The 114595-nt window shown below is 68.9% G+C and carries 103 protein-coding genes, 1 tRNA gene, 4 pseudogenes and 1 CRISPR repeat array (2 of these 109 cut by a window edge); of the genes and pseudogenes, 66 read left to right on the top strand and 42 right to left on the bottom strand.

All coding sequences use genetic code 11. The features are described from left to right. The 19 genes from ftsL to pyk form a co-directional block, all read left to right on the top strand. Positions 1–487 carry the 3' portion of a cell division protein FtsL gene (gene ftsL, locus D9T14_RS01295; RefSeq protein WP_119161040.1) on the top strand. Its footprint begins 80 nt before the window's first position, so the window shows 487 of its 567 coding nt (coding positions 81–567); its start codon lies off the left edge, out of view; it ends in the stop codon at positions 485–487. A 146-nt stretch (positions 488–633) separates the two neighbouring features. Next, complete coding sequence (locus D9T14_RS01290) at positions 634–2466, top strand: peptidoglycan D,D-transpeptidase FtsI family protein (protein ID WP_119161041.1); 1833 nt, start codon at positions 634–636, stop codon at positions 2464–2466. After that, a complete protein-coding gene (locus tag D9T14_RS01285; RefSeq protein WP_119161042.1) occupies positions 2466–4055 on the top strand; it encodes a UDP-N-acetylmuramoyl-L-alanyl-D-glutamate--2,6-diaminopimelate ligase in 1590 nt (529 codons plus the stop codon). The genes D9T14_RS01290 and D9T14_RS01285 overlap by 1 nt, the downstream gene beginning before the upstream one ends. Position 4056: 1 nt before the next feature. Then, positions 4057–5541, top strand: a complete 1485-nt coding sequence (locus D9T14_RS01280) for a UDP-N-acetylmuramoyl-tripeptide--D-alanyl-D-alanine ligase (RefSeq protein ID WP_232012310.1) — start codon at positions 4057–4059, stop codon at positions 5539–5541. After that, complete coding sequence (mraY, locus tag D9T14_RS01275) at positions 5538–6632, top strand: phospho-N-acetylmuramoyl-pentapeptide-transferase (protein ID WP_119161044.1); 1095 nt, start codon at positions 5538–5540, stop codon at positions 6630–6632. The genes D9T14_RS01280 and mraY overlap by 4 nt, the downstream gene beginning before the upstream one ends. Before the next feature lie 18 nt (positions 6633–6650). After that, positions 6651–8111 carry a UDP-N-acetylmuramoyl-L-alanine--D-glutamate ligase gene (gene murD, locus D9T14_RS01270; protein ID WP_259340964.1) on the top strand — a complete coding sequence of 487 codons (1461 nt, stop codon included), beginning with the start codon at positions 6651–6653 and terminating at the stop codon, positions 8109–8111. A gap of 1 nt (position 8112) precedes the next feature. After that, positions 8113–9375: a peptidoglycan glycosyltransferase FtsW gene (locus D9T14_RS01265; RefSeq protein WP_197720569.1), complete on the top strand. Its 1263-nt coding sequence runs from the start codon at positions 8113–8115 to the stop codon at positions 9373–9375. Continuing rightward, positions 9375–10484, top strand: a complete 1110-nt coding sequence (gene murG / locus D9T14_RS01260) for an undecaprenyldiphospho-muramoylpentapeptide beta-N-acetylglucosaminyltransferase (protein ID WP_119161141.1) — start codon at positions 9375–9377, stop codon at positions 10482–10484. Before D9T14_RS01265 ends, murG begins: the two co-directional genes overlap by 1 nt. Further along, entirely contained in the window at positions 10471–11904 is a 1434-nt protein-coding gene (gene murC, locus D9T14_RS01255) for a UDP-N-acetylmuramate--L-alanine ligase (protein ID WP_119161046.1), read from the top strand. Before murG ends, murC begins: the two co-directional genes overlap by 14 nt. After that, positions 11901–12620, top strand: a complete 720-nt coding sequence (locus D9T14_RS01250; protein ID WP_119161047.1) for a cell division protein FtsQ/DivIB — start codon at positions 11901–11903, stop codon at positions 12618–12620. The genes murC and D9T14_RS01250 overlap by 4 nt, the downstream gene beginning before the upstream one ends. 274 nt (positions 12621–12894) lie before the next feature. Further along, the gene (gene ftsZ / locus D9T14_RS01245) at positions 12895–14088 is read left to right on the top strand and encodes a cell division protein FtsZ (protein ID WP_119161048.1); all 1194 of its coding nucleotides are present in this window, start codon (positions 12895–12897) and stop codon (positions 14086–14088) included. Positions 14089–14095: 7 nt separating this feature from the next. Further along, positions 14096–14896 carry a purine nucleoside phosphorylase YfiH/LACC1 family protein gene (locus D9T14_RS01240; RefSeq protein WP_119161049.1) on the top strand — a complete coding sequence of 267 codons (801 nt, stop codon included), beginning with the start codon at positions 14096–14098 and terminating at the stop codon, positions 14894–14896. Positions 14897–14959: 63 nt separating this feature from the next. Then, on the top strand, positions 14960–15493 hold the full coding sequence (locus D9T14_RS01235) for a cell division protein SepF (protein ID WP_119161050.1): 534 nt from the start codon (positions 14960–14962) through the stop codon (positions 15491–15493). A gap of 6 nt (positions 15494–15499) precedes the next feature. Beyond that, positions 15500–15787 (top strand): YggT family protein, encoded by a 288-nt coding sequence (locus D9T14_RS01230; RefSeq protein WP_119161051.1) that lies wholly within the window; start codon positions 15500–15502, stop codon positions 15785–15787. Positions 15788–15918: 131 nt separating this feature from the next. Then, positions 15919–16914, top strand: coding sequence for a DivIVA domain-containing protein (locus D9T14_RS01225; protein ID WP_119161052.1), 996 nt, complete (start codon positions 15919–15921; stop codon positions 16912–16914). A gap of 106 nt (positions 16915–17020) precedes the next feature. Continuing rightward, the gene (locus D9T14_RS01220) at positions 17021–17458 is read left to right on the top strand and encodes a TraR/DksA family transcriptional regulator (RefSeq protein ID WP_232012307.1); all 438 of its coding nucleotides are present in this window, start codon (positions 17021–17023) and stop codon (positions 17456–17458) included. Between the two features lie 4 nt (positions 17459–17462). Next, positions 17463–18032, top strand: a complete 570-nt coding sequence (gene lspA / locus D9T14_RS01215; protein ID WP_126464247.1) for a signal peptidase II — start codon at positions 17463–17465, stop codon at positions 18030–18032. Beyond that, on the top strand, positions 18029–18946 hold the full coding sequence (locus D9T14_RS01210) for an RluA family pseudouridine synthase (RefSeq protein WP_119161055.1): 918 nt from the start codon (positions 18029–18031) through the stop codon (positions 18944–18946). The genes lspA and D9T14_RS01210 overlap by 4 nt, the downstream gene beginning before the upstream one ends. Before the next feature lie 106 nt (positions 18947–19052). Further along, positions 19053–20513, top strand: coding sequence for a pyruvate kinase (gene pyk, locus D9T14_RS01205; RefSeq protein ID WP_119161056.1), 1461 nt, complete (start codon positions 19053–19055; stop codon positions 20511–20513). Between the two features lie 193 nt (positions 20514–20706). On the opposite strand, the gene D9T14_RS01200 is transcribed toward pyk, so the two are convergent. Further along, positions 20707–20792, bottom strand: a tRNA-Leu gene (locus D9T14_RS01200). Positions 20793–20982: 190 nt separating this feature from the next. Between D9T14_RS01200 and D9T14_RS01195 the strand changes: the two genes are divergently transcribed. The 3 genes from D9T14_RS01195 (at position 20983) to D9T14_RS01185 (ending at position 24731) form a co-directional block, all read left to right on the top strand. Continuing rightward, positions 20983–21597, top strand: coding sequence for an ANTAR domain-containing response regulator (locus D9T14_RS01195; RefSeq protein ID WP_374955773.1), 615 nt, complete (start codon positions 20983–20985; stop codon positions 21595–21597). A gap of 102 nt (positions 21598–21699) precedes the next feature. Further along, positions 21700–24381: a DNA polymerase I gene (gene polA / locus D9T14_RS01190; protein ID WP_119161058.1), complete on the top strand. Its 2682-nt coding sequence runs from the start codon at positions 21700–21702 to the stop codon at positions 24379–24381. 5 nt (positions 24382–24386) lie between these two features. Continuing rightward, on the top strand, positions 24387–24731 hold the full coding sequence (locus D9T14_RS01185; RefSeq protein WP_197720568.1) for an MGMT family protein: 345 nt from the start codon (positions 24387–24389) through the stop codon (positions 24729–24731). 53 nt (positions 24732–24784) lie between these two features. On the opposite strand, the gene D9T14_RS01180 is transcribed toward D9T14_RS01185, so the two are convergent. Beyond that, the gene (locus tag D9T14_RS01180; RefSeq protein ID WP_119161060.1) at positions 24785–25453 is read right to left on the bottom strand and encodes a class F sortase; all 669 of its coding nucleotides are present in this window, start codon (positions 25451–25453) and stop codon (positions 24785–24787) included. Between the two features lie 144 nt (positions 25454–25597). Here D9T14_RS01180 and D9T14_RS01175 point away from each other — a divergent pair, with 144 nt between their 5' ends. The 7 genes from D9T14_RS01175 (at position 25598) to D9T14_RS01145 (ending at position 32166) form a co-directional block, all read left to right on the top strand. After that, positions 25598–27055, top strand: a complete 1458-nt coding sequence (locus D9T14_RS01175) for an NAD-dependent succinate-semialdehyde dehydrogenase (RefSeq protein ID WP_119161061.1) — start codon at positions 25598–25600, stop codon at positions 27053–27055. Between the two features lie 296 nt (positions 27056–27351). Continuing rightward, a complete protein-coding gene (gene rpsA / locus D9T14_RS01170; RefSeq protein WP_119161062.1) occupies positions 27352–28788 on the top strand; it encodes a 30S ribosomal protein S1 in 1437 nt (478 codons plus the stop codon). Positions 28789–28954: 166 nt separating this feature from the next. After that, the gene (locus tag D9T14_RS01165; RefSeq protein ID WP_119161063.1) at positions 28955–29734 is read left to right on the top strand and encodes a nucleoside phosphorylase; all 780 of its coding nucleotides are present in this window, start codon (positions 28955–28957) and stop codon (positions 29732–29734) included. Positions 29735–29781: 47 nt separating this feature from the next. Continuing rightward, positions 29782–30399 carry a dephospho-CoA kinase gene (gene coaE / locus D9T14_RS01160; RefSeq protein WP_232012305.1) on the top strand — a complete coding sequence of 206 codons (618 nt, stop codon included), beginning with the start codon at positions 29782–29784 and terminating at the stop codon, positions 30397–30399. Between the two features lie 122 nt (positions 30400–30521). Further along, a complete protein-coding gene (locus D9T14_RS01155; protein ID WP_119161065.1) occupies positions 30522–31169 on the top strand; it encodes a helix-turn-helix domain-containing protein in 648 nt (215 codons plus the stop codon). Beyond that, the gene (locus tag D9T14_RS01150) at positions 31166–31582 is read left to right on the top strand and encodes a hypothetical protein (RefSeq protein ID WP_197720567.1); all 417 of its coding nucleotides are present in this window, start codon (positions 31166–31168) and stop codon (positions 31580–31582) included. Before D9T14_RS01155 ends, D9T14_RS01150 begins: the two co-directional genes overlap by 4 nt. Next, a complete protein-coding gene (locus tag D9T14_RS01145) occupies positions 31579–32166 on the top strand; it encodes an HD domain-containing protein (protein ID WP_126464246.1) in 588 nt (195 codons plus the stop codon). The genes D9T14_RS01150 and D9T14_RS01145 overlap by 4 nt, the downstream gene beginning before the upstream one ends. A 140-nt stretch (positions 32167–32306) precedes the next feature. On the opposite strand, the pseudogene D9T14_RS14405 reads toward D9T14_RS01145, so the two are convergent. Beyond that, positions 32307–34344, bottom strand: a pseudogene (locus tag D9T14_RS14405) (DUF4132 domain-containing protein). A gap of 834 nt (positions 34345–35178) precedes the next feature. After that, the gene (locus D9T14_RS01130) at positions 35179–35841 is read right to left on the bottom strand and encodes a hypothetical protein (RefSeq protein WP_126464245.1); all 663 of its coding nucleotides are present in this window, start codon (positions 35839–35841) and stop codon (positions 35179–35181) included. Positions 35842–35923: 82 nt separating this feature from the next. Between D9T14_RS01130 and uvrB the strand changes: the two genes are divergently transcribed. From uvrB to D9T14_RS01110, 4 genes are all read left to right on the top strand, one after another. Then, entirely contained in the window at positions 35924–38002 is a 2079-nt protein-coding gene (gene uvrB, locus D9T14_RS01125; protein ID WP_119161070.1) for an excinuclease ABC subunit UvrB, read from the top strand. Between the two features lie 227 nt (positions 38003–38229). After that, entirely contained in the window at positions 38230–39279 is a 1050-nt protein-coding gene (locus D9T14_RS01120) for a TerC/Alx family metal homeostasis membrane protein (RefSeq protein WP_119161071.1), read from the top strand. A gap of 87 nt (positions 39280–39366) precedes the next feature. Further along, entirely contained in the window at positions 39367–39600 is a 234-nt protein-coding gene (locus D9T14_RS01115) for a ribbon-helix-helix domain-containing protein (protein WP_119161072.1), read from the top strand. Position 39601: 1 nt separating this feature from the next. Continuing rightward, positions 39602–39919, top strand: coding sequence for a type II toxin-antitoxin system PemK/MazF family toxin (locus tag D9T14_RS01110; protein WP_119161073.1), 318 nt, complete (start codon positions 39602–39604; stop codon positions 39917–39919). A gap of 14 nt (positions 39920–39933) precedes the next feature. Here the strand turns inward: D9T14_RS01110 and D9T14_RS01105 are convergent, their stop codons facing one another. Further along, on the bottom strand, positions 39934–40536 hold the full coding sequence (locus tag D9T14_RS01105; RefSeq protein WP_232012303.1) for an MBL fold metallo-hydrolase: 603 nt from the start codon (positions 40534–40536) through the stop codon (positions 39934–39936). Beyond that, positions 40533–41282 (bottom strand): maleylpyruvate isomerase family mycothiol-dependent enzyme, encoded by a 750-nt coding sequence (locus D9T14_RS01100; RefSeq protein WP_119161074.1) that lies wholly within the window; start codon positions 41280–41282, stop codon positions 40533–40535. The genes D9T14_RS01105 and D9T14_RS01100 overlap by 4 nt, the downstream gene beginning before the upstream one ends. Before the next feature lie 286 nt (positions 41283–41568). Between D9T14_RS01100 and uvrA the strand changes: the two genes are divergently transcribed. Then, complete coding sequence (gene uvrA / locus D9T14_RS01095) at positions 41569–44613, top strand: excinuclease ABC subunit UvrA (RefSeq protein ID WP_119161075.1); 3045 nt, start codon at positions 41569–41571, stop codon at positions 44611–44613. Between the two features lie 312 nt (positions 44614–44925). Here the strand turns inward: uvrA and D9T14_RS14075 are convergent, their stop codons facing one another. The 12 genes and pseudogenes from D9T14_RS14075 to D9T14_RS01045 all read right to left on the bottom strand — a co-directional run bounded on the left by D9T14_RS14075 (position 44926) and on the right by D9T14_RS01045 (position 53740). Then, the gene (locus D9T14_RS14075) at positions 44926–45066 is read right to left on the bottom strand and encodes a hypothetical protein (RefSeq protein WP_232012302.1); all 141 of its coding nucleotides are present in this window, start codon (positions 45064–45066) and stop codon (positions 44926–44928) included. Positions 45067–45072: 6 nt separating this feature from the next. Further along, positions 45073–45285, bottom strand: a pseudogene (locus tag D9T14_RS14400) (M23 family metallopeptidase); the annotation flags it as partial. A 147-nt stretch (positions 45286–45432) separates the two neighbouring features. Further along, on the bottom strand, positions 45433–45657 hold the full coding sequence (locus D9T14_RS13820) for a hypothetical protein (protein ID WP_197720566.1): 225 nt from the start codon (positions 45655–45657) through the stop codon (positions 45433–45435). Beyond that, positions 45630–45785 (bottom strand): annotated as a pseudogene (locus D9T14_RS14395) (hypothetical protein); the annotation flags it as partial. The gene D9T14_RS13820 and the pseudogene D9T14_RS14395, both read right to left, overlap by 28 nt. A 262-nt stretch (positions 45786–46047) precedes the next feature. Next, the gene (locus D9T14_RS01080; RefSeq protein ID WP_119161077.1) at positions 46048–46584 is read right to left on the bottom strand and encodes a GNAT family N-acetyltransferase; all 537 of its coding nucleotides are present in this window, start codon (positions 46582–46584) and stop codon (positions 46048–46050) included. 186 nt (positions 46585–46770) lie between these two features. After that, entirely contained in the window at positions 46771–48018 is a 1248-nt protein-coding gene (locus D9T14_RS01075) for an ABC transporter ATP-binding protein (RefSeq protein WP_119161078.1), read from the bottom strand. Positions 48019–48035: 17 nt separating this feature from the next. Then, on the bottom strand, positions 48036–48878 hold the full coding sequence (locus D9T14_RS01070; RefSeq protein WP_119161079.1) for a carbohydrate ABC transporter permease: 843 nt from the start codon (positions 48876–48878) through the stop codon (positions 48036–48038). Positions 48879–48884: 6 nt separating this feature from the next. After that, positions 48885–49808 carry a carbohydrate ABC transporter permease gene (locus tag D9T14_RS01065; RefSeq protein WP_119161080.1) on the bottom strand — a complete coding sequence of 308 codons (924 nt, stop codon included), beginning with the start codon at positions 49806–49808 and terminating at the stop codon, positions 48885–48887. Further along, positions 49805–51118: an extracellular solute-binding protein gene (locus D9T14_RS01060; RefSeq protein ID WP_119161144.1), complete on the bottom strand. Its 1314-nt coding sequence runs from the start codon at positions 51116–51118 to the stop codon at positions 49805–49807. The genes D9T14_RS01065 and D9T14_RS01060 overlap by 4 nt, the downstream gene beginning before the upstream one ends. Before the next feature lie 152 nt (positions 51119–51270). Beyond that, positions 51271–52446, bottom strand: coding sequence for an ABC transporter permease (locus D9T14_RS01055; RefSeq protein WP_119161081.1), 1176 nt, complete (start codon positions 52444–52446; stop codon positions 51271–51273). Further along, positions 52443–53324, bottom strand: coding sequence for an ABC transporter ATP-binding protein (locus D9T14_RS01050; RefSeq protein WP_119161082.1), 882 nt, complete (start codon positions 53322–53324; stop codon positions 52443–52445). Before D9T14_RS01050 ends, D9T14_RS01055 begins: the two co-directional genes overlap by 4 nt. A gap of 212 nt (positions 53325–53536) precedes the next feature. Further along, entirely contained in the window at positions 53537–53740 is a 204-nt protein-coding gene (locus D9T14_RS01045) for a hypothetical protein (protein WP_119161083.1), read from the bottom strand. Positions 53741–53974: 234 nt separating this feature from the next. On the opposite strand from D9T14_RS01045, the gene D9T14_RS01040 reads away from it, so the two are divergent. Together D9T14_RS01040 and D9T14_RS01035 are read left to right on the top strand one after the other, a co-directional pair. Beyond that, positions 53975–54844 carry an ABC transporter ATP-binding protein gene (locus D9T14_RS01040; RefSeq protein ID WP_119161085.1) on the top strand — a complete coding sequence of 290 codons (870 nt, stop codon included), beginning with the start codon at positions 53975–53977 and terminating at the stop codon, positions 54842–54844. Continuing rightward, positions 54841–55584, top strand: coding sequence for an ABC transporter permease (locus tag D9T14_RS01035; RefSeq protein ID WP_119161086.1), 744 nt, complete (start codon positions 54841–54843; stop codon positions 55582–55584). Before D9T14_RS01040 ends, D9T14_RS01035 begins: the two co-directional genes overlap by 4 nt. Positions 55585–55638: 54 nt before the next feature. Here the strand turns inward: D9T14_RS01035 and D9T14_RS01030 are convergent, their stop codons facing one another. Both D9T14_RS01030 and D9T14_RS01025 read right to left on the bottom strand, forming a co-directional pair. After that, positions 55639–56340 (bottom strand): response regulator, encoded by a 702-nt coding sequence (locus D9T14_RS01030; protein WP_119161087.1) that lies wholly within the window; start codon positions 56338–56340, stop codon positions 55639–55641. Continuing rightward, positions 56337–57647, bottom strand: coding sequence for a sensor histidine kinase (locus D9T14_RS01025; RefSeq protein WP_170175737.1), 1311 nt, complete (start codon positions 57645–57647; stop codon positions 56337–56339). The genes D9T14_RS01030 and D9T14_RS01025 overlap by 4 nt, the downstream gene beginning before the upstream one ends. A 232-nt stretch (positions 57648–57879) precedes the next feature. On the opposite strand from D9T14_RS01025, the gene uvrC reads away from it, so the two are divergent. The 9 genes from uvrC to D9T14_RS00980 all read left to right on the top strand — a co-directional run bounded on the left by uvrC (position 57880) and on the right by D9T14_RS00980 (position 67109). Beyond that, on the top strand, positions 57880–59817 hold the full coding sequence (gene uvrC / locus D9T14_RS01020) for an excinuclease ABC subunit UvrC (RefSeq protein WP_119161089.1): 1938 nt from the start codon (positions 57880–57882) through the stop codon (positions 59815–59817). A gap of 242 nt (positions 59818–60059) precedes the next feature. Beyond that, a complete protein-coding gene (gene rapZ / locus D9T14_RS01015; protein ID WP_374955774.1) occupies positions 60060–60941 on the top strand; it encodes an RNase adapter RapZ in 882 nt (293 codons plus the stop codon). A gap of 11 nt (positions 60942–60952) precedes the next feature. Further along, positions 60953–61903 carry a gluconeogenesis factor YvcK family protein gene (locus tag D9T14_RS01010; protein WP_119161090.1) on the top strand — a complete coding sequence of 317 codons (951 nt, stop codon included), beginning with the start codon at positions 60953–60955 and terminating at the stop codon, positions 61901–61903. A gap of 74 nt (positions 61904–61977) precedes the next feature. Then, on the top strand, positions 61978–62961 hold the full coding sequence (gene whiA / locus D9T14_RS01005) for a DNA-binding protein WhiA (RefSeq protein WP_119161091.1): 984 nt from the start codon (positions 61978–61980) through the stop codon (positions 62959–62961). A 235-nt stretch (positions 62962–63196) separates the two neighbouring features. Next, positions 63197–64201: a type I glyceraldehyde-3-phosphate dehydrogenase gene (gene gap, locus D9T14_RS01000; RefSeq protein ID WP_119161092.1), complete on the top strand. Its 1005-nt coding sequence runs from the start codon at positions 63197–63199 to the stop codon at positions 64199–64201. A 91-nt stretch (positions 64202–64292) separates the two neighbouring features. Continuing rightward, the gene (locus D9T14_RS00995; protein WP_119161093.1) at positions 64293–65504 is read left to right on the top strand and encodes a phosphoglycerate kinase; all 1212 of its coding nucleotides are present in this window, start codon (positions 64293–64295) and stop codon (positions 65502–65504) included. A 3-nt stretch (positions 65505–65507) separates the two neighbouring features. Further along, a complete protein-coding gene (tpiA, locus tag D9T14_RS00990; RefSeq protein ID WP_119161094.1) occupies positions 65508–66296 on the top strand; it encodes a triose-phosphate isomerase in 789 nt (262 codons plus the stop codon). A gap of 166 nt (positions 66297–66462) precedes the next feature. Next, positions 66463–66708, top strand: a complete 246-nt coding sequence (gene secG, locus D9T14_RS00985; RefSeq protein ID WP_119161095.1) for a preprotein translocase subunit SecG — start codon at positions 66463–66465, stop codon at positions 66706–66708. A gap of 44 nt (positions 66709–66752) precedes the next feature. Beyond that, a complete protein-coding gene (locus D9T14_RS00980) occupies positions 66753–67109 on the top strand; it encodes an RNA polymerase-binding protein RbpA (RefSeq protein ID WP_119161096.1) in 357 nt (118 codons plus the stop codon). Between the two features lie 90 nt (positions 67110–67199). Here the strand turns inward: D9T14_RS00980 and D9T14_RS00975 are convergent, their stop codons facing one another. The 4 genes from D9T14_RS00975 to pdxR form a co-directional block, all read right to left on the bottom strand. Next, a complete protein-coding gene (locus tag D9T14_RS00975; protein ID WP_119161097.1) occupies positions 67200–67943 on the bottom strand; it encodes a 6-phosphogluconolactonase in 744 nt (247 codons plus the stop codon). Then, complete coding sequence (locus D9T14_RS00970; RefSeq protein ID WP_119161098.1) at positions 67940–68848, bottom strand: glucose-6-phosphate dehydrogenase assembly protein OpcA; 909 nt, start codon at positions 68846–68848, stop codon at positions 67940–67942. Before D9T14_RS00970 ends, D9T14_RS00975 begins: the two co-directional genes overlap by 4 nt. Before the next feature lie 13 nt (positions 68849–68861). Further along, positions 68862–70403, bottom strand: coding sequence for a glucose-6-phosphate dehydrogenase (zwf, locus tag D9T14_RS00965; RefSeq protein ID WP_119161099.1), 1542 nt, complete (start codon positions 70401–70403; stop codon positions 68862–68864). Positions 70404–70503: 100 nt separating this feature from the next. After that, positions 70504–71937 (bottom strand): MocR-like pyridoxine biosynthesis transcription factor PdxR, encoded by a 1434-nt coding sequence (pdxR, locus tag D9T14_RS00960; RefSeq protein ID WP_119161100.1) that lies wholly within the window; start codon positions 71935–71937, stop codon positions 70504–70506. Between the two features lie 95 nt (positions 71938–72032). On the opposite strand from pdxR, the gene pdxS reads away from it, so the two are divergent. The 9 genes and pseudogenes from pdxS to D9T14_RS00915 all read left to right on the top strand — a co-directional run bounded on the left by pdxS (position 72033) and on the right by D9T14_RS00915 (position 80074). After that, a complete protein-coding gene (gene pdxS, locus D9T14_RS00955) occupies positions 72033–72944 on the top strand; it encodes a pyridoxal 5'-phosphate synthase lyase subunit PdxS (protein ID WP_170175736.1) in 912 nt (303 codons plus the stop codon). Next, positions 72913–73549 (top strand): annotated as a pseudogene (pdxT, locus tag D9T14_RS00950) (pyridoxal 5'-phosphate synthase glutaminase subunit PdxT); the annotation flags it as partial. The gene pdxS and the pseudogene pdxT, both read left to right, overlap by 32 nt. A 191-nt stretch (positions 73550–73740) precedes the next feature. Beyond that, complete coding sequence (locus D9T14_RS00945) at positions 73741–74445, top strand: helix-turn-helix transcriptional regulator (RefSeq protein WP_119161103.1); 705 nt, start codon at positions 73741–73743, stop codon at positions 74443–74445. Then, positions 74442–75884, top strand: a complete 1443-nt coding sequence (sufB, locus tag D9T14_RS00940) for a Fe-S cluster assembly protein SufB (protein ID WP_119161104.1) — start codon at positions 74442–74444, stop codon at positions 75882–75884. Before D9T14_RS00945 ends, sufB begins: the two co-directional genes overlap by 4 nt. A gap of 26 nt (positions 75885–75910) precedes the next feature. Continuing rightward, on the top strand, positions 75911–77095 hold the full coding sequence (gene sufD, locus D9T14_RS00935; RefSeq protein ID WP_170175735.1) for a Fe-S cluster assembly protein SufD: 1185 nt from the start codon (positions 75911–75913) through the stop codon (positions 77093–77095). Between the two features lie 118 nt (positions 77096–77213). Next, entirely contained in the window at positions 77214–77963 is a 750-nt protein-coding gene (gene sufC / locus D9T14_RS00930; RefSeq protein WP_119161106.1) for a Fe-S cluster assembly ATPase SufC, read from the top strand. Beyond that, a complete protein-coding gene (locus D9T14_RS00925) occupies positions 77953–79206 on the top strand; it encodes a cysteine desulfurase (protein WP_119161107.1) in 1254 nt (417 codons plus the stop codon). Before sufC ends, D9T14_RS00925 begins: the two co-directional genes overlap by 11 nt. Further along, entirely contained in the window at positions 79206–79667 is a 462-nt protein-coding gene (sufU, locus tag D9T14_RS00920) for a Fe-S cluster assembly sulfur transfer protein SufU (RefSeq protein ID WP_119161108.1), read from the top strand. The genes D9T14_RS00925 and sufU overlap by 1 nt, the downstream gene beginning before the upstream one ends. Continuing rightward, a complete protein-coding gene (locus D9T14_RS00915; protein WP_119161109.1) occupies positions 79664–80074 on the top strand; it encodes a metal-sulfur cluster assembly factor in 411 nt (136 codons plus the stop codon). Before sufU ends, D9T14_RS00915 begins: the two co-directional genes overlap by 4 nt. Positions 80075–80161: 87 nt before the next feature. On the opposite strand, the gene D9T14_RS00910 is transcribed toward D9T14_RS00915, so the two are convergent. Next, positions 80162–80356 carry a hypothetical protein gene (locus D9T14_RS00910; RefSeq protein WP_119161110.1) on the bottom strand — a complete coding sequence of 65 codons (195 nt, stop codon included), beginning with the start codon at positions 80354–80356 and terminating at the stop codon, positions 80162–80164. Positions 80357–80671: 315 nt separating this feature from the next. Between D9T14_RS00910 and D9T14_RS00905 the strand changes: the two genes are divergently transcribed. After that, the gene (locus D9T14_RS00905; protein ID WP_119161111.1) at positions 80672–82270 is read left to right on the top strand and encodes an ABC-F family ATP-binding cassette domain-containing protein; all 1599 of its coding nucleotides are present in this window, start codon (positions 80672–80674) and stop codon (positions 82268–82270) included. Between the two features lie 59 nt (positions 82271–82329). On the opposite strand, the gene D9T14_RS00900 is transcribed toward D9T14_RS00905, so the two are convergent. The 3 genes from D9T14_RS00900 to D9T14_RS00890 form a co-directional block, all read right to left on the bottom strand. Further along, the gene (locus D9T14_RS00900; RefSeq protein ID WP_119161112.1) at positions 82330–83010 is read right to left on the bottom strand and encodes a CE1759 family FMN reductase; all 681 of its coding nucleotides are present in this window, start codon (positions 83008–83010) and stop codon (positions 82330–82332) included. A gap of 215 nt (positions 83011–83225) precedes the next feature. Next, positions 83226–84098, bottom strand: coding sequence for a putative RNA methyltransferase (locus tag D9T14_RS00895; protein ID WP_119161113.1), 873 nt, complete (start codon positions 84096–84098; stop codon positions 83226–83228). Further along, positions 84095–84841, bottom strand: coding sequence for an SDR family oxidoreductase (locus D9T14_RS00890; RefSeq protein WP_119161114.1), 747 nt, complete (start codon positions 84839–84841; stop codon positions 84095–84097). Before D9T14_RS00890 ends, D9T14_RS00895 begins: the two co-directional genes overlap by 4 nt. A 64-nt stretch (positions 84842–84905) precedes the next feature. On the opposite strand from D9T14_RS00890, the gene fabG reads away from it, so the two are divergent. Together fabG and fabI are read left to right on the top strand one after the other, a co-directional pair. Next, positions 84906–85625 carry a 3-oxoacyl-ACP reductase FabG gene (fabG, locus tag D9T14_RS00885; protein ID WP_119161115.1) on the top strand — a complete coding sequence of 240 codons (720 nt, stop codon included), beginning with the start codon at positions 84906–84908 and terminating at the stop codon, positions 85623–85625. A gap of 29 nt (positions 85626–85654) precedes the next feature. Continuing rightward, positions 85655–86428, top strand: a complete 774-nt coding sequence (fabI, locus tag D9T14_RS00880) for an enoyl-ACP reductase FabI (protein WP_119161116.1) — start codon at positions 85655–85657, stop codon at positions 86426–86428. Between the two features lie 108 nt (positions 86429–86536). On the opposite strand, the gene D9T14_RS00875 is transcribed toward fabI, so the two are convergent. Beyond that, positions 86537–87289 (bottom strand): Rv1486c family protein, encoded by a 753-nt coding sequence (locus D9T14_RS00875; RefSeq protein WP_119161117.1) that lies wholly within the window; start codon positions 87287–87289, stop codon positions 86537–86539. 117 nt (positions 87290–87406) lie between these two features. On the opposite strand from D9T14_RS00875, the gene D9T14_RS00870 reads away from it, so the two are divergent. Then, entirely contained in the window at positions 87407–88192 is a 786-nt protein-coding gene (locus tag D9T14_RS00870; protein WP_119161118.1) for an ABC transporter ATP-binding protein, read from the top strand. 342 nt (positions 88193–88534) lie between these two features. On the opposite strand, the gene D9T14_RS00865 is transcribed toward D9T14_RS00870, so the two are convergent. Next, positions 88535–89581, bottom strand: coding sequence for a bile acid:sodium symporter family protein (locus D9T14_RS00865; protein WP_119161119.1), 1047 nt, complete (start codon positions 89579–89581; stop codon positions 88535–88537). Between the two features lie 419 nt (positions 89582–90000). Between D9T14_RS00865 and D9T14_RS00860 the strand changes: the two genes are divergently transcribed. Beyond that, positions 90001–90816 (top strand): TrmH family RNA methyltransferase, encoded by an 816-nt coding sequence (locus D9T14_RS00860; protein WP_119161120.1) that lies wholly within the window; start codon positions 90001–90003, stop codon positions 90814–90816. Between the two features lie 441 nt (positions 90817–91257). Here the strand turns inward: D9T14_RS00860 and D9T14_RS00855 are convergent, their stop codons facing one another. Further along, on the bottom strand, positions 91258–92058 hold the full coding sequence (locus D9T14_RS00855) for a potassium channel family protein (RefSeq protein ID WP_119161121.1): 801 nt from the start codon (positions 92056–92058) through the stop codon (positions 91258–91260). Between the two features lie 556 nt (positions 92059–92614). Between D9T14_RS00855 and D9T14_RS00850 the strand changes: the two genes are divergently transcribed. From D9T14_RS00850 to D9T14_RS00835, 4 genes are read left to right on the top strand one after another with little or no spacing between them, the layout of a single operon-like run. Further along, positions 92615–93736, top strand: a complete 1122-nt coding sequence (locus D9T14_RS00850; RefSeq protein ID WP_119161122.1) for an ABC transporter substrate-binding protein — start codon at positions 92615–92617, stop codon at positions 93734–93736. Next, a complete protein-coding gene (locus D9T14_RS00845; protein ID WP_119161123.1) occupies positions 93717–94745 on the top strand; it encodes a FecCD family ABC transporter permease in 1029 nt (342 codons plus the stop codon). Before D9T14_RS00850 ends, D9T14_RS00845 begins: the two co-directional genes overlap by 20 nt. Continuing rightward, positions 94742–95548, top strand: a complete 807-nt coding sequence (locus tag D9T14_RS00840) for an ABC transporter ATP-binding protein (protein ID WP_170175734.1) — start codon at positions 94742–94744, stop codon at positions 95546–95548. Before D9T14_RS00845 ends, D9T14_RS00840 begins: the two co-directional genes overlap by 4 nt. Next, a complete protein-coding gene (locus tag D9T14_RS00835; protein WP_119161125.1) occupies positions 95541–96539 on the top strand; it encodes a sucrase ferredoxin in 999 nt (332 codons plus the stop codon). The genes D9T14_RS00840 and D9T14_RS00835 overlap by 8 nt, the downstream gene beginning before the upstream one ends. 347 nt (positions 96540–96886) lie before the next feature. Here D9T14_RS00835 and D9T14_RS14390 read toward each other — a convergent pair whose 3' ends face one another. The 8 genes from D9T14_RS14390 to def all read right to left on the bottom strand — a co-directional run bounded on the left by D9T14_RS14390 (position 96887) and on the right by def (position 109484). Beyond that, entirely contained in the window at positions 96887–97075 is a 189-nt protein-coding gene (locus D9T14_RS14390; protein ID WP_183086017.1) for a helix-turn-helix domain-containing protein, read from the bottom strand. A gap of 361 nt (positions 97076–97436) precedes the next feature. Next, positions 97437–99926: a CRISPR direct-repeat array (repeat unit 36 nt; unit sequence GCCTCAATGGAGCCCGGTCCTTAGGACCGGGAATAC). Between the two features lie 166 nt (positions 99927–100092). Continuing rightward, positions 100093–100383, bottom strand: coding sequence for a CRISPR-associated endonuclease Cas2 (gene cas2, locus D9T14_RS00825; protein WP_119162354.1), 291 nt, complete (start codon positions 100381–100383; stop codon positions 100093–100095). Further along, the gene (cas4g/cas1g, locus tag D9T14_RS00820; RefSeq protein ID WP_119162360.1) at positions 100380–102005 is read right to left on the bottom strand and encodes a CRISPR-associated endonuclease Cas4g/Cas1g; all 1626 of its coding nucleotides are present in this window, start codon (positions 102003–102005) and stop codon (positions 100380–100382) included. The genes cas2 and cas4g/cas1g overlap by 4 nt, the downstream gene beginning before the upstream one ends. Before the next feature lie 50 nt (positions 102006–102055). Further along, complete coding sequence (locus D9T14_RS13270) at positions 102056–102991, bottom strand: type I-G CRISPR-associated protein, Cas3-extension family (protein WP_126464244.1); 936 nt, start codon at positions 102989–102991, stop codon at positions 102056–102058. Further along, positions 102988–105861 (bottom strand): type I-G CRISPR-associated helicase/endonuclease Cas3g, encoded by a 2874-nt coding sequence (gene cas3g, locus D9T14_RS00815; RefSeq protein WP_119162353.1) that lies wholly within the window; start codon positions 105859–105861, stop codon positions 102988–102990. Before cas3g ends, D9T14_RS13270 begins: the two co-directional genes overlap by 4 nt. Continuing rightward, on the bottom strand, positions 105861–107252 hold the full coding sequence (gene csb2, locus D9T14_RS00810; RefSeq protein ID WP_119162352.1) for a type I-G CRISPR-associated protein Csb2: 1392 nt from the start codon (positions 107250–107252) through the stop codon (positions 105861–105863). The genes cas3g and csb2 overlap by 1 nt, the downstream gene beginning before the upstream one ends. 1 nt (position 107253) lies before the next feature. Further along, positions 107254–108363, bottom strand: coding sequence for a type I-G CRISPR-associated RAMP protein Csb1/Cas7g (gene cas7g, locus D9T14_RS00805; protein ID WP_220668336.1), 1110 nt, complete (start codon positions 108361–108363; stop codon positions 107254–107256). Between the two features lie 500 nt (positions 108364–108863). Next, on the bottom strand, positions 108864–109484 hold the full coding sequence (gene def / locus D9T14_RS00800) for a peptide deformylase (protein ID WP_119162350.1): 621 nt from the start codon (positions 109482–109484) through the stop codon (positions 108864–108866). A gap of 50 nt (positions 109485–109534) precedes the next feature. Here def and D9T14_RS00795 point away from each other — a divergent pair, with 50 nt between their 5' ends. Beyond that, positions 109535–110488, top strand: coding sequence for a tyrosine recombinase XerC (locus D9T14_RS00795; protein WP_119162349.1), 954 nt, complete (start codon positions 109535–109537; stop codon positions 110486–110488). Positions 110489–110639: 151 nt separating this feature from the next. Here D9T14_RS00795 and D9T14_RS00790 read toward each other — a convergent pair whose 3' ends face one another. The 3 genes from D9T14_RS00790 to D9T14_RS13565 are packed head-to-tail and all read right to left on the bottom strand — an operon-like array spanning position 110640 to position 112530. Further along, on the bottom strand, positions 110640–110900 hold the full coding sequence (locus tag D9T14_RS00790) for a hypothetical protein (protein WP_126464243.1): 261 nt from the start codon (positions 110898–110900) through the stop codon (positions 110640–110642). A 4-nt stretch (positions 110901–110904) separates the two neighbouring features. Next, complete coding sequence (locus D9T14_RS00785; protein ID WP_119162347.1) at positions 110905–111441, bottom strand: EndoU domain-containing protein; 537 nt, start codon at positions 111439–111441, stop codon at positions 110905–110907. Between the two features lie 6 nt (positions 111442–111447). Further along, positions 111448–112530, bottom strand: coding sequence for a M23 family metallopeptidase (locus D9T14_RS13565; RefSeq protein WP_170175731.1), 1083 nt, complete (start codon positions 112528–112530; stop codon positions 111448–111450). Positions 112531–112966: 436 nt separating this feature from the next. Here D9T14_RS13565 and rpsB point away from each other — a divergent pair, with 436 nt between their 5' ends. Continuing rightward, complete coding sequence (rpsB, locus tag D9T14_RS00775) at positions 112967–113824, top strand: 30S ribosomal protein S2 (protein ID WP_119162346.1); 858 nt, start codon at positions 112967–112969, stop codon at positions 113822–113824. 29 nt (positions 113825–113853) lie between these two features. Further along, on the top strand, positions 113854–114595 hold the 5' portion of the coding sequence (gene tsf / locus D9T14_RS00770) for a translation elongation factor Ts (RefSeq protein ID WP_119162345.1). Its footprint extends 71 nt past the window's final position; the window shows 742 of its 813 coding nt (coding positions 1–742); its start codon is at positions 113854–113856; its stop codon lies off the right edge, out of view.

The following is a 114595-nucleotide window of genomic DNA, read 5'->3' as shown; positions in this document are numbered from 1 at the left end:
GTCGCTCATCCTGCTGCTCGTCATCGGCCTGGGCACCGTCCTCGTCCTGAGCACCCAGATCCAGCAGCAGCAGACCGAGCTCGAGGAGCTGCAGGACCAGGCCAAGCTGGCCTCGTACCACGAGGCGGCACTGCAGGGCGAGGTCAATGAGCTCAGCACCACGAACTCGCTCGCCAGGATGGCGGCGGCGCTGGGCATGGTGCCGAACACGAACCCCCTCATCATCCAGATGCCGGAGGGCACGAGCCACGGGACGCCCGCCGCGATGGACGGCTCTGAGATGCCGGGGGTCGTACCGGCCGAGAGTGCCCCGGCGACCCCCCAGGCCGGCGCGTCCCCCACCAGTCCGGCCTCATCCGGTCCGTCGGCCGGGACCGCCGAGCCGGCCCCCCGGGACGGGCAGGACCAGGACACGCAGCAGGACGAGAACCCCCAGGAGGCGCAGCAGGAGACCGAGCCCGTCCAGAGCGACCAGGCGGGTGGCTGATGGCCTCCTCCGACCGCACCGGTGCGGGCGGTGGCCGGTCCGGTTCCCGCCGGGCATCCTCCTCGTACCGTTCCTCCCCGGCACGACGGAGTCCGTCGCGCGGCTCGTCCGCGCGTTCGCACGGCGCATCCTCCTCCGGTTTCCGCATGAGGCTGGGCTCGACCACCTTCCGGCTGCGTGCCAGCATGATCGTCCTCGCACTGGTCCTCAGCCTGCTGGCCGGACGGGCCTTTCAGCTGCAGGGCCTCGACTCGGCGGCCAACGCCCAGGCCGCCGCCGAGAAGATGACGCACACGCGCACCATCAAGGCCACCCGCGGATCGGTCCTCGACCGCAACGGCGCGGTACTGGCGACCACCCAGCCGGCAGTGAAGGTGATCGCCGACCCCGCCTCGATCAGCGTCAACGGCTACAACGCCGACAACCTGACCGACGAGCAGCTCGCGGACCTGGCCGAGCGCACCCCGCACCAGGTCGCCGAGGTGCTCGTCAACTTCCTCGGCGGTGCGACCACCGACTACCTGCCCGCCCTCACGAGAACCACCACCGATGACGGCTCGGTCAACCAGTACGAGGTGCTGAAGGAGGAGGTCGTCGCCGACACCTACGAGCAGCTCCGCCAAGCGCTCGACGAGGTCACCGACGTCCTGGGCAACAGGGGCCTGTACGGCATCACCAGCGAGGACGACCCGATCAGGGTGTATCCCTCGGGCACGCTCGCCTCGAACATCGTCGGTTTCGTGAACGCCGAGGGCACCGGGGCGGGTGGTTTCGAGTACTACGCCGATGAGCGGCTCGCCGGCACCGACGGCTACGAGCAGTACGAGTCGGGGCACTACGGGCGCATCCCGCTGGCCGACAACACCCTCAAGGAGGCCGTCGACGGGACCACCTACGCACTGACGATCGACTCGGAGCTGCAGTACTCGGCCCAGCAGCTCATCGCAGCCGAGGCCGCCAAGTACAGTGCGCTGAGCGCCTCGACGGTCATCATGAACGTCAAGACCGGCGAGATCCTGGCCCTGGCCACCACACCGGGCTACGACTCGAACGACCCGGGCGCAGCCAACCCCGACGACCTGGGCAACAGGGCGATCAGCGAGGCCTACGAGCCCGGCTCGGTGGCCAAGGTCTTCACCAACGCGGTCCTCTTCGACCGCGGGCTGGCCAATCCCGACACCAAGGTCGAGGTGCCGGCCTCGATCGCCTCGGGTGACAACGAGATCCGGGACTCCGACCGGCACGCCGACACGAAGCACTACACCGCCCGCGGTGTCTTCTACCACTCCTCGAACATCGGTTCGGCCCTGCTCCTGCGCCAGCTCGACTCCGCCACCTACCAGCAGTACATGACCGATCTCGGTTTCGGCTCGGCCAGCGGCGTCGAACTGCCCGGTGAGGCCGAGGGCTACCTGCCCGGTGAGTCGATGGCCGACTACACGCGTGACAACATGGCGTTCGGTCAGGGCTTCTCGACCAACGTCGTCCAGATGGCCGCCGCACTCGCCGCCGTCACCAACGGAGGCGTCTACCACCAGCCGACGATCATCTCCTCGGCCACCGACGCCAACGGCACTGCGGTGAGCCTGCCGGAGCGGGCCTCCCGGCGGGTCATCTCGGAGCAGGCCAGCGCCGAGGTCCTCGACATCATGGAGGCGGTCACCGCCGGCGGCGCCGGCCAGGAGAGCCGGATGATCTCCGGGTACCGCATGGGCGGCAAGTCCGGTACGGCTCAGATGATCGACGAGGAGACCGGCCAGTACGACGCCCACCGCTACATGTCGTCCTACGTGACCGTCGCCCCGATCGAGGACCCGCAGGTCCTCGTCTACACCGTCGTCGAGGTGCAGGACCAGTACGGTGGCACGGTTGCCATGCCGACGTCCCGCATGCTCATGTCGATGGCTCTTCCGCGCTACGGTGTTCTCCCGAGTGCTGAGGTCCCGATCGACACCGAACCCCTGGAGTACGAGCCGTGATGAGTGCACCTGTGCCCGCCAGCAGCGAACGCGCGCTGCGTCCGTCGACCGTCGACCCGCAGACCCTCTCCGCTGTCGTCGCCGGTCTCGACCTGCGGATGCCCGAGGAGGCCGGGACGGTGACGGTGCGCGACATCACGCTGGACTCGCGCCAGGTCGCCCCGGGCTGCCTGTACGCCGCCCTGCCCGGAACCCGGACCCATGGCGCCCATTTCGCCCCCCAGGCCGTCGAGGCCGGTGCGGCGGTCATCCTCACCGACGCCGAGGGCGCTGCCGCTGCGGCCGGCGCCGGCGTCCCGGTCCTCGTCGCGGCCGCTCCGCGCAGGGCGATGGCGCACATCGCCGCACGCCTGTTCGGCGATCCCTCGCGCGGGATGCTCATGGCCGGGATCACCGGCACCAACGGCAAGACGACGACCGCCTTCCTGCTCGAGGCCGCCCTGCGCGCCGCTGGACGCCGGGTGGGCACCATCGGCACCATCGGCTTCCGCCTGGAGGGCAGGCCGCTGCGCAGTACCCGGGGCACGGTGACCACCCCCGAGTCCTGCGATCTGCAGGCACTGCTGGCCGTCATGGCCGAGCAGGACGCCGACGCCGTGGCCATGGAGGTCAGCTCGCACGCCCTGGCCCTCGACCGGGTCGAGGGGGTTCGTTTCGATGTCGCGGCCTTCACCAATCTGGGGCGCGACCACCTGGACTTCCACCGGACGCAGGAGGACTACTTCGAGGCGAAGGCCCGGCTCTTCACCTCCGCCCTGACGCGTCGCGCCGTCATCAACCTGGATGACGAGTGGGGCCGGGTGCTGGCCGACCGGGTACGCGCCGCGGGAGACGTCGAGCTGACGACCTTCGGCTTCGGGCCCGGGGCCGACTACCGGGTGCTGACCTTCGACGACAACGGGACCGGCGGCGAGCACGTCGAACTCGATGCGGCCGGGCGTCGCCTGAGTTTCGACATCGCCCTGCCGGGACGCTACAACGTCGCCAATGCGGCGTCCTGCGTGGCCATGCTGGACCGCAGCGGTGTCGAACTGGACCCGGCCCTCACCGGCCTCGCGGCGGCCCAGGTGCCGGGCCGCATGCAGCGGATCCAGCTGCCAGGTGATGCTCCGCGCGTCTACGTCGACTTCGCCCACACCCCCCAGGCGGTGGCCTCCGCGCTCGGCGCGGTACGCGGCCGCACGATCGTCGTCGTCGGCGCCGGCGGCGACCGCGACCGGGCGAAGCGGGAACCGATGGGCCGGATCGCGGCGCAGAACGCGGACGTCGTCGTCGTCACGGACGACAACCCCCGTACCGAGGACCCCGCGGACATCCGCGCCGCCGTGCTGGCCGGCGCACGGAGCGCCGGGCGGGCCGAGGCCATCGACGGAGGGGATCGCCGTAGCGCGATCGCCCGGGCCCTGTCGCTGGCCGGTCCCGACGACGCGGTGGCCGTGCTGGGCAAGGGACACGAGACGACACAGGAAATCGATGGAGTGCTGCACTCCTTCGACGACATCGCGGTGATCGAACAGGAATGGACACGGCTGCACGAGAGGGCGGCCGATGGCGATGCGCGCTGTCACGGCGTGCTGGAGGAGAACTGAGGTGCGGGTCAGCAGCGCGCAGCACATCGCGCAACTCGTGGCCGATGCGGCCATCGAGACGTCCATCGTCGGCGACGAACGGGTCCAGGTGGGACCGGACGTCGTCATCGACTCCAGGGTGGCCACGCCGGGCTCCCTGTTCATCGGCCTGCCCGGTGAACGCGTCGACGGCGCCGACCTCGCCGCCACCGCCGCTGAGCGCGGCGCCGCGGCGGCCATCGTCGGTCACGACGTCGAGGCCCCCCTCACGCGCATCGTCGTCCCCGATGCCGCCGAGGCGCTGGCCGGTCTCGCCCGGGCACTCGTCGCCGAGGAGGCCGGGCGCGGCATGACGATCCTCGCCATCACCGGCTCCAGCGGCAAGACCTCGACCAAGGACCTGCTCGCCCAGGTGCTCGAGCGCTTCGGCCCCACCGTCAGCCCGGCCGGCAACCACAACAACGAGATCGGTGTCCCGCTGACGGCCTGCGGCGTCGACGCCAGCACCCGCTTCCTCGTCGCCGAGATGGGGGCCCGCGGGATCGGGCACATCCGGCAGCTGTGCGAGGTGGTCCCGCCCCGTGTCGCCGCCGTGCTCAACGTCGGCACCGCCCACCTGGGCGAGTTCGGCAGCCGTGAGGCCATCGCCCAGGCCAAGGGCGAGATCCTTCAGGCCCTGCCCGCCGACGGGTGGGCGGTCCTCAACGACGATGACGAGCTCATCGCCGCCATGGGCGAGCGCACGGACGCCCGCATCGCCCGCTGGTCGGCCTCCGGGCGGCCCCGGGGTGAGGCCGAGCTGGTCGTCTGGGCCGAGGACATCGTCCTGGACGCCCTCCAGCGCGGCTCGTTCACGCTGCACGCGGTGCGCCAGGGCGTGCACGGGCGGGTGCCGGTGAGGCTCGGTCTCATCGGCACCCACCAGGTCCCCAACGCCGTCGCGGCGGCCACCATGGCGATGGCCGCCGGCGCCCCCCTCCTCGGCGTCGGGGAGGCGCTCGGGGCGGCCCGCACCCGCTCGCCGCTGCGCATGGAGCTGGTCGAGGGACCCGGTGGTGCCGCGATCATCAATGACTGCTACAACGCCAACCCCGACTCGATGGCCGTCGCGCTGCGCACCGTCGCCGCCATGGGCGAGGCCCGCAAGGCCGAGATCCCGGGCGCCCGGCTGGTCGCCGTCATCGGCGACATGGCCGAGCTGGGCGAGGAGGCCGAGAAACTGCACGAGGCCGCTGGCGCGCTCGCCGCCGCGCTCGGTTACGACGAGATCATCGCCGTCGGTGAGCAGGCCCGGGCCATCGTCGCCGGCGCCCGCGGTCCCGGCGGGCACGGGGCTGCGAGCCCGGGGGCCGGGGGCATTGCCCGGGTTGCTGACAAGGAGGACGTCGCCGAGTCACTAGAGTTGGGCCCGGGCGATGTCGTGCTCGTCAAGGCCAGCCGCGTGCTGGCCCTCGAGGATGTCACCTCACGACTCATCGGCCGTGACGAGGAAGGGACAGCGCGATGATCACGATTCTCACGGCGGCCATCATCGCCATGGCCGTCGCGCTCGTGGGCACCCGCTTCTTCATCGTCTTCCTGGCGCACCGAGGGTACGGCCAGTTCATCCGCGACGACGGCCCCACCGGCCACCGCACCAAGCGGGGCACCCCCACCATGGGCGGCGTCATCGTCATCGGCGCCGTCGTCCTGGCGTACCTCCTGGCGCATCTGATCACCCGGTCCTCGATCACGATCTCCGGGCTGCTCGTGCTCGCCGTCTTCGTCGCGACGGGTCTGGTGGGTTTCATCGACGACTGGACGAAGATCTCCAAGCAGAGATCGCTCGGCCTGACGCCACGCGGCAAGATGATCGGGCAGGGCCTCATCGGCGTCCTGTTCGGCGTCGCCTCGCTGCTGTTCCCGGCGGCGGCCGACCCCGAGGTCGCCAAGAACGTGGGGGCCCGCCCGGCCACCGTCGCGATCTCGCTGGTCCATGACATCAGCTGGCTGCGTCTGCCCGTCGTGGTGGCGATCATCTGGATGACCCTGCTCATCACGGCGAGTTCCAATGCCGTCAACCTCACCGATGGTCTCGACGGCCTGGCGACCGGGGCCTCGACGATGGTCTTCGCCGCCTACGCCCTCATCAGCATCTTCCAGACCAACCAGTGGTGCGTCACCGGCGGTAACCACGGCCCGCGCTGCTTCACCGTCCGTGACCCGAACGACCTGGCCGTGGTGTCCATCGCCCTGGCCGGGGCCTGTTTCGGTTTCCTGTGGTGGAACGCCAAACCGGCCAAGATCTTCCTCGGCGACACCGGTTCGCTGGCGCTCGGCGCCGCGATGGCCGCCCTGTCGATCTACACCCGGACCGAGCTGCTGCTCATCGTGCTCGGCATGCTGTTCGTCATCGAGACGGCCTCGGTGATGCTCCAGGTGAGCTACTTCAAGCTCTCGCACGGCAAACGCGTGTTCAAGATGGCCCCGCTCCACCACCACTTCGAGATGCTCGGCTGGGACGAGGTCACGGTGGTGATCCGGTTCTGGATCATCTGCGGGGTGTGCGTCGCGGTGGCCCTCGCCCTGTTCTACGGCGGCTGGATCTGGGGCTGGTGAGACGACATGAAGGACTGGATGCCGACAGCGGACAGGACCTCGCCCTGGGGGCAGGCCCGAGTCGTCGTCGCGGGGCTGGGCGCCTCGGGCTACGCGGCCGCCGACGCGCTGCTGGAGCTGGGTGCGGCCGTCACCGTCCTCGACGACGGCGAGAGTTCCTCCCTGCACGAGCACGGCAGGATCCTGCAGACCCTCGGCGCCGAGGTCCGTCTCGGTCCCGGTTCCAGCGCGCAGCTGCCCGAGGACGCCGACCTGGTCGTCACGTCCCCGAGCTGGCGTCCCGACTGGCCGTTGCTCGCCCAGGCGGCCGCCGCCGGCCTGCCGATCTGGGGTGAGCCCGAGCTCGCCTGGCGGCTCGTGCCGGCCGACCGCCAGATCGCCTGGCTGGGTGTCACCGGCACCAACGGCAAGACGACGACCACGCAGATGCTCGACGCCATGCTGCGGGCGGCCGGCCTCAGATCGGCGGCGGTCGGCAACATCGGCCGCCCGATCATCGAGGCCATCAACGACCCGGTCGGCTACGAGGTCTTCGCCGTCGAGCTGTCGAGCTTCCAGCTGCACTGGTCGCCCTCGCCGGCCCTGCACTCGGCAGCCGTCCTGAACCTGCACGCCGACCACCTCGAGTGGTACGACTACGCCGGCGACACCGCTGCGGCGATGGCCGCCTACGGTGCGGACAAGGCCCGCATCTTCCACCAGGTGCACCACTCGTGCGTCTACAACATCGCCGAACCGGCCACGCGCCAGATGGTCGCCGACGCCGACGTCGTCGAGGGCGCCCGCGCGATCGGCTTCACCCTGGGAATCCCATCGGTCGCGCAGCTGGGGGTCGTCGACGATCAGATCGTCGACCGGGCCTTCATTCCGCAGCGCCAGACCTCGGCCCTGCCGCTCGCCGCGTTGAGCGACGTCGAGCCGTACGCGCCGCACAACGTCGAGAACGCCCTGGCCGCCGCCGCCCTGGCCCGCAGCTTCGGCGTCCCGGCCGGTGCCGTCGCCCAGGGGCTGCGCGACGTGCGGCTGGGAGGACACCACATCGAAACCGTCGCCGAGGCCGGCGGGGTGCGCTGGGTCGACGACTCCAAGGCCACCAACCCGCATGCCGCGAACTCGTCCATGCGGGCCTTCGAACGCATCGTGTGGATCGCCGGTGGTCAGGCCAAGGGCACCTCGTTCGACGATCTGATCACCACCCACCGGGAGCGGCTGCGCGGCGCCATCCTGCTGGGCGTCGATCGCCGGCTCGTGGCCGAGGCGCTCGCCGAGCACGCCCCGCAGGTGCCGGTCGTCGTTCTGGACGGCGACGACACGGCGCTGATGAGTGAGGCGGTGCGCCGTGCGGCCGCGCTGGCCGAACCCGGTGACACCGTGCTGCTGGCGCCGGGCTGCGCCTCGAGGGACATGTGGGCCGGCTACGCGCAGCGCGGCGACGACTTCGCCGCGGCGGTCCGGGCCGTGACCGGTCAGGGCTCCTGACATGGCCGCCTCCAGCGAGCTGGCACGAGGATCGGGCCGGGGCACCGAGCTCCTGCGTGAGGCGCTCAGCCGCCCCGCCGCCGACTACTACCTCGTCCTGTCCTGCACCGGGCTGCTCGTCGGCCTCGGCGTGCTCATGGTCCTCAGCTCGTCATCGGTCTACGCGGCCGAGAACCTGGGCAATGCGTACTACTTCTTCGTCCGTCACATGACCTACCTGGCCTTCGGGGTCCCGCTGGGCTGGTGGATCTCGCGGCGCAGCGAGCAGACGCTGGGCATGATCGGCGTACTCCTCGTCATCGGGATGATCGTGGCCGAACTGCTGGTCGTCTTCACGCCCCTGGGGGACGCCGCCAGCGGCGCCTCGAACAAGGGCAACCGCAACTGGCTCTACCTGGGTTCGTTCAGCCTGCAGCCCTCGGAGTTCGCCAAGCTCGGCCTCATCCTGTGGGCGGCGGGCGTCTTCGCGGCCAAGTACAAGAAACTGACCCGCCCCAGCACGCTCCTCTTCCCGGTGGCTCTCGGCTTCGTCGTCATCATCGGCCTGGTCGTCATCGGCGGACACGACCTGGGAACGGGCGTCATCCTGCTGGCGATCATGCTTGCCGTGTTCTGGTTCATCGGCACCCCCTGGTACCTGCTCGCCGCAGTCGTCACGGCAGCGGCGCTGCTCGTCGCGGGCATGGTCGTCACCAGCCCCGGACGGGTGCAGCGCATCCGGGCGCTGGTCTCCGGCTCGGACACCGTCGGCACCTCCGAGCAGCCGCTGAACGCCGTCTACGCCCTGGCCACCGGCGGCTGGTGGGGCGTCGGCCTGGGACGCAGCCGGGCCAAGTGGGGTGGTCTGTACGACGGCGCCCTCAACGACTACGTCTTCGCGGTGCTCGGCGAGGAACTGGGCCTGTTCGGCACGATCGTCGTGATCGGCCTGTTCCTCGGGCTCGGCCTGATCGGCCTGCGCATCGCCGCCCGCAGCACCCGCGTCTTCTGGCGCGTGGTCGCGGCCTCGGTGACGGCCTGGCTGCTCATCCAGGCCATGCTCAACATCGCCGTCGCCATGAGGATGATCCCGGTCATGGGTGTGCCGCTGCCGTTCATCAGCTACGGCGGCTCCTCACTCATCGCCACCCTCATGGCGGTCGGGGCGCTGCTGGCCGCCGCCCGCCACGAACCGGAGGCGATGGCCGCCTTGAAGCGCCGTTCCGCACCCGCCCGGGAACGGACCGTGCGTGTCACCTCAGTGGTCGACGGAAAGGGACGATGATGGTCAATGTCGTGCTGGCAGGGGGAGGGACGGCCGGTCACACCTCGCCGCTCATCGCCACTGCCGAACAGCTGACAGAACTCGACCCGCAGGGCTCGGTGCTGTGCATCGGCACGCCCAAGGGTCTCGAAACCCGCGTCATCCCCGAGGCCGGGCTCGAGCTGCGGCTCATCCCGCCGGTGCCCATGCCCCGCAGGATCACCGGCGAGCTGTTCAAGGTGCCCTTCCGGCTGCGCGAGGCGGTCCGGCAGGCCGGCAGGATCCTCGACGACGCGCATGCCGACGTGCTCGCCGGCTTCGGCGGTTACGTCTCGATGCCCGCCTACCTGGCGGCCCGCCGCAGGCACGTTCCGGTGGTCATCCATGAGCAGAACGCCCTGCCCGGACTCGCCAACCGGGTCGCCGCCCGCTTCGCGGCAGCGGTACTGACCTCCTTCCCCGGCACCCCGCTGCCAGGTGCCCGGCAGGTGGGTCTGCCGGTGCGCACCGCCATCACCGAGCTGGCCGAGCAGGGCAGGGCCGCCCGCCGCGCCGCCGCGCGCGCCCGCTACGGCCTGCGGGACGATCTTCCGGTCCTGCTCGTCTCGGGCGGGTCCTCCGGGGCCCGCTCGATCAACAACGCCGTCGCCGGCGCACGGGACGAGCTGCTGGCCGCCGGCATCCAGGTACTGCACGTGCTCGGCATGAAGAACTTCCACGACGACCAGACCGTCATCGACGAGTCGACCGGCGCCGGATACCATCCGCTGGCCTACGTCGACGACATGGACAATGCCTACGCCGCGGCCGATTTCATGCTGGCCCGCTCCGGCGCGGGCACCGTCGTCGAGACGGCCACCGTGGGCCTGCCCACGCTCATGGTGCCGCTGCCGATCGGCAACGGGGAGCAGGCGCGCAACGCGAGGCCACTCGTCGACGCCGGGGCGGCCCTCCTCGTGCCCGATGCCGAACTCGACAGTGACCGGCTGGTCGGCGATCTCGTGCCGCTCGTGAAGGACCCTGCACGGCTGGAGCGGATGGGCGCCGCCGCTCAGGCCGTCATGCCGCCCGGCGCCGCCCGCCGGGTCGCCGAGACCATTCTCGAGGAGGCCGGCCGTGGCGCTGCGTGAACCAGTCGAACTCCTCGCCCCCGAGCAGCTGGGCGCTCTCCACTTCATCGCCATGGGCGGTACCGGCATGAGCGGCATCGCCGTCGGCTACCACGAACTGGGCATCCCGGTCAGCGGCTGCGACCAGAGCGACTCGCCGACCCTGAGGCAGCTGGCGGCGATGGGCATCCCCGCCCATGTCGGCCACGATCCGGCCCAGCTCGACGGCGTCAGCACCGTCGTCGTCTCGAGCGCCATCAGGCCCGACAACCCCGAGCTCGTCGCCGCCCGCCGGGCCGGGCTGCGCATCTGGCACCGCAGCACGGCGCTGGCCGCGCTCATGCTCGGCCATCGCACCATCTCGGTGGCCGGTACGCACGGCAAGACGACGACCAGCGCGATGATCGCCACCATGATCTCGGCAGCCGGGACCGATCCCAGCTACGTCATCGGTTCCCCGTTGGCCACGACGGGACGGTCGGCCCACATCGGTCACGGCGACTGCTTCATCGTCGAGGCCGACGAGTCGGACGGCTCCTTCTGGCAGTACCCGACGAACATCGCCGTCATCACCAACATCGAGGCCGACCACCTGGACAACTGGGGCGATCCGGAGAACTACGCGGCCGGCTTCGCCCGTTTCGCCACCGCGGGGCCGGTCGGGCAGATCGTCATCAACGCCGACGATCCGGGTGCGCGGGCCCTGACCGAGCAGCTGCGCCGCGAGCCCTCGACGACCGCCCGCATCCTCACCTACGGCGAGGCCCCCGATGCCGACGTGCGTCTGACGGACATCCGGTTCCGCGGTATGACCAGCCACGCGCGGCTGAGCCTCGACGGCCGGGAACACGCCCTCGACCTGTCGGTGCCGGGCCGGCACAGTCTCTGGAACGCCGCGGCGGCCTTCGCCGTCGGGCGGCTGCTGGGCCTCGCCGATGACGCGCTGCTGGCCGGCGCGGCGTCGTTCGCCGGCACCCACCGCCGGTTCCAGCTGCTCGGCACCGCCGAACGCGATGACGGCACGGTCACCGTCGTCGACGACTACGCCCACCACCCCACCGAGATCGCCGCCACCCTCTCCGCGGGCCGCCGGGTGGCCGGCCAGGGGCGGCTGGTGGCCTGCTTCCAGCCCCACCTGTTCAGCCGGACACGTGACTTCGCGAACGCGTTCGGTCAGGTGCTAGCCCAGGCGGACCTGGTCGTCCTCACCGACGTCTACCCGGCCCGCGAGGAACCCATTCCGGGCGTCACCGGGGAACTCGTCGCCGACGCGGCGAGGGCCGCCGGTGCGCACGTGCGCTACGTCCAGGACAAGACCGCCCTTCCCGGCGAGCTGGCCTCCCTGGTGCGCGGCGGTGATCTCGTCATGACGATCGGGGCCGGCGACATCACCCGGGTCGGCCCCGCCCTGCTCGACCGGCTCGAGGCGCATCCGGCATGAGTTCCGACCTGGACCAGGCACTGCGGGTACGGCAGCAGGCCAGGGCCCGCAGACGCAACCGGAGGATCACCCTCGGTGCGCTCATCGCACTCGTGCTGGCCGGGCTCGTCTGGCTCGTCGGCTTCTCCCCGCTGCTCGTGGTCGACGACGTGGAGGTCACCGGGACGGCGCTGACGTCGCCAGACGACGTGGTGGCCGCAGCGGCAGTTCCCACCGGCACCCCGCTCGCCCGCGTCGACGCAGGCGCGGTCACCGGGCGTGTCGAGCAGCTGACGACCGTCGCCGACGCGAGACTGGTGCGAGCCTGGCCGCGTACCGTGCGGATCGAGATCACCGAACGCACCGCCGTCTACCAGATCGCGCAGGACCCCGGCTACGGGCAGGTGGACGCGGAAGGCGTCGTCTTCGTCACGAGCACCGAGCGTGCCGCCGCGCCCCTCGCCACGCTCGCCGACGCCGACGACCAGGACCTGCGTGCCGACGTCGCCACCGCGACGAACGCCCTGCCTCAGGACATGCGCGACCGGCTCACCGCGATCGAAGCGGGCTCCATGGACTCCATCAGTTTCCGGATCGACGACGACCGCACCACCATCTTCTGGGGCAGCGCCGAGCAGTCCGGCGAGAAGGCCTCGGTCATCGAGGCCCTGCTCGCCCAGGGCGGGGACTACACGACCTATGACGTCTCGGCTCCCTCCAGGCCCGCCGTCTCCTGAACCCCCGGACCGCTGGCCACGGGGCAGTGCTCCGGGCGGGCCGGTTCTCGGCCATTCGTCACCGGGGCACGGCACCCGGCGGGCCCGGCCCGCAATGTCTCGACCACAGGTTGAGATTCTGGGCCGAACACGCCGAGGCTGTTGGACTCAGCCCGTTGCCTTCCATAGCCTGAGCATCAGTCTTGGCGGACCACTGCCAGGACGCATCCGATTCAGCATGTCAGTATTGGTGGGGGCGGTCCCGGCCGGCTCCCGAGGAATGAGGCGGACTCCCGTGGCAACTGCGTCCCAGAACTACCTGGCGGTCATCAAGGTTGTGGGCGTCGGTGGTGGCGGTGTCAACGCCGTCAACCGCATGATCGAGGACGGTCTCAAGGGCGTCGAGTTCATCGCCGTCAACACCGATGCGCAGGCACTGCTCATGAGCGACGCCGACGTCAAGCTCGACATCGGCCGCGAACTCACCCGTGGGCTGGGCGCGGGAGCCAATCCCGAGACCGGTCGGCAGGCCGCCGAGGACCACGCCGACGAGATCGAGGAGACCCTCAAGGGTGCTGACATGGTCTTCGTCACCGCAGGCGAGGGGGGCGGTACGGGCACCGGCGGCGCCCCCGTCGTCGCGAAGATCGCCCGCTCACTGGGGGCCCTGACCATCGGCGTCGTCACCCGCCCGTTCCGCTTCGAGGGCAAACGCCGCGCCCGGCAGGCCGACGAGGGCATCGGGAGCCTGTCCGAGGAAGTCGACACGCTCATCGTCATCCCCAACGAGAAGCTGCTCGAGATGACCGACCGGCAGATGTCGATCCTCGACTCCTTCAAGCAGGCCGACCAGGTGCTCATGCAGGGCGTCTCGGGCATCACCGATCTCATCACCACGCCGGGCCTCATCAACCTCGACTTCGCCGACGTGAAGTCGGTCATGAAGGACGCCGGTTCCGCGCTCATGGGCATCGGCTCGGCCCGCGGCGAGGATCGTGCCCGCACCGCCGCCGAGCAGGCCATCAACAGCCCGCTCCTCGAGGCCACCATCGACGGCGCCAAGGGCGTCCTCCTGTCGATCGCCGGCGGCTCCGACCTCGGCCTGTTCGAGGTCTCCGAGGCCGCCGATCTCATCGAGGAGGCCGCCGCCGAGGACGCCAACATCATCTTCGGCACCGTCATCGACGACGCCCTCGGCGACGAGGTGCGCGTCACCGTCATCGCCGCCGGTTTCGACAGCGACCAGAGCTCGCAGCCGGTCCCGGTCCGGCGGCCCGCCACGGTGGAACGCCCGCAGCCTCGTCCCGTCGAGCAGCGCCCGGCCCAGCCCCGTCCCGAGCCGCCGCGTTCGACCGGACGGACCTCGTTCGTGTCGCAGGGTCCCGCGGAGACCGAGGAGGAACCGACCCGGCGCACCGGGGTCGGATCGGAGCAGACCACCCTGCCCGCCGATGACGACGACCTGGACATCCCCGACTTCATGAAGTGAGACCGCGATGTTCGCCTTCCTCAGCGAGCCGGCCTGCGCTGCGGACGGCGACGTCGACGTGGCCTTCACCGACCGTGAGGGAGGGGCCTCCGTAGGCGCCTTCGCGTCACTGAACCTCGGGCGCACGCGCGAGGACGACCAGGGGGCGCTGCGCGCCAACATGGCGGCCCTGCGCACCAGGCTCGCCCTGCCGCCGATCAGCGTCGTCCACCAGGTGCACGGTGCCACCGTCAGGACCATCACCAGCGGTGACCTGCCCGGCCCCGACGACTGGCTGGGGGAGAGCGTCCCGGGACAGCGCCCGCTGGAGAAGGCCGACGCCCTCGTCACGAACCTGCCCGGTGCGCCGCTGGCCATCCGGGTGGCCGACTGCGTGCCGGTCCTGCTCGCCGACACCGAGGCGGGCGTCATCGGCGCCGCCCACGCCGGCCGGCAGGGCCTGCTGGCCGGCGTCCTGACGGCCACCGTCGCCACGATGCGCGAACTCGGTGCCACGAGGATCCATGCGTGGGTGGGGCCGCACATCTGCGGCGACTGCTACGAGGTGCCGGAGCAGCTGCAGGCCGCCTCCTGCGCGATCATCCCCGAACTCGAGGCCACGACGAGCTGGGGCACCCCCGCTCTCGACCTGGGGGCCGGCGCGCACGCCGTGCTGGAGCGCGACGGTGTCAGCGTCGAGCACCACGACCCGTGCACCCGCACGACGCCGCAGCTGTTCAGCCACCGCCGGGACCACGGCGTCACCGGCCGACAGATCGGCCTCATCTGGCGCGCCGGGCGAGGCGGTCGTTCCGAAGGCAGGGGCTGAGAAGGTACCCTAATTCCAGTCGTGTCATTCATGGACAACCGCGGCTGATCAGAGGGGGACGGCATGCCGGGAGCGATGAGGAAGGCCGCAGTGTGGCTGGGTCTCGTCAGTGATGACCGTTTCGATGAGGACCGCGCCGAGCGTGGCGAGTACACCGACTCGGTCTACACCGACCCTGCGGCCGAGGAGTCCGTCCAGGTCTCCACCGTCACCCGCCTGCCGGAGCGTCGTGCCAAGCAGAGCGCCTCCTCGGGCTCGCACGAGCGCCATGTGCCCCACGACATCGAGGACGAGGCGGAGGAGTCGCAGCCGGCCGACCTGGCGCGCATCATCTCGGTCCGTCCCCGCACCTACAACGAGGCGCGCACCATCGGCGAGAGTTTCCGTGAGGGCACCCCTGTCATCATGAACCTCACCGACATGGACGACGCGGACGCCAAGAGACTGGTCGACTTCGCCGCCGGGCTCATCTTCGGTCTGCGCGGGTCCATCGAACGCGTCACCAGCAAGGTCTTCCTGCTCAGCCCGCGCAACGTCCACGTCACGGCCGAGGACAAGCAGCGCCTGGCCAGCCCCAGTTTCTTCAACCAGAGCTGAGGTCCCGTGCTACTGCTCGCCCGTGTCCTCTCGCTGCTGTGCACCCTGTACATCTGGGTGCTCATCGCGCGGATGATCATCAGCTGGATCCCGCTGCTCGTCCCGGACTTCCGGCCCAAGGGCGCGGCGGCCGCCGCGTTCGAGGCGATTTACACGCTCACCGATCCTCCGATCACGTTCGTGCGGCGCTACATCAAGCCGATCAGGATCGGGACCGTCGGACTGGACGTCGCCTTCATGGTCGTCTTCCTCGCCCTCGTGGTGCTCAGGAGAATGGTCTGGTTGCTCGTCTGAGAGTCTCAACCCGAAGTTGAGTTTTGAGCCGCCGGCTGCACCTGTTTGGGACAAGCAGGGTAGCCTCGGGGCTGTCCCCGCAGTTGCGGGCAGGATTTGGAATCAATGCATCGAGGTTTGGAGCGCACAAAATGACGCTGTCCCTTGACGAGGTTCGCAGTATCCGTTTCCCCATGGCCCGCAAGCCCAATGAGGACGGCTACCGCGCCAGCTCTGTCGACAAGTTCATGGACGAACTCGAGATCAGCTACGCAGATCTGGTCAACGAGAACGAGAAGCTCAAGGCGAGTGCCGGCTCGAGCGAGGAGAACGCCAAGCTCGGTCAGCAGATCGACCAGCTCAACGGCCAGGTGGCCAGCCTGGGCCAGGAGAACGAGCAGCTGCGCGCCCAGCTGAACGACCTGCGCTCGTCGACCGACCAGGGTTCGGCCGCTGCGGCGCAGCTGTCCGGAGAGAACGAGCAGCTGCGCGCCCAGATCGCCGAGCTCCAGTCCCAGCTGCAGGCGGCCCAGTCCCAGTTGCAGGCGGCCCAGAGCGCCGCAGCGACGAATGCCCAGCAGGCCGTCAACGGCGAGCCCCAGCACATCGTCGTCACCACTGCTGAGGAGGCCGGCCCGTGGGCCGCCCGCCTGCTCGAGATGAGCACCCGGGAGGCCGATCAGCTCGTCGAGGAGGCCAATCGGAAGGCCGCCGAGTTGCAAGCTGGCGCCGAGAGCGAGGCGGAGCGGATCCGCTCCGACGCCAGGAACCAGGCCGATCAGCTCGTCGAGGAGGCCACCCAGAAGGCCGCCAGGCTCGACTACGAGGCTCGCAACACCGCCGAGCGCGTCACTGCCGAGGCGCAGGAGAACGCCAGGCGCGTCACCGTCGAGGCCCAGCAACGTGCCGACGCCCTGGACGGCGAGGTCGCCAACAAGCGCACGGAGCTGCTGAGTGCGCTCGAGACCGAGCGGGACAACCTCACCGCCTCGGTGAGCCAGCTGCGCGGCTTCGAGGCCGAGTACCGCAGCAACATCGAGGGGCAGATCCAGCGTCACCTCGAAAGCCTCAGGAGCCTGTCCCTGAGGCCCTCCGCGGGCGGCCAGACCCCCCGCCTCGACGCGCTCCTGGGCAATCAGGAGGGCTGAGCGGCGCGTCTCTGACCGCGCCAGCGGCCGATGATGGTTCGCCATCATCGGCCGCTGGTGTATGGTCCCTCTACGAGTTGGTCACCGTCTGGAGAAAGTTGGAACGATGACGACTAATGGTTTGTCCATGGCAGCGGCGCGGCAGATCGCTGCCGCACTGCCCGTCCTGGACGGCGAGGAGGCGTGGACCGCGGAAGAAGTGATCGACGTGCGCGAGGATCTCATCGCCGAGATCGAACGCATGCGCAAGGCAGTCGAGACCTCGGACGCCGAACTCGAGCAGCTGATGGGTGAGAGCAGCGACACGTCCGGCAAGGACCCGGGCGATGTCAGTTCCACCAATTTCGAACGCGACCAGGAACTCAGCATGAACGCGAACACCCGCACCCTGCTCGAGCAGAACGAGGCCGCGCTGCGTCGTCTGGAGGCCGGCGAGTTCGGCGTCTGCGAGAACTGCGGCAACCCGATCGGCAAGGCGCGCATGGAGGTCTTCCCGAAGGCCACCATGTGCGTCGCGTGCAAGCAGCGCGCGGAGAGGCGCTGAACCGGTGGCGTCCCACCGCGCGCACCCGCGTCCGAGTGCGACGCGCGCGGTCATGATCGCCGTCGCGGTCCTGGGGTTCGTCCTCGACAGGGCGACGAAGCTGTGGGCGCTGCACGCGCTGTCCGTCTACGACCGTCAGATCATCCCGGGCTGGCTGAGCCTGCACCTGGTCTACAACTCCGGTGCCGCCTTCTCGCTGGGGACGTCCTTCACGGTCGGCCTCAGCTGCCTGTCGATCGTGGCGCTCGTCTTCGTCCTCGTCTGGGTCTTCCCGCGGGCCCGGGGCTGGCTCGCCAGCGTGGCCGCGGGACTCATCGCGGCCGGCATCGCCGGCAACCTGCTCGACCGTCTGCTGCGTGAACCCGGTCCGATGCGCGGCACCGTCGTCGACTTCATCGCCGTGCGCTACTTCGCGGTGTTCAACATCGCCGACGTGTGCATCACCAGTGCGGCGATCCTGTTCATCTGGTGGGCCGTGCGCTCGGACCAGACCGTGGAGCACGCCGTCCGGCGGGCCAACGCGGTGGGGGCGTCCAGCCCCGGCGCAGAGGGCGCCCCGGAGGAGGACCGATGAGCGTCCTCATCGTCCCCGATGGCCTGGCCGGTGAACGCGTCGACGCCGCCGCTGCCCGCATGACCGGGCTGACCCGTTCGCGCCTGGCCGCGCTCATCGCCGAGGACAAGGTGCTGCTCGACGGGGTCCCCGTGACGAAGGCCTCCCAGCGGGTGAGCCCAGGGCAGCTGCTCGACGTCGACCTGTCCGAACCGGTGCGTCGTGCCCGCGTCGTGCCCGCCCTCGTCGAGGACATGGCGATCGTCTACGACGACCCGGACATCGTCGTCGTCGACAAGCCGGCAGCCGTGGCCGCCCATCCCTCACTCGGCTGGGATGGCCCCGACGTGGTCAGCGGTCTCGCCGGGGCGGGTTTCCGGATCACCACCTCGGGGGCGCCCGAACGACAGGGCATCGTGCACCGGCTCGACGTCGGCACGAGCGGCCTCATGGTCGTCGCCAAGTCCGAGCACGCCTACACGATGCTCAAACGTGCCTTCCGCGACCGCGCCGTCGACAAGGTCTACCTCGCGCTCGTCCAGGGCCACCTCGAACCCCTGGAGGGGACCATCGACGCCCCGATCGGCCGCCATCCGGGCTCGGAGTGGAAATTCGCGGTCACCGCGGACGGGCGTCCCTCGGTGACGCACTACGAGGTGATCGAGATGATGCGGTCCGCCTGCCTGGCCCGGGTCCACCTCGAGACCGGCCGCACCCACCAGATCCGGGTGCATTTCGCCGCCCTGCACCATCCCTGCGTCGGCGACCCGCTGTACGGCTCCGACCCGAAGCTGGCGGCCCGGCTCGGTCTCGACCGCCAATGGCTGCACGCCGCCGAACTCGGTTTCGTCCATCCCGGCTCGGGGGAGTACGTGCACTTCGAGTCGGCCCCGCCGCCCGAGCTGACCCGGGCGCTTGATCTCCTGCGGGACTGAGCGGTTGTCCAGCCGGGGCGGGCCCCGGTGATGCATTGGTGCGAGTTGGTGCCGCCGATCGCATGGAGCGGCGATGAAACCGGCTGCTTCGGCTAGGCTGGACGCCGTGCGAAGAGCGAAGATTGTGTGCACCCTCGGGCCGGCAACGTCGACCCAGGAGCGAATGGAAGAGATCATCCGCGCGGGCCTCGACGTCGCCCGCTTCAACATGAGTCACGGTGACCACGACGAGCACGCCCGTCGTCTGGCCGAGACTCGCGCCGCGTCCGAGGCCGTCGGCAAGACCGTCGGCCTGCTGGCAGACCTGCAGGGCCCCAAGATCCGGCTCGGAGTCTTCGCCGAGGGCAAGGTCGAGCTGACCCACGGACAGACCTTCACCATCACCACCGATGACGTCCTCGGGGACGCCAACCGCGCCTCCACCACCTACAAGGGACTGCCCGGCGACGTGAGGCCGGGCGATCGCATCCTCATCGACGACGGCAACATCGGGCTCGAGGCCGTCGAGGTCAATGGCAACGACGTCGTCACCAAGGTGACCGTCGCCGGCCCCGTCTCGAACCACAAGGGCATCAACCTGCCCGGCGTCGCCGTCAACGTGCCTGCCATGTCCGAGAAGGACGAGGACGACCTGCGCTGGGCACTGCGCAACGACTTCGACATGATCGCCCTGTCGTTCGTCCGCCGCGCCTCCGACGTCAACCGCGTCCACGAGATCATGGACGAGGAGGGCGTGCACATCCCGGTCATCGCCAAGCTCGAGAAGCCGCAGGCCATCGAGAACCTGGACGAGATCATCGACGCCTTCGACGGGTTCATGGTCGCCCGCGGCGACCTCGGCGTCGAGATGCCGCTGGAGCAGGTCCCCCTGGTGCAGAAGACGATCATCAAGAAGGCGCGCATGTGGGCCAAACCGGTCATCGTCGCCACCCAGATGCTCGACTCGATGATCTCGAATCCGCGCCCGACCCGCGCCGAGGCCTCCGACGTCGCCAACGCCGTCCTCGACGGCGCCGACGCCGTCATGCTGTCCGGCGAGACCTCGGTGGGGGCCTTCCCGGTCATCACCGTCCAGACGATGGCCAACATCGTCGAGAACACCGAGAAGCAGGGCTTCGAGAACATCGCGAAGATCGACTGGGACCCGCACACGACCGGTGGTGTCATCGCGATGGCGGCCGCCACCTCGGGGCGTCAGCTCGACGCGAAATATCTCATCGCCTTCACCCAGTCGGGCGACACCGCCAGCCGCATGTCACGCCTGCGTTCGGACATCCCGCTGCTCGCCTTCACCCCCGACGAGAAGACGGCGCGCTGGCTGACCCTCTGCTGGGGCGCCCGCGTCATCCAGACCCCGAGCTACGGCTCCAACGAGGAGATGGTCACCGAGGTGAACCGTCAGCTCCAGGAACTGAAGCTGGCCGAGGAGGGCGACGTCGTCATCCTGGTCTGCGGCGCACCCATGGGGATCAAGGGCAAGACGAACACGATGCGGGTCCATCGCCTCAAGGACATCAGCTGGGTCGAGCCCGTCGAACTGCCGCCGTACATGAAGAACGCCACGTGAGCCGGACCTGACGCAGGGTTCGCCTCGAACCGAGCAGGGGCGGGAGAGTGTTCTCCCGCCCCTGCTCCGTCGTGTCCGGGGAGCGCGGGCCCTGCTGGCCCCGCCCCTGAGCGACGCCAGCCGCGGGCCGGGCGCACCGGCGCCCGCCGGCCACCGCGCGATGCCACTGGTGGTACCCGAGAGATGCCACTGGTGGTACCCGAGAGGGGACTTGAACCCCTACGCCCTCGCGGGCAGCGCATTTTGAGTGCGCCGCGTCTACCATTCCGCCACTCGGGCAGGCGTCGCCCATTGTGTCACATGCCTAGTGCACGGGCACATCTGGTGGGTGAGAACAATTTCACGCATTGCCCCGCGGGCGGCCTCACAGCGCTATGCTCAGGTCGGCATGGGCAGTGTCGTCCTTGACAGATCTGTCCGTTTTCCGCTGCTGAGGCAGGAACCAAGAGCCAGGACAGGAGTCGAGATAGTGGTGAAGAAGAACGGCAGTACCGCAACCGACACGACGCCGCGTGTCCTCGTCGCCGAGGACGAGGCGCTCATCCGGCTCGACCTGGTCGAACTCCTCACCGAACAGGGCTACGAGGTCGTCGGCCAGGTCGGTGACGGTCAGGCCGCGGTCGAGCAGGCTCGTGAACTCAAACCCGACGTCGTCGTACTCGACGTCAACATGCCCGTCATGGACGGCATCACCGCGGCCGAGCAGATCGCCGGCGACCGTATCGCGGCGTGCGTCATGCTCACCGCGTTCAGCCAGCGCGAGCTCATCGAGAAGGCCCGTGAGGCCGGCGCGATGGCCTACGTCGTCAAGCCCTTCAACGCCTCCGACGTGATCCCCGCCATCGAGATCGCCCTCGCGCGGTTCGCCGAGATCGTCGCCCTCGACGAGGAGGTCTCCACGCTCGAGGAGCGTCTCGCCTCGCGCAAGATCATCGACCAGGCGAAGGGCATCCTGCAGGAGAGCCTCGGCATGAGCGAGCCGGAGGCCTTCCGCTGGATCCAGAAGACCGCCATGGACCTGCGCAAGTCGATGCGCGAGGTCGCCGAGGGCGTCGTCGGCCACGAGAAGGCGAAGAAGAGCTGACCCGTCCGCCCCGGGGGCGGTGGGTGCCGACCTCGGTCCCCGGCCCCAGGTCGGGCCGTCCTCGAGGTGAAAGTGCTGGTCCGAGCGCCTAGGCTCGGTGGCGTGAACGATCGTCCACGACTGCTGCTCATCGACGGCCACTCCATGGCCTTCCGCGCCTTCTACGCCCTGCCAGCCGAGAACTTCTCGACGTCCACCGGTCAGCACACGAACGCCGTGTACGGTTTCACGTCGATGCTCGTCAACCTGCTGCGCGACGAGCGCCCCACGCACGTGGGCGTCACCTTCGACCTGTCCGGCAGCACCTTCCGCTCCGAGGCCTATCCCGAGTACAAGGCGACTCGTTCGGCCACGCCGCCGGAGTTCGCCGGGCAGATCCAGCTGATCGAGCAGGTGCTCGACGCCATGGGCATCGTCCATGCCAGCCTCGCCGGGTACGAGGGCGACGACATCCTGGCCACCTGGACCCGGCAGGGCGACGAACTCGGCTGGGAGTCCCTCGTGGTCTCGGGTGATCGTGACGCCTTCCAGCTCGTCGACTCGAACACGACGGTGCTCTACCCCCGCAAGGGAGTCTCCGAGCTGGTGTGGATGGATCCGGCCGCCATCGAGGCCAAGTACGGTGTGCCGCCCCAGCGCTACCCTGAACTGGCCGCCCTGGTCGGCGAGACGAGCGACAACCTGACCGGCGTGCCCGGCGTCGGCCCCAAGACGGCGGCCAAGTGGCTGGGTACCTACGGCGGGCTCGACGAGCTCATTGACCAGGCGGATCAGATCAAGGGCAAGGCCGGTCAGAGTTTCCGTGAGCACCTGGACGACGTGCGTCGCAACCGCCGTCTCAACGCCCTGGTGAGCGACCTGCCCCTCGAGATCGACGCGGAGGGCCTGGCCAGGAGGCCGGTCGACCGCGAAGCCGTCAACGAGCTGTTCGACACCCTCGAGTTCAGGGGGCTGCGCGACCGGGTGTTCGCCGTCGACGGGGCCGATGCCCCGGCCAGTACCGACTCGGTCACCATCAGACCCGTGAGGCTCGCCCCCGATGCTCTCGGCGACTGGCTCGCCGAGCACGCCCGGGCCGGCGCCGGCATCGAGGCATCCGGCCACTGGGGAGCGGGCACCGGTGACGTGAGCCACCTGGCCCTCGCCACCGTCAGCGGCGCCGCCGTCCGACTCGAGCCCGGCTCGCTGAGCCCAGCCGACGACAACGCGCTCGCCGCATGGCTTGCCGATCCCGGGGCGGCCAAGGTCATGCACGACGCGAAGGGGCCGATGCTGGCCCTGGCGGCGCGGGGACTCGAACTGGCCGGGCTCGTCAGCGACACCCAGCTCGCCGCCTATCTCCTGCGCCCCGACCAGCGACGCTACGAACTCGACGAACTCGCCGGACGTCACCTCGGGCTCAGCCTCGAGGCCGGCGACGACCGGCCCGAGCAGGCCCAGGAGACCCTCGACTTCGACGGCGACTCCGGGGAGCGGGCCGAGCCGGCGGCCATGGTGCGGGCCCGCGCCGTCGCCCAGCTCGCGCCCGTCCTCGACGAGGAACTCGCCAAGACCGGCCAGCTCGGTCTGCTGCGCGATCTCGAGCTGCCCCTGCAGAAGGTGCTGGCCGTCATGGAGCGGCGCGGCATCGGCGTCGACGAGGACGTCTTCGCCGAGCTGCACGACGAGTTCGACGCCAAGGTGCAGGCGGCGCAGGACGCTGCCTTCGAGGCCATCGGACGCGAGATCAACCTGGGCTCGCCGAAGCAGCTGCAGGGCGTCCTGTTCGACCAGCTCGACATGCCCCGGACCAAACGCACCAAGAGCGGCTACACGACCGACGCCGCCGCCCTCGAGAGCCTCTACCTCAAGACCCAGCATCCCTTCCTCGAGCACCTGCTGGCCCACCGCGACTCCATCAAGCTGCGTCAGATCGTCGATGCCCTGGCGAAGTCGGTCGGTGACGACGGGCGCATCCACACCACCTATCTGCAGACCGTGGCCGGTACCGGCCGGCTGTCGAGTACCGAGCCGAACCTGCAGAACATCCCGATCCGCACGTCCGAGGGCCGGCGCATCCGCGACGGCTTCGTCGCCGCCCCGGGCTACGAGGCGCTGCTGAGCGCCGACTACTCCCAGATCGAGATGCGCGTCATGGCGGACGCCTCGGGCGACGAGGCACTCATCGAGGCCTTCACCTCGGGCATCGACTTCCACACGGTCACCGCCTCGCACGTCTTCGGCGTGCCGGCCGAGTCGATCACGCCCGAGCAGCGTTCCAGCGTCAAGCAGATGAACTACGGACTGGCCTACGGGTTGTCGGCCTACGGTCTGTCGAGCCGCCTCGGTGTGCCCGTTCCCACCGCCAAGGAGCTCATGGCGGAGTACTTCAAGACCTTCGGCGCCGTGCGCGAGTATCTGACCGACATCGTCGTCCAGGCCCGCAAACAGGGCTACACGCAGACGATGATGGGGCGGCGCCGCTATCTGCCCGATCTCAACTCGACCAGCCGGCAGCGCCGCGAGATGGCCGAACGGATGGCCCTCAACGCGCCCATCCAGGGCACGGCCGCCGACATCATCAAGGTGGCCATGCTCCGGGTGGAACGGGCCCTGGCCGAGGCCGGGCTGTCCAGCCGGATGCTGTTGCAGATCCACGACGAGCTGGTCCTCGAGGTCGCCCCCGGCGAACGCGAGCAGGTCCAGGACATCGTCTCCGAGGCGATGGTCCACGCCGTCGAGCTGAAGGTGCCGCTGTCGGTCTCCTTCGGCTACGGCCGCAGCTGGAACGACGCCGCCCACTGAGCGCCGTGCCCCCGGTCGACGAACTGCTCATCGAGCGGGTGCTGCGCGCCGTCGAGTGCGTCCCGCCGGGGCAGGTGGCCACCTACGGCGACATCGCCGCACTTGTCGGAACCGGTCCGCGCCAGGTCGGCCGCATCATGGCGACGGACGGCTCGCCCGTGCCGTGGTGGCGCGTCGTCAACGCCCGGGGAACACTCGGGCCCTGGCGCAGGGCGCTCGGGCACTGGGCCGACGAGGGCATCGGGCTCAATCCCCGCGGGGACGGCTGCGCGCTGGCCGCGCACCGCGTCGACCCCGGCCGGCTGGCGGCCGCCTATGCCCGTGCCGTCTCCGATCTGCCGCCGCAGTGAGCCGGAGCCCTCGACGGCCAGGCCGTCGAGGGCTCCGGGAGCACGGGGCTGCGTCAGGCCGCGCGCACCAGCTTCGCGTAGTAGAGGACCCGTGCCGCCGGATCGCCGCCGTTGGCGGGGTAGTCCGAGCAGACGACGATGACGATCATCGGATCTCCGTAGTCGTCGTAGAGGACGTTCGAGTCGGGGTCGTATTCGTCGACGTAGATCTTGAGGGCATTGGTGAAGCGGTAGCAGACCGTCTCGCCCGCGTCATTGCTGATCCTGATGACGTCGTTCCTGCTGAGCAGGCCCTCGTTGAGGTCGTTGCCGAGCGCCCCGCCGTAGCGGAAGGTGTGCGAGGTGAGGACGACCTTGCCATGCTCGGAGCCGACGGAGGGGCCGCCGTTCCACCAGGCCAGGGTGTAGCCCTCGTCACCGGGCGGGGTGCCGGGCAGGCCCTCCGCGTCGAGACCGAGGGAGAGCAGCGTCAGCTCATCGGTGTGACCATCGAACTTGATGTGGGTGCCCACGATCTCCGACGGGTTCGGGGAGCAGCCCTCGGGTACGTCGTTCACGTTCTCGCTGGCAGTGGCCGTGGGGGAGACCGGGTAGACGGGGATCTTCTGCTCGTACTCCGAAGGACGTGTCTTGAGCCAGCGCCAACCGAAATAGGCGGCGATGATCACGACGACGAGCAGCGGGATGCCCCAGCCGAGGATGCGCTTCGTTGACCTTTTCACGGGAACCTTTCGCCGGGCCGTCCGGGGTTGGTGACGGCGACGCGCCCAGCCTAACAGCGGGCGGGGAAGGACAACCCGTGTCCGCGGTCCTATGGCCCTCCTCGCCCGGCCCCGGCGCCGGCCTCGGTCGTTATCGTTGGGTCCATGACCTCCTACTCGGTTCCGGCGGACACTCCTGGCACGCTCATCATCGGCGGTGCGGCCGTGCCCGGCGCGGCCGGTACCTTCGAGGTGACGAACCCGGCCGACGGGAGCGTCCTGGCGGCCATCGCCGACGCCGACACGGCGCAGGGGCTGGCCGCCCTCGACGCGGCCGCCCGGGCCCAGGACACGTGGCGCCGCACCGCCCCGCGGGAGCGTGCCGAACTGCTGCGCGCCGCCTTCGAGGAGATCACCCGGCGCAGGGATGACTTCGCGCTGCTCATGACCCTTGAGATGGGCAAGCCACTGGCCGAGAGTCATGGCGAGGTCACCTACGGCGCCGAGTTCGTGCGCTGGTTCGCCGAGCAGGCCCCGCGCATCGCCGGGCGCTACGCCAGCACCCCCGAGGGGATGCTCCGGCAGCTCATCACCAGACGCCCTGTCGGACCCTGCCTGTTCATCACCCCGTGGAACTTCCCGCTGGCCATGGCCACCCGGAAGATCGCCCCGGCCCTGGCCGCCGGCTGTACCGTCGTCATCCGTCCGGCCAGCGCCACCCCGCTGACCACCCTGCTGTTCGCGAAGGTCCTCGCCGACGTCGGCCTGCCCGACGGGGTCGTCAATGTCATCACCTGCCGCTGCCACGACGTGACCGATGCGATCATCGCCGACCCGCGCCTGCGCAAGCTCTCGTTCACCGGATCCTCCCCGGTCGGCCAGTCCCTGGCCGCCGCAGCCGCCCGGAACGGCCTGCGGGTCTCGATGGAACTGGGCGGAAACGCCCCGTTCATCGTCTTCGGCGACGCCGACGTCGACGCGGCGGTCGACGGTGCGGTCGCCGCCAAGATGCGCAACATGGGACAGGCCTGCATCGCCGCCAACCGGTTCATCGTCCACGAGTCCTGCGCCCCCGAGTTCACCGAGAAGCTCACCGCGCGCCTGTCCGGGCTCGTGTGCGGCGACGGCGCCGAACCCGGCACCCAGGTCGGCCCGTTGATCAGCGCCGCGGACCGCGACGCCATCGCCGGCCTCGTCGACCGCGCCATCGCCGCCGGGGCCAGGGCCACCTGCGGCGCCCGCATCCCGGACCTGCCCGGCAGCTACTACCAGCCCACCGTCCTGACCGGGGTGGCCCCCGATGCCGAGATCATGACCACCGAGATCTTCGGACCGGTCGCCCCGATCACCACCTTCAGGACCGAGGAACAGGCCCTGGCCATCGCCAACTCGGTGCCCGCCGGTCTGGCCGGCTACGTCTTCACCCGGGACCTCGACCGCATCCAGCGGTTCGCGGACGCGATGGAGACCGGCATGATCGGCGCCAACACCGGCCTGCTCTCCAACGCCGCGGCGCCGTTCGGCGGCGTCAAGCAGTCCGGTGTCGGCCGGGAGGGCTCCTTCGAGGGAATCGAGGAATACCTCGAGACGGTGTACGTCGCGCTGCCCGATCCCTGGCGCTGAGCACGCCGCGCGGACTGGGCCGGGACATCCCCGGGGCGGGGACGGGTCAGGGTGCGCCGACGGCGCCGAAGGTTGCCCGGGGGTGGCGCGGCCGCCTAAACTTGTTCTGCGCTGTGTGCGCCGCGCCGGACAGAGGGTGCGGCGTCGTCGTCAGCGGACCGTGGCACCCCGCGGCTCGCCGGCGGGTGCGCACAGCGGTGGTTGCGGGCTCTTCTCGGATTTCGTCGTCGCCGTCGTGCGCGCCAGCAGGCACGGCGCACTGAGTCAATAACCATCCACCATCGGAGCCCTACTACATGACCTCCTCCATTGAGGCCGTCGCAATCGACGACATCGGTACAGCTGAAGCCTTCGAGGCCGCAGTTGATGCCACCATCAAGTACTTCAACGACGGCGACATCGTCACCGGCACTGTCGTCAAGGTTGATCGTGACGAGGTACTCCTCGACATCGGCTACAAGACCGAAGGCGTCATCCCGTCCAAGGAACTCTCCATCAAGCATGATGTCGACCCCTTCGACGTCGTCAGCGTTGGCGACGAGATCGAGGCCCTCGTCCAGCAGAAGGAGGACAAGGACGGCCGTCTGATCCTCTCCAAGAAGCGCGCCCAGTACGAACGTGCCTGGGGTGCGATCGAGAAGATCAAGGACGAGGACGGCGTCGTCACCGGTACCGTCATCGAGGTCGTCAAGGGCGGTCTCATCGTCGACATCGGCCTGCGCGGCTTCCTGCCCGCCTCACTCGTCGAGATGCGCCGCGTCCGCGACCTGCAGCCCTACGTCGGTCAGGAGCTCGAGGCGAAGATCATCGAACTCGACAAGAACCGCAACAACGTCGTCCTGTCGCGTCGTGCCTGGCTCGAGCAGACCCAGTCCGAGACGCGCCACAACTTCCTGGAGCAGCTCCAGAAGGGACAGATCCGCAAGGGTGTCGTCTCCTCCATCGTCAACTTCGGTGCCTTCGTCGATCTCGGCGGCGTCGACGGCCTGGTCCATGTCTCCGAGCTGTCCTGGAAGCACATCGACCACCCGAGCGAGGTCGTCGAGGTCGGCCAGCCCGTCACCGTCGAGGTTCTGGACGTCGACATGGAGCGCGAGCGCGTCTCCCTGTCGCTCAAGGCCACGCAGGAGGATCCCTGGCAGGTCTTCGCCCGTACCCACCAGATCGGTGAGATCGTGCCGGGCAAGGTCACCAAGCTCGTCCCGTTCGGCGCCTTCGTCCGCGTCGAGGAGGGCATCGAGGGCCTGGTTCACGTGTCCGAGCTGGCCGAACGCCACGTCGAGATCCCCGAGCAGGTCGTCTCGGTCAACACCGAGGTCATGGTCAAGATCATCGATATCGACCTGGAGCGCCGCCGCATCAGCCTGTCGCTGAAGCAGGCCAACGAGGGCATCGACATCGCGGCCGACGACTTCGATCCCTCGCTGTACGGCATGACCGCCAGCTACGACGAGAACGGCAACTACATCTACCCCGAGGGCTTCGACCCGGAGACCAACGAGTGGAAGCCGGGCTACGAGGAGCAGCAGGCGGCCTGGGAGGCCCAGTACGCCGAGGCCCAGGCCCGCTGGCTGGCCCTGAAGAAGCAGGCCACCGAGGCCGAGGAGGCCGATCAGCAGGCCGCTGCCGAGGCCGGCACGAACTACTCCGCCGTCCCTGCCGACAACGAGGGCTCGCTCGCCTCCGACGAGGCCCTGCAGGCCCTGCGCGACAAGCTGTCGGGCAGCCACTGAGCCCGTCGGCGTCATCGCGCCCGACACGAACGCAGGATGGAAGGCCCCGGCCCGGCGGACGGGCCGGGGCCTTCCATCCTGTCCGCCGGGAGCCGGCCCGCCGGACCCCGAACCTTGTACCCAAACCGAGGCCGCGCGAGAGCCGGCCGGAGCCAGGACCCGACCCATGCTGCACACCCACGACCTGCCCATCATCGAACGCGACGACGACTCCGTCGATCTCATCGGTGAGAGCGAGGCCGCGTCCATCCCCGGCGACCTCTACCCGCGCCGGGCCGTCCTCGCCTTCCTCGGCGAGGTCGTCGACGAGTACGCCCGCGCCGAGAACCTGCCCGTCATCGAGACACTGGAGCTGATCGGCAACACCTATCCGGTCTACCGCGGCCACGACGTGCAGGGCGACTTCGCGATCCTCATGATGCCGCTGGGCGCACCGGCGGCCGTCATGCACACCGACATGCTCTTCCGGCACGGCGTCCGCAAGGCCATCGCCGTCGGCTCGTGCGGTGCCCTCGAGCCGCTGGAGGTCGGTGAGCTCGTCGTCCCGGCGCGGGCGCTGCGTGGCGAGGGGACGAGTTTCCAGTACGTGCCGGCCAGCCGCTGGATCGACATCGACCCGCAGCTGCGCGCCGTCCTCACCGAGGCCGTCGAGGCGGCCGGCTACCGGGTCAGCGATGCTCCCGTGTGGACGAACGACGCCTTCTACCGTGAGACCAGGGCCATGCTGAACCACCGCCGGGCCGAGGGCTGCGCCATCGTCGACATGGAGTGCTCCGCCATGGCGGCCTCCGCCGCCCTGCGCGGGGCGCAGTTCGCCCAGCTCTTCTACACCGCCGACACCCTCGCCGATCCCGAGAACGGCCACGACATCCGAGACTGGGGGAGGGGCTCACGGGGCGTGGCCCTCGAGATCACCCTCGACGCGCTGAGCCGCATCGCGCCCTGACCACGCCCATGCCGGCCGCACACCACGTCACGAGGACGGGCCCCCCGGTGGGGCGGGTCTTCACGCTCGGCCTCACCGGCGGCATCGCCTCCGGCAAGAGCGCCGTCGCTGCCGTGCTCGTCGAGCACGGGGCCGTGCACATCGACTACGACCTGCTGGCCCGGCGGATCGTCGAACCGGGGACCCGCGGGCTGCGGGCCCTCACCGAGGCGTTCGGCCCGGACATCCTCACCCCGGACGGTGCGCTCGACCGCGGAGCGCTCGCCGCTCTCGTGTTCAGCGACGAGGCCGCGCGACGACGCCTGGACGAGATCACGCACCCGCTCATCGTCGCCGCCGCAGACGAGCTGCAGGACGCGGCCCCCGACGGCGCGGTGGTCATGCACGACATCCCGTTGCTCATCGAGACCGGCAGGGCCCATGACTTCAACCACCTGGTGGTCGTCGACGTGCCGGTCGAGACGCAGATCGCGCGGTTGATGGCCCGCAACGCCATGAGCGCCGAGCAGGCGAGGGACCGCATCGCGGCGCAGGCCTCGCGGCCCGAGCGCCTGGCCGTGGCCGGCACGGTCATCGACAATGCCGGTTCCCTGCAGTCGACACGCGCCCAGGTGGACCGCCTGTGGGACGAGGTCATCGCGCCCGGCGCGGCGCGCTGCCGCTGAACCCGTCCCCGCGGCCGCTCATACAACCAGTCGCACGCCAGTGCCTGCGGGACACAACGGATTCGCTGCCAAGGCTCAATCCTTTCGTTGCCTGAATCAAGTCTGAAAGATTGAATGGAGTCATGGCTGATGGTGAGGTCCGGTGCTGGGCGGTGGTGGTCGCCGATCAGCGGGTGAGCCGGCGCGGTCCGGACAAGGTGCCCGAGGCCCTTCATGCGCTGGCGCCGCTGTCCGATGGATTCAGGTTGGGTTTCGAGCGCACCGCAGGCGACGAGATCCAGGCACTCAGCGCAGACCCCACCGCCGTCATCGGCGCGGTCACCATGCTCCTGCGCCTGGGGGACTGGCACATCGGCGTCGGTGTCGGTGAGGTCGAGATGCCCCTGCCGGACACCACCCGCGCCGCCCGCGGCCCGGCCTATCTGGCGGCCCGGCAGGCCATCGGGCGAGCGGCTGCGACCGCTCCCCGGCTCGTCGGGGGCGCAGGAACGCAGGACGCCCGGGCACTGGGCGAGGCGCAGACGATCCTCGCCCTCGCAGCGGCACTGGTGCTCCGGCGCAGCACGGCAGGATGGCAGGTCATCGACCTCGTCGATGCCGGCCTCACCCAGACGCAGGCGGCCGAGCGTCTGGGCATCAGTCCCCAGGCGGTCGGCCAGCGTCTGCGAGCCGCCCATCACCGGGAGGCCGCTGCCGGGCTGGATCTCGCCACGGCTCGGCTCGCCGAGGCGATGGGCGTGTCGGTGGGCCCCTCTACGGTGGCGCCATGACCCAGTTGCTCGCCGATCTTCTCCGTGTTCTCGTGGCCGGCCTGCTCGGCGCGATCGCCGTGTTCGGCGGCAGCCCGCTCGTCGAGGAGCTGCTGCGTCGCGCCGATGGCTCACGGGCCGGTCCCGACGCCACGCACGGGAGCTCGCCTCGTTCCTGCGCCGACGGGGGAGTACTGCGCGGCGGCCGCTGGATCGGCGCGCTGGAGCGTGCCGCCGTGTTCGGCGCCCTGCTGGCCGGCGAGCCCTCACTGGTGGCCGTCACCGTGGCGGTGAAGGCCTTCGCCCGGTTCCCCGAGATCCGCGGGGCCCGTAGCGGCGAGGTGGCCGAACACTTCATCATCGGGACGCTGGCCAGCCTCCTGATCGCCGGCGGCCTGGCCGCGCTCGCCGGCTGGGTCGTCCAGCTGTGGTGAGTCTCGTGCAGCGCTGGTCGGCGGACTGGCCGGACCAGCCCGAACTGGGGCGGCGGCTGATGGCGCTGTGGCAGGAGCCGTGGCGTCACTACCACGGCAGCCAGCACCTGGCCGAGGCGCTTGAGGCGGGTGACCTGCTCGGCTGCACCCGTCTCGAGCGGCTGTCCCTGTGGTTCCATGACGCCGTCCACCGCAACCGGCCCGGTGAGGACGAACCGGCCTCTGCCGAGCTGGCCGCCTCGTGGCTGGTCTCGGCCGGCTGGGCGCCCGCCGAGACGGCGGAGGTCACCCGGCTGATCCTGCTCACCGGGCACCATCGTCCCCTCGCCGCGGACGAGGCGGGGGCCAGGGTCTGTGACGCGGACCTGGCCGTGCTCGGCGCCCCGCCGGCACGGTACCAGGAGTCGGTGGCCCAGCTGCGCGCCGAGCAGGGCCTCGACGAGGCCGGCTGGCGGGCGGCGCGGCGGGCCGCCGTCGGGCACCTGCTGGCCACCCACCGCTACGCGACAGCGACCGGGCGGGCCCTGTGGGGCGCCCGATCCCGAGCCAATCTGCGCGCCGAACTGGATCGGCTGACCGCCTGACGAGGCCGGGAACCGCCCCGGCTCGTCGCCGCGACCACCGATGCCCTGGCAGGCGTGGTCCGTGACGGCGCTGCCCCCGGCCCCGGCGTCAGCAGGCCGGGTGCCCCGCGGACCGGCCGGGCCCGGTCGCGGGCCTGGTCTCAGCGCAGCCGGCGGTAGTCCTCGTCGTAGGGCCCCAGCGCAGCGACGGCCTCGTAGTCGGCGCGCGCCTCGGCCAGCAGCACCGGTGGCAGCGCGGCGAGTTCCATCCGATGGTTCTGCCTGAGGACGTACAGCGACTCGGTGGCGCAGGGCCTCGGTTCCGTGTCGTCCTGGTCCGAGCCGGTGAACTCGATGACCACCGCGAACCCGGAGTCGCCGATGCTCCTCTGGTACTCGTTGAACCAGCTGAAGGACCGGTCGCGGCGGGTGTAGCCGCGTCCGGTGATGGTGTCGTGGAAGCTGAAGGTGTCACTGACGCGGCCGCACAGATCGTCCATGCGGGTGACCAGCGGTTCGACGGCCGGCGTCTCCAGCGCGCTCAGCTGGTCGAACAGCGGTGCCACGGCGTGCTCCTCCAGGTGACGACGCCATGCCCCGGCGGCCTCGGCGCCGAGGCCGGTGCCGTGGGCCAGCCCGATGCGGGACTCGGGATCCAGGGTGAGCGGTTCGCCGTCGACGTCCACGAGGCTGCCGTCGGCAGTGGGCCGGAAGGCCCTCTGCCGGGGCGTCCCGGGGTTCTCCAGCCATGACGAGCCGGGCGAGGAGCAGGCGCATCAGCGGGTGGGCGGCCAGGGACTGTCGCCAGGCCTCCGCGGGCCAGACCCGGCCCAGGCACATCGCCTCGTGGAGCCGGGCCGGCTGCCGGGACATGACCGACGTGAGCTCCCGGCGTGAGGCGCTCAGCTGCTCCTTGGCGGCCGCCACGAGCTCGGGGTCGTCGCCGGCCTCGGGCCCGGGCAGCGAGCGGATCGGCTTGAGGTCCGGACCGCTCAGCCGGAGGCGGCCCTTGGCGGTGAGGCTGCCGTGGAACTGGCGGGGCCCGTAGTCGAGGTGCAGCAGGCCGTCGTCTGCGAGACCGGCGGTGGGGATGATGCGGTCGGCCAGCTCGTCGGCGGTCCAGCCGTGGTGTTCGGCGAACCGTCCGGCCAGCTCACCGGCGGCCTTCTGGACGGTCGGCATCGAGTGGTGGCGGGCGATCGCCATGAGCAGGTCGACGCTGCCCGGCCGGCCGTTGGCGGCCAGGGCGGACAGCAGGGCCACGAACTGCGTCCGGCGTTGCCGGTGCTCACTCATGTAGGTCTGCACGGTCCGGGCCAGTTCGTCGCCCGGCATGGCGACGGTCAGGGCGAGCAGGCCCTTGTTCGTGATCGCCGAACCCAGGTAGGAGCGTTCGTAGTTCCTGAAGTACTCGTCGATGAAGCTCTGCTGGGGCCGGGCCGCCTGCTCACGGATCTCCTCCGCGTAGCAACCGGTGTCCGCCGGGGTCAGCGACTCGGCCCTGCGCTGCCAGTCCTTGTACGTGAGCAGTCCCGAGATCTCGGCCAGCTCGCGGTTCTTCTCCGTGCTGCGGCGGCGGGTGTCGTGCTCGATCCACCGGTCGATGACGTGGCGGCCGAGTTCCGCGGCGTCGTCGGGGTCGAGCCGGTCGAGGTAGAGGGCCATGAGACCGGAACCGTCGGGGTCCTTCATCGTGTCGGCCAGTGTCACCCACCATGCGAGGACCTTCGGCTCGACAACTGTGCCATCGGCCCAGCGGGCGGCCGGCAGTGCGGCGGGGTCGAGCCAGTCGAGGTGCTTCGGCCATGATCCCCGCAGCCCCTCCCTGGCCTCGTCGGTCAGGACCCGCGGTGACAGGAACGCGCCGATGTCCTCGCCGCTGGCCTGCAGGAGCTTGATCTCGGCGGCGCGCACGAAGTGGTTGCGTTCCTCGTCGAGGGCCTCGCGCAGCACCGGCACGGCTCGCTGGTCACCCATCGAACTCAGCCAGTCCACGGCGACGAGCCGTCTGTCAGATGTCCGCAGTCCCAGCTGGGCGCAGGCCAGGTACAGGGCCGCCGGGGTGGTGGCCAGGATCTGCCGGGCCAGGCGGCGCTGCACCAGGGAGTCCCCGGTGGCCTTCTCGGCGAGGAGCGGCAGCAGCCGGTTCGGGACGTGCGGGCAGTACGTGAGTACGTGCAGGGCCCTCTCGGGGACCATCAGCCACGAGTCGATGCCCTCACCGATGAGCCACGTCTCGAGGACCTCGGGGCGCTCGATGAGCCAGGGCCACAGGTCGGCCGGGTCCCACGGCCAGGAGTGCATCGCCAGGGATGCGATGAAGGAGTTGACCGTCTCCTCGTCGAAGCCGGACCGGTGCAGGGCGTCGTCGAGGACCCTCGGTTCGCTGTTCACCTCCTCGTGCCGGACACGGTACGACACGAGCCTGTCCAGCGCGTGGGGCAGGTTGACCAGGTCACCCCGGAGGATGACACGCACGATACGGGCCAGGTGGATGAAACTCAGCTCGTGGCAGCCGCGGGACAGGATGTCGACGACGATGGTGTACCAGCCGGGGTCGAGTGCCGGCGTCTCGTCGGAGCCGTCGGCGACCCTGATGAGCGCGTCGAGCAGGTCCTCGTCGAACTGCGCGCATGCCTTCTCCTGCCGCAGATATGCGGGCGGCAGGTGATCCGATGGCGGAACCGGCCGGAAGGACGCGTCGTACGGGTCGGTGCCGTCGGCCAGGCCGGTGATGATCTCACGGATGCGCCGGCGAGCCGGTTCGGCACTGGTCTCGGGGAACCGGTGCAGGGGCGGGAGCTCGGGGGTCTTGTCCTCGCCGAGGACATCGGTGAGCCCAGCCAGCATCTGTTCGCTGACTGCAATGGTCTCGGCAGCGGCCCTGCTGCGCTGGTCCTTCGGCATCGGGTCTCCTGACTCGGGGGTGTCCGGGCCAGCTCAGGCTATCAATGTGACGGCGCCTCACGCCCGCCGCGCAGCCCGTGCAGCCGGGCTCACCGGGCCGCTCCGGCCCGGGTCAGCCGGACACCATCAGCCGGTGCCGGCCGCCGGCCGCTGCGGGATGAACCGCTCGTAGACCCGGCGGAAGGCGCCCTGGACGACGAGCTGGCTGCCATCGGGGCCGTCGTATTGGGACAGCTGCTGGGCGCGGCCCTCGGCGCAGACGTAGTAGAGGAAGGGCACCAGCGGGTCGGGGCCGGTGCGGTACTCGTCGAGGGCCCGGGCCGACATGGTGCTGAGCGCCCGGGTGAGGTCCTCGCCGGTGGGTACGTGGACGAGCATGAGTCCGGCCCGGGGAACGGCCAGGACGATGCCGTTGGCGGGCAGGGAGCCCCGCCACGGCTCGGGCAGGTAGTCGGCGACCAGGCCGAGACGGCCGCTGACGAAGCCGTCCCCACTGACCGCCCAGATGGCGGCGGTGCCGTCGGGCGTCAGCTCGACCGGGCGGCCGCGCAGCGCCGCCCGTGCCCTCGCGTAGAGCGCCGACGGTCCGCCGTGCGGGGCCGCCAGGTGCTCGTCGGCCATGACGAGGACGTCATCGGACCGGGGCTGGGCGGGAACGAGGGTGATGCCGGGCAGCAGTTCGGGGAAGTGGTCGGCGCCGTGGCGGACGACGGCCATCGTCGGGACCGCGCGCACCAGCATCGAGGCGGGGTCGATCGGTGACTGCCGCGTCGCATACCTGCTTGGCATGGTTACACGCTACCGGCAGGCGGTGACGGTTCCCGGCCAGGAGCGTCCGGGGAGTGTCGGTGGGGGCGCATAGGCTCGGAGCATGCGTCCAGTCGAGTCGATCACCCGCACAGTGGCCTCGTTCGCCGTGAAGGCCGACTTCGAGCCCTCCGGAGATCAGCCGGCCGCCATCGACGAACTCGAACGGCGCATCAGGGCGGGCGAGCAGGACATCGTCCTGCTGGGCGCCACCGGCACCGGCAAGACGGCGACCATTGCCTGGCTGGCCGAACGACTGCAGCGGCCGATGCTCGTCATGCAGCCCAACAAGACGCTGGCCGCCCAGTACGCCACCGAGCTGCGCGAGTTCTTCCCCGACAACGCCGTCGAGTACTTCGTCAGCTACTACGACTACTACCAGCCCGAGGCCTACATCCCCCAGACGGACACCTACATCGAGAAGGACTCCAGCCTCAACAAGGAGGTCGAGCGGCTGCGGCACTCGGCGACCAACTCGCTGCTCACCAGGCGCGACGTCATCGTCGTCGCCACCGTCAGCGCCATCTACGGTCTGGGCACCCCCCAGGAGTACGTCGACCGCATGGTGCCCCTCACCGTGGGCGACGAGTGGGAGCGCACCGATCTGCTGCGCAGGCTCGTCGAGATGCAGTACGTGCGCAACGACGTGGCGGCCGCCCGAGGCACCTTCCGGGTGCGTGGCGACACCCTCGAGATCTTCCCCATGTACGAGGAGAACGCGCTGCGCGTCGAGTTCTTCGGCGACGAGATCGAGGCCCTCACCACCTTGCACCCGCTCACCGGTGAGATCCTCAGCGAGGACCGGCAGGTCTACGTCTTCCCCGCCTCCCACTACGTCGCCGGTCCCGAACGCATGGAACGCGCCATCGCCTCCATCGAGGCCGAGCTGGCGGCCCGCCTCGACGAGCTCGGGAAGGACGGCAGGCTCCTCGAGGCCCAGCGGCTGCGCATGCGCACCAGCTACGACATCGAGATGATGCGCCAGGTCGGCACCTGCGCCGGCATCGAGAACTACTCGCGGCACATCGACGGGCGCGGCCCGGGCTCGCCGCCGAACTGCCTGCTCGACTACTTCCCCGAGGACTTCGTGCTCGTCATCGACGAGTCGCACGTCACGGTGCCGCAGATCGGTGCCATGTTCGAGGGCGACATGAGCCGCAAACGCACCCTCGTCGAGCACGGCTTCCGGCTGCCCAGCGCCATGGACAACCGCCCCCTGCGGTTCGAGGAGTTCACCGAGCGCATCGGCCAGACCATCTACTCGTCGGCGACCCCGGGTCCCTACGAGACGGCCCGCGCCAACGGCGTCGTCGAGCAGATCATCCGGCCCACCGGCCTGGTCGACCCCGAGGTCGTCGTCAAGCCCACGCACGGCCAGATCGACGACCTGCTCGGCGAGATCCGTGAACGCGCCGCCCGCGACGAGCGCGTCCTGGTCACCACCCTCACCAAGAAGATGGCCGAGGACCTCACCGACTACTTCCTCGAACGCGGCGTGCGCACCCGGTACCTGCACAGTGAGGTCGACACCCTCACACGCGTCGACCTGCTGCGCGAGCTGCGCACCGGCGAGTACGACGTGCTCGTCGGCATCAACCTGCTGCGCGAGGGCCTCGACCTGCCCGAGGTCTCGCTCGTGGCCATCCTCGACGCCGACAAGGAGGGCTTCCTGCGCTCCGAACGCTCGCTCATCCAGACGATCGGTCGCGCCGCCCGCAACGTCTCCGGCCAGGTGCACATGTACGCCGACGAGATCACCCCGTCGATGGAGTCGGCCATCAACGAGACGAACCGCCGCCGCGCGATCCAGCTGGCCTACAACACCGAGCACGGCATCGACCCGCAACCCCTGCGCAAGCGGATCGCCGACATCACCGACATGCTCGCCCGCGAGGACGCCGACACGGACCGGCTCATGACCTCGGCCCGGCCCGCGGGCCGCAGCGCTGCCCAGCCCGGCGCCGCCCGGCGCACCGACGGGGCAGGGATGCCGGCCACCGAGCTGGCCGAGCTCATCGGCGAGCTCACCGACCAGATGCACACGGCGGCCGCCGAGCTGCAGTTCGAGCTGGCGGCCCGCCTGCGCGACGAGATCGGCGAGCTCAAACGCGAGCTGCGGGCCATGGTCGAGGCCACCCGCTGACATTCCCTCGCTCTTCTCGTGAGCCCGCAGGGCGTCCTGCTGGGGGCAACTCTGAACGGTTTGCCGGCCGAGCTTGCCTCTTGGTGCCACAATGGGAAGCTGTTGAGGGGAGTACTCCACTTGCGCAGTGGTCGTCAGGACGGTGCCAGGGCGCCCGGCGCTGCGCTCCGCTTCGTCGTGCGGAGGGAAGAGACCTCATCGAAGGACATCGTCTTCGTGGAGGCCCCATGCACGTTTCCGTGCTCACCTGGATCATCACTCTCGTCGTCATGCTCGGCGTGCTCATCGCCGACGCCGTGCACATGGCCAGGCGCCCGCACGTGCCGAGCGTGCGCGAGTGCGTCGCCTATATCGGCCTGTACGTCGGCCTGGCCATCGCGTTCGGGCTGGGCCTGCACTTCTTCGCCGGCGGTACGCACTCGGGCGAGTTCTTCGCCGGCTGGCTCACCGAGTACAGTCTCTCGCTCGACAATCTGTTCATCTTCCTCATCATCATGCGCAAGATGCGGGTGCCGCGTGAGAGCCAGCAGTTCGCCCTGCTCGTCGGCATCATGCTCGCCCTGCTGTTCCGCGGCGTCTTCATCGCCCTGGGCGCCACGCTCATCGCGCGCCTGGCCTGGGTGTTCTTCGTCTTCGGCGCCTGGCTCATCTACACCGCCGTCGACCTCGTGCGCGACTACCTCCGCCACGACTCGGACAACGACGCGGACGACGCCACGGAGGGCCGGCTCATGCGCTGGGTGAAGAAGGCCGTGCCCTCGAACAACGAGTTCGTCGATGACAAGGTGTTCGTCCGCTCCGACGGCAGGCTCCTCGCCACCAGCCTGTTCTTCGTCATCGTAGCCCTCGGCTCCACCGACGTCATGTTCGCCCTCGACTCGATTCCGGCGATCTTCGGGCTCACGCAGCAGCCGTACATCGTGTTCACCGCGAACGTCTTCGCGCTCATGGGGCTGCGCCAGCTCTATTTCCTGCTCGGCGATCTGCTCAACCGCCTCGTCTACCTGCCGATCGGCCTGTCTGTGCTGCTGACCTTCATCGGTGTCAAGCTCGTGCTGCACGCGATGAACCACTACGGCCTGGACGCCCGGCTCGGTTTCGACGGTGAGATCCCGACATCGATCTCCCTGCTCGTCATCGTCGGGATCCTCGCCGTGACGGCCGTCGTCTCGGTGTTGCGGATCCGGCACGACAGGAGGGCCGTCGAGCGGGCCAAGGCCGAGCGGCTGGCCAAGGACCGGGCGCGGTTCGAGGCCACCCAGGACCAGTGGAGCTGACCGGTCGTCCCCCTGCCGGTCAGCTGTGGCCAGGCGTCCCGATACGGTGAATCCCATCCTGGGATTCATGCTCGTATCATGGAGAACATGAGTGTCCAGATCACCGTTCGGCTTCCCGGCGAGCTCGTGTCTTTCCTCGACGACAGCGTGGCCGAGGGACGCGCGCAGAGCCGGGCTGCGCTGGTGGCCTCCGCACTGGAACGGGAGATGCGGCGTCAGGCTGCGATCACGGATGCGAGGATCCTGGCCGAGCAGGGCCCGGGCGATGACCTGGACGCATTGGTGTCCTGGTCGGTCTCGAACGCTGCCCTGGAGGACTGACGTGCGAGAGATCTGCCTGGCCGAGTTCGACAAGACCCGGCCCGTGCTCGTCCTCACCCGGGAACTCGCCCGAGAAGCGATGACGAAGGTCACCGTCGCACCCATCACGTCCACCGTCAAGGGATTGTCCAGCGAACTGCGCCTCGGACCGGACAACGGTCTCGACCATGAGTGCGCGGCATCCCTCGACAACGTCGTGACGATTCCGGTGACGTCCCTGGGCCGGACGGTGGGTTTCCTCGGACCCGACCAGGAACGAGCCCTCGCCGTGGCTGTTGTCCTTGCCTACGATCTGCAGGTCTCCCTCCTGGAGGACTGATCCGGGGTCAGATTTCACCAGCCGCGTTCGCGCCACTCGGCGAGGTGGGGGCGCTCGGCGCCCAGCGTGGTGGGTGCCCCGTGGCCGGGCAGGACGAGGGTCTCGTCACCGAAACGAGCGAAGAGCTTCGTCGTGACGTCGGCGTAGAGGCTGTCGAACTCGGCCGGCGAGGTGGTCTTGCCGACACCGCCCGGGAACAGCGAGTCGCCGGTGATGAGCGTGGTGGCCGGCTCGGTCGGCACGACGAGGGCGATCGAACCGGGCGTGTGGCCGACCAGGCCGATCACCTGGAGCAGATCGCCGCCGACGGCGATCGTGTCGCCGTCCCAGACGCCGACCGGCTCCACCCCGGTCCGTGCCCGGATCGCCCCGACATCGGGAGCGCCCGCGTAGAGCGCGGCCCGGGTCGTTGCGGCCAGCCGGGCCAGCGCACCGATGTGGTCGGCGTGGCGGTGGGTCGTGATGATCGTGTCGATGGTGCGTCCGGCGACCCACTCGAGCAGGCGGTCCCCCTCGTCCGCGGCGTCCACCAGGGCATGGTGGCCGGTGCCGTCGGTCAGCAGGTACGCATTGTTCTCCAAGGGACCCACGACGAGGGTCTCGATGCTCATGGTCATGTCCGCCATCCTTCGGGTAGTTCGGGCAGCTCGGCGCGGGCCGGGTGATTGCCGGGCAGCCGGCCGGTCAGCCAGCCGAGCAGCAGGGCGTCGGAGCCGCCCACCGGGATGGGGCGCCCCCTGGCCCCCAGCCGGGCGTGGAAACCGGAGGTCGACTCCACCTGCAGCGCCGGCAGGGACTCGTCGCCGGCCAGCCAGTAGCAGGTCCATTCCAGCACCCAGCGGGCGATGTCGTCATCGGCGTCGGTGATGGAGAAACCGCAGTCGAGGTCGACACGATGCAGGAGCACCTCGCGCAGTCTGGCCAGGGGCAGCAGATCAAGACGTACCAGACGCCCGTCCCCCAGGTCGACCGGTGCCGCGCAGGACTGGGCGTCGATCTTGTCGAAACTGCGGTGCAGCCGGCCCGCCGAGGTGTCCAGGTCGATCTGCAGGTCGAGCGCCCTGCGCTCGGCGCCGCGTTCGACGTCGGTGAAGCGGTCGCGGTCGGACAGGTACAGGGGAATACCCGTGCCGCCACTGGGAGCCGACTCGGCCAGGCGGGCCAGTGCGTCCGCGCCGCGCGCCAGATGGGTGGCGACGTGGGCGCGCGACCAGCCGGGCAGGGCACTCGGCGCGTGCCAGGCGTCCTCCTCGATCATGATCGTGTCGCCGAGGAGTTGCTGGGTGGCCTCGAGCTTGCGGCGGCGGACCAGACGGACATCACCCGCGCCGGGCAGGAACCGCTGGTCGTCCAGTGATGGCATCGCGGTGCTCCCTCGTCCCTTCTGTTGTTCCTCGGCCCTCGCGGCGCCTGCCCGCGCCAGTTCCGGCTCTGTGACGGTGCGTGGTCTCGGATGCCCGCGTCATGGCGCGAACGAGACTCGCATCCATGCAACCGTACTCCGTGCGGGAGGAGCATGACGCCGCAGCCCGCACGAGGCGTCCGGCAGGGCCGGTCCCCGGAGCGTACCGGGCGGTCTTTCCCGGCGAGACGTGTCCACCGTCCGCCGGGAGCCCGCCAACGGGAAAATGCCGGTGCCCGCTCATACCATGGGGCCCGTGAATGACATGCTCGTTGTCCGTGGCGCACGGGAACACAATCTGCGCGATGTCAGCCTCGACATCCCACGCGAGAAGATGGTGGTGTTCACCGGTCTGTCGGGATCGGGCAAGTCCTCCCTGGCCTTCGACACGATCTTCGCCGAGGGGCAGCGCCGTTACGTCGAGTCGCTGAGTTCGTACGCCCGCCAGTTCCTCGGCCAGATGGACAAGCCCGCCGTCGACTTCATCGAGGGCCTGTCACCGGCCGTCTCGATCGACCAGAAGTCCACGAGCAACAACCCGCGCTCCACCGTCGGCACCATCACCGAGGTCTACGACTACCTGCGGCTGCTCTACGCGCGCATCGGCCATCCGCACTGCCCGGCCTGCGGCGAGCCCATCGCCCGCCAGACCCCCCAGCAGATCGTCGACCGCCTCCTGGGACTCGAGGAGGGCACACGCTTCCAGATCCTCGCCCCGGTGGTGCGCGGCCGCAAGGGCGAGTACGTCGATCTCTTCCGCGAACTGGCCACCGACGGCTACGCCCGGGTCATCGTCGACGGGGAGCAGCACCAGCTGTCGGCGCCGCCCGGGCTCGACAAGAAACGCAAGCACGACATCGACGTCGTCGTCGACCGCGTCGTCGTCAAGGCCAGCGCCTCCCAGCGCATCACCGACTCGATCGAGACCGCTCTCGGCCTGGCGAAAGGGCTCGTCGTCATCGACTTCGTCGACCGCGAACCCGACGATCCGCACCGCCGGCGCCGGTTCAGCGAGAAGATGGCCTGCCCCAACGGGCACGACCTGGAGATGGACGAACTCGAACCGCGCCAGTTCAGCTTCAACTCCCCGTGGGGCGCCTGCCCGGCCTGCACCGGGCTGGGCACCCAGCTCGAGGTCGACCCGGCCCTCGTCGTGCCCGACGAGACCCTCTCACTGCGGCAGGGGGCCATCGCGCCGTGGGCCTCGGCCATGGTCAAACGCCACTACGACCACGTCTTCGAGGCGATGGCCGAGGCCGATGGGTTCAGCGTCGACACCCCGTGGGAGGAACTGCCCCCCGAAGTCCAGGCCTTCATCCTCAAGGGCCACGACAACCCCGTCTACGTGACGTTCCGCAACCGCTTCGGGCGCGTGCGCACCTACACGCAGAAGTACGAGGGGGTCCTGCCCTACGTGCACCGCCGCTACGACGAGGCCGAGACCGACGCCGCCCGCGACCGGTGGGGCGCCTATCTGCGCGAGATCCCCTGCCCGGCCTGCGCGGGCGCGCGCCTCAAGCCCGCGGCCCTGGCCGTCACCATGTCCGGCCGCTCCATCGCGGAACTGTGCGAGCTGTCCATCGGCGAGGTGCTCGAGGTGCTCGAGTCCCTGCAACTGACCGAACGCGAGGCCCAGATCGCCTCCCGCGTCGTCAAGGAGATCCGCGAACGCCTGCACTTCCTGGTCGACGTCGGCCTGGACTACCTCACCCTGTCCCGCTCGGCTGGCACGCTGTCCGGCGGCGAGGCCCAACGCATCCGCCTGGCCACGCAGATCGGCTCGGGCCTCACCGGTGTCCTCTACGTGCTCGACGAGCCCTCCATCGGCCTGCACCAGCGCGACAACGAGCGGCTGCTCGAGACCCTGCAGCGTCTGCGCGACCTGGGCAACACGCTCATCGTCGTCGAGCACGACGAGGAGACCATCCGTTCGGCGGACTGGATCGTCGACATCGGCCCCGGAGCGGGCGAGCACGGCGGCGAGGTCGTCGTCAACGGCACCATCGACGAGCTGCTCGCCAGCCCGCGGTCGGTCACCGGCGCCTATCTCACCGGCCGGCGCCGCATCGAGGTGCCCGCACAGCACCACGCCCCCAACGGCGCCGAACTCACCGTACGCGGGGCCGCCGCCAACAACCTGCGCGGCATCGACGTGAGCTTCCCGCTCGGCCAGCTCATCGCCGTCACCGGCGTCTCCGGTTCGGGCAAGTCCACGCTCGTCAACCAGATCCTCTACACGGCGCTGGCAAAGCGCCTGTACGGCGCCAAGGCGGTGCCCGGCCGGCACTACTCGATCACCGGCGTCGAGCACATCGACAAGGTCATCCATGTTGACCAGACGCCGATCGGGCGGACCCCGCGCTCCAACCCGGCCACCTACACGGGGGTCTTCGACAAGATCCGCCAGCTGTTCGCCCAGACCCCCGAGGCCAAGATGCGCGGTTACCGGCCGGGCCGGTTCAGCTTCAACGTCAAGGGCGGCCGCTGCGAGAACTGCTACGGCGACGGCACCATCAAGATCGAGATGAACTTCCTGCCCGACGTCTACGTGCCCTGCGAGGTGTGCCACGGCGCCCGCTACAACCGGGAGACGCTCGAGGTGCACTACAAGGGCAAGTCGATCGCGCAGGTGCTCGACATGCCCATCGAGGAGGCCGCCGAGTTCTTCGAGCCGATCACCTCGATCCACCGCCACCTGGCCACACTCGTCGAGGTGGGCCTGGGGTACGTGCGGCTCGGCCAGCCGGCCACCACCTTGTCCGGCGGGGAGGCCCAGCGCGTCAAGCTGGCCGCCGAGCTGCAGAAACGCTCCACGGGCCGTACCCTCTACGTCCTCGACGAACCGACCACGGGCCTGCACTTCGAGGACATCCGCCGGTTGCTGGCCGTGCTGAGCAAGCTGGTCGACGCCGGCAACACGGTGATCGTCATCGAACACAACCTCGACGTCATCAAGACGGCCGACTGGATCGTCGACATGGGGCCCGAGGGGGGTCTCAGGGGCGGTACGGTCGTCGCCCAGGGCACCCCCGAGCACGTGGCCGCCTGCGAGGACTCCCACACCGGGCGCTACCTGGCCCGGTGCGTCACGCCCGACGCCGGCTCGGTGCCGCTGCCGCCGCGACCCGAGGTGCCGACCGCTGCCCAGCTGAGAGCCCAGGCCAAGGCGAGGAGAAGCGAGGAGGCCGCGGCCCGGCGAGCGGCGACGAGGAGGAAGGCGTCGAAGACGAGGACACCGGCCGGTGCCGCCACGGGGAAGAGGACGCCGACGAGAGCCGGCGAGGGCCGCTGACCGGCGGCCGCACCCGCCCAGACCGTTCCGATCCCGGCGCCAGATAAAACACCCTCTACAAAACCCGGGGCTTGACAGTTGATCACTGAGTAGTGCTTGCGGACGAGGACGCCGTACTCGGTAGCAGGATCCGGCCGCTGGCCGTCGGCTTAGCGAACTAGGAACATGTCGGCGGCACCCGCCGAGGATGCGCTTGCGGCATGCGCTGACGGAACTCCCATCAATGCGCTGGTGATGAGGACGATCGTGAGAGTCGCCGTTGCGAGGCGGAGGGTGGATGCCGGATACGGGATCTCTCTTTCTGGGAGGTTGTCAGCAGGGCGCGGCGATGCAGTTCTCACTCGGAACGCTCTTCTCGATCAGTCGTGAAGTGGGAACTCCCGGTTCCCATTGCTCGAACTGGTCGAACAACAGGGGGACGCCATGTGCCTGTTTGAGGTCCAGGCTGTCCATGACTTGAATGTGGATGTGGGGCTGGGTCGAGTTGCCGGTGTTGCCACACGAGGCCAACTGCTGGCCCACTCGGACGGCGTCCCCAGGCTTGACGCACAGTGAACCTCGCTGCAGATGCACGATACCCACGTAGTAGTCGGAGCCGTGCGGCGAGATAATTATGTAATTGCCTGCTATCGCACCGACGCCTTCGCGAAGGCGTGACCCTTGGCTTAACATGTACGGTAGGAGGGCTAGTTGGGATCGACGGGCCTCATGGTCGATCTCGCCGTCGTGGAGCGCGACCACGGTGCCGTCGACGGGGGATAGAACCGGCTGCCCATAGGCGTAAAAGATCTCCGGCGGCTCGGTCGCGAGATAGGTACGTCATCCTTTGGTCGGTGCGGTCCGTCCCAAGTCGTCCACCGCGATGAAATCGATGGCGTAGGTGACACCGAGCAGCGTGGTGCCGTGGCTGGGCACGCGGCGAGCAGGGCTGTTGCGGGCCAACCAGCGGCCACTGAAGGGTAGGCGCCCGACGATGGAGTGATATAGGTTTTTCGGACAGTGGTTAATGGTTGGTTTTAGACTGCCTTGTGGTGTTGTCTCCATTCGGTGTCGATTTGGTTGGGGGTCTGGTAATCGATGGCTGAGTGGAGACGTTTGTGATTGTATCGCAGCCTGGTCCAGGCTGTCACGTCCCGAGCTGCGTGCTGACGGGTCGGGCAAACCTTGTGGTTGGTGAGTTCTTTTTCAGTATCGCGTTGAAGGACTCGGCGGCGGCATTGTCATAGCAGCTACCGGTCCGCCCCCACGGACGGGAGAATCCCACGGTCGGTCATGAATTCAATGTATTCGGCCGACGTGTATGGGGCTCCCCGATCCGAGTGAAAGATCGTGACACCACGGGTCTGCGGACTGTCAAGCCCCGGGTTTTGTAGAGGGTGTTTTATCTGGCGCCGGGATCGGAACGGTCAGGGGGCGGGAGCGGCCGCCGGTCACCTAGATGACCTCCTCGTTGTCGAGCCGGTAGACCCGGTTGATGCGCCTGGTGCCGTCGGCCCGAAGCCCCTGCTCGGCCGATTTGTGGACGAAGACGAAACCGAGTTTCTGGATCGCCTTGTTGGCCCGCTCGTCGGCGTCATCGGCGCGCGTGATGACACCGGAGCAGTCATTCGCCCGGGCCTCGTGGATCATGAGGCGCACCAGCCGCAGATGCAGCCCGGTGCCCCAGACGCTGGGCGACAGATAGGTGGCGCCCAGCTCGACGCACTCGCCGCGACGGAAATGGCTCGAGGTGCCGATGACCACACCGTCGAGACTGGCGGTCCAGGTGATGCGTTCAGGGCCGTCCTCGCGCTGCCCGAGTCTGGCGACCAGATCGGCCGGCTCGTCGGGCATGCCCCTGGGAGCCGAAGCCCAGACCTCGGGGAACGCCAGCGCGGCCCACAGCGGCTCGGCGTCGCGTTCCGGGTCCAGCACCCGGGCGGTGAGGTCACCGGCACGCAGCTCCCGCTCGGCGAACGGCCAACGAAGCATGTCTCAACCCTCCGATGCGATGACGCCCTTCGGCGCCCACTGATCCAGCGATGCCTTCGGCAGCCACTGATCCAGCGACGCCTTCGGCACCCACTGATCCAGCGGCGCCTTCGGCACCGGGCGCGCGCGGACGGATTCTCCCGCCCACGCTAGCGCGCCCGGCGCCGAAGGGCATCGAAACCGGGCTCAGGACTTCCCGGCCTTCGCCTTGGACCTCTCGAGTGCGCGTTTGCGGGCCGCCTCGGAGCGCTCGGCGATCTCGGCCGCGTGCTGCTCGTCGCGGGTGAGATTGCGTCCGGTCTCCGGGTCGAAGACCATCATGTCCTCCGGCATGAAGTACAGCGAGGCCTCCTCACCCTCCAGGATGCGCGAGCTCGGGTCGAGGTTGACGATGAACTGCGTGCGCATGCCCTCACCGTCCAGGTCCCGGTCGAGTTCCTCGAGGGTGTTCTGCACGGCCGGGTCCGAGGCGAAGGGTATGTAGGCGTACTGCTCATTGCCGAGCCACTCGGTGACGTCCACGACGGAGGAGAACTCGACGGCGCCCTCCGGGGGCGTGTGCACATCGGCGTCCTTGATCACCTCGGGCCGCAGGCCCACGACGACGACGTCCTTGCCCGCCAGGTCGGCGCGGATCTGCTCGGGGATCGGCGCACTCGTCATCGGCAGCTCCAGACGGCCGTCACGCACCCTGGCCGGCAGGAAGTTCATCGGGGGAGAGCCGATGAACCCGGCGACGAAGAGGTTGACCGGCTCCTCGTAGAGCTCGCGCGGGGACGCGCACTGCTGCAGCACGCCCTTGCGCATCACGGCCACCCGGTCGCCCAGCGTCATGGCCTCGGTCTGGTCGTGGGTGACGTAGACCGTCGTGATGCCGAGCCTGCGCTGCAGGCGGGCGATCTCGGTGCGCATCTGGCCGCGCAGCTTCGCGTCCAGGTTGCTGAGCGGCTCGTCGAAGAGGAAGGCGTCGGCGTCCCGGACGATCGCCCGACCCATGGCCACCCGCTGACGCTGGCCACCGGACAGGTTCGCCGGCTTGCGGTCGAGGTGCTCGGTCAGTTCGAGCATCTCGGCTGCCTCGTTGACGCGCCTGTCGATCTCCTCCTGCGGCATCTTGTTGCGGCCGAGCCGCAGCGGGAAGGCGATGTTCTCGCGCACGGTCAGGTGCGGGTAGAGCGCGTAGTTCTGGAAGACCATCGCCAGGTTGCGGTCCTTCGGCGCCAGGTCGTTCACCCGCTTGCCGCTGATCTCCAGGTCGCCACCGGTGATGTCCTCCAGGCCGACGATCATGCGCAGGGTCGTCGACTTGCCGCAGCCGGAGGGTCCGACGAGGATCATGAACTCGCCGTCGGCGATGTCCAGGCTGATGTCGTTGACGGCCTTGAAGCCGTCGCCGTATTCCTTGACGATGTTTTTCAAAGTGATCTGGGACATGACAAATTCCTAGGGGTTCAGCCTTTGACGGCGCCGGAGGTGAGGCCGGAGACGATCTGGCGCTGGAAGAAGAGGACGAGCAGGACGACGGGGATGGTCACGACGACACCGGCGGCGCAGATGGCGCCGGTCGGCGACTCGAACTGGCTGGCGCCGGTGAAGAACGCCAGCGCCGCCGGGACCGTGCGGGCGTGGTCACTGGTCAGCGACATGGCGAAGACGAAGTCGTTCCACGCCGTGAAGAAGGCGATGATCGCGGTCGTGAAGACACCTGGGGCGGCGAGCGGGACGATGACCTTCCGGAATGCCTCCCAGCTCGTGGCGCCGTCGACCTGGGCGGCCTGCTCCATCTCCCAGGGGATCTGCTGGAAGAACGCCGACAGCGTCCAGATCGACAGCGGCAGCGTCAGCACGAGGTAGGGCAGGATCAGGCCGGGGATCGTGTCGAACAGGTGGATGCGCCGCCACAGATCGAACAGCGGCGTGACCAGGGAGATGACGGGGAAGAAGGACACCGTCAGGGCCGTGCCGAGGATCAGCCGCTTGCCCGGGAAGTCCAGACGGGCGATCGCGTAGGCGCAGAAGGTCGCCAGGATCACGGCGATGAGCGTGGCGACGACGGCGACAACGATCGAATTGCGCAGCGCCGGCAGGAAGAGATCCTTGGCGCCGCCGGTGAAGATGAGCTGGTAGTTCTCCAGCGTCGGGTTGTGCGCCCAGAACTTGCCGTCGGCCCGGTCGGCGGTCGACTTGAGTGACATGTTGAAGATCCACAGCAGCGGGACGACCGTGTAGACGATGATCGCCACCGAGGCGACGATCTGCCAGAACTTCTGGCTACCGGACAGTTCACGATTCATCGGTGCTCACTTCCTTCCGCCGGCCAGGTCGACGCGGAAGCCCTTGACGAAGATCACCGCGATGATGACGACACAGCAGAACAACAGCACGGACACGGCCGAGCCGAGCCCGACCTCCGTACGGGAGATCGTCTGGTTGTAGGCCACCAGCGACAGCGACGCGGTGTCGTGGCTGCCGGCGGTCATGATGAAGATGTTGTCGAAGATCCTGAAGGCGTCGAGGGTGCGGAACAGCAGCGCGACCATGATCTGCGACTTCATGTTCGGCAGGATCACCTTGCGCAGCCGCTCACCCCAGGTCGCGCCGTCGACGACGGCGGCCTCCTCCATGGCGCTGTCGATCTGGGTCAGGCCGGCGAGCAGCAGCAGGGACATGAACGGCGTGGTCTTCCAGATCTCCGAGACGCAGATCGGCACCATCGCGCTCCAGAACCCGCCGAACCAGTCGAAGTCGGCGGGGAACAGGCCGAAGGACAGCTTGTTGAGCAGCGGGTCGACGAAACCGGTGTCGGTCGCGAAGGCGTAGAACCAGGAGAACGCCGAGACGACGGTGATGATCGAGTAGGGGATCAGCACGATGGTGCGCAGCAGACCCCGCGCGTAGAGGACCTTCTCCATCGCCAGGGCGATGGCGAAACCGAGCACCAGCTCGACGACCACGGTCACCACGGTGATGAAGGTGGTCGTGCCGAACGCCCGCCACCACAGCGGATCGGTGAGGATGATCCCGTAGTTGCGCAGGAAGACGAACTCGCGCTGATCGGGGTCGGTGAGGCGGTACTTGAACAGCGAGGTGTAGACCGCCTGCAGGATCGGGTAGAAGGTGACCAGGACCATGATGATGAATGCCGGGCCGGCCAGTCTCCAGCCGAGTCTGCGTTCCTCGCGTGCCCGGTCGCTCAGGTGCTTTGCCACAGTGTTGGTGCTCATAGCAGGGCCTCTCCCCGCAGGACTTTCATGATCAGTTCGGTGGACTCGGCCGGGGTGCTGGCCGGGTCGACTTGCTCGGGCGGCGACCAGGTGCGCTGGACGGCGGTGGACAGGTCACCGTAGTAGGAGGTGCGGGGGCGCTGCACCGCGTTGTTCAGCGACTCCCGGAAGACGTCGGCCATCGGGAACTGCTCCTGGATCTCCGGGTCGTCGAAGACCGAGGAGCGGGAGGCCGCGTTACCGGTGCCGAGCATGTAGTCCTTCTGGTGTTCGGCGCTGGTGATGCAGGAGATGGCCTGCCAGGCCTTGTCCTTGTTCCGCGAGGCCGTGTTGACGCCCAGCTCGATGCCGCCGAACGGCGGAGCGGCCTGCTTGTCGGCATCGACCTGAGGATAGGTGGTCCAGGCGATGTCGTCGAGGAAGGACAGGTCGTTCTCCTTCATGGCCGCGTAGACGTAGAGCCAGTTGAGCATGAAGCCCGAGGTCTCCTCGTCCTGGAACATGTTGAGCGCATTGGTCTCGTTCATCGACGACAGGGCCGGGCCGACCGCGCCGGAGGTGGCCAGCTTCTGGATGATCTCGGCTGCCCGCCGGCCCTCGGGGGTGTCGAGCCCCAGCTGGGTGTCCTCGGCCGCGGCGCCCTCGTTCTGCACGATCGACCCGCCCGCGCCGGCGACCAGGGCGTTGATGAGCACGGTGTAGCCCTCGTAGCGTCTGGCCTGGACCCCGAAGTCCGTGTCCGTCGCCTGGGCCGCCTCGATGATCTGCTCGAAGGTGACCGGCTTGGTCATGTCCAGGCCGGCCGCGGCGGCCACGGACTTGCGGTACCACAGCAGCTGCGTGTTGGCCCAGAAGGGGGCCGCGACGAGCTTGTCGTTCCACTTGGAGGCGTCCAGGGAGCCCTGCACCCGGTCATCGGTGAAGTCCTCGATGTACTGCTCGGGGACGTCCACGAGATAGCCGGCCTCGGCGAACTCGGGAACGACCACTGGGTCGAGGCTCATGATGTCGACGCCGGAGTCGTTCGCCGCCAGGCGCCGGACCAGCTGCTCACGCTGGTCGGTGGCCTCGTTCGGCAGCTGCTCCACCTGGATGGTGTACGCGCCGCCGGAGGCCTTCGAGCACTCGGCGGCCAGCTGGGCCTGCCCGCCGCCGGTGGGGGATGCGCCACCGCCGTCGGGGTTGATGAACCAGGTGAGGGTGTCGGTACCCCCAGCGTCGCCCCCGCAGCCGGTCAGGCCTGAGACTGCCAGGGCGAGCAAACAGCCGCCCAGCAGGGGTTTGAGAGCTCTTGTTCTTCTCGGTCTCATGGTCACCTGCCTCATTGCATGATGAAACGAGTTCGCCTCATTGCCGAACTCCCCACTGATCCTAGGGGTGGGGTCTGCTCTGGGTGAGAGGGTCCGCACACCGTCGTGACCTGTTCGCGGTGTGCGAACAGGTCACGACGACGGGGCTGCGATCACGCGGCCTGCCGGCCGAGTGCCTGCTTGAGGCTCACCCGGCCGTGGGTCTGCAGCAGTGAGCGGTTGTAGATCATCGAACCCACCCAGATCGCCAGCGGGACGAAGGCCAGGTTGATCGCCAGGGCGACGACGGCCTGCCACCAGGGGACCCCGCTGGTGGCGAGGCGGGCCGGCATGAGGACGCAGGAGAGGATGGGGACGAAGGACAGCACGGTCTGTGCCTGGCCGTGGACGACGAAGCCCACGACGTAGACGATCATGAGCAGCCAGGTCAGCGGCTGGGAGGTGTGCTGCAAGTCCTCCTGGGAGCTGGCCAGGGCGCCGGCCGCGGCCCACAGGCAGGCCAGGGCGAGGAATCCGGCCAGGAAGAAGACCAGGAACCAGGCGATGGAGCCGGACAGGCCCGGCAGGAAGCTGCCGAGGTCGGTCTGCGACAGGCCGATGAGGCCGACGGCCATGTAGAGGGCCATCTGGGCCAGGGCCATGAGCGTGTTCCCGGCGATCTTGCCCAGCAGCAGCTGGTGCGTCGGCACGGCGGCCGCCAGGATCTCGATGACCCGGGACTGCTTCTCACCGGTCACCGACTGGGCGATCTGCATGCCGAACATGAGAGAGGAGGCCATGAACAGCACCGAGAAGGCGAGCCCGACCATGTAACCCCGCATGGTGAAACCGGCATCCGGGTCCAGTTCCTCGCTCGTGACGCTCATGGCGGCGGCCAGCTGCTCCCCGCCCAGGCCGGCCTGGGCGGCGATCTCGGTCAGGGCGCCCTGTGAGACGGCCGTGCTGGTGTACGACAGCAACTGGCTGTCGCTGGAGCCACCGAAGGTGAGCACCCAGCCGGTCTCGGTGCGGTGCAGCCAGGCCGCGTCGTCGTCATCGGCGAGCCGGGCGCGGGCCTCGTCCTCGTCGCCCAGCTGGACGTGCTCGACCCGCGCGTTGGAGCCGTTGGCCTGGGCCACCGGTTCGATGGCCTGGGCGACCTGGGCCGAGACGGTGTCGGTCGTCACGACGGTGAAGGTCTGCTGCCGGGAGTTCATCCAGGCGGCGAATCCCAGGCCGCCGGCGATGACGGCGAGCGTGAGGATGGTCGAGATGATGAAGCTGCGGTCGCGGAGCTTGACGGACATCTCGTGGCCGGCGACGGTCAGCCACAGGTTCTTGGTGTTCATCGGGTCACCTCACGGTAGATCTCGGCAAGGGTGGGGCGGATCTCGGCCAGCTCGCGCACCTCGCCGCGGGCCAGGGCCTCGGTCAGCAGGGCGCGGCGGGCCGCGTCGTCGTCCAGGACGAGCAGCGCCCTGGGTCCGTCCACGTCCAGGACGGACAGGCCGGCCATGTCACGCACCCAGCCGGTGTCGGTGTCCATGACGAGGCGGTGCCTGGCGGTGCCGCGGCTGCGCAGCTCCTCGCCGGTGCCGTCGGCCACGACCCGTCCGTGGGCGAGGATGACGAGCCGGTCGCACAGCCGCTCGACCAGGTCGAGCTGGTGGGAGCTGAACAGCAGGGGCACGCCGACGGCGGTGCGCGTGCTCAGCACCTCGGAGAGCGAGTCGACCGCGTCGGGGTCGAGGCCGCTGAAGGGCTCGTCGAGGATGAGGGCGGCCGGCTCGGCCATGACGGCGGCGGCGATCTGGACGCGCTGCTGGTTGCCGAGGGAGAGCTTCTCGAGCTTCTCCTTGACGCGCTCGCCCAGGCCGAAGGCCTCGAGCAACTGCATGGCCTCCGCCCGCGCCGCGGCGGCGGTGGCCCCGCGCAGCCGGGCCAGGTAGACGAGCTGGTCGAGCACCTGCTGCTTGGGGTAGAGGCCCCGCTCCTCGGGCATGTAACCGATCGTGCGGCGCTCGGCGGCGGTGATCGGGGCGCCGTTCCACAGGGTCTCGCCGGCGTCGGGGGCGAGCAGGCCCATGATCATGCGCATCGTCGTCGTCTTGCCGGCGCCATTGCCGCCGATGAAGCCCACGGTCGCGCCGTCGGGCACCTGGAAGCTGACGTCGTCGACGGCGACCAGGTCACCGAACCGACGGGTGAGATGACGTGTTTCGAACATGGCTCAATCCTGTCGGCGAGCCCGCGCCGGCGCATCGGTCCTGCGAGCGAAAGCTCGGGCCCGCCGCGGACGGGCGGTCGGTCGCAGGGATGAGACGGTGGCCGCGCGGGGGCACCCGATCGGGGCGCAGGGCGACGGCATTGATCCCCTCACCGCCGTGCGGTGAGGGGATCAATGCCGGAAACTGCGTCGTCAGCGCTGCCCGGCGGTGGTCACCTCCCGGCTCGCAGAGCCGACCGCCTGCCGCGCACGAAGACGAGGAAGTACCCCGCTCCGCCGACGATGCCGGCGGTCACCGTGCCCAGCCCGCGGGCCAGCCAGACGCCGGCGCCGATGTTCTGCGAGACCGCCAGGGCGAAATCGCCGATCACCACTGCGACGACGAGGATGACAAGGATGCGGATCGTACGACTCATGTCCCTCATCCTTGCGGAACGTGCCGTGCCGCCGCATCGGCCTGTGGGGCGAGATCGCGGGCCCGGCGGGGCGGACGATCATCCGAAGGGATGAGGCGGTGGCGGAGGAGGTGACAGGACGACAGGGTCTGCGTCGTCCATGCGTCGAGGCAGACGGCATGAGCCCTTCCGCTAGTGACCGGGTCACCGGCGCGGTGAAACGCTACGGGGAGCTCGTCGCACTGTTCGCGGTGGATCTCGAGGTCCGCCCGGGCGAGACGCTCAGGGATCCTGGGGGCCAATGGCGCAGGAAAGACCACGCTGATCGAGTCGATCATGGGCGCGCGCACCCTCGACAAGGGCGGGATCGAGGTTTGCGGTCTGTCGCCGGTACGGCAGCGCGCGGAGTGCGCGCGGCACGTGAGCCTGCAACCGCAGGGTTCGTCATTGTTCAGGCACCTGACCGTGCTGGAGAGCGTCGAGCTCTGGGCGTCGTTCTACCCGGGCCCGCGCCCGGCCGATGAGGTCATCGCCATGGTCGGGCTCGACGACAAGCGGCGGGCACTGGTCAGGACCCTGTCGGGCGGTCAGCTGCAAAGACTGCGGCTGGCCCTGGCGCTGGTCGGCGACACCGAGGTCGTGGCCTTCGACGAGCCGACGGTCGGGCTTGATCCGCTGGCCCGTGAACGGACCTGGGACGTCATCCGTCAGCGTGCCGGCCGGGGCGCCGTGCTCATGGCGACCCAGATGATGGACGAGGCCGAGGCGTTGTGCGAGCGCATCGTGATCCTGGATGCGGGCCGCGTCATCGCGGAGGGCACCGTCGGCGAGCTGCTGGACGGCTACGCCGGGCAGGGCAGCCTGTCGTTCACGACCCCGGTTCTCGCCAGCCCCGCCGTGCTGCAGGAGCTGCCGGGCGTGCTGTGGGCCTCGGCCCGGCGAGTGGGCGAGACGACGAGTGTCCGGCTGGTGAGCGCCGATGTGGCCCGGACCCGGGCCGCCGTCCTGGGCTCGCAGTCCGTCCGGGCCGAACGCATCAGGACCGCCGGCCCGTCACTGGCCGACGTGTTCCTGCGGCTGGTCGGTGGGGAACCGGCCGACCCCGCCCTCGGGGAGACGCGATGAGGCAGATGCGGGCCCTCGTCCGGGCGAGCGTCAGGGAACTGCTGCGCGATCGGATGGTGACCGGGTTGGCGATGGCGTTCCCGATGATGTTCATCGTGATGTTCCTGTTCCTGCCGGACCTGCCCCAGCCCCGGGGACGCATCAGCGCCCTGGACTTCGGGCTGCCGGCGGTGCTCATCTTCGCTGTCCTGTCGCTGGCGCTGACGGGCACCGCCGCGCCCATGGCGCAGTTGCGCAGGGACGGCGTGCTGCGCAGCCTCGGCATGACCCCGGTGACACGCGGCCAGTACCTGTGGGCGCAGCTGCCGGGCCGGCTCGTCGTGATCGGGGTCGAGACGGGCCTGATCTGCGCGCTGGCCGCCCTGACCGGCTCGTCCCACGGCTCGCCCCTGCTGCTGGCGTGGGCCGTGGTGCTGTGCACGGCGTCCGCGCTGTCGATGGGACTGCTGATCGGCGCCAGGACGGACAATCCGGCACTGGTCGGGGCGCTCTCTGGACTCCTGGCGCCGGGCCTGCTGTTCCTGTGCGGTGTCTTCCTGCCGTATCGGATGATGCCCTCCGCGGTCGAGCGCATCGGGCTGGCGCTGCCGTACACCTATGTCGGGGACATGCTGCGGGCCGCCCTGGCGGGAACCGCCCTGGAGTACCCGCTGGCACGGGGCTCGCTCGTCTGCATCGCCTGGACCGTCGTCATGGGGCTGCTGGCCGGGCGGATCTTCGTCTGGGACACTGCCCGGTGACCGGCTACCCTGGGGCGGGCCTACCGGCACCGCCCCAGGGGCTTCGTCGGCCGGTCACTCGGCCAGGCCGTGCCGGAAGGCCCAGGCCACGGCCTGCACGCGGTCGCGCAGGCCGAGCTTGGACAGCAGATTCGAGACGTGGGTCTTGACGGTCGCCTCCGAGACGAACAGCTCTGCGGCGATCTCGGCGTTGGACAGGCCCCTGGCGATGGTGCGCAGCACGTCGGTCTCACGGTCGGTGAGCTCGGGCGTGTACGCCGCGGCCCCGGCCTGGGCGGCGGCGGGCAGGAGCGGTGCGGCCGGCTCGGGGTGGTCGGCCGGCGGCTGCGTGTTCGCGTCCGGCGCCGCCATGGCGCGGATGACGCGCAGCGTCACCTGGGGGCTGAGCAGCGCGTCGCCCCGGGCCACGGCACGGACTGCGGAGACCAGCTCGTCCGGGTCGGCGTTCTTCAGGACGAAACCCGAGGCGCCGGCCCCGAGGGCCTCGAAGACGTAGTCGTCCCGGTCGAAGGTGGTGACCATGATGACCTTGGCGAGCTGCTCGCCGATGACCGTCCGGGTGGCCTCGATGCCGTCGACGCCGGGCATCTGCACGTCCATGAGGATGACGTCGGGGCGCTCGGCGCGCGCCAGCTCGACGGCCTGGGCGCCGTCACAGGCCTGGGCGACCACCTCGATGTCGTCCTCCAAGGACAGGATCATGTCGAAACCGGTGCGCACCAGTTTCTGGTCGTCGGCGAGAAGGACACGGATCATGATGACTCCATGAGGGGCAGGCGGACCCGTACGCGGTAGCCCCCGGTGGGGCGCGGGCCGATCTCGGCCTCGCCGTGGTGGCGGGCGGCGCGTTCGCGCATGCCCAGCTGCCCCAGCCCGGTGCCGGAGGTGCCGGGCACGGGCCGTCCCGCGTCGAGGATCTCGGTCTCGACGTAGCGTTCGGCGACGCGCACGACCACCTGGGCCCTCCGGGCTGTGGAGTGCCGCCGGACGTTCGTCAGCGCCTCCTCGACGGTTCGGTAGATCGACAGCGCGACCGGCAGGGGCACGTTCTCGGCGGCGCCGGGCGCCGACTCCAGCAGCTCGTAGTCGACCCGCAGGTCATCGGGCCGGCCGGTGGTGAGCCCGGCGATCTGGGCGATGGTGGGGGAGGACTGGCGGGAGTCGTCCTCGTGCCCGGTCGCGCCGCGCAGCGCGCCGAGCAGCCCGCGCATCTGACCGATGGCCTCGCGGGAGGACTCCTCGACCATGCCCAGCGCCCGGGCCGCCTGCTCGGGCCTCCTGTCGAGGGCCCGCCTGGCCGCGGCGGCCTGCACGCCCGTCACGGAGACGTGGTGGGCGACGACGTCGTGCAGCTCGCGGGCGATGCGCAGGCGCTCCTCGACGATCGCCTGGTCGCGCAGCTGCTCGGACTGCCGGGCGATCTGGGCGGCCTGGGCCGCCAGCCTCGCCTGCTGGCGTGCCCTGCGCCAGGCGCTCGTCCCGAAGACGAAGGCGGAGACGAAGAAGACGATGTTGATGAGATAGGCGTAGATGCCGTACGAGAGGGCCGGGCTCAGCAGCCCGTGCGCGGGGCCATCCATCGACGCGACGACGCGTTCGACGCTGAGGCCCACCGCGAAGTCCAGGGTGAGCCAGAGCAGATCGGCGAGCACGATCGCCGCGAGGGTCGCGACCATGGCGCGGCGGTTCCGGGCCCAGCAGGCCGCCGAGAAGACGGCCAGGAAGAGCAGAATGTTGCCGACCAGCTGGGCGTTCACCTCCGAGGCGTTCCGCCCTGTCACCACGAAGACGGCGAAGACCGCCGCGGCGCAGGCGAGGGGGAAGCGCCGCCGCCACAGCAGGGGCAGCGCCAGCAGCACGATGAGGCCGTACTCGAGCGGCCGCGGCTCCATGCTCTCGGCCGGGAAGTAGCCGCGCAGCAGCTCCAGGTTGAGAGCCAGGGCGGCGGCCATGGCCAGAGCGACGGCGGCATCGCGCCGGTCGACGCGCGGGACCGGCCGCTGCCAGTCCTCGTCGAGACCGAGCCATGCCCCGAGGCGCTCGGTCAGCGACTTCTCGGCCATGGGATCCTCCTGATCTGCCCCTGCTCCTGGTGGACCTGCGGCGAGCGTAGCGGCACCGGCCGCCGGCGTGTCCTGCCCGTCCACGAGCTGGTGCCCGCCGCTGTCACTGGCCCGGCCCGAGACGGTCCCGCTCCCGGGCCTTGCAGTCCACTGGCCTCGTGCCGCTGCGGCGGAGGCCCTGACGTCCCGTTCGCGGGCCGGACCGTCGAGGGCCCTCGGTACCCTGGCAGGCATGGCCGACCCGTCCACCTATCGTCCTGCCCCGGGCCAGATCCCCACCGGCCCGGGGGTCTACCGGTTCAGCGACGCGCACGGCCAGGTGATCTACGTCGGCAAGGCCAAGAACCTGCGCAACCGCCTGAACTCCTACTTCCAGGACGTCTCCGCGCTGCACCCGCGCACCCAGACGATGGTGCGCACGGCGAGCCGCGTCGAGTGGACGGTGGTGCAGAACGAGCTCGAGTCCCTGCAGCTCGAGTACACCTGGATCAAGCACTACAGGCCGCGGTTCAACATCAAGTACCGCGACGACAAGACCTACCCGTGGCTGTGCGTCAGCTGGAGCGAGGAGTACCCGCGCGTCTTCGTGGGCCGGGGCGCCAAGCGCAAGGGCTGGCGCTACTACGGGCCCTTCGGCAAGGCCTGGGCGATCCGTGAGACGGTCGACATGCTGCTGCACGTCTTCCCGATGCGCTCGTGCACGAAGGGCGTCTTCAACTCGGCCCACTCCAGCGGGCGCCCCTGCCTGCTCGGCTACATCGGCAAGTGCTCGGCGCCGTGCGTGGGCCGGGTGAGCGCCGAGGAGCACCGTGAGATCGCCGCCGACTTCTGCGCCTTCATGGAGGGCCACACCAGGCGTCTCGAGAAGAAGATGACCGAGCAGATGATGCAGGCCGCCGCGGATGAGAACTTCGAGCGCGCCGCCGTGCTGCGCGACTCGCTCACCGCGCTCGCCGAGGCCGGCGAACGCAACGCCATCGTCCTGCCCGAGGGAACCGACGCCGACGTCATCGCCCTCGCCCTCGACCCGCTCGAGGTCGCCGTCCAGGTCTTCCACGTGCGGGCGGGGCGGGTGCGCGGCGAACGCTCCTGGGTCGCCGACCGGGCCGACGACGCCGGCGAGGGCGAGCTGGTCGAGTCCTTCCTGCTCAGCCTCTACACCGACTCGGCGGTGCCGCGCGAGGTGCTCGTCCCGGCCCTGCCGCCCGAGGCCGAGGCCCTGACCGAGCTGCTGAGCTCCCAGCGCGGCTCGGCCGTGCACCTGCACGTTCCCCGGCGCGGCGACAAGCGCGTCCTCATGGACACCGTCGCGCAGAACGCCGCCCAGGCGCTGGCCCGGCACAAGACGAGGCGCTCGTCCGATCTGGAGACCCGCAACCGTGCGCTGGCCGAGCTGGCCGAGCTGCTCGACCTGCCCGAGGCGCCGCTGCGCATCGAGGGCTACGACATCTCGCACCTGCAGGGCACACAGGTGGTCGGCTCGATGGTCGTCTTCGAGGACGGCATGGCCCGCAAGAGCGAGTACCGCCGCTTCGTCATCAAGAGCTTCGAGGGCTCGGACGATCTGCGTGCCATGGACGAGGTGCTCTCGCGCCGCTTCACCCGCCTGCTCAACGACCGCGCCGCCATGCAGGACGCGGGCCCCGGCGGTCTCGTCGACCCCGACACCGGACGGCCGCTCAAGTTCGCCTACGCCCCCTCGCTCGTCGTCATCGACGGCGGCCCGCTGCAGGTCGAGGCCGCCCAGCACGCCATCGACGAGCTGGGCGTCGACGATGTCCGCGTCATCGGCCTGGCCAAGCGCCTCGAGGAGGTCTGGCTGCCCGGCGAGGAACACCCACTCATCCTGCCGCGCACCTCCGAGGGCCTGTACCTGCTGCAGCGCGTGCGGGACGAGTCGCACCGTTTCGCCATCACCCACCACCGCCGACGCCGCTCCAAGGCGATGGTCGAATCGGTGCTCGACGAGGTGCCGGGCCTCGGCCAGGTGCGCCGGGCCACACTGCTCAAGCGCTACGGCTCGCTGCGGAAACTGCGGGCCGCCACCGTCGAGGAGCTCGCGGAACTGCCCGGCATCGGCCGGGCGACGGCCGAGACGATCGTGGCCCACCTGGCTGCCGACACCGCGGCCCCGGCCGTCAACGTGACGACCGGCGAGATCCTCGAGTAGGCCGCCCGGTTCCCGGCGACATCGTCCCCTGGCCGGCCGGCGAACGGACCGTCTTCTCCTGGGCCGGGATCGGCCAGTGCACGGGCACGCACGTCATCGGGGCCTTCGAGACCGGGGACCCGGCCGTGGCCGCTCCGGTGCGGATCGCGCTCGCGGACACGTCGGGACGACCGATCCGGCACCCCCTGACGGGCCCGGTCGGCGGCGGACGGGCGACTGGCCATAATGGACCCGTGAGTGATCTGCCAGCACCCGCCCGCACCCTCCCGAAGGCACCCCGCACCGTCATCATCACCGGCATGTCCGGCGCCGGACGGCGCACCTGCGCCCATGCCATGGAGGACCTCGGCTGGTTCGTCGTCGACAACCTGCCCCCCTCGATGCTGCCCGAGCTCATCGGCACCGCCAACGACTCCGGCCTCAGCCGCCTCGCCGTCGGCCTCGACGTGCGCGGCCGTGAGATGTTCGACCAGCTGCCCGCCGTCTTCTCCCGGCTGCGCGAGCGGGGCATCTCGCCCGAGATCTGCTTCCTCGAGGCCAGCGACGAGGCCATCGTCCGCCGTCAGGAGTCCAGCCGCCGTCCGCTCCCGCTCCAGGGCGATGGGCGGCTGCTCGTCGGCATCGAGAAGGAACGCCGGATGCTCTCGGACCTGCGCGCCAGCGCCGACCTGGTCATCGACACATCCCGCCTCACCGTGCACCAGCTCGCGGCCCGCGTCGCCCACGCCTACGGCGGTGACGAGGCCGAGACCCTGCGGGTGCAGGTCATGAGCTTCGGGTTCAAGAACGGCGTGCCGCTGGACGCCGACTTCGTCTTCGACGTGCGCTTCCTGCCCAACCCGCACTGGGTGCCCGAGCTGCGCCCCCAGACCGGTCTGTCCGAGGCGGTCAGCGGCTACGTGCTGTCCCAGGAGGGCGCCAACGAGTTCCTCGACGACCTGCAGGGCATGTTCCGCATCGTCGCGCCCGGCTATCTGCGCGAGGGCAAACGCCAGGTCACCGTCGCCATCGGGTGCACCGGCGGCAAGCATCGTTCGACCGCCATGACCGAGGCGACCGCCAGACGGCTGCGCGAGGAGGGGATGCAGGTGAGCGTCCTGCACCGCGACCTCGGTCTCGAATGAGGGGAGGACCGATGAGTGATCCAGGTGAGCTGCCCAGGGTGGTGGCACTCGGCGGCGGCCACGGCCTCTCCTCGTCGCTGGCTGCCCTGCGGAAGGTGACCGACAATCTCACCGCCGTCGTCACGGTCGCCGACGACGGCGGCTCGTCGGGCCGGCTGCGCTCCGAGCTCGGTGGCCTGCCCCCGGGCGATCTGCGCATGGCGCTCGCCGCCCTGTGCGGTGACGACCACAACGGGCGGTGCTGGGCGACCGTGCTGCAGCAGCGCTACCGCTCAGAGGGCCCCCTCAACGGGCACGCCATCGGCAATCTGCTCATCGAGGGCGTCTGGCAGACGATCGGTGACGCGGTCGCCGGTCTCGACATGGTCGCCGAACTGGTCGACGCCCGCGGGAGAGTGCTGCCCGCCTCGACGATCCCGCTCGACATCGAGGCGGACGTGCTCGGCCTCGACCTCGAGTTCCCCGCCGAGATCCAGGTCGTGCACGGTCAGCACGAGGTGGCCGTGACCCGTGGCCTGGTGCAGTCGATCCGTCTGCTGCCCGACGATCCGCCGGCCTGCCCGCAGGCCCTGGCCGCCATCGCCGAGGCCGATTTCATCGTCCTCGGCCCCGGCTCATGGTTCACCTCCGTGCTGCCGCACCTGATGATCCCCGAACTGGCCCGGGCGATCATAGCGGCCCGGGCGCACAAGGTGCTCACGCTGAACGTCACCGCGGGCTCCGAGACCGCCGGCTTCTCGCCGACCCGGCACATGGAACTCATCGGCGAGCACGCGCCAGGCCTGCGTCTGGACACGGTGATCGCCGACGAGACCTTCGCCCGCGAGGACGAGACCCTCGAGGCCAGCTGCGCAGGTTTCGGCGCCCGCCTGGTCGTCGACGACGTCGCCATGCACGACAACACGGCGCGGCACGACCGGCTGCGCCTGGCCGCCGTCTACCGCGAGATCATGCTCGGCTGACGTCATGATTCACCGGAGCCTTGAGACCAGTTGCGTACCCTGGTGGCGTCGACGCCGAACAGGGGAGTGAGCAGATGGCACTGACACAGCAGGTGAAGTCCGAGCTGGCCACGGTCTCGGTGCTCAAGCCCGAGTCGCGTCGTGCCGAGATCGCCTCGATGCTGCGGTTCGCCGGCGGGATCCACCTGGTCAGCGGCCACATCGTCATCGAGGGCGAGTTCGACACGGGCAGCGCCGCCCGCCGGCTGCGCGCCGGTGTCCGGGAACTGTACGACTTCGACTGCGACATCATCGTGGTCAACTCCGCAGGCATGCGCCGCGGCACCCGCTACGTCGTCCGCCAGGTCCGCCACGGCGAGGACCTGGCTCGCCTGACCGGTCTCATCGGCGCCCACCGCAGGCCGGTTCGGGGCCTGCCGGCCCAGATCGTCGGCGGCTCCCTCGAGGACCAGGTCGCGGCCTGGCGCGGCGCCTTCCTGGCACGCGGTTCGCTCACCGAGCCCGGCCGGTCGATGGCTCTCGAGATCACCTGCCCGAGCTCGGAGTCGGCGCTGGCCCTGGTCGGCGCCGCCCGCCGCCTCGGGGTCAGCGCCAAGGCGCGTGAGGTGCGTCAGACCGATCGTGTCGTCGTCCGCGACGGCGACGCCATCTCCTCGCTGCTCACCCGCATGGGCGCCCACGAGTCGGTGCTCGTCTGGGAGGAGCGCCGCATGCGCCGCGAGGTGCGTGCCAGCGCCAACCGGCTCGCCAACTTCGACGACGCGAACCTGCGGCGCTCGGCGCGTGCCGCCGTCGCCGCCAGCGCCCGCGTCGAACGCGCCCTGGAGATCCTCGGCGAGGACATCCCGGACCATCTGCGCTCGGCCGGCGAGCTGCGCCTGGCCCACCGGGACGCCTCCCTCGAGGAACTCGGTCAGCTCCACGCCCCGCCCCTGACGAAGGACGCGGTGGCCGGCCGCATCAGGCGCCTGCTCGCCCTGGCCGACAAGACCGCGAACGAGCGCGGCATCCCGACGACGGCGGCGGCCCTGACACCCGAGATGCTGGCCGACGGATGATGCGGTGCCGGGCCGGCCGACACCCCCGGGGCGGCCGGGGCGCGGCACGGCCCTGGTCCGCCGCGGCATGTCCTCCAGTGCCTCCAGGGGTCACGTTCGCCGTTCCGGCAGAATCCCAGGGACTGAACCCATGGGCACCGCCCCGCCAGTCGGATAAGATCATCGGTGTCCGCGCCTGGAGCCGGACCACGCCGGATCGCCAGGCATCATGACCTGTCGAAGGAGAATCGACTTTATGACCGTCAAGGTTGGTATCAATGGTTTCGGCCGCATCGGCCGCAACTTCTTCCGTGCGATGATCGAGCAGAAAGCCGATCTCGACATCGTCGCAGTCAACGACCTGACTGACACCAAGACCCTTGCTCACCTGCTCAAGTACGACTCGATCCTCGGCCGTTTCGCCGGCGAGGTCGACTACGACGACACCAGCATCATCGTCGACGGCAAGGTCATCAAGGTCTGCTCCGAGCGCAACCCCGCCGACCTGCCCTGGAAGGAGCTCGGTGTCGAGGTCGTCGTCGAGTCGACCGGCCTGTTCACCGATGGTGAGAAGGCCAAGGCCCACATCGAGGCCGGCGCCAAGAAGGTCATCATCTCCGCCCCCGCCAAGAACATCGACGCGACCTTCGTCATGGGCGTGAACGACAAGGAATACGACCCGGCCACCCAGAACATCATCTCGAACGCCTCCTGCACGACGAACTGCCTGGCCCCGCTGGCCAAGATTCTGCAGGCGAAGTTCGGCATCGAGCGCGGCATCATGACCACGATCCACTCCTACACGGGTGATCAGCGCATCCTCGACGCCCCCCACAAGGATCTGCGTCGCGCCCGTGCCGCCGCCCTCAACATGATCCCCACGAAGACCGGCGCCGCCCAGGCCGTCGCCCTCGTGCTGCCCGAGCTGAAGGGCAAGTTCGACGGCCTCGCCGTCCGCGTCCCCACCCCGACCGGTTCGCTGACCGATCTCTCGTTCATCCCGAGCCGCGAGGTCACCGTCGAGGAGATCAACGCCGCCGTCAAGGAGGCCGCCGAGGGCGAGCTCAAGGGCATCGTCGAGTACACCGAGGACCCGATCGTCTCCACCGACATCCAGAGCAACCCGCACACCAGCATCTTCGACGCCTCCGAGACCAAGGTCATCGGCAACCTCGTCAAGGTGCTCAGCTGGTACGACAACGAGTGGGGCTACTCCAACAGCCTCGTCAGCCTGACCAAGCTCGTCTGCGACAAGCTCTGAGCATCAGGACCACACACATGAAGAACAGGGCGCGTCGGCTCAGGCTGACGCGCCCTGTTCGCCCATGACCGACAATTCCAGGAGTTGCCCAGTGAAGACTGTCTCCCAGCTCGGCGATCTGCGCGGTAAGCGCGTCGTGATCCGCTGTGACTTCAACGTGCCGCTGAACGGCACCACCATCACCGATGACGGCCGCATCCGCGCCGCCCTACCCACCCTGAAGGCCCTCCTCGACGCCGGCGCCAGGGTCACCGCGCTCGCCCACCTGGGCCGTCCCAAGGGCGAGGTCAATCCGAAGTTCTCCCTGGCCCCCGTCGCCACCCGCCTGGGTGAGCTGCTCGGCCAGGACGTGAAGTTCGCCACGGACACCGTCGGCGAATCCGCCCAGGCCACCAGCGCCGCACTGACCGACGGCCAGATCGCGCTCGTCGAGAACGTCCGCTTCGAGCCGGGCGAGACGAGCAAGGTCGACGCGGAACGCGAGGCCCTCGCCGCCAAGTACGCCCAGTTCGGCGAGATCTTCGTCTCCGACGGCTTCGGCGTCGTCCACCGCAAGCAGGCCAGCGTCTACGACCTGGCCAAGCTGCTGCCCAACGCGGCCGGTGAGCTCGTCGCCAAGGAGGTCGCCGTGCTGTCGAAGCTCACCACCGACCCCGAGCGTCCCTACGTCGTCGTCCTCGGTGGCGCGAAGGTCGCCGACAAGCTCGCCGTCATCGACAATCTGCTCTCGATCGCCGACACCCTCGTCGTCGTCGGCGGCATGGCCTACACCTTCCTCAAGGCGCAGGGCCACGAGGTCGGCAACTCAATCCTCGACGAGTCCAAGGTCGAGACCTGCCGCGAGTACCTGGCCCGCGCCGAGGCCACGGGGAAGAAGATCCTGCTGCCCACGGACGTCGTCACGGCGGCCGGCATGGACTTCGACGCCCGCAAGGCCCTCGGCGAGGTCACCGTCGTCCCGGCCGACGCCATTCCGCCTCAGCGTGAGGGCCTCGATGTCGGTCCCGAGACCGTCAAGGCCATCGCCGCCGAGATCGCCGGCGCCAGGACCGTCTTCTGGAACGGGCCGGCCGGCGTCTCCGAGATCGCCGATTTCGCCGAGGGGACCAAGGCGATCGCCGAGGCCCTCGCCTCCAGCGACGCCTTCTCCGTCATCGGCGGCGGGGACTCCGCCGCAGCGGTGCGCACCTTCGGTCACTCCGACGACCAGTTCGGCTGGATCTCCACCGGTGGCGGCGCCTCTCTCGAATACCTCGAAGGCAAGGAGCTGCCGGGCCTGGCAGTCCTGGAAGGGAACGACTGAATCATGGCACGCAAGCCGATCATGGCCGGCAACTGGAAGATGAACATGAACCACGTCGACGCCGTCGGCCTGGTCCAGAAACTGGCCTTCACACTGCAGGACAAGGGCTACGACCCGGATGCCTCCGAGTGCGTCGTCATTCCGCCGTTCACCGACATCCGTACCGTTCAGACCCTCGTCGAGGGCGACAAGCTCCCGATCGTCTACGGCGCCCAGGACGTCTCCGAGCACGACGACGGAGCCTACACCGGCGACATCAGCGCCGACATGCTCACCAAGCTCGGTTGCACCTACGTGGTCATCGGGCACTCGGAGCGCCGCCAGTACCACGGCGAGACCGACGAACTCGTCAACGCCAAGGCCGTCAAGGCCCTCTCCAAGGGCCTCACGCCGATCATCTGCGTCGGCGAGTCCCTGGAGGTCCGCAAGGCCGGCCAGCACGTCGAGTTCACCGTCGACCAGGTCAGGGGGGCGCTCGCCGGCATCCCCGCCGAGCAGGTCGCCGGACTCGTCATCGCCTACGAGCCCGTCTGGGCCATCGGTACGGGTGAGGTCGCCACCCCTGAGGACGCCCAGGAGGTCTGCGGCGCCATCCGCGCGGCCGTCACCGAGCTGTACGACGAGGCCACCGGCGAGGCCGTGCGCATCCAGTACGGGGGTTCGGTCAAGCCCGGCTCCGTGGCCGCCATCATGGCCAAGCCCGACATCGACGGCGCGCTCGTCGGCGGCGCCAGCCTGAAGCCCGACGACTTCGCGGCCATCGTCCGCTTCTACGCCATGGCCCAGGCCTGATCAGGGTTCCAGCACTGGGGCGTCCGGCAGTGGCCGGGCGCCCCAGTGCTTTCCGTGGGGCGCGTGACCGGTTCCCCGCCCGCAGTGCCGGTCGGAGTTCTGGTGGGACGGCTCCGGGCGGCCTTGAGATGTGGGATAAAATCCCCTGGTGATGCTTATTCCGCTCATGACATGGCCCATCACGACGTTGTCCATCGTGCTCGTGGTGCTGAGCTTCACCCTCACCGCGTTCATCCTCCTGCACCGGAGCCGCGGCGGTGGCCTGTCGGATCTGTTCGGTGGCGGCATGACCACCTCGACAAGTGGTACGTCCTCGGCCGAGCGCATGCTCGACAGGCTCACGATCATCATCGGCCTGTTGTGGGTTGCCTGCATCCTCGGCCTGCTCACGCTGTACCGCGTGACGGCCTGAGTCGATCCACACACGCATCACCCCTTTTGATAGGAGCATCCACTGTGGCCAGTGGCAGCGCAATTCGTGGTAGCCGTGTCGGCGCCGGTCCGATGGGCGAGGCCGAGCGCGGTGAGACTGCGCCCCGCATCCAGGTCTCGTACTACTGCACGAACGGGCACGTGACGCGCCCCTCGTTCGCCGAGGAGGCCGAGGTCCCGCAGGACTGGGAGTGCATCAGGTGCGGCCTGCCCGCCAGCCTGGACCAGCACAACCCGCCTCCGGCCCCGCGGAACACCCCGTACAAGACCCATCTGGCCTATGTGAAGGAACGCCGCAGCGACAAGGAGGCGGCAGCCATCCTCAAGGAGGCCCTGGCCAACCTCAAGGCGCGCCGGCGCAGCGGCGAGGTCATCTACTGACCCGGCTCTCCCCCTGGGGGACGAGGCCATCAGGGCGCCCGGAAACACTCGCCGGCGACGGTCGTGCCGCCGGTTCCCCGGGGGCATCGGTCACAGATCGCACTGGAAGTAGGGCACCTGCTCCGCCGACGCCCGGTCGACGAACCAGATCGTCTGGTCCGTGCCGCGGACCTGGGCCGCAGGGGTGCGCGGATCGCCCCTGAGCGTGTCGGCCAGGCAGCCCGCGATCGCCGCGCCACTGGCCAGGCCCCAGATGTGGCGGGACCGGTTGATCGCGTTGTAGGTCAGCGTGATCTGCTCGGGCGGGCCCTCCGGCGCGTCGGTGACGCCGATCGCGAGCAGGTTGAGGCTGCTCTGCATCGTGAAGCTCGGATGCCGAGGGAAGATCGAGGCCACTCGCCCGCCCAGCCCCAGCTCGAGCAGGCAGATGTCGAAGACCGTCTCGCCGAGCTCCTTCGCGTAGATGTAGGCGGCGTCGTCCGGGTCCGCCGAGCCGTTGGAACTCGGCATGGCGTGGATGTTCGCCGGCGGCACGGCGAGGGCGCCGCCCAGGACCCCCAGCGTCGCCAGCGAGTTGCGTGAGGGATCGGCCGTGGTGACGAAGGCCTCCGAGCTCCACCACAGGTGCAGCCCGGCCGGATTGATGCTGCCCGAGCGGGCCAGCGACGCCAAGTGACCGCACACCATGCGCTCGGCGCGGCCTCCGCACAGGCACAGATGGGCCGCGCCGCGCTCTGCCTGCGCCTGGGCCAGGGTGTTCACCAGGTGCTTGCTCACCTCCCCGGCGAGTTCGTTCTCGTCCGCGTAGCGCAGGACGTACGGGGCACTGCTCATCGTTCTGCCCTCTCTGCCAGCCGTGCCAGTGCCTGGGTGAGGATCGCGTCCGGGTCGAGACGGCGCAGCTCCTCACTCAGCAGTGCCACGGTGCCACGTCGGCCCAGGGCCGCCGTGCGCGCCGGCTGGCCCGGGATGATGAAGGACGCATCGGCAGGTCTGGTGCGGTGCACGGCGACCTCGCCGGCCTCGGTCTGCAGGCGGACGGCCGTCACCCCCGGGCCCATCGAGGTCCTGACCTCGACCGGTACGCCGAGGCGGGCGTCCAGCCAGGCGGCGAACAGTTCGGCCGGGGCGTTGTCGGCGGCGGCCTCGACGACCGCGGACTGGACGGGCAGCCGGCACTGGTCGAGCGCCGAGGCCACCAGTGCCCGCCAGCGCGTCAGGCGGGTCCACGACAGGTCGGTGTCGGCGTCGCTGTGCTCGCCGTTGGCGCGGGCGATCAGGGCGGCGACCGGGTCGTCGGCGTTGGTCGCATCGGTGATGCGGCGCTGGGCGAGCGCACCGATGGGGTCCATGCCGGGCAGCTCGGGTCCGCGGCCGGGCCACCAGGCGACGACCGGCAGGTCCGGCAGCAGCAGCGGCAGGACGACCGAGTCGCCCCGGCCGACGAGGTCACCGGTCAGGCGCAGGGTGATCATGTCGCCGGGCGTTCCCTCACCGACCCTGATCTCGGCGTCCATCGCGGTCGGCCTGTCCTTGCTGCCCTCGATGACGACGATGATCCGCGAGGGGTGCTCGATGGCGGTGGCCTGCGCGGCGTCGAAGGCGTCGGAGTACTGGCGGGTGGTGCTCACGACGATGAGCGTCATGACCAGCCCGGAGGCGGCGCCGGTGGAGCGGCGGGCGGCCAGCGCCCGCGAGGCCACCTCGGCCGAGTTCGTGTTGGTGAGTTCGATGATCATCTCTCGTGACCTCCTAGGGGCGACGCCAGACGAAACCATCGTTGGCCAGCATGCGGGCGCCGCTGGCGGGCCCCCACGTGCCGGAGGTGTACTGCTCCGGCCGGCCCTGGGCGGCCCAGTGAGCCAGGACCGGGTCGAGCAGCCGCCAGGAGAGCTCGACCTCCTCCTGCTGGGGGAAGAGCGGGGGCTCGCCGAGCAGGACGTCGAGGATGAGGCGTTCATAGGCCTCGGGGCTGGACTCGTTGAACGAGTCGGCGTAGGCGAAGTCCATGCTGACCTGGCGGATCTCCATGGCCGTGGCCGGCACCTTGGCTCCGAAGTGCATCGAGACGCCCTCGTCCGGTTGGATGCGCAGGACGAGCGCGTTGGTGCCCAGCTCACGGGTCTCGGTGTTGTCGAACGGCAGGTGCGGGGCGCGTTTGAACATGAGCGCGATCTCGGTGACACGGCGTGGCATGCGCTTGGCGGTGCGCAGGTAGAAGGGCACGCCGGCCCAGCGGCGGGTGTCGATGTCGAAGCGGATCGCCGCATAGGTCTCGGTGGTCGAGTCGGGCGCGATGCCCTCCTCGTCGAGGTAGCCGATGACCTCGTTGCCGCCCTGCCACCCGGCGGCGTACTGGCCGCGCGCGGTGTGGGCGTCCAGGTCATCGGGCACCCGCGCCGCGGCGAGGACCTTCTGTTTCTCGATGCGCAGCTGAGCGGCATCGACGCTGTTCGGCTCCTCCATGGCGGTCAGGGCCATCAGCTGGAGCAGGTGGTTCTGGATGACGTCCCGGGCGGCGCCGATGCCGTCGTAGTAACCGGCCCGGCCGCCGATGCCGATGTCCTCGGCCATCGTGATCTGCACGTGGCTGACGTAGTTGTTGTTCCAGATCGGTTCGAACATCTGGTTCGAGAAGCGCAGGGCCAGCAGGTTCTGCACGGTCTCCTTGCCCAGGTAGTGGTCGATGCGGAAGACCGACTCGGCCGGGAATGCCCTGGACAGGGTGTCGTACAGTCCGCGGGAGCTGGCCAGGTCGTGCCCGAAGGGCTTCTCGATGACGACGCGCTTCCAGCCGGTCGACTGGTCGGTCATGCCGTGGCAGGTGAGCTGGTCGATGACCTTCTCGAAACGGCTCGGGGGCACTGACAGGTAGAAGGCGTGGTTGCCGCCCGTGCCCTGCCGGGCGTCCAGCTCGTCGAGCGTGCCGTGCAGGCGCTCGAAGGTGCTGTCGTCGTCGAAGTCGCCCCAGACGAACCGGATCCCGGCGACGAGCTGTTTCCAGGTCTCGTCATTGAACGGTGTCCGGGCGTTCTCCTGCACGTGCCCCTTGACGATCTCGGCGAACTGGGCGTCGGTGTAGTCACGACGGGCCACGCCGACCAGGCCGAACCCGGGCGGCAGCAGCCCGCGGTTGGCCAGGTCGTAGACGGCGGGCAGGAGCTTCTTGCGGGACAGATCGCCGCTCACGCCGAAGAAGACGAGCGCGCAGGGCCCCGCGATGTGGGGCATGCGGCTGTCCTGCGGGTCGTAGAGCGGGTTGACCCACTCCTGCGGGGCTGCGGCTGGGCTCATGGGGTCCTTTCGGAGGATGGGGACGATCCCCAAGGGTAACCCGCGGGCGCATGCTCTCCCAGACATTCCCGCCAGGCTCCCGCCGGGGTGCGCACATCCGTCATGCCGCGTCCTGGCAGGCCGCGGCGATCGTCGCCAGCGCGGACCTCAGCTGGGCTTCCGGGACGTGGGCGAAACCGAAGACGATGCCCTGCTCCCGGCCGGCCGGGCCCCAGCGGCCGGCCAGGTCACCAACGAGGACGCCGCGGGCCCCGGCGGCCTCGACGATTCGCGCACCCGGCGCGTCGGTGAGCACGACGGCCTGAAGGCCGCTCACCAGCGGGGCCAGTCTGCCGCCCGGGACGGCCGCGAGGCGATCCATGACGATGCGACGGCGTGACCGGTAGCGGCGCCGCATCCGCTGGATGTGCCGCCGCAGCTCCCCGCTGGCCAGGTATCCGGCCAGGGCCTGCTGGGTGATCGCGCTGGCCGCCGGACCGAGGGCGCGCCGGTGGTCCAGGAGGGGCCCCAGCAGGGCGGGCGGTGCCACGGCGTAGCCGGTCGCCAGGGCCGGTGACAGCACCGTCGAGAAGGTACCGAGCATGAGGACGCAGCCCTGGTCCGGATCGTCGAGGGCCGCCAGCGGCGGCAGCGGCATGCCGACGTAGCGCAGCTCGGAGTCGTAGTCGTCCTCGATGACGAGCACCCGACCCGCCTGTGCCCAGGCCAGCAGCTCCTGGCGGCGCCGGACCGACAGCACCCCGCCGTGCGGGTACTGGTGGCTGGGGGTCACGATGACCGCGTCCAGCGAGGCCGCATCCGGCAGCCGGTCCGTGACCAGGCCGCCGCCATCGGTTGCCAGCTCGATGGTCTGGTGGCCGAGGGCTGCGGGAAGCAGCGACAGTGCGGGATGGCCGGGGCTCTCCACCCCGATCCCCAGCCGGCCCGGCTCGCCCCCGCGCCCCGAACTCCTGCGCAGCGCCGAGAGCGCGCCGAGCGCGAGGGCGAGCCCCTCCCTGGCGCCGGCCGTGATGAGAAGCTGATCGGGCGGACGCACGAGGGACCGCATGAGACGAAGGTGCTCGGCGATCTCGCTGCGCAGGGCCGCGAGCCCGGCCGGATCGGTCGACGCGCCAGGACTGGACAGCGCCTCACGCCACGCGCGCCGCCAGGGCGCCGAATCGATGGCCGAGATGTCCGGGTGACCCGGGCGCAGATCGAGCAGCCCGCCAGCCGGCGCCTCGCTGCTGTGCCCCGGGCGGGCCTGCTGGCGGCGTCCCGGGCCCCGCGCTGCGATCTGGGCCACGCGCGTGCCCGAACCCCGGGCTGCGACCAGATAGCCCTCGGCCTCGAGCTGGTCGAAGGCCGTCACGACCGTGCCGCGGGCCACCCCCAGCGTGGCGGCCAGGGCCCGGGTCGAGGGCAGGGCATCGCCCGCCGCAAGGGTGCCCGCCTCGATGAGCCCCCGTACGCCGGTGACGATCTGGCGGGTCAGCGGCGCCCGGGCGCTGCGGTCGAGGACGAGCGGGGGATGGACCACCAGATCGTTGCGCATGGTGCCACTGTCTCATCCGAGATGAGAAGTGGTCCACTGGGAAAGGTCAGATGTGGATCTTGTAGTGATCCAGTTGCCGGGCTGGAATGGCGATCATGACGACGCAGACCACCACACCGGCCCCGACCCGAACAGCCACCACCCGCGTCAAGAGAGGGCTGGCCGACATGCTGAAGGGCGGCGTCATCATGGACGTCGTCACCCCCGAACAGGCCAGGATCGCCGAGGACGCCGGCGCCAGCGCCGTCATGGCCCTCGAGCGCGTTCCCGCCGACATCCGGGCCCAGGGCGGGGTGGCGCGCATGAGCGACCCGGGCCTCATCGAGGGCATCGTCGATGCGGTCTCGATCCCCGTCATGGCGAAGGCGCGCATCGGCCACTTCGTCGAGGCCCAGGTGCTGCAGGCGCTCAAGATCGACTACATCGACGAGTCCGAGGTGCTCTCCCCGGCCGACTACACGCACCACATCAACAAGTGGGACTTCGACGTCCCCTTCGTCTGCGGTGCCACGAACCTGGGCGAGGCCCTGCGGCGCATCACCGAGGGCGCCGCCATGATCCGTTCCAAGGGCGAGGCCGGCACCGGCGACGTCTCCGAGGCCGTCAGGCACCTGCGCACCATCCGTGACGAGATCGCCCGGTTGCGTGGCCTCGATCCCGACGAGCTCTACGTCGCCGCCAAGGAGCTGCAGGCCCCCCACGACCTGGTCCGCGAGGTCGCCGAGACCGGCGAGCTGCCCGTCGTGCTCTTCGTCGCCGGCGGCGTGGCCACCCCGGCCGACGCGGCGCTCGTCATGCAGCTCGGTGCCCAGGGCGTCTTCGTCGGCTCTGGCATCTTCAAGTCCGGCAACCCGGCGGCCCGGGCCGCCGCCATCGTCAAGGCCACCGCCATGTACGACCGGCCAGAGATCATCGCCGAGGCCTCCCGCGACCTCGGGGAGGCCATGGTCGGCATCAACGTCGCCGACGTGCCCGCCCCGCACCGCCTGGCCGAGCGCGGCTGGTGAGCGCGCCGAGCGAGGCCCCGCTGGTCGGTGTCCTGGCGCTTCAGGGCGGTGTCGACGAGCATCTCGGTGCCCTGAGAGCCAGTGGCGCCCGCGTCCGTGCCGTCCGCATGCCGGCCGAACTCGATGCGCTGGACGCCATCGTGATCCCCGGCGGGGAGTCCACCGTGCTCGACCGTCTCATGCGCGTCTTCGGCCTCGCCACGCCGCTGCGCGAGGCCATCGCCGCCGGCCTGCCGGTGCTGGCCACCTGCGCCGGGATGGTCCTGTGCGCCCATGAACTGCACGATGCCGCACCCGGGCAGCATGTCCTGGGCGTTCTCGACATCGGCGTGCGCCGCAATGCCTTCGGCACCCAGCTCGACTCCTTCGAGACGCGGCTGGACGTCGGCGGCATCGGCGAGGACATCGAGGCCGTCTTCATCCGGGCCCCCGCCGTCACCCGCGTCGGCGACGGTGTCCGCGTCATCGCGACGGTGGGGGAGCGGATCGTCGGTGTGCGGCAGGGGGCGATCACCGCGCTGGCCTTTCATCCCGAACTCACCGACGACCATCGGATGCATCACTCCCTCGTCGAGCAGGCCCGGGATCACCGGAACCGGACCTGACCGGCTGCTGCGCGCCGGTCGCGGCGTCCTGCCCCCGTGCGGGTGGCCTCCCCTCCGGCCGTGGCGCGCCCAGATGATCGATTCAAATCAGGTAAGCCTTACCTTGAGAATGGTGAATCCCCTAGCTGGCGTCGTGATTCGCTGTGGACGATGGAGTTTGACTGCGCCCTGATTTTGGAAACAATAGGGTTATGAAAACGGTGGCGGAACCCGGGAACGAGCCCGAGCGGGGCGAGTACTCCACCCGTCACCGGGTACTGCACGAACTCCTCGTCAACGGGCCTGCGACGACCGGCGAACTCGCCGAGCGGCTCGGCGTCACTCCGACCGCCATCCGCCGCCACCTGGGCGTCCTCGAATCCTCCGGCCAGCTCGTCGAGAAGGAGCGCTACGTCCGCGGCCGGCGCCGCAGGGGGCGGCCCGCCAAGGAGTACGCCCTCACCGACCGCGGCCGCTCGGCCTTTTTCCAAGACTACGACACCCTTGCCCTGCAGGCGCTCGGCGCCCTCGTCGAGGCGGCCGGCCCAGAGGCCGTCGTCGCGGTGGGGGAGCGCCGCTACGGCGAGGTCGAGGCCAGGTACCACCAGCTCCGCGCGGAGGCCCCGGACGCCGACCCGGTCGAGGCGTTGGCCATCGTCCTTCGCGAGGAGGGCTACGCGGCCCACGTCAGCGAGGTGCCAGGCGGCCACCAGTTGTGCCAGTATCACTGTCCGGTCGCCCATGTGGCGGCCGAGTATCCGCAGCTGTGCGAGGCGGAGACGAGCATGTTCGCCAGGCTCTTCGACACTCCGGTGCAGCGGATCGCTACCATCGCCCACGGCGACGGTGTCTGCACCACCAACATCCCGTTGGGCGCCCCCAACGGCCATCACAAGCGGGAGGCAACACGCGCATGACGCAGGTTGACACGAGGCTCGAGGACAGGATCGCCGAGCGCGACGAGCTGGTCGAGGACCTGACCACCTACAAGTACGGCTGGCACGATGCCGACGACTACTCGGCCGCCTTCCAGCGCGGCCTCTCCGAGGAGGTCGTGCGCAGCATCTCCGGTCTCAAGGACGAGCCGGAATGGATGCTCGAGCGGCGGCTGAAGGGCCTGGAGCAGTTCGAGCGCAAACCGCTGCCCACCTGGGGCTGTGATCTGTCCCGGCTGCGCTTCGACGACATCAAGTACTTCGTCCGGGCCCAGGACAAGCCGGCCAGTGACTGGAACGACCTGCCCGAGGACATCAAGAACACCTACGACCGGCTGGGCATCCCAGAGGCCGAGCGGGCGCGCCTGGTCGATGGCGTCGCCGCCCAGTACGAGTCCGAGGTGGTCTACCACAAGATCAACGAGGAACTCGGCCGTCAGGGCGTCATCTTCACCGACACCGACACCGGTCTGCGGGAGTACCCCGAGCTCTTCGAGGAGTACTTCGGCACGGTCATCCCCGCCGGCGACAACAAGTTCGCGGCGCTGAACACGGCCGTGTGGAGCGGCGGCACGTTCATCTACGTGCCCAAGGGGGTGCACTGCACCATTCCGCTGCAGGCCTACTTCCGGATGAACACCGAGAACCTCGGCCAGTTCGAGCGGACGCTCATCATCGTCGACGAGGGCGCCTACGTGCACTACGTCGAGGGCTGCACCGCCCCCATCTACAAGACCGACTCGCTGCACGCCGCCATCGTCGAGATCATCGTCGGTAAGAACGCGCGCTGCCGCTACACGACCATCCAGAACTGGTCGAACAACGTCTACAACCTGGTGACCCAGCGGGCCACCGTCGCCGAGGGCGGCACGATGGAGTGGATCGACGGCAATATCGGGTCCAAGGCCAACATGAAGTACCCGGCCTGCCTGCTCATGGGTCCCCACGCCAAGGGCGAGGCCCTGTCGATCGCCTTCGCCGGGGAGGGCCAGCACCAGGACACCGGCGCCAAGATGGTGCACACCGCTCCGCACACGTCGAGCACGATCGTCTCGAAGTCCATCAGCCGCAACGGTGGCCGCACCGGCTATCGCGGTCTGGTCGCGGTGGCCGAGGGAGCCCACCACGCGATGTCCTCGGTCAAGTGCGATGCCCTGCTCGTCGACAACGTCTCGCGCTCCGACACGTATCCTTACGTGGACGTGCGGACCGACGACGTGCAGATGGAGCACGAGGCCACCATCTCCAAGATCTCGGAGGACCAGCTGTTCTACCTGATGCAGCGCGGCCTCGACGAGGACGAGGCCCGTGCCATGATCGTGCGCGGCTTCGTCGAGCCCATCGCTCGCGAGCTGCCCATGGAGTACGCACTCGAACTGAACCGCCTCATCGAGCTGCAGATGGAAGGCGCGGTGGGCTGATGTCGCAGAGGAATGGAGCTGTTGCCGTGGCTGAACCGGTGAGCGCGAGTGCCGAGGCTGTGAGCGGTGCCATCGAGACCATCGCCTCGCACCTGCATCCGAGGGTCTCGTGGGATCTCGACGACCACCCCCTGCCATCGGGACGCGAGGAGGTCTGGCGGTTCACCCCCATCGACGCGCTGAAGGGCCTGCTCACCAGCGGGCCGACCAACACCGAGCTCGACTGCGAACTCAGGCTGCCCGCAGGCGTGACCGCCACGTTCATCGAGGGTGATGCCGTGCGTGCCGCCGCCGTCGAGCCCCCGGCCGATCGCACCTCCGCCGTCGCCGCCGCCAACACGGGCCGGGCCCGTCTCGTGCAGGTGCCCGCCGGCCTTGAACTCGACGAACCGGTCGAACTCAACTTCACCGGCACCGGCACGGAGGACTTCGCCTACGGGCAGACGATCATCGAGGTCGGCGCCAACGCCACGGCCCAGGTCCTGCTGCGCTACGAGGGCTTGGCCCAGGTGGCGGACAAGGTCGACGTGCGGGTCGGCGAGGGTGCGCACGTCGACGTGGTCACCTTGCAGGACTGGGCGCCCGACGCCGTGCACGTGGGGCAGTTCTCCCTGCTCGTCGGTCATGACGCCGCCGTCCGCACCGTACAGGCCTCGCTCGGCGGGGCGATCACCCGCATGCTCGAACGCGCCAGCTACGAGTCCGCCGGTGGCGAACTCGAGCAGTTCGGTCTCTACTTCGTCGACTCGGGACGGCACGTCGAGCACCGCCTGTTCGTCGACCACAACCAGCCGCTGAGCCGCTCGAACATCGACTATCGCGGTGCCCTGCAGGACAAGGGCTCGCTCGGCGTGTGGGTGGGCGATGTGCTCATCCGCAAGGAGGCCGAGGGCATCAGCACGTACGAGGCCAACAAGAACCTGCTGCTCACCGAGGGCGCCCGCGCCGAGTCGATCCCCAACCTCGAGATCGCCACCGGCGCGATCGAGGGCGCCGGCCACTCCTCGACCACCGGCCGCTTCGACGACGAGCAGTTGTTCTACCTGCGCAGCCGCGGTATCCCCGAGGACGAGGCGCGCCGCCTGGTCGTCCAGGGCTTCTTCGTGGAGATCGTCCGACGGATCGGCATCCCCGAGGTGGCCGAACGCCTCATCGCCGTCGTCGAGCGCCAGCTGGACGCGATCGCCCCCGATGGGGGCGCCGAGAAGTGAACTCCCCGAACCCGGGCCGGCTCGCTGAGCAGGCCCCAGCACCCATGTACCCCGTTCGCGTCGAGGGCGCCCCCGTTCTCGTCGACGTCGAGTACCTCGTGAAGGAGAACTGAGAACGATGGCTGAACTCGTCATCAAGGATCTGCATGTCGACGTCGACACCGAGAATGGCCCCAAGGAGATCCTCAAGGGCGTCGACCTGACCGTCAGGGACGGTGAGGTGCACGCCATCATGGGCCCGAACGGCTCCGGCAAGTCGACCCTGGCCTACGCGGTCGCCGGCCACCCCAAGTACACCATCACGCAGGGCTCGGTGCTGCTCGACGGCGTCGAACTGTCCGAGCTGTCGGTCGACGAGCGCGCCCGTGCCGGCCTCTTCCTCGGCATGCAGTACCCGGTCGAGGTGCCCGGCGTCTCGATGGCCAACTTCCTGCGCACCGCCAAGACGGCGCTGGCCGGCGAGGCCCCCAAGGTGAGGACCTGGCCCAAGCAGGTCAACGAGGCCCTGACCGTCATGGACCTGTCCAGTGACTTCGCCGAACGTTCCGTCAACGAGGGCTTCTCCGGCGGTGAGAAGAAGCGCGGCGAGATCGCCCAGCTCGAACTGCTCGACCCGCGGGCCGCCATCCTCGACGAGATCGACTCCGGTCTTGACATCGACGCCCTGCGGGTCGTCTCGGCCGGTATCGAGAGGTTCGCCAGGAAACCGGACAAGCTGGTGCTGCTCATCACGCACTACACGCGCATCCTGCGCTACGTGCGCCCCGACCGCGTCCACGTCTTCGTCGACGGCCGCGTCAAGGTCTCCGGCGGGCCCGAGCTCGCCGACAATCTCGAGGAGCGGGGCTACGAGCAGTATGCCAAGTGATGTCGACGTCGAGGCGATCCGCCGCGACTTCCCGATCCTGCGGCGCCAGGTGGGCTCACGCCCACTCGTCTACCTGGACAGCGCGAACACCTCCCAGAAACCGGCGAGCGTCATCGGGGCGCTGACGGAGCACTACCGCGAGCACAACGCCAACGTCGCCCGCGCCATGCACGCGCTCGGAGCGGAGTCGACGGCCGGCTACGAGGGCGCCCGCGCGAAGATCGCCGGTTTCATCGGGGCGAAGGATCCCGCGGAGGTCGTCTTCACCAAGAACGCCTCCGAGGCCCTCAACCTGGTGGCCAACACGCTCGGTGCCCGGCTCGGTCCGGGCGACGAGATCGTCCTCTCGGTGATGGAGCACCACTCGAACCTCATCCCGTGGCAGATGGTGTGCGAGCGCACCGGGGCCACGCTGCGCTGGTTCGACATCACCGAGGAGGGCCGGCTCGACCTGGCGGCCGCCGAACGCGACGGGCTCATCAACGAGCGCACCAGGATCGTCTCGCTGGCCTGGGTCTCCAACGTGCTGGGCACCGTCAACCCCATCGCGCGGATCGCCGAGCAGGCCCACGCCGTCGGCGCCGTCATGGTCGCCGACGGCTCCCAGGGGGTGCCCCAGCTGCCCACCGACGTGTCCGGACTCGGCGTCGACCTGCTGGCCTTCACCGGCCACAAGATGCTCGGCCCGACCGGCGTCGGCGTCCTGTGGGGCAGGCGCGCCCTGCTCGAGGAGCTGCCCCCCTTCCTCGGCGGCGGCGAGATGATCGGCGTCGTCACCATGGAGGGGGCCACCTGGGCCGAGCTGCCGCACAAGTTCGAGGCCGGTACGCCCCCGATCGCCCAGGCCGTCGGCCTCGGCGCCGCCGTGGACTACCTCACGGGCGTCGGCATGGATCGGGTCGCCGCCCACGAGCACGAGATCACCGAGTACGCCCTGGCGCGGCTCGGCGAGATCCCCGCCGTGCACGTCATGGGGCCGGCCACCGCCGTCGACCGCGGCGGAGCGATCAGTTTCACCGTCGACGAGGTGCACCCGCACGACCTCATGCAACTGCTCGACTCACGGGGGGTCGCGGTGCGCGGCGGTCACCACTGCGCCGAGCCGCTGCACCGCCGCCTCGGCGTGCAGAGTTCGGCCCGCGCGTCCGGGTATCTTTACACGACGAAGGCCGAGATCGACGCCCTCTGCGAGGCCATCGTCTGGGCGCACGATTTCTTCACTGGGAAGCTGAGAGGTCGCTGATGAACGTCGAGGAGATGTACCAGGACATCATCCTGGACCACTATCGCCAGAAGCATCACAGCGGCCTGCGCACCCCCTTCGGCGCCGAGGTGCACCACGTGAACCCGAGCTGCGGCGACGAGCTGACTCTGCGTGTGGCGCTCGACGGCGACCGGATCGGTGACGTGAGCTACGCCGGTGAGGGATGCTCCATCTCCCAGGCCTCCAGCTCGGTCATGACGGACCTGGTCATCGGCCACACGGTCGAGGAGGCCATGGCGGTCTTCGCAGTGTTCAAACAGATGATGGAGGGCCAGGGCCGGGTCGAACCCGACGAGGACGTCCTGGAGGACGCGATCGCGTTCGCCGGCGTCGCGCAGTTCCCGGCGCGCGTCAAGTGCGCCATGCTGAGCTGGATGGCCCTACGCGACGCGCTCGCCCGCGCCGGCGCGACAATCAGCGACGAGAAGGAGGCAGGATGACTGAGCAGCAGTCCCCCAGCGGTGACCCGACCCCCGGGCAGCGCCCGTCCGACCTGGTGCGCGACAGGCTGCCCGATGCTCCGGCCGGCGTCACCGAACCCCCGACCCAGGACCAGGTTCTCGAGGCCCTCAAGGAGGTCATCGACCCCGAACTCATGGTCAACGTCGTCGACCTGGGGCTCGTCTACGGCGTCGAGGTCGACGAGGAGGCCAACGTCGTCGTCGACATGACGCTGACGAGCCCGGCCTGCCCGCTCACCGACCAGCTCGAGTGGGGTGCCCAGTCCGCTCTCGACGGGCTCGTGAACTCGGTGACGATCAACTGGGTCTGGCTGCCGCCGTGGACCCTGGACCGGATCACCGACGACGGCCGGGAGCAGCTGCGCTACATCGGTTTCAACGTCTGACCGGCCGGCCCGGGGCTGCCCGGTGCCATGCCTCGGGCAGCTCACGGTCATCGGCGGTATGGCCGCAGGCGGTGACGAAATCCAGGATCAGGCCTCACGATCGCAGGCGCGTCTGGGGCCGTTGTGGATCCGCTCAGGACCGAAGGAGCCGGCCCAGCCCAGCAGGACCGCCGAGACGAGCCAGCAGATGTTCTCGGCGATACCCAGCCAGGACCCGAGGAAGACCTGGATGAGCGCGTTGATGGCCAAGACGACCATGACGATGAGAACGAAACGGGCCACGAGAACACGCCGGCTGGGGCGTGACGCACGTGATGCATCTGACATCTGGTTCGCTTTCGTCGTCCTGTACTGCCTGCAGGGGGTAGAGGGGTGCACGGCACCTGCTCCCGAGTCCCTCGCACGATCAGTGGGGTGCTGCGACGATGACGCGACACGCAGGTATTTTCATTGTGCGACGAGAGGACCCTCCGGACAAGTCGATATTATCATTTTCAATTACTTTGCCGTCATCCGCTCAGAAGGAGAGCCTTTGCCCGGTACCCGCCGGCGCGGGAGAATGGGCGGCGGTCCGTCGTCGAGGAGTGCAGGAGCGCCGTGATACAAGCCAATGACCTGGAGGTGCGTGTCGGCGCCCGCCTGCTGCTCGCGCCGGTGAGCTTCCGGGTGGCCAAGGGCGACACCATCGGTGTCGTCGGCCGCAACGGCGCCGGCAAGACGACGACGATGCGGATCCTGGCCGGCGAGGGTCTCCCCTCGGGCGGCACGGTCAAACGTTCCGGGCGGGTCGGCTACCTGCCCCAGGACCCCCGGGAGTCGGATCTTTCGGTCACGGCTCGTTCACGCATCGTCTCGGCCCGCAACATCGAGTCCCTCCTGGCCAGGATGAACCAGGCCACCGACGACATCTCCCGGGCCCGCGGCGCCGACCGTGAGAAGATCATCGCCGCCTACGACCGTGCCGAGTCCGCCTTCATCGCCGCCGGCGGTTACGGCGCCGAGGCCGAGGCCGCCCGTATCGCAGCGAACCTCGGCCTGCCGGACCGGGTGCTGGCGCAGCCACTGCACGAGCTGTCGGGCGGCCAGCGTCGCCGTGTCGAGTTGGCCCGCATCCTGTTCAGCAATGCCGACACCCTGCTGCTGGACGAACCGACGAACCATCTCGACGCCGACTCGATCACCTGGCTCCGTGACTTCCTGAAGTCCTACGCCGGTGGCGTCATGATGATCAGTCACTCCACCGAGCTGCTGGACGAGACCGTCACCAAGGTCTTCCACCTGGACGCGAACCGGTCCACCCTCGACGTCTACTCGATGGGCTGGAAGCTCTACCTGGCCCAGCGCCAGGCCGACGAGAAACGCCGCCGCCGTGAGCGGCTCAACGCGGAACGCAAGGCCGCCCAGCTGCTGGCCCAGTCCGAGAAACTGCACGCCAAGGCGACCAAGGCGACGGCTGCCCAGAACATGGCCCGCCGCGCCGAGAGGCTGCTGGCCAGTACCGAGGCCGAACGCACCCGGGACAGGGTCGCCGCGATCGGCTTCCCCGACCCGGCCCCGTGCGGCCGGACCCCGCTCATGGCCGAGGGCCTGTCGAAGGCATACGGTTCGCTGGAGGTCTTCACCGACGTCGACCTGGCCGTCGACAAGGGCTCCAAGGTCGTGGTACTGGGGCTCAACGGCGCCGGCAAGACGACCCTGCTGCGGCTGCTGTACGGCATCGAGGAGCCGGACACCGGTGAGGTGCTGCCCGGTCACGGCCTCAAGCTCGGCTACTTCGCCCAGGAACACGACATGCTCGACATGGACGCCACGGTCCTCGAGAACATGCAGCTCGCCGCCCCCCAGCTCAACGAGACCGACGCCCGCAAGGTGCTCGGCGCCTTCCTGTTCACCGGCGATGACGACCACAAACCGGCACGCGTGCTGTCCGGCGGCGAGAAGACCCGGCTGGCACTGGCCACGCTCGTCGTCAGCGCGGCCAATGTGCTGCTGCTCGACGAGCCGACGAACAACCTCGACCCGGCGAGCCGGGAACAGGTGCTGGGCGCGATCCGTGCCTACAAGGGCGCGACGGTCCTCGTCACGCACGACGAGGGCGCCGTCCAGGCCCTCGAACCCGACCGGGTCCTGTTGCTGCCGGACGGCGACGAGGACCTGTGGAACGAGGACTACGCGGAGCTCGTCTCCCTGGCCTGAGCGGCCGTCGCGTTCCATCGCGGCCATCCGCTGCCGAGCCGTCGTGTACCCGCCCGGGATCAGGGCCACCCGAGCGTGCGCACCACCTCGTCGAAGGCGCCGCCGACCGGCTCGTCGCGGTTCAGCTGGAGCTCTGCCTGCGCCTGGTCCATCTCGATGGCCATGGCGGTCGGGTCGTCGGTGACGGCGGCCGGCAGGGGATTGCGGGTCGTGGCGTTGAGCCGGACGAAGGCAGCGAGCTCGTCGGCCGCACGATCGATGTGGGCGCGCACGTTCTCGTTTCCCCGGCTCAGCGCACTGGTCGTCATGTAGACGCCGGTCGGGGTCGTCATGGTGCGCAGATAGCTGAACAACGGGCGCATGGCGTGCTCGATGACGAGCGAGTGACGCTCTGAGCTCCCGGTGGCGCCCAGCAGCACCGGCTTGTGCACCAGGTCGGTCGGCGGCAGCAGGTCGATGAACGACTTGAACAGCCCGGAGTAGGACCCCTGGAAGGTGGGGGAGACGACGATGAGAGCGTCGGCGTCCTTGACCGAGGCGATCACCTCCGCCAGGTTCGGGTGCGTGAAACCACCCAGCAGGGCATCGGTGATGGCCTGTGCGTAGTCGCGCACCTCGATGCTCGTCACGGTGAGCGGCTCGGGAAGCCGTGTGCACACCGCCTCGGTCAGCTCATCGGCCAGCATCCGCGTCGTCGACGGTGCGCGCATGCCGGCGCTGACCACGGTCAGGGTCGTCATGGTGATCTCCGTTCTCAACCCGGATCGTAGGGCCTCCGGCTGCCGACGACCATGCGCGAAACGGATATGTGCTCCTCACCGACACGATCGTGACAATCGCGGACAGTATCGTCCCTTGCCGGAGGGCATCGTCCCAGTGTTAAGCCGGTCGCGAGCTCCCCGCTCCGGTCGCGGCCGACGCCCACCGGCTCGTCGGGTCGTTCGCGTGAAGACGCTCACGGGCTGGTCCTGGTCGTTCGCGTGAAGACGCTCACGAGAACACTCACGGTGATGACACCTGGTCCGCCCGGCTCGGGGTGCTCGTGGAAGGCGTTCGGGCCCATGGCCACCAGATCCCTCAGCTGCTCCGGCGTGCACAGGGCGTCGAACTCGACGAGTCGCCGGCCGGCCGGCACGAGACCCGCCTCGCACATCTGCCCGGTGAGTCGCTCGGCCTTGTCGCCGGCGACGTCGAGCAGCCCCAGCCGCGTCCGCAGGCCGGCCAGGTGGGCAGTCGTCGGGGCGGCGACCACCAGCCGCCCGACCGGGGACAGGACACGGGCGAACTCCCCCGCGTTGCGCGGGGCGAAGACGCACAGCAATGCGTCGACGCTGCCGGAACGCAGTGGCAGACCGACCCAGCTGTCGGCAACGACCGATGCCAGCCCACGGGCGGCGGACCGACGCAGCGCCGGCACCGAGACGTCCAGGGCCAGCGCCGTCGCCCGCGGGAAGGCGGCTACGGCGCCTGCCAGGTACCAGCCGGTGCCGGCCCCGGCCTCGACGAGACTCGACGGCGTCGCCCCGCAGGCCTCGACGATCGCGGCGCGCAACGGCTCGTGGACGCCTGAGCCCAGGAAACGGTCACGGGCCGCGAGCATCTGCGCGGTGTCCGCGTTGCGGGGCTGGGCCGCACCCGCCAGGTTCACGTACCCCTGCCGCGCGACGTCGAAGACGTGCCCGCCCGTGCAGCGCAGCGTCCGCCCGGACAGGGCCAGCGGCACATCCGGCGTGCCCCGGCGGGCGCACACCGGGCAGGCCAGCAGTGCACTGGCCAGTCTCAGGGCCTCCAGACGCTGCGCGACCGGGACGTTGTCCTGCCCGCTCACAGACCGCGGAGCATCCCGCCGTCGACGGGCAGGAGGCATCCGGTCAGATAGCTCGCCGCGTCCGAGAGCATGAAGGCCGCCACGGCGCCGAACTCCTCGGGCGTGCCCAGCCGCTCCATCGGGATGCCGGCGCGGCGGGCGTCCTCGGCGGTCGGCTCGTGGCCGAGCAGGTCGACCATGCGCTGCGTCGCGATGTTGCCGGGCAGCAGACCGAAGGTGCGACCGCCGTCCCGGGCGATCTCGTCGCCCAGCTGCTTGACGAGCATCGCCAGGCCGGGGCGCAGGCCATTGCTCGGGGCCATGTCGGCCAGGGGCATCTTCGCCGAGATCGACAGGACGAAGCCGAGGCGGGCGGCCTGGTTCGCGCCCAGCACGGCGCGCGCGGTGCGGACGGCCGCCAGGAAGACCGAGTCGAAGGCGCCGAGCCACTGCTCGTCGGTGGTGCCGGTGACGGTGCCCTTCGGCGGGCCGCCCACCGAGACCATCGCGCCATCGAGTCGGCCCCAGGTGGCCAGCGCCAGGTCGACGGCCTGCTGGGCCGTGCCGGGCAGGGACAGGTCCGCTGCCAGGGACGTGGCCGCATCGGCGCCGAGTTCGGCGACCGCCTCGTCGAGGGCCTCCTGACGTCGCGCCACGAGCACCGTGCGAGCCCCCTCGGCGGCCAGCGCCCGGGCGCTGGCCAGGCCCAGGCCGCTGCTCGCCGCCGTGATGATGAACACTCTGTTGTCCAGTCCGAGATCCATGGCTTCATCCTGCCGTACTGTGTCCATCGCCACGCGCGGGGGCGCGAACCGGTAGCGTGGCCTGGTGAGCACTGAGCAGAACGGGCGCGTAGCCCTCGTCACCGGAACCAGCCGCGGCATTGGCGCAGCCATTGCCTCCCATCTCGTCGAGGCGGGCTACCGCGTCGCGGGGACGAGCCGCACCGGCACGGCCCCCGAGGGCGTGCTGGGCATCGCCTGCGACATCAACGACCAGGCCCAGGTCGATGCCGCCTACCAGCAGATCGAGGCCGAACTCGGCCCGGTCGAGGTCCTCGTCGCCAACGCCGGCATCACCCGCGACGGCCTCTTGGCCATGATGAAGGACGATGCCTGGCAGGAAGTCATCGGCACCAACCTGTCCGGCACCTTCCGCACCGTGCGCCGTGCCGTGCGTCCCATGACGCGCGCACGTTTCGGTCGCATCGTGCTCATCAGTTCCGTGTCCGCCTACGTCGGCACGCCGGGGCAGGTGAACTATGCGGCCAGCAAGGCCGGCCTCATCGGCATGGCCCGCTCGGTCGCCGGTGAGCTCGGCAGCCGCAACATCACCTGCAACGTCGTGGCACCCGGCTTCGTCCGCACCGACATGACCGACGAGCTGTCCGACGACGTCAAGGCCGACTACCTCAAACGCATCCCGCTGCGCCGGGCGGCCGAGGTCGGGGACATCGCCGCCGCGGTGCGGTTCCTGTGCTCCGACGAGGCCGGCTACATCACTGGCGTCGTGCTGCCCGTCGACGGCGGCATCGGCATGGGGCGTTAATCTCAACCGGAACGAAAGGATCAGGTCACATGGGCATTCTCGAGGGCAAGAAGATCCTCGTCACGGGCATCACGATGGACACCTCCATCGCCTACAAGGCGGCCGAGGTCGCCCAGCGCGAGGGCGCCGACATCATCGTCACCGGCTTCGGCCGGGCACTCAGCCTGTGCAGGCGCGTCTGCGCCAAGCTCGACCCGGCCCCGCCGGTCATCGAGCTGGACGCCACCAGCGCCGAGAGCCTTGCCGCCCTGCCCGGCGCGCTGGCCGAGAACGGCTTCGACCACGTCGACGGCGTGCTGCACTCCATCGCCTTCGCCAACCCGAAGACCGCCCTGGGCGGGAACTTCCTGTCCACCGACTGGGACGACGTGGCCACCGCCCTGCACACCTCGACCTACTCGTACCCCGCTCTCGCCGTGGCCCTCAAGGACATGATGGGGCCGGGCTCCTCGGTCGTCGGTCTCACCTTCGACGCCACGATCAGCTGGCCGTCCTACGACTGGATGGGTGTCGCCAAGGCCGGCCTGGAGTCAGCGAACCGCTACCTGGCCCGCTACCTCGGGCCGGACGGCATCCGCGCCAACCTGGTCTCGGCCGGCCCGATCGACTCGCTGGCGAAGAAGGCCATCCCCGGTTCGGCCTCGCTCAACGACGTCTGGGACGAGCGCGCCCCGCTCGGCTGGGACGCCAAGGACGCCACCCCGGTGGGCACCGTGATCTGCGCCCTGTTCAGCGACCTGTTCGCCGCGACCACCGGTGAGGTCATCCACGTCGACGGCGGCCTGTTCTCGACCGGCGCCTGAGCCCCGGGAACATTGCGGCGGGAGGTCCGGCCCGATGGGGCGGGCCTCCCGCCCCATCATGTCCTGGCCCGAGAGGGCGAACACCGGCGGCAGGGCAGGACGGTCGTTTCAGGTGCGGGCCGGGCTCATGTCGGGCCAGCTGGCGGCCGCGCTGATCGCCTCGCAGCACACGGCGTCGAGGCGGCGCAGGTGCGTGGAACGGGTCAGCTGGGCGTGCGAGTGCAGCAGCGCGTCGCCGGCGTCCAAGCCGGCCGCGCAGGCCTCGCGCCAGAGCATCGCCTTGTCGAGCAGTTGCTGGTTGCGGGCCGGGTAGGCCCGTCCGAGGACGACCGAGGCGGCGTCCGCGGGCCGTTGGCCGGCCGTCGCGTCGAGCGCGGCCAGTTCGCGGGCCGACTCGAGGATCTGCTCGTTGAGTGCCGTCGCCGCCTCGCCCGGGGTGGGCGGGGGTAGCGGGCGCTCGGCGCGGGCCAGCTGCCACTGCATGGCCGGTCCGATCGGGTGGGGGAACCAGGTCACCCCGCCGTCATGGTTGACGACCGCGGCACCGCACGCCAGGGCCTGCTCGTTCACCGCGGCCGGGCCGCGCAACCCGCCGAGATTCCCCGGGCGGGCCAGCACGAGCATCCACAGTGCGCCGCGCATCCGGTCGGCGATCCGGGCCAGGGCGAGGCGGACGGGGACGGCGCCGCCGGCATCCAGGCCCAGGACTGACTCGGGATCGGCGACATGATGGGGGCGGTCGGTCTCGCCGGCCTCGCCCGTGCGCAGCGCATGCTCGGCGAGGGGCGCATCGAGAGCGCCGACACCCATGGTGTTGAGCAGGCTCACCAGCCGCAGGCACTCGATGACGGGGTCAGGCACGGCGACAAGGCTAACGGTGGTCCCGGCTCCGGCTAAGCGGTTGCGTCGCAGGCGAACGGCGGGAATCCTCGGCCGATTAGCCCGGCGCTGCGCCGGGCCAGATTGTATGGTCTAACCATGGTTTCGGTGGCAGAGCTTGCAGGGGTCAGTGTCCGGCGTGGTGAGAAGCTGCTGCTCGACGACGTGAACCTGAGCATCGACGAGGGCCAGCGCTGGGTCATGGTCGGCCCGAACGGGGCGGGCAAGACCACGCTGCTGTCGATCCTGGCGACCCAGCTCTACCCGACCAAGGGGGTCGTGGGGATCCTCGGCGAGGTGCTCGGCGCGGTCAACGTCTTCGAGCTGCGGCCCCGCATCGGCCTGACGAGCGCCTCGATCGCCCACCGGATCCCCTACCGCGAGAAGGTGCGCGACGTCGTCGTCTCGGCCAGCTACGCCATCAACGGGCGCTGGCACGAGCACTACGACGAGATGGACTTCGACCGCGCCGGGCGGCTCATGGACTACTTCGGCGTGGCGCACTTGGCCGAACGCACCTACGGCACCCTCAGCGAGGGCGAACGCAAACGCGTCGAGATCGCCCGGGCCATGATGACCGACCCGGAGCTGCTGCTGCTCGACGAGCCGGGTGCCGGCCTCGACCTCGGTGGCCGCGAGCGGCTGGTGTCCACGCTCAACCAGCTGTGCGCGAGCCCCTACGCGCCGACGACGGTCCTCGTCACCCACCACGTCGAGGAGATCCCCGCCGGCATCACCCACGCCCTGCTGCTGTCCGACGGCAGGGTCGCGGCCTCCGGTCCGGCCGGCGAGGTGCTCACGGACGAGAACATGTCAGCCGTCTACGGCATGCCGCTGCACGTCGAGCAGGCCGCCGACGGGCGCTGGACCGCCAAGGCAGCCTGAGGCCACCTCCGTCGCCTCCGCCGTCTGCGTCTCTCCGTCGCCTCCGCTGTCTGCGTCTCTGACGAGAGCTCAGCCTGCGCTTCGGGTTCGTCCTGCGGTACTTGCGTGTCTTTGCACAAAAACCGCAGGTTCGCCCATCGGCTACGCTGACCCGGCCTCTTGGCCCTGCGCTATCTGCTCCTGCGTTTCGGGCTCGTCCTGCATTTCTTGTGTGTCTTTGCACGAAAACCGCAGGGCCAGCCGACGAGTGCTCGCCCTGCGCTTTACGCGCCCACCACGAGAACCGCAGGATCACCAGCAGAACCGGCCGGATGGGCGCAGCCGGACGAGCGCGCTTCCGGTTCAGGCCGGGGATTCCTCGGCGACGCTCAGCCGCCCGCCCCGCTCGTGCCAGGCCCGGGGCTTGGTGCGGTAGCGTCCTGCGATGACGCCGCAGGCGATCAGCTGCGCCATGTGGAAGATCATCAGCGGCAGGACGAGCAGCGGCACCTGGGCTGCGCTGAACAGCACCGAGGCCATCGGGGCTCCGGTGGCCAGTGACTTCTTCGTGCCGCAGAACTGGATGGCGATCTGGTCGCGGCGTCCGAAGCCGAGCCGGCCGGGCAGCCACCAGGTGAGGACCAGCATGAGCGCCAGCACGACGAACAGCACCGGCAGGAGCCGGACGATGTCGAACAGGCCGACCGTGTGCCACACGCCCTCGTTGATGCCGTCGCTGAAGGCGCTGTAGACGACGCAGACGATGCTGAACTGGTCGACGAGCTTCAGCCGAGGATGGGACGTGACGAAGCCGGCCGTCCAGCGTCTGGTGAGCTGACCAAGGACGAACGGCAGCAGCAGCTGCACGACCAGGTCGAGGATGGAGCTGGGCTCGATGACCAGGCCGCCGGTGCTCATGACGACCATGGCCAGCAGGGGGGTGAAGAAGACCCCCAGCAGGTTCGACAGTGAGGCCGAGACGATCGCCCCGGCCACGTTGCCCCCGGCGATCGAGGTGAAGTTGATGGAGCTCTGCACCGTGGACGGCAGGATCGACAGCCACAGCACACCCAGGTAGAGCTCGGGGCTCAGGTAGTGCCCCGACAGCGGGCGCAGCCCCAGCGCGAGGAGCGGGAAAAGGACGTAGGTGAAGACCAGGATCGTCACGTGCAGGCGCCAGTGGGTCAGGCCGGCCAGCGCCTCGCGCGGGGCCAGCCGCACCCCGTACAGGTAGAACAGGATGAAGATGAGGACCTTGACGCCCCAGTCGAGCACGTGATTGGCCTCGCCGGTCGCCGGCAGCAGGGTGGCGACGATGACCGAGACGACGATGGCGGTCACGAACCAGTCGATGCGGATCCGCCGGTACCAGGGTCTGCGCTCGTGAGAGGGGGTCTGCGGCGTTGTCACCCGGCCAGTCTAGGATCGAGCGGCCCGCCCGGCGACGGTGCCCACGTCGCGGCACCGGCCGTGAGCGGCACCCCCCATGGTCCGGCTTCGTCTGACGCATGGCTGGCGGCCGGGTGGGTGGGGTGAGCACGGGGCCAGCCCGGCGGCCCATCCAGTGACGGCTCTGGTGGTCGGTGGGTGAGGTGAGCACCCCGATCTGCGCAGGACACCACTCGCCGTGCGCGGGCAGGCCGTGGCGACCGCGAGAACACCCCGGTCGGCGCGGGCCCCGGCTCGCCACCGGCGTTGGGTCTGCTGGCGAGCGGGAACGATTCGGGCCCGTGCAGGGCGCCGCGTCTTCGGGTGCGGCGAGCCATCGGCAGGCCGGTGTTCCGGGCCCGTGCAGGGCGCCGGGAGCGCCCGGGCACTAACCTTGCGCCGTGGCAATCCTCGTACCGGTCACCGATCCCGCCGACGAACGCCTCGGCGACTACGTGCGGCTGCGCGACGTCTCACTGCGCAGATCGCTCGAAGCCGCCCACGGATTGTTCATCGCCGAGGGCGAGAAGGTGATCCGGCGGGCCTGCGAGGCCGGCTACGAGCCGCGCTCCTTCCTGCTGGCCGAGCGCTGGATCGACGGGCTGCGCGAGATCCTCGACCGCTTCGACGTGCCCGTCTACGTGGTGGACGAGGTGCTGGCCGAACAGGTCACCGGTTTCCACGTGCACCGCGGCGCGCTCGCCTCGATGCGGCGCACCACCGGCCGGAACATGACGGACCTGCTGGGCGCTCAGCGGCTCGTCGTGGCCGAGGACATCGTCGACCACACGAACGTCGGTGCGATCATCCGGTGCGCCGCGGCGCTCGGCTGGGACGGCGTGCTGCTCGCCCCGCGGGCCGCCGACCCGCTCTACCGCAGGGCCATCAAGACGAGCATGGGTGCGGTCTTCTTCCTGCCCTGGGCGCGCATGGACGACTGGGCGGGCGGCCTGGACGTTCTCAAACAGGCCGGCTTCACCGTGGCCGCCATGGCCCTGCGCGAGGACGCCGTGACGCTCGACGCGTTCGCCGCCGAGTTGGCCGGCGAGCCCCGGAAGCTGGCCCTCCTCATGGGCACCGAGGGCAGCGGGCTGAGCTCGCACTGGCTACGCCAGGCCGACGTCGCCGTGCGGATCCCGATGGCCCGCGGCATCGACTCGCTCAACGTGGCCGCCGCGGCGGCGGTGGCCTGCTACACGCTGCGTCCCGAGCAGTGAGCCGGTCGCTGCCGCAGTCATCCTCACTGCCGGTCGCGCTCACGGCATGCCGAGCGGAGAGATCGTGTCCCGCCGTGTCGTCCGACCCATGACGAGAATGATCGGGTTGACGAGCCGGGCGGTCACTCGTGTGGAGGCCGTGCTCCCGGAACCTGTCGGGAACGAATCTGTCGAGGACTCGTATTGCCCGGGGCAGCCTCACGCATGCTGGCCGTGCCTTGTCTGGTCAAGCGTTCGGATCGACGGTGATGGGGCGGCCTCACGCGTGCGGGACATGCCTGCGACGGGGATCTTGGCGTAGATTTCTTGCGCGGCGGCCTCACGCGTGCGGGACATGCCAGGAGGTGCCGCACGCTCGGGGCACAATGTCTGGGCAGTCGGGCCGCGCGATCGTCTGACCGGCGGCGGGGGACAGGAGCGATTCTGCGAATGGACGGCCCCTCACACGGTTGTCCCGTCGTCCTGCTCTCTCCGGGTGTCCCGCCCGCTGGCAGGCGGCTCTGCGGTCGTGCCGGACAGTGCCGCGATCTGCTCGGTGAGCTCGGCGATCTGCCGCTGCAAGTCGGCCACCTGCACCCGGGTCGCCGCCTCCTCCTCGGCGCTCTCCACCGCCATCGTGCTGACGATCCACGATGCGAGCGTCGCGGTGATGACGCCGATGAGCGCGATGCCGCCGATCATGAGCAGCGCCGCGACCGTGCGTCCGATCGCGGTGACCGGGGCCAGATCGCCGTAGCCGACCGTTGTAATCGTCACGAGCGCCCACCACAGCGCGTCGGGGAACGTCGTGATCGAGGAGCCGGGCTCGTGCCGCTCGGCCTCCAACGCCGCCAGCGAGGCAGCGAACGTGATGAGTGTCGCCCCGCCCGCCGCGTAGATCATGATGCGGCCGCGCAGGGCCAGTCCAGCGTTGCGCTGCAGCACCCTGACGAGCGTCACGACGCGCAGCAGACGCAGTGGCCGCAGCAGGGGCAGGGCGACGACCGCGAAGTCGAACAGGTGCTCGAGGAACCAGCGGCCACGGGCCGGTGCGAGGACGAGCCGGACGAGGTAGTCCACGACGAAGAGCACCCAGATGACGTCCATCGTGACCTCGGTGATCATGCGCGGCGTGCCGTGCAGATCGGCGATGGTCTCCCAGGCGTAGGCCACCAGGAAGATCATGGCGACGGCGATCAGTGGCCACTCGGTGACTCGCTCCCATGCGCGCAGGCGGCCCGCGCGGATATCGCTACTGGCCATGACTGGATCATAAGTGCCCAAGTGCCGGACCGTTCCGGTTGCGCCTCATCGGGTGCCGGGGACGGTTCGCTGTTAGGCCAAGAGGACGGCTGCGTGATGTGTCTTGGGAACGGCGGTGGCCGACCGGGCCTGGTGTCCGGCCGTGAGGAAGTGGGGAAGAGCAGAGCGAAAGAAGTTTATTCAATGGGATCCCCAGAAGGGAGCCCAGTGCGTCTGCTTCCGCTGAAGCCGAAAACGTCATTCCTCGTGTTCCAGCGACCTGACAGGCTGCATCGCTTCGTCTGGCTTACGCGCTGGTATGGCTTGTTCGCATTGCCTGGATGTGGAGGACCGGCTGCCTCCTGATACGGTCGTGGTGCTGGCCCAGCCAGCGCGTACCGGTCAGCGAAGTTCGGTGAGATTCCGGCGCTGTCCCGCAACGGTGAAGGCATTCGTGCCAAGCCCGGTCGCCTGCCCGGTGCGCCCGTAACCACTTTTCGGAGCAAGAGGTGGCCGGACGGCTCGGTGCCGTGCTCATCGCCCCTCCATCTCCGCGTGACACGAGAGGGGAAGGACGATGAGGTCCTCCATCCGGCCCGGGCGGCTGTGCGCCACAGCGGCCGCCGTCATCCTGTGCACATCGCTGGTCACCGCGTGCAGCTCCTCAACACCACAGGACGCCTCCTCGGGCAAGGCAGGTGTCGACGTCACCGATCTGACCGGCGCCAGGGTGCACCTGGACCAGACCGCGCAGAGGGTCGTGACGATCCCGCTGCCCGCCGCCTCCATGCTGGTCGCCGTCGACGGCACCGCCGATCACCTGGTGGGCATGAACTCCGCCTCGATGACCGCCATCGAGAACGGTTTCCTCGGCGAGGCCTACCCGCAGCTGCTCGACGTGCCCTCGGACGTGGCCGGCACGGACTTCGCCCCCAACATGGAGAGCATCATGCGGACCGACCCAGACCTGGTCATCCAGTGGGGAGACGAGGGCTCCGGCGTCGTCGACCCGCTCACCCAGTCGGGCATCCCCGTGGCCCAGATCACCTACGGGACGCAGGAGCGCATCGAGGCCATCACCGCGCTGTACGGCGAACTGCTCGGCAAACAGGACCGGGCCCGGCGCATCGTCGACACGATGCACGAGCGGCGCGCAGAACTCGAGAGGCGCGAACCGGCCACCACCGCAGACGGCACACAACCCAGCGTGCTGTACCTGCGCGGGGACAAGGACGCCTTCAACGCCAACGGCACGAACTCCTACAACCACTTCACCACGGAACTCGCCGGCGCCCGCGACGCGGCCGAGAAGGTCAACGGCTCCTCGGTCGCCGTCAGCCCGGAACAGATCCTCGCGTGGGACCCCGACGTCATCCTGCTCGGCAACTTCGGCCAGATGACGCCCGAGGACCTGTACAACGACCTACGCTTCGCCGAGCTGAAGGCCGTGCAGAACCGGCAGGTCTACAAGGTGCCGCTGGGCGGCTACCGCTGGGACCCGCCCAGCCAGGAGTCCTCGCTCATGTGGACCTGGCTGGCGGCAGTCGTACGAGGCGAGAGTGCACCGGGACTGCGCGAGATGATCGCCGACGACTACGAGTTCCTCTACAACAAGCGGCCCGACGACACCCAGCTCGACCAGATCCTGCAGACAGAGGCCAACAAGGACTCCGCGAACTATGCCGACTTCGGCCGCTAAATGCCACCGGCGGTGGACGAGGAGCCTCACCCCGCTGCTCCTCGTACTGGTGGGACTCGTGGCCCTGTCGATCGGACGCTACGTCGTCGACCCGCTGCAGGTCCTGCGTATCCTGGCCTCCCATCTGATGCCCGTGCAGCAGACCTGGACCGCCATGCAGGAGAACGCCGTGATGAACATCAGGCTGCCCCGCGTGCTGCTGTCGATGCTCGTCGGGGCCGGCCTGGCGGCAGCCGGTGCCGCGCTGCAGGCCATCTTCGGCAACCCGATCGTCAGTCCACAGGCGCTCGGTGTCTCGTCGGCGGCCTCCTGCGGTGGTGTGGTCTCGATCATGCTCGGCACGGGGCCCTTCAGCATGATCGGGCTGTGCTGCGTCTTCGGTATCGGCGCCCTTGCCGCAGTCTTCGCCATCAGCCGGGTGCGCGGCACCGTCAGCATCGTCACGATCGTGCTCGGCGGTCTCGTTGTCGGCTCGTTCTTCAGTGCCATCACCTCGCTGCTCACCTACGTGGCCGACCCCTACACCGAGATGCCGGCCATCGTCTTCTGGCTGCTCGGCTCGCTGGCCGCGGCAACCACCGGGAAGCTGCTCATGGCCGCCGTACCCGTCACGATCGGCAGCGTCGTGCTCGTGGTGCTGAGGTGGCGCATCAACATCCTGTCGCTGGGTGACGAGGAGGCCTCGGCCCTGGGCGTCCACCCGCAGCGCATCCGCTGGCTGCTGCTCGTGGCCGTGGCGCTCATCGTCGCGGGCGCCGTCTCCGTCAGCGGTGTCATCGGCTGGGTGGGACTGGTCGTTCCCCACCTGACCCGTTTCCTGGTGGGCAGCGACAACCGCCAGGTCATTCCCCAGTCGCTGCTCATCGGGGCCGCCTACCTCGTGGTCATCGACACGATCACGCGGAGCATGGCGGCCGCTGAGATCCCGCTGGGCGTGCTCACCGCCATCATCGGTGCGCCGGTGTTCGTCTGGGCGCTGCGCAGTTCGACGAGAGGGGCATGGGCATGAGTGCCCCAGTGGCGGCGATGCTCGGCGCCGGTTTCGCCTTTCCCGGCGCCGGCTGGCTCTTCCAGCACGTCAACTGGCAGGTGGACGCGCACGAGCTCATGGCCGTTCTCGGGTCGAACGGCCGGGGCAAGTCGACGATGATCCGCTGCTTCATGGGCTGGCTCCGGCTGGCGGAGGGCAGCGTCCGGCACAGCGCCGAACCCGCTTTCGTACCCCAGCACCACTCACCGGTCTTCGCCTACTCCGTGCTCGACATGGTGCTCATGGGCAGGGCCCGCAGGCTCGGCATGATGCGGCTGCCTGGTGCCCGTGACAGGGCCGCCGCACTCGAGGCACTCGAGAGAGTCGGTGCCGCGCACCTCGCCGAGCGCGACTTCCCGACCCTGTCGGGTGGCGAACAGCAACTCGTGCTCGTGGCCCGGGCGATCATCGGACAGACCGGGCTGCTCGTGCTCGACGAGCCCGGCGCCAGCCTCGATCTGGCGAACCAGGCGCGCATGGTCTCGATCGTGCGTGAACTGTGCGACGAGGGCTGGGCAGCGATCATGATCACCCACCAGCCCGATCACGCCCTCGAGGCGGCCGACAAGGTACTGCTCATGGACGGCTCGGATGGCGGGGTCTTCGGTGCGCCCAGGCTCGTGATGACCGACGAGTCCCTGACCCGCCTCTACGGCATTCCGACCAGGATCATCAGCTACGAAACAGGTGGCACCGAGCGACTGACTGTCGCCAGCTCACTGCGGGGCCGAGAATCGGCCTGGTGCGACGGGCAATCAGCGAAGGAGCGCCCGGATGCATGAGACGAGCAGCGGCCCGCACGTCATGTCCGGCGCGGCGACGGACATGAGATCCCGCGACGAGCGCGCGCGTGACAGGCACGCACCCTGCTCGACCATCGCACGGGCCAGCGGTGAACAACTCATCGCCACTGCTACCCCCTATGACCGGTTCGTCCTGGTCGAGGTTCAGGCCCCATGGCCGGATGACATGAGGACACCGCCATGGATGCGCTCCGACTGGTCACCGGAACGGGTCGGGGCCCTCAACCGGGCCATCGCCGGCGCCGAGGCGGCCGGCGTGCGGGCGAAGTTCGTTGCGCTGGCCCCGGACCGGCAGTACTCGGTTCCGGGGAATCCCAGAGCGATCATCCTGGAACGACACGCGGGGCACTGCATTCGGTGGGTGCGGCAGGAATTCTTCTTGGGAGAGGAGGACGGCCTCGACCAGATGTGCGCTGTCGCCGGCGGGCCACTGGGCCAGGACGGTTTTCGGGTCGGTCGTGTACGGGAGCTGCTCATCTGCGCGCACGGACAGGTGGACTCGTGTTGCGGGCGCCTCGGGGTGCGGCTCCACCGCGCTGCGCGGCAGATGCTGGGCGGGGACACGACGACACGGGTGTGGCGGTGCAGCGCCATCGGCGGTCACCGGTTCGCGCCCACCGCGCTCGATTTCCCGTCCGGACGCATGTGGGGCCACCTGGTCGAGGATGATCTTCCGGTGCTCCTGACAGGACGCGAAATCGACCCGATCTGGGATCGCTACCGCGGGGCTGTGGGGCTCGACACGAGGGCCGAGCAGGCCGTCGAGGGGGAACTGCTGCGTCGCTACGGGCCGGCTCTTGTCGACGCCGAACTGGTCTTCCGGGTTGAGGATGGCTACGTGGATGTCAGCGTTGACCTGGTCGGCATCCATGATCGGTACCGCATGGTCGTCATTACCGGCGAACCGCGGATGGTGGTGGCCAACTGCAAGGGCATGACCTCCCCGGTCACACCGATCAGCGTGTCCTGAGCACTGTGCCCGGGACGACCGCAGGTCTCGCTGGCCGTGTCTGGGGCAGTGTTCTGGGATGTTCCTGTCCTGCGTGACGTGGTGAAGATCTGGTTCGATATGGGGTACGAGTCAGAGTCTTCGTAACAGTTGCTTCTGCGGTTCTGCGGGTTGAGTTTCAAGCTGCCGGACCCGTTCGACAAGCACCGCGACGAGCAGGCCATCACCCGGCGAATGGCCGTGGTGAAGGCCCAGGTCAATGACCTGTTGGGCGCTGGCTGTGAGGTGTATGCGGTCGACGAGGTGCGTTTGGAGCACGAGGCCGAGACCCGCCGCATGTGGCTGCCCAAGGGTCAGCGCACCAAGTTCTACCGTCTGCGCCGCTGCCTGGCCATCGTATCCGCGGCCACGCACCGGTACCGGCCCTGGTCACTGCTGCGTTTCACTTCCCGTGACACCACCGACACATCCCGACCGATCCGCCGAGCGATCTCCCGGAACGAACAGCCCTCATCGAGCCCCTTTGCGATCGCGGCCCGATCAACAACGGTCAACACCCGGCGCCCCGCACCAACACCCCCGGCAAGCACTGTTGTTACGACCCCATGGCACCACCCCCGAGCAGCCACCAGTTCCGCACCTGCCCCTGAATGCCTCAATGGAGCCCGGTCCTTACGACCGGGAAAATGAGCATACTCCACCCATAATCATGGGCTTTGCCTATACCTCAATGGAGCCTGATCTTGATGACCAGGAATCTAGCTGCAGGGCGGGTCCCAGCTGCTGGGAAATCGGATCTTAACGGAGCCTCACCTTTATGAAAGAGGATGCTAGCACGAGTTCTCAGCACCCGCAACCTTGCGTCCCCAATCTCAATAGGGCTCGATCGTCGGGTCATCGTGCACCATGCATACTACCTCCTCAATGGAGCCCGGTCCTTAGGACCGGGAATACAACGATCAACACGGAGGAGGGCAACGCGTACGGCTGGCCTCAATGGAGCCCGGTCCTTAGGACCGGGAATACGCCGCAGGTGACAGTGATCCTGTCTTCCGTCATGGCGTGCCTCAATGGAGCCCGGTCCTTAGGACCGGGAATACCCAGACGGCGACCCAGATGGGCTACAACGAGGAGGAAGCGCCTCAATGGAGCCCGGTCCTTAGGACCGGGAATACGCCCGGCGACCCGCTGTCGCAGGCGTACGAGCTGTGGCCTCAATGGAGCCCGGTCCTTAGGACCGGGAATACCGAGATCGAGGTCATCGACGGGGACCGCCGCACCAAGCCTCAATGGAGCCCGGTCCTTAGGACCGGGAATACGCCCTGCAATGTGACAGAGTCCTTGCCGATATCGAGGCCTCAATGGAGCCCGGTCCTTAGGACCGGGAATACCTCACCATCCCCGATGAGAACGACTGGGATGGTATTGCCTCAATGGAGCCCGGTCCTTAGGACCGGGAATACTCAAGTAATCAAGTAATGGAGCACAACCATGACCAGCCTCAATGGAGCCCGGTCCTTAGGACCGGGAATACGCCAGGGCGACCCACTTGGCCCAGCCCATGATCGTGACGCCTCAATGGAGCCCGGTCCTTAGGACCGGGAATACTCACCGAATTGTCCTGCGGACACAACAAGCGAAGGGCCTCAATGGAGCCCGGTCCTTAGGACCGGGAATACAGCGGGCCGGTAAGCTCTCCGGCTACCTGATCTACAAGCCTCAATGGAGCCCGGTCCTTAGGACCGGGAATACGTCTAGCCGCTCAGAAGCAGGCTGTCAAGTGACTCGCCTCAATGGAGCCCGGTCCTTAGGACCGGGAATACCCGGGCTGGTCACCGACTGGCTCGAAGGAATGAACGCCTCAATGGAGCCCGGTCCTTAGGACCGGGAATACCTCTCCTGCGCCTCACAGAAGACGGTTGGGTAACCCGCCTCAATGGAGCCCGGTCCTTAGGACCGGGAATACGCTCAACAAGCGGCAATGCCTCGCGTTGAGCGAGCTGCCTCAATGGAGCCCGGTCCTTAGGACCGGGAATACGTGGTTGACGGCCATCTATTACTTCGTCCGCCACATGCCTCAATGGAGCCCGGTCCTTAGGACCGGGAATACTGGGCCGCCGAACAGTCCGCCTCCTACGCGGTCGAGCCTCAATGGAGCCCGGTCCTTAGGACCGGGAATACGCCAGCGGCGGCGCCACCGGCAGCGGAACCACCATGCCTCAATGGAGCCCGGTCCTTAGGACCGGGAATACGCGCCGGATGCCGTTGTTGTAGACGGTGTTGATGAGCCTCAATGGAGCCCGGTCCTTAGGACCGGGAATACCGGAGCGGGCTGATGCTGCGGGGTAGGGGGACGGTGCCTCAATGGAGCCCGGTCCTTAGGACCGGGAATACTCCCGATCACGATCGACGCCTCACGGCCTAGCTCGTGCCTCAATGGAGCCCGGTCCTTAGGACCGGGAATACTACTGCCCGGGCCGCATCACCGTGGGCGTCCAAATGCCTCAATGGAGCCCGGTCCTTAGGACCGGGAATACCTGTTCGGTGAACGCGGCCTGCCGCCCACCGGCATGCCTCAATGGAGCCCGGTCCTTAGGACCGGGAATACCCGCAGACGAGATCGAAGACTTGATCGCGGACCTGGAGCCTCAATGGAGCCCGGTCCTTAGGACCGGGAATACCGCCACAGGTCAGGGCACACTGCGAAACCTCTATGGTGCCTCAATGGAGCCCGGTCCTTAGGACCGGGAATACCAGCCCCTCCAGCGGGTGCTGCGGGTAGTAGCGGGCGCCTCAATGGAGCCCGGTCCTTAGGACCGGGAATACGTCGCATCGTGTGCTTCAATCTCCTTCACGAGGTCAGGCCTCAATGGAGCCCGGTCCTTAGGACCGGGAATACCACCCTCACCGGAGGGAGACCGCCCGAGAGTGGTTGAGCCTCAATGGAGCCCGGTCCTTAGGACCGGGAATACACAGCTCCGTTCGCCTGCCGGGGATTCTTCGATGAAGCCTCAATGGAGCCCGGTCCTTAGGACTGGGAATACCGGATGGTGGGGCGCCGGCCGTGCGGCCAGGCATGAGGCCTCAATGGAGCCCGGTCCTTAGGACCGGGAATACACGTCGGCGGTGGTCACCCCGAGCTGCTTGGACAGGCCTCAATGGAGCCCGGTCCTTAGGACCGGGAATACGGACACCGGAAGGCTCGTCGCGCCGGCGAACTCGGCAGAGCCTCAATGGAGCCCGGTCCTTAGGACCGGGAATACTTGGCACCCTGGTGAGGGGGAGAGTTCTGTCACTCTGCCTCAATGGAGCCCGGTCCTTAGGACCGGGAATACGCCCAAGCCTCCTCGGAGGCGTTGTACTCGAGGCCGAGCCTCAATGGAGCCCGGTCCTTAGGACCGGGAATACGGCTCGCCAGTTACGAGGCTGCTGACTACCAGTGTTGCATACTTTTGCGAGCGCTGCCACTCGGCGCCTCGTTGGACAGCGGGAAGCACTGCATGAACTGGCCAGAAACCGGTCCTGGCTAGGGTGCGAGCACTGTCGAAGGGGCTGGTCGGTATCAGAGCGCTCGCTAGACAATCTGGGGCCCTCGTGTGGGAAGCAGCCTGCGGTGACCCACGAACGTGAACCGGTCTCCACTGGGGTCGCCCAAATCAACGATCACCACTGAGTCTACAGCCAAGTCCATGATATCCTCACTGTCCGCTTGTAAATGGATGAGTTCTGTCCTAGTTAAGTCGCAGACGAAAACGGAATACTGAAGACGTTCCCCGTTGGCCTCCATCAGCTTGCAGATTCGACGAAGTCGCGTCTGGTTACGAATGTCATAGGCTATCAGATATCTTCTCCTTCTCGTTTTCATCTGGTCATCATCGCCGTGTACTGGTCGAGTTCTCCGATCATGACTGCACCCAGTATTCTGGACTGGATGTCCATGATGCGACGATATGATGCTTTGTATCCGAACTGGGGATGCGTTATCTCTTGGTCGAGTCGCCGCTCATAAGCTCGCAGGACAGCCTTGCGACCATCGGCTTCAAGCATGCATCCCCCGGCGCGGAACTTGAAATCCCGGGAGCCTACCTCACCATTGTTCAGCACTTGCAGCACAACGCTCTCAGCGACCAAAGACCTGAACTCCTCCGCCAAGTCCAAGGCCAAGGCAGGACGCCCGAACCGGGGTCTGTGGAACATGCCATAATAGGGATCGAAGCCAACCGCCTCAAGCGTTACCGTCAAATCCTTGATAAGAAGAGAATAACAGAACGACAGAAGCGTGTTCACTGGATCCTCGGGCGGGCGTCTAGTACGTCCACCTTCACTGAAACCGGAAACATCAATCCGCGCGTCCTTGCTGATCAGTGAAATGAAATTCTCAAAGTAGAGGCGCGCTGCCACGCCTTCAATCCCCAGCAGCTGCTGCGGGGACTCGGCTTCTGTGGCCTGAAGGGCGAGCGACTTCAACTGATCCCCGACATTCTTGGTTGAAGTGCGAGAATTGCGACGAAGCATCGTGCGGCTATTGCGAATCTTTCCAGAGATCATTCGGCGGGCGATTTCTAGTTTTCTTGACTCCGGGATTCTGAATTGCGCGATTCTGAGATCAACATTCTTCCCCGGCAGTCCCTCGGTGATCCCAATGAACCAACCTCCGTAGCTGAACCAAAGCACTGGAATGTCCCGTGGTATCAGCGATCTCACGGCTTGAGCTGATACTGTCACATTTCCGAAAATGCAGACCTGGCTGATATCGATCAGTCGATAACTGGTCTGCAACTCACCTTTGAGGCGAATCTCCAGCCGCTCATGACGGATGCCGACGACAGCTCCTTGCACGGTCACGTATACGGGGCGGCCTTCGAGTATCGGCGCCATCAGGCGTTTCAACGGGCGGCGTTGAGTAGGGGGCGAGTGAAGTGACTCCATCTCATCGGGAAGACAGATTCCCACCAGCGAGCACCGCGGACATCTCGGGCTGTCGTGCAGAGGCGGCGGTGCCATGGGCTGAGCAGCGATCTTCCACGCCTTCGCTACAGTTTCTGTGATCTCTTTCAGTGCGGCATCATTCACCGTGATGTGCACGCGTTGTCGGGTTTCGGCGTACCATATTTCAGCCCGCTCGACAACATAACCGGCCTCTTGGAGCAGCGCCGCTTGAACCAGTGACTGTACACGATCGCTGGGCCAAGCCTCACCGTCTTTGTCGGGATGACCTTTCTTGTAGTCAACTGGCACGACGGTACCGTCACCGCCATCCTCCACCATGTCAATTCGCGTGGTCAGGCCGAGTCGCCGCGATGACAATGAAACTGATCTTGCAGCCCTCCCGGCCCACGCCTCAGACTTGTCAGGAAGATCCCCTGTCTCCTGGTCGACAACACGATGCAGGTAGTTGCCTTCCTCGACGTCATCACTGGTGGCAAACTGCTGCTGAACCCACTCCAAATGGAACAGCCTTGGACAGTACACGAACTCGTTCAGCATGCGGGCCGGGAGCGTCTCAGGCAATCCCGGGAAATCTGGTCTGACAACACTCATGATAGCGGTACCAGGACACCAGCGGATTTACCACCCTCCGCCTTGCGGCGACGGGCCCTACACACGTGGATCACCCCGAGTGTCCTGAGCGCATCATGGTCGATGCTCTTCCAGTCCCCCACGAGTGCTGGATGTTCGACGAGGACCTTGACCGCGGCGGGGCCCAGCCGCTCACCCCACAGGGGAAGTCTGAGTTCCTCCTCGCGACGCCGTCCCCTGCTCACTGTGTGCCAGCCGCTGGTTCGCGGTTGAGCCCCACTGGCAGTGGTGGTCCACAGCGAATACGACATCAGCGCAAGCCATGTCGCCCCGGGAACGCCGCGCATCTCAGCCTTCCCCCGGCCATCCTCACTGCTGTCCCAATTCGCTCTGTGGTCCAAGTACTCACCCGTGACTCCTGGCACGCGCCGCCAGCCAACAAAGGCCTCGCGGAGATACTCAGACGTATCACGTACCAACTCAAACGGTTTTTGCAGCATCGTGGCCATGGACTGCTTCCCGGAAGGCGCAGCGTATTGACTTATTGCCCCGCGCCCCGAGGAATCAGCAACGAGATCCGTCACTAGACCTGAAATCCACGCACGCACCGTCGAAGCTGAAGGCTGATCCGTGCAGAGCGCGCCAGTGAATTTCCGCAATTCCCCCAGTTTCAGACGCAGACGATCTGGTGCCGCTCCCGGAGGGGGAAATCCTGGAGGGCCACCAGGCACAACCACATCCTCGGGCATCGCCTCGATGATCTCAGCAAGCCGTGCCACCACGTCGTCGATTGATGTCATTGAGGAGTGCAATACTGGAACATAATCTGCGGCGTCCCAGGACAGCAGGGCATGATCATCAACGAAGTCGCGGGCCAGTTTTAGAGTGCCGATGGCGGCAAGAATGGCGAGCGGCGAGTCGCCCACCAGAGCTGGGAATTTGACGTCATTCATGATCCCTCCGATGAAACAGTCATGTCTGCGCACCGCACAACGGTCTCCAGCAGGGCAAGACCCCACCTGCCGTATCTGGCGTTGAGTTCAGCGAACCTGTCGGCGTCTGCCAACCGGACGCCTGTGGGAAGTAAGACGTGGACGTGGACGTCTTCCACATCGGCGTCCGCGGTGTGCGTTCCCGGGTCGTTGACGGGTGGTAGCAGGGGCCGAGCATGGCCGTGGTGGCTGGCAACCAGATGGCGCAGTAGGTCCTCATCGCCCGGATAGGGTTCTTCCAAGCTCTTCAGGTGCGCTGCGACGATGGTCTCGGACCACGCCTCGTGCCTGGCACCCCTGGGAAGACCGCTGAGCCGCAGAGCACGAAGGCGTTGAGCCCTGTCGTCCTGGGACATCCCCGACTTCGCCAGCGGTTCCTCGGCCAGCTCGGCGGCGATCTCGCTGCCACCGAAGAGCATGGCTTGGAACCGCCGGTCGAGCTTTCCCAGGTCATGCCAGCGTGCGGCATCAACAATGACGCGGCTCAGTTCCTGCGGCAGACCGAGATTCTCGGTGATCTGCTTGCTGCGAGCACCGACCGCCTTCAAGTGGTCGGATAGGCTCACTCGCCTGCTCAGGCTGGAGCTGTCAGCAGGAGTCCCTTCGTCCACGCCCTGCCATGCCGTTCTGGACGATGACGTGTGGAGAAGCAGGACCGGGACAGCCGAAGCGTCGTCACCGTCGGAGACCACAGCCCCTTGGGAGAAGGCCTTCCGCAAGTCGGCGATGTCCTCGGGGACCCACGGGCTGCCGTCAGCGAGGACGGCTTCGTCACTGAGCCACTCACGAATGGTCTCGATCAGGCGCCGCGCCGCTTCGTCGCGTTCTGTCAAGTCGTCGGCGTTCGACCAAGCAGCTCTTGATTCCGTCAGCTCCGGCGGGGATTCCAGCCCCAACCGGTCACCGAGCCCGGGATCGAGCCGGAGCACGGCATGCCCACGACGCAACGACGCCAACTCGGCAACATCCCTGACGGTCTCGTGATTCATTGGGTTCCAGCCGAACTGGTCGAGACCACCGTAACGGCTGGGCACGACGATGACGTCCCCAGGACGCAGGGACGCAGCATCGACCCACTGCCAGCCGGCATCGGCTGTGGGACGGAGCGCAAGGGCGCCGGACTCGTCCTCGCTGAAGGGGATGTCATCGAACTCATCGACATCCGCGAACTCGTCGACATCCGCGACAACCTTCGGTTTTCCGTCGAGGAGCCACCGCCTCATTGCCTGGAGGGAGACCTCGAGGCACTCCTCGCCACGAACCGGCAGCGCATCGACAGCGGCACCCGCCTCAGCGGCCGGCAGCAGCTCGCCCATGGCATCGACCAGGCCGTCTCGCCACGCGACGGTGATCTGAGCGGTGGCCTTGTTGATGCCGTGCAGATAAGGATCGAGCGGCGGATCGTTCGAGGGGGTGGGGTTGGTGCGAGCCCACGCATCGAGTTGCGCCGGAAGGAGCGCCGGCAGAAGTGGGGGCTCAGCGGTCAAGCCGCTGGGCACGTCCAGGTGCCGCAGCGCCAGCGGTGACACGTCGAGCCCATCACAGGCGGCATCACGCAGGAATACGGCAGTTCTGCTCTTGGCCTGCCCGTAGACCGGAGGCTTCTCCGCCTTGTCCTCGATGACCGTCACCGTGGCGTCAGAGAAGTCTCCGCGCCGGTTCACCCGTCCGAACCGTTGCACCAAGGCGTCCCACGCGGCGGTCTCGGTGATCATGTCGGTGGCGTCGAGGTCGATGCCCACCTCGATGGTCTGGGTAGCGACGAGGATGGCCGGCGCAGGCGTCTGCTCGCGTCCGGCCCCGAACAGTTCGGTGACCCGTTCGGCGACCCGCTCGCGGTCCAGCGGACGTGACCGGCCCATGAGCAGCATTGTTTCGGCGTCGCAGGACCGCTTCTTCTTCGAGGCCAAGGCGTCATACACCTCACGCGCCCGGTTGACCGTGTTGCACACGACCAACACCCGGGCCCCGGGCCTGTCTGACAGCTCAGCAGCACGCTCGGCCATCTCCTTGGCGATCATCTTCTCGCTGCTGTCGACAAAACTCAGCGTCTTGGGGGCCCGCAGCCGCCGATCAGCCGTCGGGTTGTGAAGATGAGCCTCCTCGTCGAACTCGGCACTCCACCCGTCGGACTGCTCGACTGCCGTGGCACTCAGGTGGACGATCGACGTGCCGGGAAGACCGAGGACCTCACTGGAATCCAGCTCCGAGGCCGACGCCAATGCTGCCGTGAAGGCCTGGGCGAGGTGTGCTTCGTCGATCATGATGACTGAATCGGTGCCAACCAGGGCAGCGTCGATGGGGCGCCGCCGAGCACTGACCCCGTAGCCGCGGAAGAACAATCGGCTCCCCACCTGGTCGACGGTGCCGGTGACGATGGCTGGAAGATCGGGGCGTGGCAGCCATGCCGCATCCCACGTTGCGCCCCCGCGCATCTTCACCACACGCAGCGCAGGATCGCTTTCACGAGCGTCCGAAAGGCTCCGCAGCCGCTCGGCGATCTCCCAGCAGATCGTCCTGGTCTCCGCTTCATCCAAGGCCTTGGCGATGAGTCGACCGTGCTGCTCCGCCTGGTCGACGACGATTCTGCGATCCACCACCATGAAGATCCGGCGGCGTCCCAGGCCGGCCGTCGCGTCACCGCCCGCACTCATGGCAAGGAGGAAGACGGCGATGTCCAGCATCGAGGTCTTGCCCAGACCCGTTGGTACGTCGACGAGTGCGGGCCATGTCCCCTTCTTGAGGGCCTCCGCCACTACCTGAGACTGCCAAGGAAAGGGCGGGTGGCCGTGCACCTGCCGCATGAACGAATCAAAGTCTGCGACGTTCATCACCGCTCTCTCTCCCTCTCCGGGGCGAAGAGCCCGACCCCGAAGTAGCGTCCCGCACCGGCAAGAACCGGCCCTCTCACCGGCTGGTCGAAAACGACGCGGGCATGGGTGTAGAGACGCCCGCGGCAGCGCTTCGGCAGCTCATCTGGTCTCAACCGGACGGCCCCCGGGGTCATCGGCTGCTTGCTCAGCTCTACCGCGCGGGGTGTTGGAAGGCCTGCCTGCGCCAGTGACACGGCAGCGGCCGAGACCAGGTCATGATCTTTCGGATAACGGTCCAACACCAAGGGCGTCACCGAAACCCAGGTGCGTGAGGGCTTGATCCACCGCGCGATGGTGGCGCTATGGGGCAGCGGGTCGTTGGGGGAGTACCGCAGTGGGAAGCTCCCGTGGATACCAGGCACATGGAGCGACACACTGCGATCAGGATCGTTGCCGAGGATGCCCCGCAGGATGCGCCGCCGCTCGGCACGTTCCAGGCCGGGGATGGCCACGGCGAGAGCCATCAACTGCCCGTCTGCATGCTCGAAGCCTGCGAGCGGAAGCCCGAGATAGGCGACGTGCGGCACTCCGGGAAGACCGTGGCCGTGCAGGGCAGGCGGCAGTGGTTCCTCGGTCTGGCCCATCACCTTTCGGCGGAGCGCCTCCGTGAATTGTCCCACGAGGCTCCCCGGTGGGCGCCGGTCAACGAATCTGAGGATGACGAGGTCGGGATAAGAAGACTCGATGGGTTGCTGGCCCGGAGTCTTCTCCTCAACGCCCGCCTCCCGGTAGGAGCGTCGGGATCGCCCCCCGGCGGCCTGCCAGGCGGGCTGGTTCGCCTCGTGAAGCGCGTCGAGTTCGTCGAGATAGCCAGGGTAGGGGACTCTGATGCTCACCGTTCCAGGCCCCTCCGCCGGTTCGTAGGTGGTCAGCCCGGGCAGCGGCTCCGGATCGCTCACCCGGCTGAAGATGAGGATGGCCGGGGACGTCGATCGTCCAATGTAGGGCACCCGACGGGCGAGCCTGTCAAGGGAGGCCAGGGAGCCATCGGACAGCGTGTCACCGTCAGGCCAGTCGAACTGGACGCGGGCATCGTGGGGGAGGCTGCCGGAGCGTTGGCGGAAACCAGCGGTCCGACCTGGATGGATCTGATGCTTGCCCTTCTGCTCTCGGGCGTTCGTCACGACGTATCCCCTGGTGCGGTATGCCCCGGCCGCAGAGGCATGGATCAGTGGAGGCGAGAGCCGCTCCAGTTCGGCCAGCGGAGCCAGCTCATCATCGGATGCCACTGCCCGTAGGGCCGAGAAGACCCTGGCCGGGTGCGGTGGCCACTCCACCGCACGGGGGTCATCCCCGCCACCGGCGTCATAACGCCCGCTCAGCAGCGTGATGTCCAGACGGATGGGCATGTCATTCTCCTGCCGGCTCGGCCTTGGTCAGGCTGAAGTCGAGCGCCGCGGCCAAAGCCTTTGAGGGGGTGAGTTCCACGGGCTCCAGGTGCAACGGCACACCGGCCTCCTGGGCCGCACGGAGTGCCTCGTCATAGAGCTGAACGGCTTCGTGCGGGGACAGGGTGAACTGTTCCACCGTTCCGCCACGGCCGATCCACTCCAGTGTCTCGGACTGCGTCACCAGATCACAGCCGCTGCGCAGCCACAGACCGGCCTGGCCGAAGGCGAGCCGGTCACCCAGCAGCGCGAAGGAGGCGAGCAGGACGTGGGCGGCATCAACGGCGGCGCGGTCGAGGGAACCGAACCGGATACGGCGGGTGGCCGTCAGACTGAGGATGGCGGTGCGAGTCGCCTCGGTGATCGTGACGCCGCCGTGCGTGGGGTTTGGAGCGATGTTGCCGTGCCCGATCTCGCTCAGCCTGGTGTCCTTCTTCTTGTCCGCGGTCGGCGAGTACGACCACTCGTCGCCGTCGCCCCTCCGCGACCCGGTGAGGTTGGCCGGGTCCATGCGGCCAGCCTTGCGGACGCCTGCCACGGGATCCCAACCGATCACTTCGCTGCTGTAGATCCGCGGGAACTTGGCCTGCCTTCCCTCCCGATGACTGTTCCAGCCGCCATGGGCGAGCGTGCCGGGGTCGTGCTCGAGCAACGCCGTCGCATCTGCCAGTGAGGAGCTCAGCAGCGCCTTCCCGATTTCGGTGTCATCGAACTTCACCCCGTCGAGCATCGAGTCGCGCCAGTAGGCGTCGAACGCCCGGTGTGGCGCATCGAGCCCGATGAGCTCGAAACGTGCGGCGCCGTCGTGAACGAGCCGAAGCATCGGCATGCGTACGATGCCCTGGCGCCATGCCAGGGCCTCCGCATCTTGGCACCTGTGTGCCTGCGCGGGCACTTGATCCAGGACGACCGCCCTGCGAACTTCGCCATCACGCACCCGTTCCTCCATCAGGTACGGCGAAGGATCCGTCGCCGTGGTGGGGAATGTCGGGGGGAACACCCGACTTCCAGGCCCTCCGGTGGGCTGATACGTGGCCGTGATGCGGGCAGCCGCCCACTCCATGCCGGACATCTTCTCCTGGAGGGTGTTGAGTGTGAGTTCCATCATGCCTTCCTCTCTGGCAGGTCGAGCGCCCTCGGAACTGAGCGCCTGAACTCCCACGACCGTCCGACAGAGGGGGAGCGTCCGTGGGCTGAATGGCGCACGCTGTCGTCAACGTTGACAACGCGAGGGCTCGCTTCTTTCATGGGCACCATGTTCGCGGACACCACTGACATTTTTGCCGTTACACCGGATCCGACGAGCCGCATCGCCCCGCCTGGCATACGGGCCGGAACGGCTGGGCGAGGGCCATGGCTCGATGTCTGACAGGTGTCTTGCTGGAAGGACTTCCCGCGTCTGGGGTTGCTGACGAGTACGAATACGAAGGAGACCTCGAGGAACCTGGCGAGGGCACTCCTGCCCTTGAGGTGCATCAGCGGGCAAACGGTGGCTTGGCCTAATCGGCTGTCCGGGTCGTGCGGCAGCGAGCGAACCGCGATCTGCCGCCGTGTGACTGGATCTCTTCCCCGTCAGCCCTTGTCCGGCTCTTCCGCCCTGCCGACCTCACTGGCCGTGCGCTTGGGGTGGATCGGCCAGTCGTCCGGGTAGAGGGGGGCGAGGCGCTCCTTCTCCTCATCGAGGCGGCGACGTGAGCGCTTCGAGAGACGGTCGCCGAAAACGGTGCCCTGCAAGTGGTCGGTCTCGTGCTGCAGACAACGGGCCAGCAGCCCGGTGCCCTCGACCCGCACCGGCTCGCCATTCTCGTCCTGACCCTCACAGACGGCGAAGTCGGGGCGGGCCAGCTGCTGGTAGGCGCCCGGCCACGACAGGCAGCCCTCCTGCTCGCTCACCAGGCGACGGTCATTGCCCTCGGGCAGGGTGACGACGGGATTGCAGACGATGCCGTAGACGAGGCGTCCGGAGGCGTCGGGGCAGTTGAAGACGAAGAGCGCCAGATCGGAGTCGACCTGCGGGGCGGCCAGGCCCACCCCGTCGGCGGCGGCCATCGTGCGGAACATGTCTGCGACCAGCTGGTGCAGCTCATCACCGAAATCGGTGACCGGACGGGTCCTGGAACTCATCACTGGCTCGTCCCAGCGGGTGATCCGAAGAATTCGTCCGGTGGTGGCCCACTCTGCCGGGCTTTTCATCTGGTCCTCCTGATCGATGGCCTCGCGCGCCGACGCCGCGCGACGCCGTACTGACCAAACCTATACTCACGCCCGTGGGCACACCGTCAGCCGACCAGCATCCGTGGGGCGCCGTCGTGGCGCGCTACGGAGACTACCTGAGCCTGCAGCGCGGCTACTCCGTGCACACGGTACGCGCCTACCTCGGCGACATCACCGACCTGCTCGGCTTCCTCGCCGGGCGCGGGCACACCGATCTGGCGCAGGTCACCCTGCCCGAGTTGCGGCGCTGGCTCGCCGCCCAGCAGGCCGACGGTGCGACATCGGCCACCCTCGCCCGGCGCGCCGGCGCCGCCCGGGGCTTCTTCGCCTGGGCCAAGGACACCCGGATCGTGCCGGCCGACGTCGCCGGCGGCCTCAAGTCACCCAAGGTCGGCCGCTCTCTGCCGCAGACGATCACCCAGGCCGACGCCCGCGAGCTCATGGACGCCGCAGCGGCGGCCGCCGCCGAGTCCGAGGGGCCGAAGGGCGTCCGCGACGTGGCGATCCTCGAGGTGCTGTACGGCTCCGGCATCCGCGTCAGTGAGCTGTGCGGCCTCGACGTCGGCGACATCGACGCCGGCACCGGAACCGCCCGCGTGCTCGGCAAGGGCAACAAGGAACGGGTCGTGCCGCTCGGGACTCCGGCGCTCGCCGCCGTGGACGCCTGGCTCGCGCAGCGGGGCCAGTGGGTGATCCCCGCCTCGGGGCGCGCGATGTTCCTCGGGGTGCGGGGCGGACGGATCGACCCGGCGGTCGTGCGCCGCGTCGTGCACACCGCCCTGCGGGCGGTCCCGCAGGCCCCCGACATCGGACCGCACGGGCTGCGCCACGCGATGGCGACCCACCTGCTGGAGGGCGGCGCCGATCTGCGCAGCGTGCAGGAGATGCTCGGACACGCCTCACTGGCGACCACCCAGATCTACACGCACATCAGCGACGAGCGGCTGCGGGCCGCCTTCAACCAGGCGCACCCGCGGGCCTGAGAACAGCCGGGGGCACACGCCGGCGATCACGGGGTGTCCCTCCGTCGTGCGCGCTGCGGTCACCCAGAAGCGCAAGCCCGGGCCCGGAATGCGCGACAAGAACGGCCGGGCGGCCATGGAGCGGTGCCGGCCCGCCAGCGACCGTGAACGGTCATGCGGCGGTCTGCCGCTGCCGTTCGAGGGCCTCGGTGGCGAGTTCGACGAAGGTCCACGAGTCGGAGTACTCGTCGAGGGCCCGCAGCAGCAGGTCCTCGGGGATCGTGACGCGAGCGGCCACAAGAAGATCGAGGGCCCCATAGGCGATGGACTCATCGTCGTCCATCGCGATGTCCTGTACGATGAGCACATCCTCGCTGGCCGGTTCAGGTAAAACCTGGTCTGCGAATGCGAGTAGCTCCTCAGATGTGGACATGTGGTCAGCCTACGTCTCGGAGTCTGCCATTGTGAACCCTCTTCACTCCGACGCCCCCTGTGGGGAAGACGGTGACAACAGCAGGGCCGTTCTTCGGCAAGCGGATGCGGACGGCCAGCCTGACTCCATCAATCGTGGAGCTGAGCTCGATCCTGTGTTCACCTTGAAGCAGCAGATTCTCGGGCCGGTCGATCACCGGCCGGGCTGCCGCCATGATGCGGTCGGCGTCCCAGTCCCTCGGGAAGGCGATCTGGCCTTCGCGCCTCTCGGCCTCGACAGTGGCATACAGGTGGCCGCCGGTGCGTCTGCCGCTGCGCCGGGTACTGCCCTCGACGACGTGCTCCCTCGCCTCGTCGAGACCGTGAACGTCGGCGGGGCCGAAGAGCAGCCGTCGGCCATCGGCGGTGACATACGCCCTGCCGTCGCCGCTCAGGGCGGGCGTGAGTCGGGCGCGCCCCGGCCGGTCCGTCCCAGTGGCCGGCGGGGGAGGGTCCTGTCCTGCCGGGGCTTCGTCCGGTCCGGGCCGCGGCTCTTCCGGCATGCCCGGTCACGGCAGGAAGGGGGCGGGATCGACTGCCGTGCCGTCCAAGTAGACCGAGAAGTGCAGGTGGCAGCCGGTGGACAGGCCCGTCGTGCCGACGTAGGCGATCACCTGGCCGGCCTCGACGTGGTCGCCCACCCGGACCAGGCCGATGCTCTCGTCGGCGAGATGGTTGTAGGAGCTCGAACGGTGCCGGCCCTCCATCGTGCCGTGGTCGACCTCGACGCGGTTGCCGAAGCCCTGCATCGGTGCCGCGTAGGTGACCGTGCCCGACCAGGCCGCCCGTACCGGGGAGCCGCACGAGGCGCCGATGTCGAGACCGTCGTGGAACTCGTGCGTGCCGAGGATCGGGTTGATCCGATGGGAGAACGGCGAGGTGACGGGCCCGTCGGCCGGCCAGCCGGGCGCCTTGGCGCTCGAGTCGGCGGCGGCCTGGCGGAGCCGCTCGACCCACCACGACGGCAGCACATCGTGGACCGAGGCGTCCGAGGGCAGCAGGCTGACGTCACCGGTGCCCTTGTCACCGTTGATCCAGGCGAGCGGGTCGAGGTACTCGTCGCCGCGCTTGAGCCCCAGGTGCAGGCAGGCCTGCCGGGCGCAGTGCCCGGCCAGCAGCGTGCCGATCCGCTGGCCCGCCTTCACGCGGTCGCCCCGGGAGACGGTGGCGGCCACCGGCTGGTAGGTGGTGCGCAGGCCACCGGCGTGGGTGACGGTGAGCATCTGCACGCCGTCGATCACCCCGACGAAGGTGACCGTGCCATCGGCCGCCGCGTGCACGACGTCGCCGTCGATGCCGCCCAGGTCGACGCCGCGGTGCCCGGCCAGCCACTTCTCGGCAGGCGGGTCGAAGCCGCGCAGCACCGGGCCGTTGACCGGGATGACGCGCGTGCCGTCGGCCCGGGCCGCACCGACCGGGGCGGCGGCGAGCACGACGAGGCACTGCAGCAGCACGAGCAGGCCCCGGGCCAGGCGCGCGGACCGGCGGGGGAGCCCCGGCGGTCCCGCGGCAGCTCGGCGGGGCCACCGGGACGTCTCCGGCCGGACGGTGACGCGTGGGCGGGGCGGGCCTGCTGCGGATGTGCTCGTCATGCCCGGAGTGTGTGCCTACCGGGCCCGATCGTGCGTCCCAGCCGCGGCCTGTGGAGAACTCCCGCCGGGCCGCGCAGCCCCAGGGAATCCGCCCGCCCATGTCCGTGGGAATGGTCCCGAGCCGCGGTCCCACAGCGCTCCGGAGCGCCATCGGGTCCGTGTCCGGTGGAGGACTCCGGGTCCGGCGCGGGCTCCCCGGCGCCGACAGGTCCCGGAGGGCGCCTTGCTGGGCCCACCGATTTCGCCCGGCGGACCCGGCCACGTAGACTGATCCGCGCAGTCCGCACGGGCGGGCTGACTTCGCATGCGCGCAGACGGCCGCGAAAAGGCGGCCGTGGTTCCCGGCGTGGTCCGAGGGCGACAGGCCCGAGGTGCCGGGGCGAGCGCATCAGGGGAAGCGGGAAACCGCGTCCGGCAACCACGAAAGGAGACGGCAATGGCCGTCGTCACGACACGCCAGCTGCTCGAGAGCGGTGTCCACTTCGGGCACCAGACCCGCCGCTGGAACCCGAAGATGAAGCGCTTCATCTTCAACGAGCGCAACGGCATCTACATCATCGACCTGCGTCAGTCCCTGACCTACATCGACAGCGCCTACACCTTCGTCAAGGAGACCGTCGCCAGGGGCGGCCAGATCCTCTTCGTCGGTACGAAGAAGCAGGCCCAGGAGTCGATCGAGGAGCAGGCCCTGCGCGTCGGCATGCCCTTCGTCAACCAGCGCTGGCTCGGCGGCATGCTCACCAACTTCCAGACCATCAGCAAGCGCATCTCCCGTCTCAAGGAGCTCGAGGCCATGGACCTCGAGACCGTCCAGCCCGGTGGCTTCACAAAGAAGGAGCTCCTCGGCTTCTCCCGTGAGAAGGAGAAGCTGACCAAGTCTCTCGGCGGTATCCGCGACATGGCCAGGACGCCCCAGGCCGTGTGGATCGTCGACACCAAGAAGGAGCACCTGGCCATCGACGAGGCCCGCAAGCTGCGCATCCCCGTCGTCGCCATCCTCGACACCAACTGCGACCCGGACGAGGTCGACCACCCGATCCCCGGCAACGACGACGCCATCCGCTCGGTCTCGCTGCTGACGCGCATCATCGCGGACGCCTGCGCCGAGGGCCTGCTGGCCCGCTCCGACGCCCAGTCCCAGACCGGTGCCGCCGCCGAGCCCATGGCCGAGTGGGAGAAGGAGCTCCTCGAGGCCGGTGACAAGGCCGAGCAGACCGAGCAGACCGACCCCGAGGCCGGCCAGCTGAACGCGGAGGTCGCCGAGGCCGCGGCCGAGGCCCCCAATCCCGAGTGACCACGAATCGACTGAGAACGGATACCCACATGGCAATCACAGCCGCTGATGTGAAGAAGCTGCGCGACGCCACCGGCGCCGGCATGATGGACGCCAAGAAGGCCCTCACCGAGGCCGACGGCGATTTCGAGAAGGCCGTCGAGATCCTGCGCGTGAGCGGTGCCGCCAAGGCCGCCAAGCGCGCCGACCGCGAGGCCGCCAATGGTCTCGTCGCCTCCTATGGCAACGCCCTGATCCACCTCGGCTCCGAGACCGACTTCGTTGCCAAGAACGCCGAGTTCGTCGAACTCGGCGAGGCCATCGCGAAGGCCGTCGATGCCGCCGAGGCCGACGGCAAGGAGGCCGCCCTGCAGGCCACGCTCGCCGACGGGCGGACCGTCGGCGAGGCCGTCGCCGAGATCGCCGCCAAGATCGGCGAGAAGATCGAACTGGCCGACGCGGCCTATCTCCCGGGCGCCATTGACGTCTACCTGCACAAGCGCAACCCCGACCTGCCCCCGCAGGTCGGCGTGGCCGTCGCCTACGAGGGTGAGGACGCGGAGTTCGTCCACGCGGTCTCGCTGCAGATCGCCTCGATGAGCCCCCAGTACCTCGCCCGTGAGGACGTGCCCGCCGACGTGCTCGCCAAGGAGCAGCGCATCGCCGAGGAGACCGCCAAGGAGGAGGGCAAGCCCGAGAAGATCATCCCGCGCATCGTCGAGGGACGGGTCAACGCCTTCTACAAGGACGTCTGCCTGCTCGAGCAGGCCAGTGTCGCCGACGACAAGAAGA

Source organism: Propionibacterium australiense, assembly GCF_003666605.1.
GTDB lineage: Bacteria > Actinomycetota > Actinomycetes > Propionibacteriales > Propionibacteriaceae > Propionibacterium > Propionibacterium australiense.
The sequence above is the reverse complement of the archived record's forward strand: the minus strand, read 5'-3'. Positions and strand labels throughout refer to the sequence as shown.

Excerpts from the sequence above, each read along its gene's own strand:
- D9T14_RS01290 (WP_119161041.1), top strand. The coding sequence starts at position 634 with ATGAGGCTGGGCTCGACCACCTTCCGGCTGCGTGCCAGCATGATCGTC.
- D9T14_RS01285 (WP_119161042.1), top strand. The coding sequence starts at position 2,466 with ATGAGTGCACCTGTGCCCGCCAGCAGCGAACGCGCGCTGCGTCCGTCG.
- mraY (WP_119161044.1), top strand. The coding sequence starts at position 5,538 with ATGATCACGATTCTCACGGCGGCCATCATCGCCATGGCCGTCGCGCTC.
- murD (WP_259340964.1), top strand. The coding sequence starts at position 6,651 with ATGCCGACAGCGGACAGGACCTCGCCCTGGGGGCAGGCCCGAGTCGTC.
- D9T14_RS01265 (WP_197720569.1), top strand. The coding sequence starts at position 8,113 with ATGGCCGCCTCCAGCGAGCTGGCACGAGGATCGGGCCGGGGCACCGAG.
- murG (WP_119161141.1), top strand. The coding sequence starts at position 9,375 with ATGGTCAATGTCGTGCTGGCAGGGGGAGGGACGGCCGGTCACACCTCG.
- D9T14_RS01250 (WP_119161047.1), top strand. The coding sequence starts at position 11,901 with ATGAGTTCCGACCTGGACCAGGCACTGCGGGTACGGCAGCAGGCCAGG.
- D9T14_RS01240 (WP_119161049.1), top strand. The coding sequence starts at position 14,096 with ATGTTCGCCTTCCTCAGCGAGCCGGCCTGCGCTGCGGACGGCGACGTC.
- D9T14_RS01235 (WP_119161050.1), top strand. The coding sequence starts at position 14,960 with ATGCCGGGAGCGATGAGGAAGGCCGCAGTGTGGCTGGGTCTCGTCAGT.
- D9T14_RS01225 (WP_119161052.1), top strand. The coding sequence starts at position 15,919 with ATGACGCTGTCCCTTGACGAGGTTCGCAGTATCCGTTTCCCCATGGCC.
- D9T14_RS01220 (WP_232012307.1), top strand. The coding sequence starts at position 17,021 with ATGACGACTAATGGTTTGTCCATGGCAGCGGCGCGGCAGATCGCTGCC.
- D9T14_RS01210 (WP_119161055.1), top strand. The coding sequence starts at position 18,029 with ATGAGCGTCCTCATCGTCCCCGATGGCCTGGCCGGTGAACGCGTCGAC.
- D9T14_RS01175 (WP_119161061.1), top strand. The coding sequence starts at position 25,598 with ATGACCTCCTACTCGGTTCCGGCGGACACTCCTGGCACGCTCATCATC.
- rpsA (WP_119161062.1), top strand. The coding sequence starts at position 27,352 with ATGACCTCCTCCATTGAGGCCGTCGCAATCGACGACATCGGTACAGCT.
- D9T14_RS01165 (WP_119161063.1), top strand. The coding sequence starts at position 28,955 with ATGCTGCACACCCACGACCTGCCCATCATCGAACGCGACGACGACTCC.
- D9T14_RS01155 (WP_119161065.1), top strand. The coding sequence starts at position 30,522 with ATGGCTGATGGTGAGGTCCGGTGCTGGGCGGTGGTGGTCGCCGATCAG.
- D9T14_RS01150 (WP_197720567.1), top strand. The coding sequence starts at position 31,166 with ATGACCCAGTTGCTCGCCGATCTTCTCCGTGTTCTCGTGGCCGGCCTG.
- D9T14_RS01130 (WP_126464245.1), bottom strand. The coding sequence starts at position 35,841 with ATGCCAAGCAGGTATGCGACGCGGCAGTCACCGATCGACCCCGCCTCG.
- uvrB (WP_119161070.1), top strand. The coding sequence starts at position 35,924 with ATGCGTCCAGTCGAGTCGATCACCCGCACAGTGGCCTCGTTCGCCGTG.
- D9T14_RS01120 (WP_119161071.1), top strand. The coding sequence starts at position 38,230 with ATGCACGTTTCCGTGCTCACCTGGATCATCACTCTCGTCGTCATGCTC.
- D9T14_RS01115 (WP_119161072.1), top strand. The coding sequence starts at position 39,367 with ATGAGTGTCCAGATCACCGTTCGGCTTCCCGGCGAGCTCGTGTCTTTC.
- D9T14_RS01105 (WP_232012303.1), bottom strand. The coding sequence starts at position 40,536 with ATGACCATGAGCATCGAGACCCTCGTCGTGGGTCCCTTGGAGAACAAT.
- D9T14_RS01100 (WP_119161074.1), bottom strand. The coding sequence starts at position 41,282 with ATGCCATCACTGGACGACCAGCGGTTCCTGCCCGGCGCGGGTGATGTC.
- uvrA (WP_119161075.1), top strand. The coding sequence starts at position 41,569 with ATGGGGCCCGTGAATGACATGCTCGTTGTCCGTGGCGCACGGGAACAC.
- D9T14_RS14075 (WP_232012302.1), bottom strand. The coding sequence starts at position 45,066 with ATGGACAGCCTGGACCTCAAACAGGCACATGGCGTCCCCCTGTTGTTC.
- D9T14_RS13820 (WP_197720566.1), bottom strand. The coding sequence starts at position 45,657 with ATGGAGACAACACCACAAGGCAGTCTAAAACCAACCATTAACCACTGT.
- D9T14_RS01080 (WP_119161077.1), bottom strand. The coding sequence starts at position 46,584 with ATGCTTCGTTGGCCGTTCGCCGAGCGGGAGCTGCGTGCCGGTGACCTC.
- D9T14_RS01075 (WP_119161078.1), bottom strand. The coding sequence starts at position 48,018 with ATGTCCCAGATCACTTTGAAAAACATCGTCAAGGAATACGGCGACGGC.
- D9T14_RS01070 (WP_119161079.1), bottom strand. The coding sequence starts at position 48,878 with ATGAATCGTGAACTGTCCGGTAGCCAGAAGTTCTGGCAGATCGTCGCC.
- D9T14_RS01065 (WP_119161080.1), bottom strand. The coding sequence starts at position 49,808 with ATGAGCACCAACACTGTGGCAAAGCACCTGAGCGACCGGGCACGCGAG.
- D9T14_RS01060 (WP_119161144.1), bottom strand. The coding sequence starts at position 51,118 with ATGAGACCGAGAAGAACAAGAGCTCTCAAACCCCTGCTGGGCGGCTGT.
- D9T14_RS01055 (WP_119161081.1), bottom strand. The coding sequence starts at position 52,446 with ATGAACACCAAGAACCTGTGGCTGACCGTCGCCGGCCACGAGATGTCC.
- D9T14_RS01050 (WP_119161082.1), bottom strand. The coding sequence starts at position 53,324 with ATGTTCGAAACACGTCATCTCACCCGTCGGTTCGGTGACCTGGTCGCC.
- D9T14_RS01045 (WP_119161083.1), bottom strand. The coding sequence starts at position 53,740 with ATGAGTCGTACGATCCGCATCCTTGTCATCCTCGTCGTCGCAGTGGTG.
- D9T14_RS01035 (WP_119161086.1), top strand. The coding sequence starts at position 54,841 with ATGAGGCAGATGCGGGCCCTCGTCCGGGCGAGCGTCAGGGAACTGCTG.
- D9T14_RS01030 (WP_119161087.1), bottom strand. The coding sequence starts at position 56,340 with ATGATCCGTGTCCTTCTCGCCGACGACCAGAAACTGGTGCGCACCGGT.
- D9T14_RS01025 (WP_170175737.1), bottom strand. The coding sequence starts at position 57,647 with ATGGCCGAGAAGTCGCTGACCGAGCGCCTCGGGGCATGGCTCGGTCTC.
- uvrC (WP_119161089.1), top strand. The coding sequence starts at position 57,880 with ATGGCCGACCCGTCCACCTATCGTCCTGCCCCGGGCCAGATCCCCACC.
- D9T14_RS01010 (WP_119161090.1), top strand. The coding sequence starts at position 60,953 with ATGAGTGATCCAGGTGAGCTGCCCAGGGTGGTGGCACTCGGCGGCGGC.
- whiA (WP_119161091.1), top strand. The coding sequence starts at position 61,978 with ATGGCACTGACACAGCAGGTGAAGTCCGAGCTGGCCACGGTCTCGGTG.
- gap (WP_119161092.1), top strand. The coding sequence starts at position 63,197 with ATGACCGTCAAGGTTGGTATCAATGGTTTCGGCCGCATCGGCCGCAAC.
- tpiA (WP_119161094.1), top strand. The coding sequence starts at position 65,508 with ATGGCACGCAAGCCGATCATGGCCGGCAACTGGAAGATGAACATGAAC.
- secG (WP_119161095.1), top strand. The coding sequence starts at position 66,463 with ATGACATGGCCCATCACGACGTTGTCCATCGTGCTCGTGGTGCTGAGC.
- D9T14_RS00975 (WP_119161097.1), bottom strand. The coding sequence starts at position 67,943 with ATGAGCAGTGCCCCGTACGTCCTGCGCTACGCGGACGAGAACGAACTC.
- D9T14_RS00970 (WP_119161098.1), bottom strand. The coding sequence starts at position 68,848 with ATGATCATCGAACTCACCAACACGAACTCGGCCGAGGTGGCCTCGCGG.
- zwf (WP_119161099.1), bottom strand. The coding sequence starts at position 70,403 with ATGAGCCCAGCCGCAGCCCCGCAGGAGTGGGTCAACCCGCTCTACGAC.
- pdxR (WP_119161100.1), bottom strand. The coding sequence starts at position 71,937 with ATGCGCAACGATCTGGTGGTCCATCCCCCGCTCGTCCTCGACCGCAGC.
- pdxS (WP_170175736.1), top strand. The coding sequence starts at position 72,033 with ATGACGACGCAGACCACCACACCGGCCCCGACCCGAACAGCCACCACC.
- D9T14_RS00945 (WP_119161103.1), top strand. The coding sequence starts at position 73,741 with ATGAAAACGGTGGCGGAACCCGGGAACGAGCCCGAGCGGGGCGAGTAC.
- sufB (WP_119161104.1), top strand. The coding sequence starts at position 74,442 with ATGACGCAGGTTGACACGAGGCTCGAGGACAGGATCGCCGAGCGCGAC.
- sufC (WP_119161106.1), top strand. The coding sequence starts at position 77,214 with ATGGCTGAACTCGTCATCAAGGATCTGCATGTCGACGTCGACACCGAG.
- D9T14_RS00925 (WP_119161107.1), top strand. The coding sequence starts at position 77,953 with ATGCCAAGTGATGTCGACGTCGAGGCGATCCGCCGCGACTTCCCGATC.
- sufU (WP_119161108.1), top strand. The coding sequence starts at position 79,206 with ATGAACGTCGAGGAGATGTACCAGGACATCATCCTGGACCACTATCGC.
- D9T14_RS00915 (WP_119161109.1), top strand. The coding sequence starts at position 79,664 with ATGACTGAGCAGCAGTCCCCCAGCGGTGACCCGACCCCCGGGCAGCGC.
- D9T14_RS00900 (WP_119161112.1), bottom strand. The coding sequence starts at position 83,010 with ATGACGACCCTGACCGTGGTCAGCGCCGGCATGCGCGCACCGTCGACG.
- D9T14_RS00890 (WP_119161114.1), bottom strand. The coding sequence starts at position 84,841 with ATGGATCTCGGACTGGACAACAGAGTGTTCATCATCACGGCGGCGAGC.
- fabI (WP_119161116.1), top strand. The coding sequence starts at position 85,655 with ATGGGCATTCTCGAGGGCAAGAAGATCCTCGTCACGGGCATCACGATG.
- D9T14_RS00870 (WP_119161118.1), top strand. The coding sequence starts at position 87,407 with ATGGTTTCGGTGGCAGAGCTTGCAGGGGTCAGTGTCCGGCGTGGTGAG.
- D9T14_RS00855 (WP_119161121.1), bottom strand. The coding sequence starts at position 92,058 with ATGGCCAGTAGCGATATCCGCGCGGGCCGCCTGCGCGCATGGGAGCGA.
- D9T14_RS00850 (WP_119161122.1), top strand. The coding sequence starts at position 92,615 with ATGAGGTCCTCCATCCGGCCCGGGCGGCTGTGCGCCACAGCGGCCGCC.
- D9T14_RS00845 (WP_119161123.1), top strand. The coding sequence starts at position 93,717 with ATGCCGACTTCGGCCGCTAAATGCCACCGGCGGTGGACGAGGAGCCTC.
- D9T14_RS00840 (WP_170175734.1), top strand. The coding sequence starts at position 94,742 with ATGAGTGCCCCAGTGGCGGCGATGCTCGGCGCCGGTTTCGCCTTTCCC.
- D9T14_RS00835 (WP_119161125.1), top strand. The coding sequence starts at position 95,541 with ATGCATGAGACGAGCAGCGGCCCGCACGTCATGTCCGGCGCGGCGACG.
- cas2 (WP_119162354.1), bottom strand. The coding sequence starts at position 100,383 with ATGAAAACGAGAAGGAGAAGATATCTGATAGCCTATGACATTCGTAAC.
- cas4g/cas1g (WP_119162360.1), bottom strand. The coding sequence starts at position 102,005 with ATGCTGAACGAGTTCGTGTACTGTCCAAGGCTGTTCCATTTGGAGTGG.
- D9T14_RS13270 (WP_126464244.1), bottom strand. The coding sequence starts at position 102,991 with ATGAATGACGTCAAATTCCCAGCTCTGGTGGGCGACTCGCCGCTCGCC.
- cas3g (WP_119162353.1), bottom strand. The coding sequence starts at position 105,861 with ATGAACGTCGCAGACTTTGATTCGTTCATGCGGCAGGTGCACGGCCAC.
- csb2 (WP_119162352.1), bottom strand. The coding sequence starts at position 107,252 with ATGCCCATCCGTCTGGACATCACGCTGCTGAGCGGGCGTTATGACGCC.
- cas7g (WP_220668336.1), bottom strand. The coding sequence starts at position 108,363 with ATGTCCGGCATGGAGTGGGCGGCTGCCCGCATCACGGCCACGTATCAG.
- def (WP_119162350.1), bottom strand. The coding sequence starts at position 109,484 with ATGAAAAGCCCGGCAGAGTGGGCCACCACCGGACGAATTCTTCGGATC.
- D9T14_RS00790 (WP_126464243.1), bottom strand. The coding sequence starts at position 110,900 with ATGTCCACATCTGAGGAGCTACTCGCATTCGCAGACCAGGTTTTACCT.
- D9T14_RS00785 (WP_119162347.1), bottom strand. The coding sequence starts at position 111,441 with ATGCCGGAAGAGCCGCGGCCCGGACCGGACGAAGCCCCGGCAGGACAG.
- D9T14_RS13565 (WP_170175731.1), bottom strand. The coding sequence starts at position 112,530 with ATGACGAGCACATCCGCAGCAGGCCCGCCCCGCCCACGCGTCACCGTC.
- rpsB (WP_119162346.1), top strand. The coding sequence starts at position 112,967 with ATGGCCGTCGTCACGACACGCCAGCTGCTCGAGAGCGGTGTCCACTTC.